Here is a 110,588-nt window from a genome sequence, read left to right as displayed (position 1 = left end):
CCTTAAATTATAAAACGATTGAAGAATTTAATCAACAAAAAATTAGTTATAAAAATGTAGCTTAACTAATACTCCTATTTTTGTTTGCATATCCACATCTATTTTAAGATTTTCTACACACGGTATATTTTTTTGAGATTTTACATTACCATTTATATCGTGTATTTGATAATTGCAAATACCATGATTAGAAGTAATGTTTAAAAAATGTGTAGTAGGTACAGGAAATATTGTTATATTATTTATACTTTTTTGACCACTACTTGTATTATCTTTTCTAGAGCCAAGAACTGTGGTGTCTCCATCTAAAAGATTATTGTTATTATGAGTGATAGGTTTTATAATGATTTTGAAATTATTTTTAGGAATTATTCTAACACCACCATCATTTGTTAAAAATTGTATTACTCCACTAAATTCAGTATCATAATTTTCGTTAGTTAGTATAACATTTTCATTATAATAAGAGAAAAACATATTTTGCTTTTGACCACTTATAGCATTATCAATAGGTATTTGTGCAATTGCTTTTATAGAGAATATAATGAAAAGAAGGAATAAAAATTTCTGCATTTTTTTTAAGCAAATATATAAGATGCTTTATCCTCTTGAAATACCATAAATATGGTATTTTTGAGCAAAAATTTTATGTCTATTAAATTTTATATACTTTTTATTTTCTCAACTTTTGTTTTTGGACAAAATCAACTAGCTGAGGTTAAAGAAGTAGAATATTATAAAATATATAAACGTTATTCTGATTCTGATTTAGATAAAGCTTATAAAGCAATAGAGATTTCTTACAACCTCAGTAAAAAAAATAAGAATACAAAGTTATTGGCTAAAGCAACTTATGGATTAGGTTATTGCTATTATTTATATGAAAAAGATTCGTTAAGCGAAGTTTATATGGATGAAGCAAGTAATTACGCAAAAAAGGTAAATGATATAGAGACATTGTCTAAAGCATTAAATATAAAAGGAAGTCTTTATAATTATAAAAATCAAAAAAAGAAAGCATTAAAATATTTCCACGAATCTGTAAAATATTCTTCAAAAGACGTTAAGTTATCTAACAATACAGCTGATGTATTAAGCAATATAGCAAATATATATGTAACCGAAAATGATACGATAAATGCCTTGAGGTATTATCATGATGCGATAAAAATTCAGAAAAAAAATAAATTAGAAAATTCATTAAGTAATACCTACAACAGTTTAGGTGTATTGTATATGAATGGTAATCAAGATAGTGCATTGTATTATATAAATAATGCATTGGTATTAGGAAAAAAAAATAAATTAGATTATCAATTGATTAGTCAGTATTTAAATATAGGGATTATTTACCTCAATTTTTTGGATACAAAACATTATGATAAAGCTAAACTAAATCTTATTGAAGGATTAAGATTAGCAAATAAATTTAATGTAAGTCGATACCAATTTCAAGGAAATTTGTATTTGGGAATATACTATATGAAGGCTGAGAAAAATAATGTAAAAGCTAAAAAATATTTAGATAATGCTTTAAAACTCTTAAAAGAGAATAAAGATCACGATTATAATATAGAATTGTACAAAGCACTTTCTACTGTATATTTTAATTTATCAGTTTATAAAAAAGCATTTTTTTATAAAAATTTAGAAAACAGCTTAAAAGACAGCATTTTTAGCTTAGAGAAAAACAAACAAATACATGAAATTCAGACTAAATTTGATGTAGAGCGAAAAGACTTTCAAATAAATTTATTAAAACTTGAAAAAAGAAATAAAGAAACCGAAAATTTATGGATTCGTTTTACAACTGTCGTAGGAATTTTAGGATTATTAACAATAGGACTTATCTATAAATCTAAACAAAAAAAGAAAAATCTATTATTATTACAAGAACATGAAGTAAAAAGAATGCAAGATGTGGTAAAAAGCCAAGATGATGAGAGAAATAGAATTGCAAAAGATTTACACGATGGCGTTGGAAATAAGCTATCTGTTTTAAAACATATACTTCATCAACAAACAATATCAAATGAAGATGTAGAGTTTCTAAAAAATGGGACCAAAAGCTTGATGAAAGAAGTTCGAGAAATTTCGCATGATCTTAGTATTTCTTTAATTAATCAAAAACCAATTTTAGAATTGTTTGTAGATTTATTAGATACTTTTCAAAATAAAACAAATATAAAAATAGAGTTTAATATTTATCCAAATAATGCTTTAGATTCGTTAAAAACAGTAAAAAAAATACATCTTTATCGTATTTTACAAGAAGTTTTAACCAATATAGAAAAACATGCAGTTGCTAAACAAGTAGTGATAACTGTAACAAAAAATCAAAATAAACTTACCTTAATAATAGAAGATGATGGCAAAGGTTTTAATTTAAAAGAAGCAGGAGCTGGAATAGGAATATCTAATATAAAAGAAAGAGTAGAACTTATAAAAGGTCAATTAACAATTGATACTAATATAGGAAACGGAACAACAATAATAATAGAATTAGATGAAGACGGAGATAAAAATAGCGTTGGTAGATGATCATCAGATTTTTTTAGAAGGATTAAAAAATTTACTTCAACAAGAGAACGATTTTAAAATTGTTTACACAGCAAATAAAGCAATAGATTTTATAAAATCTATTGACAATCTTATAATTGACATATTAATTGTAGATGTTTCTATGCCTGATATGAATGGTTTAGAACTTATAAATGAGATTAAGAAAAAACAATTTTCTGGTCGTATTATTGTTCTCAGTTCTTATGCCAATAATATTGATGATAAACTTGTAGATGCAGCAGTGTTAAAAGAAGTTTCTAATAAAGAGTTAATTGCTGTTGTACGAGCAGTGTTTAAAGGAACATATAAAAAAGAAAATGATCATAAAACAACAAAAATTATTAATCCCGCTCTCCTTAGTTCTAGAGAAAAAGAAATCGTTAATTTAATTGCGGATGGATTAACAGTTATCGAAATTGCAGAAAAAATAGCGTTGAGTAAATACACCGTAGAAACACATAAAAAAAATATATTCCTAAAGCTTAATGTTACAAATAATGCCGAACTTATAAAAAAAGCAATAATATTAGGACAAATTCAGTTTTAATATTCAAAAAACGTACGCAATTTTATCTTTTCATTCATGTTGTTTTTAGTGATTATTTTCATGATGAAATTTCTGAAAAAGACAAAAGGCTAATATTAGTTTTCATGCATGAAATACAAACAACAAAAAAATTAGGTAAAGCAACCAAATTTGCTTTACCCAATTTTATAATTTAAGCACAGATATTTTTTAATCTTTGATGTGTGATACCCATTCTTTAAATTTACCAAATTGTTCTACAAAAAATGATTCTTTTTCATGATCTTCTTGATGGTCTGCATTCGGAGGAAGAATATGTTCAAAGTAACTTCCTTTCAAAACTTTTCTTAGTAATGCTTCGCCCAAAAATGGTTGATCATCATTCAATGTTTTTGTCGCTTTTAACAAATGGCGAATATCATATTGTAATGGATTAATATCTGGTACTTGTTTATTTAAATTAAGTAATTCATAAACTGCAATACGTGCCGTTCTTACAGAGCTTTCCATTGTAAAAACAACATCATTATTTGTTTCAACAAACTGCCCTACTAAACCTAAATTCGTATAACCTTCGGGTACAACAGTTGGACGATCTCCTTTTGCTCTTGGCATAAACATAGAGGTAATATAAGGCATAAATGCTGTACGAACAATGGTATTTTCAATCACATTATCCAATTGTTCTTCTATACCTAGATGATAACATAATTCCGCAAGAATTTCATTTCCTGTACACATTGGCATCGTTTTTTTAGTGTAATTACCTTCTTTATCCATAAATAAGGAATAAACCCAAATAACCAAAATATCATCTGGTTGAGTAGGGAAGTGAGGTTGACGATTACATGTAAAACTCATTAACCAATTAGAATCGGTAATCGTAATGATTCCTCCTGTAACAGTTTTTCCCGAATAAGGATCGTTAACCGCATATTCTTTTAATTTTTCTACAAAAGCAGATGGTTTACAAGTAAGCGTAACAGATTCCCATGAAGATTGATTTATATTAGAACAAAATTTTTCTGGTTTTCCGAAAATTGGAGATTTTGCCGCCAAGTTTTTCCACAATTGCCATCCCGGACTTTTACCGCTATTACTATTGTCTATTGTTAAAACGGGTGCAGTTGTGTTTGTTCCGTAAGAAGTATCCTCTGTCATAGAACCAGTGGTTACAATAACATAATCATCATCTTTTATAGGAATAATAATATCTTGACCGTTTTGTGTGGCTTTAATTCCTGTTACACTTTTATTTTCGTTACTTGTATCCAATATCAAATCTTCAACCAACGTATTAAGTTGTATTGTAACGCCTTTTTCTTTTAACCATCTACCCAAAGGAGTAACAAATGTGTCGAATTGATTGTATTTAGGAAAAACGAGAGAAGATAAATCATTTAAACCATCAATTGCATGTAAAAAACGGTGCATATATAATTTAAATTCAAGTAAACTATGCCAATTTTCAAATGCAAACATTGTACGCCAGAAAGTCCAAAAGTTACTGGCTAAAAATGCTTCGCTAAAATAATCTTCAATCTTAATATCATCTAATTCTTCTTTTTTCTTTAAAAGTAATTTGATGATTGCTAATTGATCTTTTTTCTTTAAACCAAATTTACTAAAATCCTGTACGGTTCCTTTATTATGAATTAATCGAGCGATTGAATAGTTAGAATCGTTGTCGTTTACAAGACGATATTCGTCCAAAACACTATAAGGCGCAGGAAGTTCTAATGCAGGAATATCCTGAAACATATCCCAAAGATTTTCGTAAGTACAATCCATTTCTCGTCCACCACGAATTATATAACCGTCTTTTGCATTTCCGGCACCATCCAAAGAACCGCCTTCTACAGCCAATTGTTCAATAAAATGAATGTTTTCTGGTGTAAAATGCCCATCTCGAATAAAATAATAAGCCGCTGATAAACCTGCAATTCCACTTCCTATAATGTAGACTTTATTGTCTTTATAAGATTTTGTCGGAATACCTTTGTTACGTTGATAATTTCCTATTTGATCTGAAAAAGGATATGATTTTTCTGGTGTATTTCGAGGAGTTTCTTTGCTAGAATCTGGTTGATGATTGATGTTTTTAGAAACCGATGAGGCAGCTAAAAATTTGTCAAATTTTTTAGGAATTGTAGACATAGTTCTTTTTATTTTAGATTAATACTATAAAGTTAGATAAACCTAAAATGATTGGTGTGTCCTTAAATTCTTGAAATGTATACTAAGTTTCCTCTTTTACGAAATAAATTGTTTTCTATAGTCCAAAGGACAAAGCGTGGTGTGTTTTTTGAAAAATCGACCAAAAGCAGACAAAGAATTAAAACCAGTAATAAATGCGATTTCCGAAATATTATTTTCCGAATCAGAAAGCAGAATGTAAATTTCTTTCAAAAGAATTTCATCTATAATTTGATGAGGTGTTTTACCAGATGTTTTCTTAATTACACTAATCAAATATTTATGGCTAATGCATAATTTATCAGCATAAAAATTTACTTTTTTCTGATACAAAATATTCGTTTGCACTAATTCAATAAATCGATAATATAATTGATTGTCTTGTTTTTGAATGTGATTTTCTTTTTTATGATTATTGATGAGATTGGCAATTTCTAAAAGAATATTCATGATAATTGTTCTAGAAATATCTTCTGTAAACCGCTGCTTGTTTTTCGTTTTACTTTCTAAATATCCAATTAACATCAATAGATGTAAAGTAGTTTCTTTGGTTGATTTTTCGATAGTAAAAGACGAATTTTTAAAAAGATCAAGTCTTTCAATAGAAAAAGCATTTACAGTATTTTTTAGCAAATAATTCTTATGAAAAAAAATAATTTTCATTCTGAAATCTCTACTTGTTTTAACAAATTGAACAATTGTAGTTGGTGCAGAAATAAGAAAACTATTTTCAGTAATTTTATATTCATTCTGATCAATTTTTAACTCGATTTCTCCTGAAATACAAATACAAAATGCGTAAAAATCCATTCGAAAAGGTGATTCAGGAAATTTCAGAATTAGATTGCCCGAAGAAATATAATATGGTTGATGAGTATTAACACCATAAAATAATAAAGTCTCTTGGAGATTTTCGTATGCTCTTATTTTATCCACCTTTTCACTTTTTGGTTAATATTTGGAAAAAGAGTTTTACAAATCGAGAAATATAATAACAATGAAATGTTAATCATTGATTACCTAAAATAGTTCGTTTTTTTAGGTAAAATAATCATTCTGACATTATAAAACTTGTGTAGTAAGAGCGTTTTATATGTTTTTAATATAAACAAAAATAGTGATTATAATATAGTTTAAGGCAAGACAAATGTTATAAAAATAATATTTTAATCTATTTTTAATGTAAGACTTAATTCGTTGATAATAAGTGTTTATTTTATAGATTAATCACAAGATCCTTCGGCTAAAATTGTAATTTTAAATGTTCTACCGCGATCATCTGTAAACGAAGTTTTTTGATTAATAAATTCAGGTTCTTTAAAATGAGAATCATCTAACCATCCACCATTATTCCAATTAATTTTAGTCAAATAATTACTTTCTATAACAACGGGTAGGGTGTAAGTACTATTTTTTTGGGTTTTAGAATTACTGTATTTTATTTCGGCGCAGTAAGTACCATTTAGTTGATTCCCGATAGTTTCTGAAGTATTTGTTTGGCAAGCGATAAGTGTAATAAAGCTAATGAAAAGTGTAAACAGTTTATTCATGTTTTCTTAAAAATATAAAAGGCAATTATTAATAATTATTTTGGATAAAAATACATCAACAAGCAATTTATTTATTACGGTTTCCCGTAAAATGAAAGAATTATCATTCAGAGTAAAACAAGAATTTTTCATTCACAAAAAAATCCCGACCGATAAATCAGCCGAGATTCTAACAATATAATATGGATTGGTTTTTAGTTTAATCCCGCAACAATTTCTCGCCATTGTTCCAATTCAGGAATTCCTGGTTTTCTTTTGCCAAAGAATTGAACGATAATTTCACCTTTGTCATTAAAAACTTCAATTGCAGTAACAATACCATCTTCAGTAGGTTTTCTTACAATCCAAGCTTCGGTAATTTTGCTCATATCCAAATGCATATTAAAATCTGGATCTAAAATATTAAACCAGTTTTCATGCCACATTGTGCGTTTTATTTCGCCCGTATGTATTTGTATATTTCCTTTGTTTCCCGTAAAAACCATGATTGGTGTTTGTGTTTCAGACGCTTGTTCTAACATCGTTACAATTGCATCTTTCTCTATTTTTTTTGCATGATAATCCGTCGGAGCCAAACGTAAAGCTTGTGTACGAGTTACGCCAAATTTACGCAACATCATAAAGAAATCATGTGTATCTTTTAAGTCAATCCACGATTGACGGAAAGCTTCTACATCAATTTCAGTATCTGGTTTTTCGATTGTGTTATTTACAATTTTCTCAGTTTCTGCAACCGTTTTTTGATCAGCATCTTTGTATTTTTCGACTAAAGTATCAAATGCTTCGGTATTACTTTGCGGAACCAAATAGATTTTATGAATTGCTTCTCCATCTTTTCCGAAAAATTGTAAACTCTTGCGTTCGCCATGTTCAGAAGCTTCAACTACAGCGAAAGCAGATTTCCAATGTGTTAAAAAAATACGCATATCAATATCTTCTCCTACAAATAATTGCGCATGTGGAGAAGAAAAATCAGGGTTTAAATAAATACCTTTACGCTCGTGTACACACTCGTTGTTGCGCGTTAAAGCCATTACTTTTCCTAAAGATTCTATTTCTGGTAAAATTGCAGCAAATTCGGGTTTCAATTTTGTTACATTTTCACCTAATTGTGTTGCTAACAATTCCATTTCGCTAACACCAAGATCTTTGGCAGCATTACGAATTCTTATTTTTGGTTGATTTGCTTTCAAATCATTCCATTGTGTTTTTAAATCTGTTGTTGTATTCATTTTGATTGTTTTTTGTCCAAATAAAATAAGCGGTTTTTGGTCGATTGGATTTTGACAAATTGTACAAGGAAACTTGTATATTTTAGAAATTATTTCAGGTTTAAATACTTTTTCTGGTGATGCTTGTAGTACAATTTTCCCTTTATCCATCAAAATAACTTCATCTGCAAATTGCGAAGCCAAATTAAGATCGTGCATCACCAAAATAACCAAATCACCTTTTGCAGTAAATTCTTTTAATATTTCTAACAAATTAAATTGATGTGAAATATCTAAATTATTAAGTGGTTCATCCAATAAAATTAATTTTTGAGGATGATTATTATCCAATTGTGTAAAAACTCGCGCCAAATGAACGCGTTGTTTTTCTCCACCAGATAAATGTTGGTAATCTCTATTTTTTAAATGATTAATATCGGTTTTGTTTAACCAAAAATCAACCGAATTTTTATCTTTTTGTTGTGGTGTATTGCTAAAATAAGGATAACGTCCCATCAGCACAACTTCTTCTACAGTTAGTGGAATATCAGCTGGTTGATGTTGCGAAAATTTTGCTTTGTGTTGAGGTAAATCTTCTTTTTTCCAATTTTTTAGCGCAATATTTTTTAATTGAATTGTATTCTTTTTCGGATCAATTTCATTGGCAATATAACTTAATAGCGACGATTTTCCTGCGCCATTTGGTCCTACAATTGCAATCATTTTTCCGGCATCAGAATCAAACGAAATGTTTTCTAAAATCTTGAATGATTTGTGTTGATAATTTACGTTGTCTACAATTAGCATTACAATGATTTTTTATAATTCATTAATATTGAAATAAAAACTGGCGCGCCCATTAATGACGTTAAAATACCAATCGGAATTTCTGATGGAGCAACCAATGTTCGGCTAATTGTGTCGGCTACAATAACTAATATTGCGCCTAAAAAAGCGGATAATGGTAAAATAATTACATAATTTGATTTGAAAATTAAGCGTAAAATATAAGGAACAATTAGCCCTACAAATCCGATAGTTCCTGTAAAAGAAACAATTGTACCAACTAATAAAGCTGAAAATACAATGATTTGTCTTTTGGTATTTTCTACGTTAATTCCCAAATGTTCGGCATCTTTTTCGCCCAACATCATTGCGTTTAATATTTTTCCTTTTCCAAGTAAAAAATAGAAACTAACAATAATAACAATGCTTAAAATTAAAATTTTGTCCCAGTTAGCACTTGCAATGCTTCCTAATGTCCAAAAAGTTAGGTTACGCAATTCTTCTTCTGTCGATAGATAGGTTAATAATCCTGTGGCGGCGCCGCATAGCGCACTAATGGCTACGCCGGCTAGTAATAAAATTGTAATGTTTGTTTTACTTTGATGAGAAGAAATTTTGTACACAAAAACGGTTGAACACATGGCACCAACAAAGGCCATTAAACTAAGTAATGAATAATGAATAATTGCTGGGACAAAATCTTTAATATATCCTCCTAAAACAATTGTAACAGCAGCAAATAAGATACTTCCAGAGGTTATTCCAATTAAATCTGGTGATGCCAATGGGTTTTTAAAAATTCCTTGTAAACAAGTTCCTGCAACCGCCAAGCCAGCGCCAACTAAAATTGACATTAAAATTCGTGGAATTCTTAATTCAAATAAAACATAAAAATCACTATCATTTATGGCACTTCTATTTGTAAATACGTTATTGATAATTGATAAAATTGAATCATTAAATTGATAAACACCCAAAAATAATGCAACTAAAGCAAAAGCTACGATGGTTAAAGTTAATAAGGAAAGATGTATTCTGATTTGCGGATACATTGTTTTTTATTTTTGTAATAATTGATTTAATTGTGCTGCAGCTTGCCCAACTCTTGGTCCAAAACCAGAAAGTAATGCACCGTCCATTGCAATAATTTTTTTGTTTTTTCCGGCATTTGTAGTGGCTACACCTTCTAATTTTAAAACGCCGTCTACACCACCAATACTTTCTAAACCTTTGTCAAACATCAAGATATAATCAGGATTTCCTTTAACCACAGCTTCTGGTGTTAATGGTTTAAAATCTTCAAATTCTGAAATAGCATTTTCTCCACCAGCAATTGCAATTATTTTTTCCATTGGCGTATTTTTTCCCGCAACCATCAAGTTTCCTGCACCACGCGCATAAATAAACAAGACTTTTGGTTTTGTAGCCAATGGTTTTAGAGCTTTAAGATCAGTATCAATTTTAGTATTGATTGCTTCGTAATCTGTTTTGTGTAATGAAGTCGCAATTGTTTTTACCAATTCTTTCGTTCCTTCTACAGAAAAATCTTGCTTAACGATTTCCACAGAAATTCCTGCATTTTTTAATTGAGCAATTTGTTCTGGGGTTAAATCTTTATCTGTTGCAAAAACTTTTGTTGGTTTCAAAGCCAATAATGCTTCAATAGATAAGCTTCTTACATGTCCTAAATCTTTCGCTTTTTCTTTTACAGACGTAGGATAAGTACTTGTAACATCTACACCAACCAAGTTGTTTTCTTCGCCTAAATCAGCTAAAATCTCAGTAATAGCTCCATTTAGAGAAACAATTTTTTCGTTAGAAATAGCAACTTCAGTTTTATCTGTTGCAACAGTTTCAGCATCTTTATTGTTGCAACTTGCAAGCAAGGCTAAGATTGCTGTAGAGATAAATAATTTTTTCATTTTGTTATTTGTATTAAGTCTAAATTAAAACACAAAGATTAAGAAAAACATTTTCATACGCAACATTATTTAGAATAATTTTAAATAAAATTTTATTGCACATTTTTTACTGAATAATTTCTTGTTCGTTATTATTCTAAAGAAATTTGTAGCGCAACAATTCTTAAGGTTTTAAAAAGGCTTGAACGAATTAATAGTTTAGAAAAAAATGATTTATTTAATAAGTGTAATTATTATATTGATTTTAAGTTTTTTAGGATTTAGTTTTCTGTCTAAAAAGCAAAAGTCAAAACAAGTAATTGTTAAGCGTAATGATGAACAACATATTTCGTATTCTGAAATTGTAGATAATTTGGAAAGACAAGAAGTAGAGAAAGATTTGTCTTCGCTCTATGATTTTGAGATTTCATCTATTACTCAAAATAAAGCAGTTTTGGATATTTTGATTACGTTTATCAATCATTCGGACAAAACGACGCGAGTAGATTTAGTGAAAATGAATTACTTTTCTCAGGCAACAAATCAAAAAATGGAAGCGAATGTTACATTTTATGGTGAACTGAACATGGGGACAAATGATATTTTATTGAAGAACACAATTTTACCTCATTCAACATTAATTCGTAACATATTTTTCTTTAATTCAGCGATTAAAACATATTCAATGCAAGATTTTGTTGAGATAGAAGTAAAGTTTAATGAAGAACTTTTTGTCTTGAAAAAATATCTTTATCAAGCAGATTTAAAGCAAGTTAAAATTGTTTTGTAAGATAATATTTTAGATTTTATCATTCATAAAATAATTCTCTTCCACTAAAATTCGTCTTTTTTAATAGTTCTTCCTAATTTTGCAAACGAGAATTTAAAGAATATGAGAAATATAAAATTATTGATAGGAGGTATGATGCTTGTAGGTTTTTCTGCTTGTCAAACTCAACAAGTCGTAAAAGCGCCACAAGAGAACGTTACGCCGTATCAAAATTTACAAGTTAGAGGAAAGATTTATGCAGCTTTTTACCAGCAACATGCGGCAGAATACCAAGCATTGTCTTTGCAAGCTTACAATATTGCAAAATTACGTTTAGATGAAGCAATTGCAACAAAAGGAAATAAACCTTTGGCGATTGTAACAGATATTGACGAAACTTTTTTAGATAACTCGTATTATGCAGTAGAAATGGCGAAAAAAGGAAAGGTTTGGACACAAGATTCTTGGGCAAATTGGACTGAAAAAGGTGTAGCAACGCCATTATCTGGTGCGTTAGATTTCTTTAATTACGCAGCAAGTAAAGGAGTTACAATTTTTTACATCACAAATAGAAACGAAGTTGAAAGAAAAGGAACAGTTGCTAATTTAGAAAAGTATAATTTTCCGATTCAAAATTCGAATAATATTATTTTTAGAACAGCAGAAAGTAGCAAAGAAAATCGTCGATTGAATGTTTCAAAAGACTATGAAATTGCATTGCTTTTGGGTGATAGTTTAACTGATTTTTCTTCTGCTTTTGATAATCATAAATCAGAAAAAGAAAGAGCTGAAGCTGTAAAAAAATTGGGAACTGAGTTTGGTAAAAAGTTTATTATTTTACCTAATGTTGGTTACGGAGATTGGGAATCTGCAGTGTTTGATTATAAATATGATTTGACGCAAGAACAGCGCGATTCTATTTTATACGAAGTAACAAAAGAAATGCCTACAATAAAATAATATAACTGAAAGCCAAAATATTAGAAGATATTTTGGCTTTTTTTTAACCTCTTTTCTAGCTTAATTAATGAAATTATAGATTCTTAAGTTTTGCTTAAATTATCTCGTTTGCCAAACTAATTTTATAAGTAGAACTTACCTTTACATTGTATAGTTTAATAAAAATATAATGGTAATCAATATTTTTCTTTTATTTATTGGCGCAATTTTAGCTTTTTGGATTAGTGCAATTTGTGGTGGTGGAGCAAGTTTGATTTTAATTCCGATTTTAAACTTAATTATTCCAACTTCTCTTGTTCCATTTTCGTTAACAGTCGGAACACTTACAAGTTCGGCTTCAAGAATTGTTGCTTTTCGAAAATCAGTACATTGGAAAATCTTTTTTTGGTTCGTTCCATTTTCTATTCCAGCCGTATTATTAGGCGCTTATTTAATAAAATATATCAATCCAATTTATCTGCAATTAATTGTTGCTGTTTTATTGGTTTCAAATGTTCCGCAGTTATTTTTGAATAAAAAAGAGCAAGATAAAGAAGAGAAACCTTCGCCAAAATATGTTTTGGCAATTATTGGTTTTTTAGCTGGATTTGTTTCTGGAATTACAGGAGCAATTGGTTTATTGTTTAATCGATTTTACTTAAAATATGGGTTAACAAAAGAAGAAATTATTGCTACGCGCGCAGCCAACGAAATTATTTTACATTTAATCAAACTTATTATCTATATTATTTTAGGATTATATTCTAAAAATGCCTTGTTGTTAGGTATAACAATTGCAGTGGCTTCCGTGGTTTCGGCATATACAGTGAAGTATATTTTACCATTTATGAGCGATTTTTTATTCCGAAAAATAGGGTATGGTGCAATGGTAATTTCTGGCGTTGTTTTATTGATAAGTAGTTCCGAAAAAATTATTAATCAAGATAAAGTACAATTGTATACGGTTGCAAAAGGTGATAAAAATGAAACAACTTTAAAATGGCGAAATAGCGATTTGGTTTTAGAATATGCTTTGGATGATGGTTTAGAGATAGAACGACCAATTAATCCATCTGAATTACCTAAAAATTTAGCACAAAAATACAATCAACTTTTACCAAAATACGATGACATTCATTTAGAAAAAGTATTTAAAATTGGCGAAGAAGGTTATGAGTTTTATTGTATTAAAGATAAAAAACTAACCAAATTCGAGTTTTAATCAATGATTCTAAATTGTTTCATTAAGAAAATAGCATTCATCATTTTGGTTGTGCCTTTACGCAATTTATAATCAGATAAATAGTTGTCATCTATATTTTTAAGCTCAAAACAATAGTTAATAATATGAGCAGGAAACTCGTTTTCTAACTTTGTTAATTCTAAATCGTGTGTTGCTATAAAACCAACCAATTGAGTTGGCATATTCATTAATTTTACCAAAAATTTTTGCGAACCAATTAATTTATCTTCTGAATTTGTTCCTTTTAAAATTTCATCTAAAATAATATAATGTGGAATTTCTGTTTCTAAACGATCAATCAAAATCTTTAATTTATTGATTTCATTTTTGAAATATGAATCACCAGACGACAAATTATCGACCGTTCTAATACTCGTAAAAAGATTCATTGGATAGAAAAACATTTCGTCCGCACTTACATTTGCACCATTCATCGCCAAAACTAAATTCGTACCAACAGTGCGCAAAAATGTACTTTTTCCAGCCATATTTGCACCAGTAATAATGGCAATATTATTTGGTCTATTGGTCTCAAAATTATTTTTTACAGCAATAGATTCCTCTAATAATGGATGGTATGAGTTTTTGAGATTTAATTGATATGGTTCATCAGAAATTAATGGCGTAGTAAAACTTGAAAATTTATCATTAAAAATCGCAAATGATACAAACGCCTCTAACGTTGCAAATTGTTGCAACCAAGGTTCTATTTTATGAACAGTTTTTTGAACTTCATTTTCAAATTGAATCGAATAATACAAACGCCATAAAAATAAATTATTCAAGACAAAACCTATAATCGGAAAACTAAAAGCATCTAAAGTTTCTTTGCTCGATGAAATTGTTTTTATTAAGTGTGATGCTTTTTTATTGTCCGTTATAAATGCTTTTTTAATGGTTTGATTAAGTTCCGCTTGAAAATCTTCTTCTTCAATATGATGAAAAATTTCGTTCAAATTACCTAATTCATCTGCTTTCATATTTGTATAAGCCGAAACTTTAGCCAATTGATTTCTGAAAATAAAATTGACAATACTTGCTAAAGCAACAGCGCTAACCAGCCAATAAAAAACATCTTGTTTTGGGAAACCATTAAACGCTAAATAAATAAAAATCCCGATATTTATAACTGTAAAAATGATTGGAATAAACCGAATCGATTGATTCTCAAAAACTCTATTTTCGTATTTAAAAATAGCTGATTGATTCATGTTTAATCGTTTAGAAAACGTTAAAAACTTTACAATCCATTCATGTTTTAGACTTAATTCTTTAAAAGCTTCTTGTCTTTTTATGATTTCATTTTTGGATAAAAGTAAATTTGATAAATATGTTTTTAACTGATTATTTCCTAATCGGGTTTGTGTTTTATTGATGCGATTAAACAACGAATTTCCTTCGAGTATATCTAAATCTTTGTTGTAAACATTGTCAAATTCCGTGTTATCAGCTTCATAATCATCATTTCGATCATTTATGTATAATTGCGAAATTATGGTCAACGCTTGTTTTGTATAATCAAATTCTGAAGATGTTTTAGAAGAAATAACGACTAAAATAATTAAAGCAATAAAAAATATACCAGCGATTGCTAAAGATAAAAAATGATCTTTTGTTGCATAAATTACAAAGAAAATAACGGCAATTACAAAGCACACTAAACGTATGTTGCTTAATTTGTTTTTCTTGTTTTTTAAAATGGCTAATTCTTGTTGTAATCTGGCTTCAATTTGATTATAATTTTTCATCTAAAAAATCTTTATGAAGCGTAAATGTAAGTATTTATGTTTTGTTGTAAAAAAACAAAAGAGAGCTTTTAAAAACTCTCTTGTGTTAAAATAACCTAACCTAACTAACTATATGTGATGAGTTATAAAGTAATAACTCATTTTTTATCTTATTAATGGTACAAATTTACAACTAGATTTTTTGTTTTAAATTGATGTATATCAATTAATAAAACTTTAACATTTAGTCTTTTTTCACGAAATTAAAGGTTCTTTTATTTTGAATCATTTGCATTGTTTTTCCATCTTCAGAAAAAGTTATTTCGATTTTGGCAGGTGCAAATGTAAAATTTGTTTGATTATTAGCCGTCAACGGAAAGGGTTGTTGTCCGTCTCCTTGCGCCATCAACGTATTATTTTCTACAAAAAACTTAAGCCCAATCGGAATATCGTTAGACGAATATGTATTGGTATATTTTGCAAGTGTTTTTGCATCAATTTCCGCTGAAATTACTTTCTTCGGATAATTTATTTTTAGATTATGTGTTGCATTAAACAAATTATTTTTGATAACAGGAAGATGTGTTTCATTAGAATTTTGCGTCACAGCATAACAAAATTTTGTAGCTTCAAAACAAAAAGCATACGACATAAAAGCATCAATTGCACCATTATGACCAATTCCAATTTCGTTATTAATTTTATCATTAAACAAACCAAATCCATGTGTTTCTTTTATCGTTTTCATTTGCGAAACTGTTGTTGGTTTTAAAATTTTACCGTTTAATAATGCATTCATAAACGTATTTAAATCTGTTGGCGTCGAAACAAGAAATCCTGCTCCTAACGGAATCGTCATAGATGTTTCTGGTTGTAGAATGTATTTATTATTTAGATATTCGTATGATTTTGCTTCATTATTTGTGTCAGAAATTTTGCCTCCAATTTTTGTATTTGTAAGTTTTAATGGATTGATAATATATTTCTGAAGTAAATCTTCGTATTTCGTTTTGCTAGCATCTTCCAAAATAAATGTCAATAAAATATAATTGGTATTAGAATATGCTTCTTTTGTATTTGGTTCAAAATCTGATGATAAAGCCTTAATTTTTTCTAACATTTCTGGCTTTGAAATGTCTTTTAAATACCATTCTAAATATGAAGGTGTTGCTGTGATATTCTGAATTCCACTGCTATGTTGCAATAAATTTTGGATAGTTATTTTATCCGAATTTGCAATATTTGGGTAAAATTTAGCAAGTTTTGTATTTAATGTAAGTTTACCATCTTCAATCAATTTCATAATTAAAGTTGCGGTAAAAGTTTTGGAAATAGAACCGATACGAAACTTAGTTTGTGCATTGTTTGGTAAATTGTTTTCATAATCGCGATTGCCGTAACTATTAACATATATTTCTTTTCCATCTTTAAAAATAGAAACGCTTCCTGCACCAATTTTTTCTTTGTTCATGTAAGTAAATAAACTATCCAAAGCAGGTTTATTCAATTCTTGCGCAAATAGGAGTGAACCAACTGTACAAAATGTTGTCAATAATAATTTTCTCATATAGTTTGTGGTATTAATAGTGTTAAAATTGTGGTTGATATAATTATAAATAAAATGGTTGCGATAAATGCAAAAGTTTGTGGAATGGTCTTGAGATTTGTTACAGTTTTGAAGCCTATGTAGAGGTAATAAAACATCAAACAAATAAAAAATATGGCTATAAATGCAACAATTACGATGACAATCATAGTTGATGATTCTTGTAAAACAGCCAAATTATTTGACATAACGCCTGCAGTAACTTTGTCTAATTTATTGTTGATGATAGGAATAAAATTGGTTATAAAGACGATATAATAAGCGATTCTCGAAATTAAAACGACATTTACAATATCAATAAAACGTGTTCGTTTATTAATGATTTTTCCCAAAATAAATAAACACAGAATTGCAATTGCAATGTTTCGTGTATTTTGATACAATAAATCTAAAAAAGTAAAATTTATTCCGCCTTTTTTTATGCTCAAAAAATCAGGAAAGTTAGAATTTGTAAGTTTTGCAATATATGTAAAAAAGATGTGAGCTAAAATTCCGATAATTAACAAGATCTTGTCATTAAAATAAGCAAATGGATTGAGTAATTTTTTAATCATTTTTTAGCGTATTTATAGTGTTAATTAATTCGTTTGGCTCGTTGCAACTAATCAGATATTTTGCATTTTCTAGTTCTATTGCAACAAGTTTTGTACGATCTTTTATATTGCATCTATAATTATCCATCGATATTCCGATAAGTCCATAAATGCCTCTTGCGCCAATAATCATCAAGTTATTTTGTGATTTTCTCGAAATACTTTTAATCTTATTTATAGGAATAGTAGTTGTATTTATTTTTGAAACGATATAAATATTATTCAAGTCTACTTTAACTTTGTTCAAAGAGAAAAGATAACAACCAACAATTACAGAAATTACTGTTCCCCAATAAATAAGTAAAGTTCTATTTAAATTAGGTTCATTATACGTCATATATAATCCAACGCTAATCAATAAAAATATTAATAGGATTGTAGTTATTTTAAAAAATAGCGACATCGAAACTAGAAATTCTTTATTCATCAGAAATAGTTTTTATTTTAGTAATTAAATCATCTACTTTATTTCGCATCGTTGGATAGCTAACATCCATTTGTTTCGCCATATCTTTCAGACTTCCACTGCTTAAGAAAAATTGCATAATAAATTCTTGTTCTTCTGCAGATAGTTTTAAAAACAATGGCAATTGATAATTTCCGACAACTTGTGTTTCGCAATTGTTGCAAATTAATTTTTCTACAGCCAATTCATTTTCACAACTTGGACAAGAAACGGGTAATTTTTTAATCATTTTTAAATTAAGTTAAACTATTATTTAATATAAGTTAAAAATATTTTTAATTAAATCAAATATAAAATTCTAATTTTTTCAATTTTATTTTTATTGATACATTTGCAACCTAACATTTTAGACAAATGAATTTAAAGAAATTAGCCCTTGCTGCGCTTGCAATTGGGACAACTGCATATATTGTTAATCATAATAAGAAGAATGTAAAGTACAAGCCTGCTCAAAATTTTGATTTAGGAGGATTTTTAGGACGTTGGTACGAAATTGCGCGTTTAGAGAATAAAGTGCAAAAAAATCAAACGAATGTTACGCATCGTTTTAGTTTGAATGAAGAAAAAGGTACGTTAGAAATTATTGTACGTGGTTTTGATGCAAAGAAAAAAGGTTGGGATAAAACAGAAGGAATAGGGAAGCAGGAAATAGAAAATGTAGGAAAATTGTCGACAACATTTTTGCCAATTTTTGCGAAACAATTGTATATTATTGATTTTGATAAAGACTATAATAATGCATTGGTTGCGAGTGAAGATTATAAATTTTTGTGGATATTATCGCGCAAAAAAGAAATTTCAGAGAAAGTAAAAGCTCGTTTTTTAGACTCAGCAAAAAAAGTAGGCTTTGATACAAATAAGTTAATTTGGCCTTCTCAAGTTACAATCGGAAAATAGAAAAAGTAATATAAAGACATAAAAAAAGCTCGAGAATTTCTCGAGCTTTTTTGTTATAATAAGATTTTTATTTTACTTGTTTTTTCTCCCAATCAATAGGAAAATCACAGTTTTTGTATGCATCTCCAATTTTTATAAACGCATCACCAACTTGACGTTTTACCCAATCAAGTAATAATGTACGCTCTTTGTCTTGCACTGCAAATTTCTGAATACGGTAATAATCGTCTTCGTAATTAATTTTGTGTGCAGGATAAAATTTGTCAACTTTTAAAAGACGTAATGCTTTTCTGTTTTCAAAATCATCTTCAAAAACACTAGATAAATCACCTTCATTTAAACCAGAAACAGCTGTAAACATTCCTAATGGTAAAGCCATTTTTTCGAAACGATCTTCTCCTGAATTAGGATTTGTTAAGTTACCTGAATTAAATTTTGTGTATTTATCATCAGAAAATCTAAGCGCTGCATCTTTAAAAGTCATTTTATTATCACCAATTAAAACACGAATAGAATCTAATTTATTAGTTGCCGCTTTTATCTCTTCTTCTGTTGGTTTCAACGAAATTAAGATGTGACGTAAATCTAATTCTTGTCCTCTACGTTTTTCTAATTTAACGATATGATAACCAAAATCTGTTTTAAATGGCTCAGAAATTTCACCTTCTTGTAAGTTAAATGCAACTGCATCAAACTCTTTTACCATTTTTCCACGACTTACTTTTTTGTATTCACCACCGTTATTAGACGAACCTGGATCTTCTGAATATAAAATTGCTTTTGTTGCAAATGATGCACCTTCTTCAATTTCTTTTTTGATCTCTTTTAATTGATCAATAATTTTTTGTTGATTTTCTTGCGAAACTTCAGGATAAAGAACAATATGACTTAAAGATAATTCGTCTTTTACATCAGGTAATTCACCTTGGTGTTTTTCAAAAAACAAACGAACTTCTTCTGGTGTAGCATCAGCTCCTTTCACAACCATTGTACGTTTTTCACGCGCATAGATGTTATCTTCTACTAAATAACGTGTTTCGTTTTTCATTTCCGCCATTGTACGGAAACCAAAAAAGTCTAAAATTTGCTTTTCACTACCAGCTTGTGCAATCCATCCATCAACTTGAGAATTTAATTGACGTGTTACTTCATCTTGCGTTACTTTAATTAAAGTATCTTGTCTTGCACGATCCACTAACATTTTGTCAAGCATCATATCATTTAAAAAATCACATTTATCTTCTGTCTTAATACCTTGTTGTTTAGACATTAAAAAATCACGATCAACATCCGATTCTAAAACAATTTGATCACCAATTACAGCAGCAATACCATCTACCTTTGCAAGACGTGTTGGTTTTGTTTGTGCAGTTTGCGCAAAAGTATTTACAGTAAATAATGTTGCAATTAACAACACCAAACTCGTTTTAAATTTCATATACTTTAATTTCATTTTTGATATTCTAAGCATCGATTTTTTTATTACCGATGAGCAAATTTAACTTTTTTTGTTAAAGTCTGCGATATTTTAATTTCCTTTAACAAAAGAATTGATTTTTTAGTTTATTGTTAAGACTAAATTAAACCAAATGTTCTTAGCGAAACATTCCAAGCAGATTCAAAATCAAATAAATTTAAACCATGCTTTTCTTTGTGTTCGTTTGCAAAACTAATTAATTTTTCGGTAGGCATATTACCAACCATTTCACTTTTTGCCATAGGACAACCGCCTAAACCTTTTATCGCACCGTCAAAACGTCTACAACCATTGTCATAAGCCGCTTTTACTTTTGTATGCCAATCCGAATAAACGGTATGAAAATGCGCGCCAAACTCGATTTCTGGATAATGAGGAATTAGATTTTGAAACAAATCAACAATTGTTTTTTCGTCTGCAACACCTATTGTATCAGATAAATTGATTGATGTAATACCAATATCCGCAAATCGTTGTGACCATTCTTTCACAATTTCTTCATTCCATTCTTCACCATACGGATTTCCAAACGCCATTGATAGATAAATTAACATATGTTTACCACTATCATTGGTAATTTGATTAATTTCTTTAACCAATTCAAAAGCTTCTTCTCGGCTTTTGTTTGTGTTATATTGTTGAAAATTTTCTGAAATAGAGAAAGGAAAACCTACAATATCTACTTTTTCGTGCTCAGTTGCTTTTATAGCACCGCTACGATTTGCAACAACAACAGATAATTTTGATTTAGATGTACTTTTATCAATATTATCCAACACTTCTTGGGTATCCGCCATTTGCGGAATGGCTTTAGGTGATACAAAGCTTCCACAGTCAATTGCCTCAAATCCTACTGTTAACAAACGATTTAAATAATCTATTTTAGCATCAGTTGGTATAAAATCTTTACGACCTTGCATGGCATCACGCGGACATTCAATGATCTTAAAAGTTACTTCACTCATTTTTTTGGTTTAATTTGCGCTTTAAAGGTAGATAATTTACTAATTTTGACAAAAATTAAAACGCAATGCAAACAGAATGGAGAGAAAAGTTGGTTAACCGCTTTTTAAAATATGTTAGTGTTTACACAGAAAGTGAAGCTTTTTTAGATAAATTTCCAAGTACAGATCGTCAATGGGATTTAGCAAATTATTTGGTTGAAGAATTAAAACAAATTGGTTTAGAAGATGTTTCTATTGACGAAAACGGATATGTTTTTGGATATGTACCGTCTACTGTAGCGCACGAAGTACCTACAATTGGGTTCGTTTCGCACATGGATACATCGCCAGATTATACAGCAGAAAATGTAAAACCTCAAATTTGGGAAAATTATGATGGTGGAGATATCAAGTTAAACGAAAGCATGATTTTATCGCCTTCAGAATTTCCAGAATTAGCTCAATATAAAGGTCAAACGATCATCACAACTGATGGTACAACTTTATTAGGTGCTGATGATAAAGCGGGTGTTGCAGAAATTGTAACAGCAGCAGAATATTTAATCGCACATCCAGAAATTAAACATGGTCGTATTGCAATTGGATTTACTCCAGATGAAGAAGTAGGTCGTGGAGCAGATTTCTTTAATGTAGAGAAATTTGGAGCAGAATGGGCGTATACAATGGATGGTTCTGAGATTGGAGAATTAGAGTACGAAAACTTTAATGCTGCATCTGGAATTGTTACTTTTAAAGGTAAATCTGTGCATCCAGGTTATGCAAAAAATAAAATGATTAACGCTGCTAATTTAGCGATGGAATTTGCTGCACAATTTCCAAGTGATGAAGTACCTGAATTAACGGACAACCGCGAAGGTTTTTTTCATTTAGCAAAAATGTCAGGTTCTGTAAGCGAAGCAAAATTAGTTTACATTATTCGTGATCATGATATGGAGCAATATGAAGCGCGTAAAGCTTTATTTTTACAAATTGCAGAAGATATACAAGAGCGTTTTGATCACGAAGTAGTTACGGCTACGGTTACGGATCAGTATTTTAACATGATTGAAAAAGTTCAAGAAAAATTTCAATCAGTAGAAATCGCAGAACAAGCACTTAAAGATTGTGGTGTTACACCAAACATCAAACCAATTCGTGGTGGTACAGACGGTGCACGTTTATCTTTTATGGGATTACCTTGTCCAAATATCTTTGCTGGTGGACATAATTTCCACGGACCATATGAGTATGTTCCTGTAGAATCTATGTTAAAAGCAACAGAAGTTATTGTACGTATTGCTGAATTAACAGCTCAAAAATAAGAGAGAATAGTTTTATAAGAACTGTTTTTTAAAGGAGAGTTTTTTTTTTGGTTTGAATTTTGTGTAACTTAATCAAATCAATTAAGAAAACTTTTTTTATGAAAAATATTGTATTAACAGCTATTGCGTTATTTGGAACTCAATTCGCATTTGCCCAAACAGAAAGAAATGTAGGTGATTTTAATTCATTAAAAGTATATGATAAAATCCCAGTTGAATTAGTTGCTTCAAACAAAAACTTGGTTGAAGTAGATGGTGTAAATGCAGCAGATGTTCAGGTTGAGAATAACAATGGCGAGTTAAAAATAAAATTATCAGGAACAAAATTAATGCAAGGTGATGGCGCAACAGTAAAAGTATTTTACAAAAACTTATACGATATACAAGCCAGCCAAGGTTCTAAGATTTTTTCGGATGATGAAGTCGAATCTCAAGCCTTAAACTTAACGTCTAATGAAGGTTCATCAATTAAATTACCAGTTGACACAAAAAAATTAGATGTAAAGATAAATTCGGGTGGTGAAGTTATTTTAACAGGAAAAACAGAATCTCAAACTGTGGTTGCTAATTCGGGTGGAAAATATTATTCTAAAACTTTAAAAGCAGAATATTCTACACTAACTACAAATGCTGGCGGATTTATAGAAGCGACTTCTACATCGTCTGTAGATGCAAAAACAAGAGCAGGTGGAACAATAGATATTTATGGAAATCCAAAACAACGCAATCAGAAAAAAGTTGCTGGTGGACGAATAAATTTTAAATAAAATATAAATCTATAAAAAAAAAACTCAACCAATTGGTTGAGTTTTTTTTATGCTTTACGATAAGCCAATATTTTATCAATACGATTACCGTCTTTGTCAATAATTTCTAAGGTTAAATCGTCTACCGTAATTTTATCGCCAACATTTGGCATAGTGTCTAAATAATGATAAAATAAACCCGAAACGGTTACAAATAAATTCTCAATTTCTTCCTCAATATCAATTCCGAAATATTTTTCGAACTCATAAATAGAAAATTGACCATCTATTAACCACGAACCATCTTCGCGTTCTACAATTTCAAAATCTTCGTTTTGGTTTTCGGGCATTTCGCCAATCAACTCATCCATTATATCGTTTACGGTCACAATACCAGCCGTTGTACCATATTCGTCAATCATTACTGCAACGTGCGAATGCGAGTTTTGCAACTGCTCTAACAACGGATAACAGAACGAATTTTCGTTAACAAAAATTGCTTTTCGTAGAAATTTCTTTAACTGAAAATCTTCTCTACTTGTTCCAAATAAATCTTTTAGGTTGATAAAACCTACAATTTGGTCTAAATTATCTGCCTTACAAACGGGATAAGCCGAATGTTTGTCTTTCTTTATTTTTGAACGAACGGTGTCGTAATCATCCGTCAAGGTTAAATAAACAATCTCAGAACGATGCGTTGCCAACGTATTTACGCGACGATCGCCAAGCTCAAAAACACGTTCTAAAATTTCGTGTTCTTTTTCCTGAATTTCGCCACCTTCGGTACTTTCTTTTATAATATTTTTAATTTCTTCTTCGCTTACCACTTCGCCAGAATTGTCTTTAATTCCGAAAAGTTTCAAAAATGTATCGTTTGTAACCGTCAATAACCAAACAAATGGCGAGGTAATTACAGACAATAATTTCATAGGTTTTGCAACAATTGTAGAAACGGCTTCGGGAAAGCGCATACCCAATCTTTTTGGTAATAATTCGCCAAAAACAATCGAAAAATAAGTAATGATAACCACCATTACAATAGCTGCGGCAGTTTTGGCGTAAGGTGCTATAAATGGTATGTTAGAGAGAAAGTTGGTTAAATCTGTCGTTAATTTATCGCCCGAAAAAACTCCCAATAAAATTCCGATTAGAGTAATTCCGATTTGTACGGTTGATAAAAATCTGTTGGGGTTTTCTGCTAATTCTAATGCTGTTTTTGCACCAGAACTTCCTTTTTTCATTTCATTTTCTAGCTTAAATTTTCTTGACGAAACAAGTGCCATTTCTGACATCGAAAAAATTCCGTTCAACAAAATCAAGACAATTATTATGAGTATCTCCACTTTTATTTTATAATTTTGATAAAAATAAACCAAAATCTAATACCTAGCTTAATGTCTCAATTTAATATTATGAAATTTTCTTATTTAATTATCCTCGCATTTTTTGTCAACATAAGTTGCGCGTTTGGAAATAGCGAACAAATACAAACCGATTCGGATACTATTTATTCTAGTTTTACAACCGCAGAGCTTATTGGTAAAGGAAACCCTGCGGTTGTTGGGAAAGAGTATAAGCTTTTGCCAGAGGTTGCAAAGCAATTTGAGTTGATGAAAACGGAAGCACAAAAAGCAGGTTTTAAAATACATGTGGTGTCTAGTTATCGTAGTTATGCGTATCAAAATGGTATTTGGGAGCGTAAGTATAAATCAAATCAAGCCAAAAAAATTGCGCCAAAACAAAATATAGAAAAGATTATAGAATATTCTACAATTCCGGGAACGTCGCGCCATCATTGGGGAACAGATTTGGATATTATTGATGCAACAAAAGGAATTCCTGGAGATCCGTTAAACGAAAAACATTTTAATGAAGGCGGATCGATGCATAAATTTAAACTTTGGTTAGATGAAAATGCCTCGAAATATGGTTTTTATTTGGTGTATACAAACAATCCGAACCGAAAAGGTTTTAAATATGAACCTTGGCATTTTAGTTACAAACCAATTGCAGAACCAATGTTGCAAGCCTATAAAAAGCTAGATATAAAGAAGGTTTTACAAGAAAATAAATTGTTGGGAAGCGATAATTTTACCGATGATTTTATAGAAAAATACAAGAAAGAAAATATATTGGATATTAATCCAGAAATTAAATAGTTAAAGCTCCTTTTTGGAGCTTTTTTTGTGGTACCTTTAGAATATCAATTTCTAATTTAGACTTATTTAAATATTATTCATGAAGTTACATTTTTTCATAGCCTTATTTTTTAGCATTAATTCTATAATTTTTGCAAAAGATATGATTGTGAAAGATTTTGACGGCGATGGTAAATTTGATAAGATTATGATTGACCATGAAACAAAGAAAATTGTTTTTCTTTTATCTTCTTTAGATTATAAAAAACAGACAAGTTTAGCTTTTTCTGAATTGCCAAAAAGTGCTATTTTAGAGGAAACTAAGAATGGTTTTAAGTTTGAGAATAAAATAGATAATATTGTATTTACAACTTATTTTAGATACAATCGCCAAACAAAAACGATTGATTTAACTGCCCTGAAACGTAAAATTGTTTCGGACGATTATTCGATAGAAAATGGTGAATCTAGCTTTATCACTGCGACACAAGAGTTTATTGGGAAATGGCTTAGTTTAGACAAAAACTCAAATAAAGTTATTTCACTTCCAACGCTAAAAACAAAATTAGATTTGCAACCAATTCTTTTGAATGATTTTAACGATGATTATTTGAAAAAATTCGATCAACAAAGTATGGCTTTTTACAAAGCTGAAATCTCTAAACAGAAATAATTTATTGGTCTAAATCAATTGTTCTAAAGGTTAAATTAACCCGAGGATTTCCAACTTTTTTAGTCGGAGGTAGGCGATGTAGCCAATTATCTTGCGTTGTACCTTTCATCACCAATAAACTTCCGCTGGCTAAATTTAAAGCAACAACTTCTTTTGTTTGCTTGTGTTTAAAAGCAAATTTACGTTCGGCACCAAAACTTAATGACGCAATTGCACCATGACGTTTCAACTGTTTTTCGCCATCGCTGTGCCAAGCCATTCCTTCGGAACCATCGTGATAGAGATTTAACAAACACGAATTGTAAGTTTCTCCAGTTTTTAATTCGGCTAATTGTTTTAATTGCATCAATGTTTTTGTCCAAGGCAACGCCGTTTTTGTGACCTTAGAATAGGTATATGCAAAAGGAATATCGCCGTACCAAGCTATTTTTCGTTTGGTTTCGATTAATTTTCCAAAAATTACGGCTTGATCATTTTTCCAATCAATTTCATTTAAAAGCAACTTATAATACTGATTAGCTTCTTCATGTGTCATAATTTGTCCAAAATAATTGACGATTCCTTCTTTTGGCAAAAGGTTTTCTGTACAATCGTATAAATCATTAAATAAATCCATCTGCTATTTGTTTACTTTTTCTAAAATTTTCTTCCAATCGTTACTTTCGGCAACTTGCTTAATGGTTTGATTTCGTTTAATTAAAAAGTTTTTCATGTACTTTTCTAGAAACAAATTTTCTGCAATTTTACCGAGAAATCCCAAAGGAGCTTCAAATGTAAAAATATCAATCATTTTTGTACCATTTTCTATTTCTTCAAAATGATGTTCGTGTTTCATGCTTTTAAAAGCGCCATTTATCATTTCATCAATAAACAAATAAGGTTGTTGAAATTTGATAATTTTAACTGTTAATGTTTGATAAAACCCAAGATGTTTGGCGCGCCAAGTAACAAATTCATCCAATTCAATCAAACCAGAAACACGTCCTGCAATTGCTTGTTCATTTGTTTCTTTTGTTGATAATTTATGCAAGTCTATACTTCGCGATAAATCAAAAACACGATGAATTGGTGCATTAATATTTGTTTGGAGTTGAATTGATTTCATAACATTAATAATGATAGTTTAAAGATATCTTAAAAATTAGTTAAAATAATTGTGAGAATAATTTGTTACTTTAAAAAAACTTTATATTTTAGTAATGAGTAATTAACACACAAAAAATGGAAAAACTAAATTTTAAACACCCAATTTTCTTCTACCTAATCAGTTTTATTTTAGTTTCAGTTTCAGGATTTCTTAAAATTATGAAGGTAGAATTGGCTGATTCGTTATTAGATGTAACTTTTGCATTATCTGTATTTACATTGGTTATTGTATTAATAAATTATGTAAAGAAAAATGCAAAAAAGAAAGTAGAGTATAAAGTGAATGATTTAGATTTTTAAATAAAATGATGAAACATATTTATTCTATATAAAAAAAGCAACGAATTATTTCGTTGCTTTTTCTGTTAAATACGTTTCGAATTTTAAATTGCTTATTTCGTATGGATCAAATCCTTGGTATAAATTTATTAATAATTGCTTCACCTGAAAATAAGTAAAAAGCGTAGAATAGGACGCTTGTTCCTCATAAACAGGGATTTCTACCAAAAATAAAAAACGATCATATTTTGAAATCTGAACAGTATTTCCATCTTGATTTACCAAACCTATATAACTGCCGTCATAATCGGGTAGGTTATGAAAAATCTCAATAGCTTGCTGCAGGCTACCTTCTAAAGGTATTTCTGTTTCGACGATTAAGTCATCTGCATAATTTTCAAAGAATATTTTCACAGTGCAAAAATAAGAAATTTTAATCTATTTTACAGAATCGCTTTTATTTCATTCAATAATTATTAAATTTACATTCAAATTATGGAAAAAATGAGTTACGACATTATAGTTATTGGAAGTGGTCCTGGTGGATACGTAGCTGCAATTAGAGCAGCACAATTAGGTAAAAAAGTAGCAATCGTAGAAAAAGCTGAGTTAGGAGGAATCTGCCTAAATTGGGGATGTATACCAACAAAAGCTTTGTTAAAATCTGCACAAGTATTTAAATATTTAAATCATGCAGAAGATTTTGGAATAAACTTACCTTCAGATATTTCATTTGAATTCGGAAATGTAGTTTCTCGTAGTAGAGGAGTTGCAGATCGTATGAGCAAAGGTGTTCAGTTCTTAATGAAAAAAAATAAGATTGAAGTTATTCAAGGTGAAGCGAAAGTTTTACCTGGAAAAAAAGTAAAAGTTACTGCTGCAGATGGATCAGTAAACGAATTAGCTTCAGAAAATATTATTATTGCAACAGGAGCTCGCTCTCGCGATTTACCAGCTTTACCACAAGATGGTAAAAAAGTAATTGGTTACCGCGGAGCATTAGCAATGGAAAAACGACCAAAATCTATGATTGTAGTTGGTTCTGGAGCGATTGGAGTAGAGTTTGCACATTTTTATAATACATTAGGAACAGATGTAACTATTGTAGAATATTTACCAAGAGTTGTACCTGTAGAAGACGAAGATATTTCGAAACAATTACAATTATCACTTAAAAAATCGGGTATCAAGATTTTAACAAATGCAGAAGTTACAGGTGTTGATACAACTGGAGACTTAGTAAAAGCAACAATAAAAACAGCAAAAGGAGAAGAAGTTCTTGAAGCTGAAGTTGTTTTATCTGCTGCAGGAGTTGTTCCAAATACAGAAAATATCGGTTTAGAAGAAGTTGGTATTGCAACAGAAAGAGGAAAAATTGTAATTAATGATTTTTGTGAAACTTCTGTAAAAGGTTATTTTGCTATTGGTGATGTTGTAAAAGGTGCTGATTTAGCGCATTTAGCTTCTGCACAAGGAATTTTATGTGTAGAGCATATTGCTGGTGAAAAAGTAGAACCAATTGATTACGGAAATATCCCAGGTTGTACATACTGTTCTCCAGAAATTGCATCTGTAGGTTTAACAGAAGCAAAAGCAAAAGAAGCAGGTTACGAAGTAAAAGTTGGTAAATTTCCTTTCTCTGCAAACGGTAAAGCTGTTGCAAACGGAGCTGCTGATGGATTTGTAAAAGTTGTATTTGATGCTAAATATGGTGAATGGTTAGGTTGTCACATGATTGGTGATGGTGTTACAGAAATGATTGCAGAAGCAGTTGTAGCACGTAAATTAGAAACGACAGGACACGAAATTATGAAATCTGTACATGCACACCCAACAATGGCAGAAGCTATTATGGAGGCTGTAGAAGATGCTTATGGTCATGCAATTCATATTTAAGAAATAGAATTAATTATAAAGAATAACAAAAAAAGCGATTCAATTTTGAATCGCTTTTTTTGTGAATAATGTATATCTATTATTGTGTTTGTGTTTTTTAGCAGTTATGTCCAAGATTAATAAATGGTTAAATAATTTTGCGGAGTTTAAAATGTTTTATAAAATTAAATTTTAATCCTATATTTGTTATTAATAAATTTAAAAATATAAATATGAAAAAATTCTATTCTTTAGTAGCTGTTGCTGCTTTTTCAACTTTATCTTTTGCACAAGGTTCTGAATCTTTTGAAAAACAATCAGTTTTAACTACTAGTTATGCAGATGGTTCTTTTGCAGGAGAAACAGCTGGTGTTAATGTAAGTTTTGTACAATCGAGAAATGAAGGTTTAGGAACTCCTGATGATTCTTCTATTCAAAATTCAAAAGGAATTATGCTAAGAAGATCAGATGAACCAAGTTCAGTTGAATTTACTATTCCTAATGGAGTTGGTGAATTTACATTTTCTTATAGAAAAGCATTTACAGGAGGTAGCATAAGAACTATTGCTGTTTATGTAGATGGTGTACAAGTAAATGCAATTGCTCCATTTGGAGAAGGATCAGGAGCACAAACAACAGTATTTACTTCAACAACTTCAGTTAAAAAGGCTGGTGCAGTAAAAGTTAAAATTTCTTATGCAGGTGGAACTGTAGCTGGTAATAAACAATTTACAGTAGATAATGTAATTTGGACTGCAAATTCATTAGGTTTAGATGATTTAAATGCTTCTAAAGCTGTATTCAGTACAATTTGGAATAACGATGCATTATTTTCTGTTAAAGAAAAATCAACTGTAGAAGTTTATAACATGAACGGACAATTGGTAAAATCTTTTGAAGTTAATGGAGTTCAAAACGTAAATGTTTCTTCTTTAACTAAAGGAACTTATGTAGTTAAAACAACTACAAACGGTAAAACTGCAACTCAAAAAGTAGTTAAGAAATAATTTTAATATTCTTAATAATAACAAAAAAGCGATTCAATTTTGAATCGCTTTTTTTATTAATTATCTAATTTCTGAATTTTAAATCCAGCATCAGTAACCGCTTCTACAACATCATCTTCATCTTCAGTCGTTGTTACAGTTAAAATCTTTTTCTCGTCACTTGTATCAACCTTCCAGTTATCTTCACCAACAACTTCGTCCAAAAATGGTTTAACAGATTTGATACAACTATCACAATTTATATTTGTTTTGAATTTTAATTCTGACATAATTTTACAATTTAGACTCAAATTTATAAAGATTTCATAAGATTTAGACAATGTTTAAGTAATATTTGATACCGAAATTTAAATAAAAATCAATGAGACGTAATCTTGATGTTGTAATTATTTCGGATGTTCACTTAGGAACTTATGGTTGTAAAGCACAAGAATTGTTGGCTTATCTACAATCTATCAATCCCAAAAAAATTATTTTGAATGGTGATATTGTTGATATTTGGAATTTTAAGAAAAGTTATTTTCCAGAAGCACATCTTCAGGTAATTAGTTATTTATTAAATCTTTCGGAGCAAGGAATTCCAATTATTTATATTACAGGAAATCATGACGAATTACTACGAAAATTCAAAACAATGAGTTTTGGAAACATTTTGTTGACAGACAAATATATGTTGAAACAAGTTGATAAAGTAGCGTGGATTTTTCATGGAGATGTGTTTGATGCTTCTATACAACATTCCAAATGGGTTGCGAAACTTGGCGGTTGGGGATACGATCGTTTAATTCAATTCAATCATATTATTAATTTAGGATTAGAATTTTTTGGAAAAGAGAAGTATTCGCTTTCAAAAAAGATTAAAAATTCAGTTAAAAAAGCAGTTAAACATATTAATGATTTCGAACAAACTGCTGCCGAATTAGCCATAGAAAATCAGTACGATTATGTTGTTTGCGGACATATTCATCAACCACAATTGCGAAAAGTAAAGACAGAAAAAGGAAATTGTATTTATATGAATTCGGGCGATTGGATAGAAAATCTTTCGGCTTTAGAATTTGAGAATAATCAATGGACAATTTTTTATTTTGAAGATCATAAAAAAGAATTAATGCAGAATTTAGAGGAAGTTGAGTTTAATTATTCACTTGATGAATTGATTATTTCAATTTTAAATAATAAGTAAATGAAGATTTTATACGCTTTGCAAGGAACGGGTAATGGGCATTTGGCTCGTGCGCAAAAAATGTTGCCAATTCTTGAAAATTATGGTGAATTAGATGTGTTTATGAGTGGATCTAACTCACAATTAAAACTAGATAATTATGATGTAAAACAAAGGCAAGGTTTGTCTTTATTTTATAATCAACTCGGTAAAATTTCTTATAAAAAGATTATTAAACACAATAGTTTTAAATCTTTTCTGAATGAAGTTAACCATTTTCCGATTGATGATTATGATGTAATTATCAATGATTTTGAGCCAATAACTGCGCATTCAGCTAAAAAAAAGAAGAAAAAAATTATTGGTTTAAGTCATCAAGCATCACTTTTATTTGATGAAACTCCCAAAGTGAAAAATAAAATTGGAGAGAAAATAATTAAATATTATGCGCCAACAACAACTCATTATGGTTTTCATTTTGAAACATATAATGATTCAATTTTTTTACCAATTATTCGTGATAAAATTCGTGAATTAGATACAAAACAAGAAGAATTTTATTTGGTTTATTTACCAAGTTTTCATCCAAACGAAATTATAGAATGTTTATCATCTGTAAAAGAATCAAATTGGAAAGTTTTTTCTCCTTTTGTAAAAACAAAAACAACTCAGTTTAATGTAGAAATTTTTCCTATAGACGAAGATTTATTTACACAAACTTTAGCAAATTGCAAAGGCGTTTTATGTGGTGCAGGTTTTGAATTGCCTGCTGAATCTATTTATTTAGAGAAAAAGTTATTTGTGATTCCAATAAAAGGGCAATACGAGCAAATGTGTAATTGCGAGGCTTTAAAGAATATTGGTGTTGATTATTCGTACGATTTGAGTCGTGAAAAAATTCAAAAATGGGTTGATTCGAGCAAGATAATTCACAAATATTTTCCTGATCAAGCAGAAGAAATAATATCACATTTGATGACTCAACATAGTGTTTAAGTATTTTTCCAGAAAGCTGGTGTAAATAAAATTAAGATTGTAAATAATTCTAATCTACCCAAAATCATTAAAAAACAACACAATAATTTTGCGCCATCTGATAAGGAATTCATTGACGATCCTGGTCCGTATTCTCCGATTCCTGGTCCAACATTTCCTAGTGTAGATGCGGTTATAGTAAGCGATGTCAAGATGTTTTGAAAACTCATAGTTATCCCATAATTCAACATTGCGAATAAAATAGAACTGGCAATCCACGTAAACATAAACATGACAAAAAATGCCATGACATGGAATACAATAGATTGATTGAGTGAACGATTGTTATAACGAACTGGGATTATTGCATTTGGATGTAAAATACGTTTAAACTCAACCCAACTATTTTTTAATAAAATGACATGGCGAATTACGGTAATTCCTCCAGATGTAGAACCAGCCGAACCTCCGATGAAAAATAAGGAGAAAAAGATGAGTGTTGTAATACTTAACCAACTTGTATAATCTTCCATTGCTAAAGCTGTTGTAGAAGCGATTGAAACAACGTGAAATAGTGAACTTCGGAATGAATGTTCGAAGTTAAACCACGAATATGTTTCGGTAGAATATGTTGGATAAACAATGTAAAATAGTGCGAAAAAAACAATAATTGTGGTTACTGCAATTAAGCCAACCCACCATCTAAATTCTTCGTTTTTCCATATTTTTTTGAACTGACCTTTAATCATTAAATAAATTAAAGCAAAGTTTGTTCCGCCCAAAAACATCATCACAATTAGTACATATTGAATAAAAACATTGTTATTCCAATACATAATTCCCTCATTTTTAGTAGAAAAACCTGCCGTTGCAATAACACTCATAGAATGGTTTGCAGCATCAAAAAGATTCATTCCTCCAAAATATAAAAGAGCGGCAAAAAAAGCAGTCAAACCAAGGTAAACCAACCAAAGATTTTTTGCAGTTTCTGTGATTCTAGGATGTATTTTATCGGTATAAATTCCGGGCGCTTCGGCCATAAAAAGTTGTCGTCCACCAATTCCTAAAAACGGTAAAATAGCAATTGTCAAAACGATAATTCCCATACCACCAATCCAATTGGTTGTACTTCGCCAAAACAAAATACTTTTTGGCAGACTTTCTACATCATCATAAATAGACGTTCCCGTGGCTGTATAACCCGAAACGGTTTCATAAATAATGTTGACGACACTAAAATTTTCTGCAATTATATGATCATTTGGTAGAAAAAAAAGTGAAGTTACATAAGGCAAACATCCAGACAAAATCAAGAAGAGCCAACCTACACAAACAACGATATAACCTTCGCGTTTGTTGATATCTTTGCGTCTGTCACGTGTTAAAAACATCATTGCAAAACCTCCAAATCCCACCAAAAATCCTGAAAGCAGAAAAGGGTAGGTTAGGTGATCATCAAAATAAATGCTAACGCATGTTGCGATAAACATGAACAGCGCATTTAGTAATAATAAAACACCCGAAAGGTTAAGAATTACTTTGATGTTTAATGATTTCATTATTTAAAATATTTTGTCACTTTTGGAATTAAATTGGCTTGACTGAAAACCACAACATGGTCATTTGGTTCGATAACAAAATCTTTAGTTGGTATAAAACCATCATTTCTACGAACAATTCCTGCGATAATTGCTCCATTTTTGAACGGAAAATCATGAACATTTTTGTAGGCAATTTCTGAATCTTCGTGAATTTTGAACTCTAAAACTTCGGCGTCTAAATCAGAAATTCCAGTTACATCAATCACAGAGCCTTGACGAATATATCGGAAAATACTATCTGCAGTTAACAATTTTTTATTGATAAAAGCATTAATTCCAACTTCGTGGCTTAGATGAATATAGTCGATATTTTCGACTAAAGCAATCGTTTTTTTAACACCTTTTGATTTTGCCAAAAGACATGACATAATGTTGGTTTCCGAACTTCCTGTAACGGCAATAAATGCGTCAGAATCAGAAATACCTTCTTCTGTTAATAGCTCACCATCACGCCCGTCACCGTTAATAATCAATATGTTATTTAATTCGTCTGCTAAATCAAATGCTTTATTTCGATTGATTTCTAACAGTTTTACATTGTGTTTATTTTCTTTAAGAAGTTTAGACGTTTTTACACCAATACTTCCTCCGCCCAAAACAATTACATTTTTAAAATACTCTTGTTTTTTACCTAAAATTTTATAAATTTCTAAGATTCCAGATTTTTTTACGATAAAATAAACGTGATCATCTATTCTAAAATCAGTATCAGGTTCGGGAATAATTGTTTTGTATTCGCCACGCTCATTACTTCGAATAATCGCAATTGGAATCAAAAGATTTTCGTCGCCACCTTTTGCTGTAATGTACATGTCTTTGTACTTTTTGTCCAAAATTTTGCAATCTTTGTCCAAAACAGTTCCAACCATAAACAACTGACCATTTGCGAAAGGATGCATCGCATTAAAAGCAGATTGTTGTACCAACGAATAAATTTCGTCGGCGGCTAATTTTTCGGGACTGATTAAGGCATCAATCCCCATTCCTTGTACCCAAAGTTGATTTTCTTTGTGCAAAAATTCGGGATTAGAAATACGTGCTAAAGTACGTTTTGCACCCAAATCTTTGGCGATAGAAGCGCTGGTAATATTTGTATTTTGAAGATGAGTAACAGAAATAAACATATCTGCTTCGTCAACCCCAACTTCTCTCAATGCTTTGAAAGACGTGATATCACCGCGATAAGCCATTACATCTAATGAGTTTTCGATCATGGCTAATTTTTCTTTATCCATATCCATAATGACGATATCATTCATCTCATTAGATAGTAATTTTGCTAAGTGAAATCCTACTTCACCAGCACCTCCGATAATGATTTTCATTTAAGAAATTTTAAATGTGAAATTTATTTTGATGTTTCTTTTTGTCCCATCAACATCAAGAAAGCTTTTAAGAAATCATCGATTTCACCATTCATCACTGCATCTACATTTCCAGTTTCGTGACCTGTACGTACATCTTTCACTAATTTGTATGGATGCATGACGTAATTTCGAATTTGAGAACCCCATTCGATTTTCATCTTACCAGCTTCAATTTCGTTTCGAGCAGCCATTTTTTTGTCTAACTCTATTTTATATAATTCAGATTTCAACATTTCCATTGCACGCTCGCGGTTTCCTAATTGCGAACGCTCAATTTGACAAACCACCATAATTCCTGTAGGTTTATGTGTTAACTGAACTTTAGTTTCTACTTTATTTACATTTTGACCACCGGCACCTCCAGAACGAGAAGTTTGTAATTCTATATCAGCCGGATTAATGTCAATTTCTATTGTATCATCAACAATAGGCGAAACATAAACGGAAACAAAACTTGTGTGTCGTTTCGCATTGCTATCAAATGGCGAAATACGAACCAAACGATGTACACCATTTTCGCCTTTTAAATAACCGAAAGCAAATTCGCCTTCAATTTCTAAAGTTACCGTTTTTACACCTGCAACATCACCAGCTTGATAGTTTAACTCTTTTACTTTGTAGCCATTTTTTTCTGCCCACATCAAATACATACGCATCAACATACTTGCCCAGTCGCACGATTCTGTACCACCGGCACCAGCCGTAATTTGTAAAACAGCGCCAAGATTATCTCCTTCTTCTGAAAGCATGTTTTTGAACTCGATATCTTCCAATAGTTTTGCAACAATATCGTATTGTTCTTGTACTTCGGCATCAGAAACATCGCCTTCGCGGTTAAATTCTACTAAAACTTCAATATCATTTACGGCATTTGCAATAGTTTGATAAGCATCAATCCATTTCTTTTTTCCGCGTAAAACTTTCATGAAATTTTCTGCTTCTTTTGGATTGTTCCAAAATTCTGGCGAAGCAGCAATTTCTTCTTCATTTTGGACTTCGATTTCTTTTTGTTCGATTTCCAAATATTCATGCAAAGCTTGCGTACGTTTTTGGATATCTTTTAGTAATTCGTTGTTAAACATAATTGCAAATGTATAAAATTTGAAGTTTTTGGGATATATGAGATTTTACGGTTTTATTGTTTGATCATTTTTACCATTCCACGAAAGTATATGGTATGTAATTCCTTCCTCTATTTTAATTTCTTGGTCTTTCAAAATCAAAAATGTATCATCCCAATCATCGCCTTCGTAGCTAATTACCCAAAATAATTCGTTGTACATCAAACCTTCTAAAATATAAAAAAGTTCTTCTGTAGAATCTACCTCATACGTTGTAAAAGGAGAATTGGCACGCACCCAAATTTTATCATCTTCGGATGTTTCGATGTATAAATCGCCAAATGTAGATTTATATTCATTTTCGAGATGAAATTTTAATAAATTATTATTTGATTCGTTTTGACCTTCTAAATCAGGAAAAGTTTCAATTATTTGATTATATATTTCTGTTGAGTATTCGTTCATCTTTCTAAAATTGACTTGCAAAAATAAACGATATTATCTAATTCTGACACGATATTTATGTTCAATAAAGCGAAAGAAATTAAATAATTTATATTCAAAATCTAAACCATAGTCAATATTCGGATCCAAATCAATGCTTACAGCATATAAATCTGGATTATAAGCCATCGGCATCATGTGTCGCTGATTCCAAATTGTCACATATCGTCTGTTTTGCGATTCATAATATTCTTTCGAATAATATGATTTTGGTGGAGCAGTTGTTCTAAGATAGACTTCATAATCAGGATCAAAAACGACAATATCATAATCGCCCTCCTCATTTGGTTCAAATTTTAACGAGTTATCGTCTTTATTAGGAACAGAAGTTGTTTGGTTTGTTATACACGCCAAAAATAATATTGGGATGCATATTAAGAGGAATAACTTTTTCATGATTTCAAATTTTAATAAATTTACTAAAAATAACAGATATGTACACGATTTTACATAATTCGCGTTGCGGAAAAAGTAGAGAAGCAATAAAAGTTTTAGAAGATTCTGGAAAAGAATTTGAAGTGAGAGAATATTTGAAAGAACCTTTGACGAAAATAGAACTTCAAACCGTTTTATCAAAGCTTAAATTAAAACCAATAGAGCTTATCAGAACAAATGAAGAAGAATGGAAAACTAATTTTAAAGGTAAAGAATTGTCTGAAGAAGAAGTTTTGGATGCTATGGTAGAATTTCCGAAGTTGATACAACGTCCTGTTGTTTTAGATGAAAAGAGTGGAGTAGTTGGTCGACCAAAAGAATTGGTAGAAGCGTTTATAAAATAGTTGATTATTTTAGTTTGGATTAATAATTGCATAATATCTAGAAATCATAAACTTATAAACTATGAAAATTTTAGATGCATTATCAAAAAGCCAACGCGAAAAAGGTTCGAAAATAGGTCTTTTAACAACTGCGGCAACTACAGGAGTTACAGTTGCTAAGTTTTTAGGAAAAAGATCGATATATGGTATTATTGGTGGAATTGCAGTTTCGCTTGCAGCCGACTATATCATGAAAAAATATGAAAAGAAACTTGAAACAGAAAACGACGACAAAGCGGTTGCTGTAAAAGAAAAATAGAACAAAAAAACCACTCAATTGAGTGGTTTTTTTAATTTATTATGAAATAATATTTTAGTCTAAAACTTCCATATCAAAATATAAAGTTGCGTTTGGTGGAATTACACCGCTTGCACCTCTTGGTCCGTAACCTAAATCTGAAGGAATGATTAAGAAAACTTTAGAACCTCTGTTAAACATAGTCAAAGCTTCCATCCATCCTTGGATTAATCCAGTTACACCAACTGTTGCGTCTAATGGTTGGTTTCTGTCATAAGAAGAATCTAATTTTTCACCATCGTTTAAACGTAAAGTATAATGTACTTTGATGTCGTCTCCTTGAACAGGTTTTGCACCTTTACCTTCTTCTAAAACTACATATTTTAATCCAGAAGGAGTTGTTAATGCTTTTGCTTCTAATTCTTTTTGACGAGCAATTTCAGCATCTTTTTCAGCTTTTACTTTTGCTTCAGCTTCAGCTTGTTTTTTAGAATGATTTGCTTTTGCAGCTTCAAAAGCCTCAGCACCATCATATTTTTTGTAATGATCACCTTTACGAGCGATTTCTACTTTCTCTATAATTACAGGAACTACAGGTTTATCGCTTGGAGTTTTTTCTACATTTGAGATAGAATCTACAACATCTAAACCTTCAACAACTTGTCCAAAAATTGTGTGACGACCGTCTAACCAAGGCGTTGGTACTTCTGTAATAAAGAATTGAGAACCATTAGTTCCAGGTCCAGAATTTGCCATAGATAAAACACCTTTTTGATCGTGTTTTAAAGTTGCGTCAAATTCGTCTTCAAAATCATAACCAGGTCCACCAGTTCCAATTCCGTCTGGATCTCCACCTTGTATCATGAAATCTTTAATTACACGGTGAAAAACAATTCCATCATAAAAAGGCTCACCTTTCTTTTTTGCTTTATTTTCTTTTGTACCTTCTGCTAATCCAACAAAGTTAGCAACCGTCATAGGTGCTTGTTCTTCGTATAATTTGATTGTCATTGCACCATGATTTGTTGTCATTTTTGCGTACAATCCGTCTTCTAAATTTTTAAATTCTTCTTTGCTCATCGATTTTGGAATTTTAACGCCACAACTAACTAAAGTAGTAATGACAGTTAAGATTAATAATAGTTTTTTCATTTCTTTTACAGTCGTGTATATACAAATTAGTGTTTTTTAATTTTTATAACTTTTACGTCCATAATGATTGGTTCATCAGGACCAATTTTTCCTTCGTCACCATAGCCGCCATAACCTAAAAATGAAGGTAATAATAATTTAGCGGTTTCACCTTCTGGTATCAATTGTAAACCAGCGTGTAAACCTCGCGCTAAATCAACTTTACCTAAAATAGCTTTTTTCACACCGTTTTCTTGAAACGAGTAAATTATATTGTTTTTTAAATCAGTTACTTGGTATTCAAATTCAATATAATCTCCTTTGTTGGCTGTTTGTGGTGTTTTTTCTCCCGAATTAGAAATCCAAAAACCAGAACTTGTTTTCACAAATTTTTGGTCAGACGTTTTCATGTACTCATCAAACCATTGTAATTCTTCTTGATGCAGAAGCTTACCACGTTCTTGAGAGCGTTTCATAAAATCATCATTTGAATATGAAATGGGATATTGAACAACTTTTTTGTCGCAGCTTGATAAAGCAAATACTACGAAGGCAACTAAGGCAATTTTTTTCATTTAGATGACGATATTAGTCAATTTTTCTTGATACGCTGGCAATAATGATTGGAAATAAGCAATTGTTTCTTCCATATTTAAGTCCGAACGACCTCCTGCAGCATTGATATGACCACCGCCATTAAAATATTTGCGAGAGAATTCGTTGACATCAAAATCACCTTTAGAACGTAACGAGATTTTTATGAAATTATGATGTGTGTCCTCAATAAAAATAACTGAAAAGATAAAATTTTCTACACTTAAACCATAATTTACAAAACCTTCGGTATCACCTTTCTGAAAACCGTTTGTTAATAAATCTTCACGTTTTAGAAACATGAAAGCTGTACGATATTCGGGTAAAAATGTAAGATTATTTAACGTTAAAGATAATAATTTTAATCGACCTTGTGTTTGCGAATCGTTAACGTAAGAGGTTACTTTGTCAACTTCTACACCTTTATCAATTAATTCTGCTACAATACGATGCGTGTCTGATGATGTGTTTCTGAATCGGAAACCTCCTGTATCAGTCATTATACCCGTATAAATACACTCGGCAATGCCTTTGTCAATTAAATCTAAATTGTCCATGGCTTCAATAAAATTGTAAACCATTTGGCATGTTGCGGGCATCTCTATATCCGAATACATAAAATCAAATGTATCTGGTTCGCGGTGATGATCGATTAATATTTTTGGTGCTTTAGAACGTTCAACCCAGTTTCCTAAATCGTCAATTCGTTTCACCGTATTAAAATCTAAAATAAAAATTAATTCGGCTTGATGTATGATTGCTTCTGCAACTTTTGGCTTGTAGTCTGCAATAACGATCTCTTTTGCCGATGGCATCCATTTTAAGAATTTAGGAAAATCATTTGGCGAAACAATGTTACAAGAATGTCCTAATTTGTTTAGATAATGAAACATAGCCAATGTAGATCCAATTGCATCGCCGTCCGGATTTTTGTGCGGAAGGATAGCAATTTTCTTTGGTGCTGATTTTAAAAGCCCTTTTAGCTCTTCGAAATTTGTCATTTGCATAACTGCAAAGATAAAAAAACAAGTTTATTAAATGATCTATTTCTGACGAATAAAAACGTAGAATTCTGCTAAAATTTACATAATAAATGAATTATCGCAGATTATTTGACGAATAAATTGCGTTGAAATATAAAAGCCTCACAATTTGCGAGGCTTTTATAGGAATGATTTTAAAAGTATGTTTTATAAATCCCTTTTCTTGATGATAAATAATGATAATGCTAAAAATAAAATGATGTAAAAAACATTAATGGCTAAATATTCCCATTGCACATTTGATGTATCAAATAATTTTCCCGTTGTCATTAGCTTTGTAATGCTGATTGGTGGATAATCAACTATTTTTGAATTTGAATTTAATGGTAAAAAGTTAGTGTAAAAAGTAGTTTTTTCTAAATTTATTGGTTCATTTTTACCAAATCTAACAAAATATTCGACTGCTTTTAAGATTGATTCTCCAATATTTAAAACAATTAAAGATAAAATAGCAAATGTACTTTTCTTTAATAAAAAAGTTAAAAACATAGCGAATACTACGTATGCAAAGATTTCGATAAAATAACCTCCTAAAAATTGTATTCCGTTAAGAACATCAAATTTATCATTAAAAGTTGCGCCTAAACTTAATACGATTGCAGCGACCAAAAATGTAGAAAATAAAGTCAGAATAAGGTTCATTAATAATTTTGTTCCAAAAAATTCTGTTTTAGATAAGCCATCAATTGTATTTTGTTTAAACGTCCCAAACGAATATTCGTTAGAGATATTATTAATGACAATAATAGCTAAAAAGAATTTACCGAAACCGACTAACCAAGCTATATTATGCCAAATTACAGGAAATTCTAACGCACCAAATTTGATGAAATCGACAACTTGTCCGCTCATATTTGGTTTAATACTAGGCAATGTAATTCCCATCAAAATAATCATCACAAAGTACAAAATGATAAAAATTCGTGTTCCCGTGTTGTAGAACATTTTATTCCACTCGATGTTAAATAATCTTTTCATATTAGTTGTTTTGATTTTGAATTAATTGGAAAAATTGATGCTCTAAAGATTCTTTTCGTTTAACCAAATGATTAACGACAATACCGTGTTCAAAAAGAATTTTATTGATATCTGCTGGATCTTTTTCTTCCGTTAAAACAGCTAATAATTTTGAATTTTCGTGTGTAACTTTCGAAATAAAAGGCAATGTTTTAAGCGTATATTCTAAAGTTTCCATATTTGCAGCCGAAACAACAATACTACCAAAGCTAGAATTCATCTGATCTACAGAGCCTGCGTACAACATTTTTCCTTGATTAAGAACCACAACATGCGAACAAACTTTTTCTACTTCGTCTAATAAATGACTTGCTAAAATAATGGTTGTTCCTTGTTCTGCAATCTTAATAATCAATTCTCTGATTTGAATAATTCCTTGCGGATCTAAACCATTTGTAGGTTCGTCCAAAATCAATACCTCAGGATCATTTAATAACGCCGCAGCAATTGCCAAACGTTGTTTCATACCCAAAGAAAAATGCTGAAATTTATCTTTTTTACGAGAAATTAATCCAACCAATTCTAGCTTTTCATCAATCTTTGTATGACTAGCTTCTTTGATATCCGCTACAATTTCTAGGTTTTTTTGCGCAGATAAATAAGGATAAAATTTTGGACTTTCTATAATTGCGCCAATTCGTTTTAACGAATTATTATCTGGATTTTGGTCAAACCATTTCCAGCTTCCGGCTGTTGGGTTAATTGCGTTTAAAATCATTCCTAATGTAGTCGATTTTCCACTTCCATTAGGGCCTAATAATCCATAAACATTTCCTTTTTCTACCGAAAAACTGATGTTATTTACAGCAGTAAAACTGCCAAATCGTTTGGTTAGTTGATGAATTTCAAGAACTTTATTCATAGTAGTTGAATTTTATTTTTATTATTCGTAGAGATTTTTGTTAATTTGTTACAATTTAGAATTAATTTAAATAACAAAAATGAAAAAAATTATTTATGCTTTCTTGTTTATAAGCTCAATTTTCGCGAATGCGCAAGACCTTAAAACTTATCAAATTTATAATAAAAAAGAAAAGAAAGCGACGTTTCATAAAATGATTAACGAACTTTCTAATTACGATATTGTCTTATTTGGTGAATATCACAATAATGCGGTTAACCATTGGTTGCAATTACAGCTTACAAAAGCGTTGTATGAAAAGAAAAATGGTAATTTGACACTTGGTGCAGAAATGTTTGAACGTCATCAGCAAACTGATTTAAATAACTATTTGTCAGGGAAAACTACTGATAAAGAATTTCAGGCAGCAACAAAATTATGGCAGAATTATGCAACTGATTATAAGCCTTTGGTCGATTTTGCGAAAGATAAAAAAGTAGAATTTGTAGCAACTAATGTTACACGTAAATTTGCGTCGTATGTTTCTAAAAATGGATTGTCAAGTTTGGACACTATTTCTACAGAAAACAAAAAATTGATTGCAAAATTACCTTTAGAAATTGATTATGATGCGCCTGGTTATCCAGAAATGATAAAAATGATGGGCGATCATGCAGGTATAAAAGCGAAACAATTTGTTGCGGCTCAAGCTTTGAAAGATGCTACGATGTCCGAAACGATTTTGCAACATTATAAAGCTGATAATCTATTTATACATTACAATGGCGATTATCATTCAAAGAATTATGGAGGAATTTATTGGTTTTTGAAGAAATCTAACCCAAACTTGAAAATTGCTGTCATAGAAATTTTGGAAGGAGCTGACGAAAAACTTTCTATTGTGAAGCCAAAAGAAGAAAATTTTTCTACTACAGAGTTTATTATAGTATTTCCTAAAGATGCGCCTAAAACGTTTTAATTTTTAAGAATTAAAAATAGACTTTTATAAAGTTTTTTAATATTTTGCAGTCTTTAATACTTAGAAAAATCGAAAATTAAAACACACTATGGACAGAAGAAATTTTATTAAATCTACCGCAGCTGCCTCTACCGTTGCGTTGGTATCACCAGATTCATTATTTAGTTTTTCAACTAAAATTGATAAAGTAAAAGTAGGTTTAGTAGCATGTGGTATGCGCGGACAAGTTCATTTAGATGAATTGTTAAAGCGTAATGATGTTGAGGTTGTTGCTATTGCAGAACCAGATCAGCGTATGATTGATCGTTGCAATAAAATCTTTGAAAAACACGGTAAAAAACCAGTAAAATATTACCAAGGTTTAGATGGATATAAACAATTATACAAAGAAAGAAGCATACATGCAGTAGTCATTTCATCTCCATGGCAATTTCATGAAGAGCAAACAATTGCAGCTATGAAAGCTGGTAAAATTGTAGGTTTAGAAGTTTGTGGAGCAATGAATTTACAAGAATGTTGGAATTATGTAGATACGTACGAAAAAACAAAAGTACCTGTTTTTATGATGGAAAATGTTTGTTATCGTCGTGATGTTATGGCAGTAATGAATATGGTTCGTAAAGGTATGTTTGGCGAAATTGTACACGGACAAGGTGGTTATCAGCACGATTTACGTAATGTTTTGTTTAATGATGGAAAACAAGCGTATGGCGGAGGAGTAGAATTTGGAGACAAAGGATTTTCGGAAGCTGTTTGGCGTACAGATCATTATGTAAAGCGTAATGCAGAATTATATCCAACACACGGTTTAGGACCAATTGGTACGATGATGGATGTTAACCGCGGTAATAGAATTACTCATTTAACATCTATGGCGTCTAAACAAGCAGGTTTGACGGATTATATTGTGAAGAATGGAGGTAAAGATCATCCAAATGCAAAAGTTGTTTTTAAAGAAGGTGATGTTGTACAAACAATGTTGAAATGTGAAAACGGAGAAACAATTTTATTAACACACGATACTTCTTTACAACGCCCATATAACTTAGGTTTCAGAATCCAGGGAACAGATGGTATTTGGCAAGATATTGGTTCTGGAGGATTTAATCAAGGATTTATTTATTTCGAAAATGAAATGCAACATTCTCATAAATGGGCAAATTCAGAAGAATATTTAAAGAAACATGATCACCCAATCTGGACAAAATTTGAGAAACAAGCGGAAGGTGCTGGACATGGAGGAATGGATTTCTTCTTAATTAATGACTTTATTGAGTGTATAAAAAATAACAAAGAATTTCCTTTTGATGTTTACGATTTAGCAACTTGGTATGCCGTAACACCTTTAAGCGAAAAATCGATTGAAGGAAACGGTGCATCTCAGGAAATGCCAGACTTTACAAGAGGAAAATATAAAACAAGAAAACCAGTTTTTGGATTTGAAAACTATGGCTAATAACTTATCTTTAGTGATATTGGCAGGAGGAATGGGAAGCCGATACAATGGTCAAAAACAAATTGATCCTATTGGTCCTAGCCGAGAGTCATTGATGGAATATTCAATTTTTGATGCCTTTTCAATTGGCATTCAACATTTTGTTTTTATCATCAATCAACAATTTGATATCGAAACAAAAAAATATTTCCAACATATTATTGAACGTAATGCTGGGTCTGTAGAATTTATTCTACAGACCACTTATACGGCAGTTTCTCGTGCAATTTATGATAAAATAGAACATCGTAAAAAACCTTGGGGAACTGGACATGCGTTGTTAATTGCAAAAAATCATTTAACTAATCCTTTTATTGTCATCAATGCAGATGATTTTTATGGACAAAAAGCATTTCAGAAAGCAAATGAATTGGTTCAGCAAGAACTAATTTTAGCAAATCGTTATGGTATGGTTGCCTATAAACTTGAAAACACATTGAGTGAAAACGGAGCTGTTTCTCGTGGAATTTGTACGGTAAAAGACGAGTTGTTAGAGCTTGTAGTAGAGCGTACAAATATTTTTAGAGATAACGAAGGTGTTGTGATGTACGAGGAGGAAAATGCAAATTTTGTACTTGATGCAGAATCTTTAGTTTCGATGAATTTTTGGGTTTTACATCCTTCAATTTTTAGAAGTTTAGAAGATAAATTCAATCAATTTCTCAAAGAAAATTCAAGTCAATTAAAAGCAGAATTTTATTTACCAAAAGTGATTAATGATATGATAAAAGAAGATCAATTGGAGGTGATTGTAAAAAAATCAAACGAAAATTGGTTCGGAATGACGTATCCAGAAGATAGAGCAGTGGTTGTAGATTCTATTCAAAATTTAGTTGATGATCAAAAATACCCAAAAGCATTGTGGGCTTAAAATATGGAAAATATTCTAAAACATTATTTTACAAATAGTGATGATATTCGTATTAAACCAATTACTTCTGGTTGGATAAATTCGACTTTTGAGTTAGATAATCAAGGCAAAAAATATATTTTACAGAAAATTAATACAAAGGTTTTTCCAAAGCCCGAAGTTATTTCGTCTAATATTGATTTGGTTTCAACTCATTTAAAAACAAAAAAATACCCACGTTCAATTATAGAAATTGTTCCCGATTTACATCAAAATTTATTGGTGATAGAAAATGGCGAAACATGGCGTTTAACCTCTTTTATTCCAAATTCTATTTGTTTTGAAAAAGTAGAATCTGCCGAACAAGCATACGAAGCTGCAAAAACAATTAGTGAATTTCATGCAAATCTTATCGATATAAATATTGATGAAATAGAACCGTCAATTGATGGATTTTTAGATTATGCAAAACGCATCAAAGATTTTAATTCTGCGTTAGAAAACGCTTCAGAAGAACGTTTGCAAGAAACGAAAAACGAGGTAAATTATATTTTAGATAATCTTAATCAAGTAAAACGTTATTTAGAAATAGATTTTCCGAAACGTGTGGTTCATGCTGATGCAAAAATCAGTAATTTCTTATTTGATAATGATAAACATTCGCAAGCAATCGCAGTTATAGATTGGGATACAATAATGCCTGGTAATATTTTGTGCGATTTTGGAGACATGATTCGTACATACGCTAATTTAAAAGTAGAAGATGATCCAGATGGCGAAAATGCATTTGAGCCGACTTATTATCAAGCGGTTAAAAAAGGTTTTTTAGAGCATTTAAAAAATGATTTGTCTGACGTAGAAATCGAAAATATGGATTTTGTTGCGTATATTGTGATTTATATTCAGGCGGTTAGGTTTTTGGCAGATTATTTAAATAATGATGTATATTATTCAATTTCTTATCCAAAACAAAATCTAAATCGTACAATAAATCAGATCAATTTATTAAAAGCAATTACAAATTTTCATGATAAAAATTCGGTTAGAGAAATATAATCCCACAGATTTTAACGAGTATTTTAAACTTGTTCAGGATGATGAACAAATGAAATATATTTCGGGAAAAGGTTTGGGAGAGGAACAAGCCAATCATAAATTTACGTCGATTTTAGAAAAAAGTTCAGTTCACGAAAAATTGGGTTACTTTAAAGTTTATGATAAAAAAGATGCTTTTTTGGGCGATTGTAAAATTGTTTACAATAATCATTTAGAAAACTCTTTGGAAATTGGTTATCTGATTAAAAAAGAATTTTGGAGAAAAGGAATTGGAACAATAATTTGTGATCGATTGATTGCGAATGCAAAAGCAAATTTTCCGACTCATGAAATAATTGCCGTGATTGATCCTGATAATATTGCATCGCGAAAATTGTTAGAAAAGTTTAATTTTGAATCATATTGGAAGGGAGTTGAGAATGATTTACCAACCGAAAAATTGAAAATGAAACAATAAATGATCAAAGTAAAAGATGTTGCTTCGGCAATGGAAAATATAGCGCCTTTGGCGTATGCAGAGGATTTTGATAATGTAGGACTTTTAGTTGGAGATTATAATGATGAGGTTACAGGAATTTTAGTTGCATTGGATACAACGCCAGAAGTTGTGGAAGAAGCGATAGAAAAAAAGTGTAATTTGATTGTTAGTTTTCATCCAATTATTTTTTCTGGATTAAAAAAACTGAACGGAAAAACGTATGTTGAAAAAGCGGTAATGTTAGCCATCAAAAATGGAATTAATATTTATGCAACACATACAGCATTAGACAATTCGAAAATCGGTGTAAATTTCCAGATTTCGGAACAATTAAAATTAAATCAAACAAAAATTTTAATTCCCAAAGCAAATACAATCAAGCAATTGATTACCTATGCACCAACAGAAAACGCAGAAGCTGTTAAAAATGCACTGTACGAAGCTGGTGCAGGAAAAATAGGAAACTATGATTCATGTGGTTTTGAAGTTTCTGGTAAAGGTAATTTTAGACCAATAGATGGTGCAAATCCTTTTATTGGAGAAATTGGAAAATTAGAAACTGTAACCGAAACCCGAATAGAGGTGATTATGCCACAACATGCAGAAGCTGATATTATGGCGGCTTTGTTTGCGTCGCATCCGTACGAAGAAGTTGCTTATTCTGTGATTTCATTGACAAATAAAAATCAATATGTAGGAATTGGAATGATAGGCGAATTAGATGAAGCAATGAGTGAAATTGAATTTTTTACTTATCTAAAACAACAAATGAATACGCCCGTTATTCGTCATTCTAATCTATTAAATAAAAAAATTAAGAAAGTTGCTGTGCTTGGAGGTTCTGGTGCTTTTGCTATAAAAAATGCAATTGCAGCTGGAGCGGACATTTATATTACGGCTGATTTAAAATATCACGATTTCTTTTCCGCTGAAAATAAGATAGTTTTGGCCGATATTGGACATTTTGAATCAGAACAGTTTACAAAAAACTTAATAACTACGTATCTTAAAGAAAATTTTACTAATTTTGTGGTCTTTAATTCTGGAATTAATACCAATCCTGTTAATTATTGTTAACTATGTCTGAAACAAAAAATATCAAAGAAATGAGCGTTGAAGAAAAACTTCGCGCATTATACGACTTACAATTAATTGATTCACGTTTAGATGAAATCAGAAACACAAGAGGTGAATTACCTTTAGAAGTTGATGATTTAAGCGACGATGTTGCGCAAATGGAAACGAGAATCCAAAAAGTTGTTGACGAAACAAAAGGTTTGGATGAAGATATTAAATTAAAGAAAGAAGCAATTAAAAATGCTGAAGCTTTAATAAAAAAATATACAAAACAACAAGATAACGTACGTAACAACAGAGAGTTTGACGCTTTAGCTAAAGAAGTTGAATATCAAGGTTTGGAAATCGAGTTGGCTGAAAAACGTATTCGTGAGTTTACAATTAAAATTCAACAAAAAAATTCTCAAATAGAAGAGTTCAATACGAAATTAGCTTCTATGAAAGATCATTTAGGTCATAAACAAGCCGAGTTGGATACAATTGTAAAAGATACTGAGAAAGAAGAAAGTACTTTGTTAAAATTATCTGTAGATTATTCTGCAAAAATCGAACAAAGATTATTAGAAGCTTATACTCGTATCAGAAACTCTGTAAAAAACGGTTTAGCTGTTGTTGCTGTAGAGCGTGGAGCTTCTGCAGGATCATTCTTTACAATTCCACCACAAAGACAAATGGATATTGCACAACGTAAAAAAATTATTACGGATGAGCATTCTGGTCGTATCTTGGTTGATTTAGAGCTTGCTTTAGAGGAACAAGAAAAGATGGAATATGTGATTAAAGGATAAAAAATAAAAATTTATCATATTTATAATTAAAGTGTTGCAAATTTTGTAACACTTTTTTTATGAAAAAATATCATGCATTAATTTTTTAGCACGCTATTTGTAATTGGTAAAATAGAATAAATGAATAATAAATTTTAGAAAATGAAAAAGATTATATTTTTGATGATGCTAGCAATTGCATCTCTATCGCTTACGTCATGTGTTAATGATGATGATGGATATATAGAAGTTCCAGATATTATAAATACAGGTCAAGTTACTTATTTAGGTAAGACATTTCCTTTGCGTAATGCAGTTATTACTGATTCTGAACTTGCTGATGGAGGTATTTATTATACTGTAGAACTTTCTCAAAATGTTGTACCGCAATACGGGAAATTAAACGGTTCTTATTTATTTTTAGAGATATTTCAAAAAAACGGATTATTATTTAATGGAACTTATGATACAAGTAATTCAGGCAGAAGAATTAGTTATATAGAATATTTTGAAAATCCAACAATGGATAATTATGTTCCAATAACAGGTTCAGGTTCTTTAGAAGTTTATAATAATCAATTTCAATCGGGAAATATATACTTAGAAAACTATTTTGATTATTATAATAGAAGTTTATTAAATTCTCGTTTCTCTTTAAGAGATATAAGTGGAAATGCTTTATATGGAGATTTTAATGGCTTTTTTGATTATTATTCTTTCTCAAACAAATCATCTAAATCATCAATTTCAAGTAAAGCAACTAATACTACAAAACGTTTTTCAACATCAAGAAGTGAGATGAGAAAACAAAAATAACACAAATTATATAAACAAAAAACGCGCAACAATTGTTGCGCGTTTTTTGTTTTATGAAATATAAATTTATGCTTCAATTTCTTTATCGCGGTTTTTAGGAAAACGACGATACTGTTTTAAATTAAATCTAAAATCTTTTTTAGTTGGTCGAACAATAATACGCAATGACGAGTCATTTGTAAAATAAGTATGCGCCCAGTTAAAGAAAATAGCCACTTTGTTACGAACAGTTAAAATTAACATCAAGTGTAAAAACATCCAAGTAAACCAAGCTAAACGTCCAGAAAACGAAAACTTAGGTAAATCAACAACAGCTTTTCGTTTACCAACAGTTGCCATAGATCCAGGATCGCTGTACTCAAATAAACTCAATTTATCGTCCGAAAATCCTTGCGCAATTTTATCGAAGTTCTTTGCCAAATGTTCAGCTTGATCTCCTGCAACACGTGCCAACTGCGGATGTCCGTTCGGATATTTTGGTGTTTCCATAGATGCAATATCACCAATTGCATAAATGTTATTGGTACCAATTATTTTGCTCGTACGATCTACTTTCATACGATTTCCACGTTGCAATTCCTCTTTTGTAACAGCTCCGTCAGGTACATTTCCTGTAACACCAGCAGCCCAAATTAGGTTACGTGTTTTTACTGTGCGTCCATCAGCCAACGAAATTGTTTTTCCGTCATAATCAACAACGCGACCTTCTGTCCAAATATTAACGCCCATGTTTGATAAATACTCAAACGATTTTTTATGCGCTAAATCTGACATTGGTCCTAATAAATTTGGACTTCCTTCAATCAAATAAATATTCAATTTAGAGAAATCTAAATCTGGATAATCTTTCGGAAGAATAAATTTTTTCATTTGCGCAATTGCACCTGAAAGCTCAACTCCTGTTGGTCCTCCACCTACAACTACAATATTCATTATTTCTTCCATTTCTTCGGGAGATTCTGCAGAATATGCACTCTCGAAATTTGTAAGTAATCGATTTTTAAGCGTTAACGCTTCATTTGTCGATTTCATTGGGAATGATAATTCCTCAATTTGTTTGTTTCCGAAGAAATTTGTGGTACATCCCATCGAAACAACCAAATAATCATAAGAAAAATCACCGATTGTGGTTTCAACTTCGTTTTTTTCTTTATTAATTTTAGTTACTTCAGCCAAACGAACACTGATATTTTTACTTTCCTGAAATACTTTACGTATCGGGAAAGATATATCACTTGCGTTAATTGCAGCTGTTGCAACCTGATAAAATAAAGGTTGAAATTGGTGGTAATTATAGCGGTCAATAAGTGTAACAGAAAAGTGTGGGTTATTATTTAATTTACGGGCTAATTTTAGTCCGGCAAATCCAGCACCTAAAATGACAATCTTTTTCTTTTCCAAAATTCACTTTTTTGTAAAATTACGAACAATGGTAGAAACAATGAAAGATTTATTGAATTTTATTCTGATGCTTAACTATTTATCATGATATTAAGCTGATTATTAGATTTTTTTAAATGTATGTTTTTTGTCAGTATTCAATAAATCCCTTAATTTTATAACTTCAATAAAAATAAAACGATGAGTAAGTTATTCGAATCAATACAAATAAACGACACAATTACGCTTAAAAATAGACTAATTATGTCGCCAATGTGCCAATATTCTTCAGAAGATGGTTTTCCATTAGCATGGCATTTTACACATTATATTTCTCGTGCAGTTGGTAATGTTGCCGCAATTATACAAGAAGCAACGGCAGTTGTGCCAGAAGGTCGTATTTCTGCAGAAGATTTAGGAATTTGGAAAGATGAACATATTGCGTCTTATCAAAAATTAACAACCGAAATTAAAAAATACAATTGCGTACCAGGAATTCAATTGGCACACGCAGGTCGTAAAGCAAGTACACAAAAACCTTGGGTTGGTAAAGATCAAATAAAATCGACAGAACCAAACGGATGGAAAACTGTTTCTAGTACAAATCAACCATTTATAGATGGAGATGAAGCGCCACATCAGCTTACTACAACAGAGATAAAAGCAGTAATTGTTGAATTTGGTAAAGCTACAGAACGAGCTTTAAAAGCTGGTTATGAAATTATAGAAATTCATGGCGCGCATGGTTATTTGGTTCATCAATTTTTATCTCCATTAATTAATAATCGAACAGATGAATATGGTGGTAGTTTTGAAAATAGAATTCGTTTTGTTCTTGAAATTGTCGATGAAATGAAGAAATATATGACAACGCAATCGCTTTGGGTTCGTTTATCCGCTTCGGATTGGGCAGAAAACGGTTGGGATATTGCTCAAACTGTAGAACTTTCTAAAATTTTAAAATCAAAAGGAGTTGATGTGATTGATTGTTCTTCGGGTGGAGCAGTGGATTATCAACAAATCGAAGTGAAAAAAAATTATCAGGTTCCGTTTGCAAATGCAATTAAGAATGAAGTAAACATTATTACTGGAGCTGTAGGATTGATTTTTGAAGCAAAACAAGCTGAAGAAATTTTACAAAATAACGAAGCAGATTTAATTTTGTTAGGAAGAGAATTATTACGTAATCCATATTTTGTACTAGATGCGGCTAAAGTTTTAGGAGATGATCTAAAATGGTTACCACAATACGAACGTGCAAAAAATAATCATTACAAATAAAAAGATGTTAAACTTAAAAAAAATTCATCATATCGCGATTATTTGCTCGGATTATCAAAAATCGAAAGAATTTTATACAGAAATTTTAGGATTAGAAATTCTTCAAGAAGTTTATCGGAAAGAAAGGGATTCTTATAAATTAGATTTAGCTTTGCAAAAAAATTATTGCATCGAACTTTTTTCGTTTCCTAATCCACCAACAAGAGTTTCTCGTCCAGAAGCCCGTGGATTACGTCATTTAGCTTTTGCCGTAGAAGATATTGAGAAGGAAGTAGAAAAGTTAAATGCGAAAGGAATTTATATAGAACCAATTCGTGTGGATGAATATAGCCTAAAAAAGTTTACTTTTTTTGAAGATCCAGACGGTTTGCCGATAGAATTATACGAAGAAGAATAAATGATACAGAAAAGTTTGATTGCTTTAGCAATGGGAGGATTAGCCATCGGAATGACGGAATTTACGATGATGGGAGTTTTAGAGGATTTTGCAAAAGATTTACATATTTCAATACCAAAAGCAGGAAATTTTATTTCCATGTATGCGATGGGAGTTATGGTTGGCGCACCAACGCTAATAATGGCTACAAGCAAATATCCGCCTAAAAAAGTACTTATCTTTTTCATGCTTTTATTCACAATCTTCAATGGACTTTTCGTTGTTGCGCCAAGTTATTCTACGTTAATGATTGCTCGTTTTATGTCTGGTTTACCGCACGGTGCTTTTTTTGGTGTAGGTTCGGTAGTTGCAAGTCAATTGGCTAAAAAAGGGAAAGAAGCGCAAGCAATTTCTATTATGTTTGCGGGACTTACTTTCGCCAATCTTGTTGGCGTTCCGTTAGGTACAAAATTAGGGCAAATGTTCTCGTGGCGTTTAACTTTTGGTATTATTGCTTCGTTTGGATTAATAACGATGTTAGCCATTTCGTTATGGATTCCGAATATTAAAAATTTAAACAAAGGAAGTTTAACTGAACAATTAAGCTTTTTCAAGAAATGGGAAGCTTGGGTATTAATCGTCATGATTTCTATCGGAACATCAGGACTTTTTGCTTGGATAAGTTACATTTCTCCATTAATGACAAATGTGGCAGATTTACCAAAATCTAAAATTCCTATTATTATGACTTTAGTTGGTTTAGGAATGTTTGTTGGTAATTTTATTGGAGGAAAAATAGCAGATACAATGTCGCCAAATAAGGCTGCGGTTATCTCTTTTTCGTCGATGGCAATTTGTTTAATCGTTGTTTACTTTACATCTCACATTGCAGCAATGGCTTATATTATGTCGTTTATTACAGGTTTAATTTCGTTTACAATTGGTTCGCCAATTCAAATGATGTTAATTAATAACGGAAAAGGTTCAGAAACTTTAGCAGCAGCAGCAGGTCAAGCAAGTTTTAATGTTGGGAATGCATTAGGCGCTTTTCTTGGAGGAATTCCAATCACTTTAGGATTAGGCTACAATTCGCAATTATGGGTAGGATTTATAATGGCTTCTGTCGGAGCAATTATAGCAGCGGTATTTTTACAATTAAAATCAAAAAGAATTTAATTCAATAGAATATAAAAAGAAAAAGGATGTTCGTTTAGAGCATTCTTTTTCTTTTTATATTTGTTTCAAATACTTTAAAATGAAAACGTACAAAGCACTTATTATTGATGATGAACATTTTGCTCAACAAGGGTTAAAAAAAATTATTCAACATGCTTTGACCGATTTTTTTATATCGATTGATACTGCGAGTTCTGTTAAAGAAGGTGTAGAGATTATCAAACAAATTAAACCAGATATTGTTTTTTTGGACATTCAAATGCCAGATGAATTTGGGTTTAAGTTATTTGATTATTTTGAAGAAATAAAATTCGATGTTATTTTTACAACAGCGCATTCCGATTATATTTTACAAGCTGTAAATCAGTGGGGATGTTTGGGATATTTGATGAAACCGATTGCAATTTCTGATTTAAAAATTTTATTGAATCGTTTTGTAGAACGTCAAAATATAACTTTAGAGTCTATAAATGAAATTGATAAAATTGAAGAAATAGAGGATGAAGTTTCGAATAATGATTTAAAAAATCAACTAAAAAAAGAACATGGAATTATCTTTATTCCATCTATTACAGAGGTTTTAGTACTCAAAATTGATGAAATTATTTACTGCAAAGCCGACGATAGTTATTGTACAATTTATACAAAAACAGCATCTTTTATGGTGACAAAAACGTTGAAAGAAGTAGAAGGTTTAATTAATCAAATTAATTTTTTAAGAATCAATCGTTCATATTTAGTCAACATAAATTTTGCGAATAAATTTGATAAACGCAACAATGTTTTAATTTTGAATTGCAATCCTCACGAAGGCGAAAATACATTGCCAGTAACTACTTTAGGTTATAAAATTTTAGCGAATGTTGTTTCGTAAATATCTACTTGTTTTTATTCTTTTGTTTTGTAATCAATTGATTTTTAGTCAATTTGTTTACACAAAACAATATACCTATGAGAGTGGTTTACCTGCCAATGAAATTCTAAGTATTTACAAAGATTCGCGAAATTTTGTTTGGGCTGGAACGCGTTTCGGTGTTTTTGTAAAAGACATGGAAAATTTCAAAATGATGAAACGTTTTGAGAAAATTCAGTTCAATAATATCTGGACAATTACCGAAGATTCAGAGCATAATATTTGGCTTGGAAGTTACGGGCAAGGAATTGTGAAATTCACAGGACAAAATTTTGAACAAATAAATTTAGCTAAAGGTTTAGTTTCGGATAGAGTACGTAAATTATTTTTAGATAATGATTTAATGTATGTTGCAGCGCAAGGTGGAATTTCAATAATTGATTCAAAATCAAAAAAAATATACAATCCATCTTTCGAAAAAAATAATAATTTAGCCTTAGAAGCGGTTTGTTTTTTTAAGTATAAAAACAAGATTTATGTTGCGACAATGGATCATGGTGTTTTTGAAGTTTCGAAAACTAAGCTGAAATTAGTCAATTCTTATAACCGAATTTTATATAGTTTTTTAGATAAAAATATTCTTTATTTATCATCAAATGATGGTGTTTTTTCAATTTCTATTGATGATTTTTTAGCCAATAAAAAAACATATAAACTCCTCAATTCTCCTTTGATTAGAGATAGTGATGCATCAAATAAACAGCAATCAGTTTTATTTGCAGGTTATGATTATATTTCTGGAAATGGAATTATAGGCGAGATTAATGGTGATAAATTACTTAATCAAACAAAGAATTTTAAAATTGATTCAGAATATCCTAACAAAATTTTTTCTAATCCAGCAGATAATTTACTTTATGTGTCATCGTTGGATAAAGGTATTTTTGAAGTGCATTTAAATCATTTTTTAGATTATAAAACAATCGATAATCGGAAAGTTATCGAGATAATTTCTATCAATAATTTAGATTATTTTCTTTCACCGTTAGGTTTGTATATTAAAGATGAAGAAACCTATAAAAAACATGTCTCAAACGACGATTTTTATCATTTTATGCAACAAAATCGACCAAAATACAGTGATTTTATAAATAAAAAGAACAAAGATTTTCAGGAAATTAATTACGATTTAAAAGTAAATGAACTTCGATTTATACGAATTATCAAACACAATTCTTCTTTTTGGATTTCGACAAATATTGGTTTATTTGAGCTTGATTTTGACGGACATTTTAAAACATATTTACCAATTCGTCCTTATTATTTTGCATTTTTTAAGAATCAATTTATTGTCGCAAATTCTGTCAGTGGAATGTTAATTTTTGATGATTTGTATAACCTGAAATATAAAAATCATCCCGATTCTCAGATTAATATTCCAAAAGATGTGGTGTCGATTTGTCAAAATGATAAAGCAGTTTTTTTTGGTTCGTCTTTAGATGGATTATTTAAATATGAGAACGGAAAATTTACGTCTTATTTGCAAACAAATCAATTTAAGGAAACTAAACTTAAAATGATAAAATGTGTAGGAAATAACCAATTAATGGTTGCTACAGAGTTTTCTAAAGTTTATGTTTTTGATGTTGTTGGCGAAAAATTGATTAAGAAAAATGAGATTGATATTCGAAAAATTGGTGGAGAAAATATTAGTTCAATTGATGTTTTTGAGAATAAAATTGTAATCGGAACGAACCGAAATTTGCTGATTATTGATGGTAAAAGAATGTTTACAATAAATAATGAGCAAGGTTTTGTAGACAAAGACATTCATTCGTCAATTTATGATGGTAAAATATTGTCACTTGGAGTTGAAAATGGGTATTATGATATAAATCTGAATCAATTAATTCATCAACAAAATAAGCCTAAAAAGGTGATTGTTACAGGCCTTAAAGTGAATGATGAAAAGTATTCACGTGAGAAATTTTTATGGTTTAATTTGATTGATCGACATCTGAAATTAAAGAATAATGAGAACAATATTTTTATTGATTTTTCTATTGTCAATGTAGATTTTCCGTTAAATTATAAATACAGATATCGTATAAATCCGCAAGAAAATTGGAGCGAATCTTTTAACGATGAGTTTATATTTTTCAGAAATTTAAATCATGGTTCTTATAAAATTGAACTTGAAATTACCGATACAAATAACGGAAATAAGCAAATTGTAGAGCTTGTTTCGCTAAAAATAGCTGCACCTTTTTATCTAAATATTTATTTTATATTGCTTTCAATTTTAACTTTAGGATTAATTGTCTATAAATATTATTCGATAAAAATTAGTACGTTGAATAAGTTTAATAATCTAAAAATAAATCAGTTAAAAGAAAAGAATAAGCAAGAAAATCAACGTTTGTTATTAGAGCGAAAATTGACAGAAACACGTTTGGTCGCCTTGCAATCGCAGATGAATCCTCACTTTATTTTCAATGTTTTAAACTCAATACAATATTATATTTTAGATAATGATGTAGATAATGCAATAAATAGTTTGGGGAGATTTTCTCATTTAATTCGTCAAATGCTAAATTTATCAACGAAGAATGAAATTAGTCTAAATGAAGAAATAGAATTTCTTAAGTTATATAATGAAGTTGAAAATTTTAGATGGCAAAATAAAGTGAATTTTGTAGTAGACATAGCCAATGAAGTTGATATTTATAAAACTAAAATTCCACCAATGTTGCTTCAACCAATTGTTGAAAATGCCTTTGTGCATGCGTTTAATCAAAGTTATGTAAATCCTACAATTACTTTAAATGTTACACATAAAGAAAAATATTTTGTCATTAAAATTGAAGATAATGGTAAAGGCTTTTCAAAAAATATAGATTCAAATAAAACACACGAATCGAAGGCTTTGAAAATTATTATGGCGCGTTTACATTTGTTAAATAATGATAAAAATGATGATGTTTCGATTTTTTCGGACGAAAATGGAACAATTGTTACGATGTTATTAAACGTGGATTGGAATAATTCACTTGCTTAAATAGTAAATTCACTGCTCTAAAAAGATAATTGACGAACTCTAAAGTCTATTTTAATGATAGATTAATTGAAGTCATATATATTTGTATATCGATTTCAAACTAAGTATTAAACTTTGATACTTGTTTTCTAAACCTATGAAGACACTATAAGTATTCTAAAAGTTACATTTTTTCGACGTGTGAGTCAAAAAATTTTACAACAAAAAAGCTACTGCAAAGTAGCTTTTTTTTTATATTTACACATGAAAAAAGTACAATTAGAAAATACAGACATAGAAATTACGCCAATAATTTTTGGTGGCAATGTTTTTGGTTGGACTTTGAATGAGGAAGAGTCATTTAGAATTTTAGATGCTTTTGTAGCGCGAGGTTTTAATGCAATCGATACTGCAAACAATTATTCGTATTGGGTTCCAGGAAATGTTGGAACAGAATCGGAACGAATTATCGGAAATTGGATAAAATCAAGAAATTTACGTGACAAAATAATTTTGGCAACCAAAGTTGGTGGTCGAAATCTTATTCAAGACAAACCAAATACTACTAAATCTCACATTTTAAAAGAAGTTGAAGAATCTTTAATGCGTTTAAATACAGATTATATTGATTTGTATCAAACACATTATGATGATACGAAAACTCCTGTAGAAGAGACATTATCTGCTTATAATCAATTAATAAAAGAAGGAAAAGTACGCTATATTGGTGCTTCAAATTTTTCTTCAGAAAGATTAATTGAATCGTTAGATAAAGCCGATTTATTTAATTTACCAGGTTATAAAACTCTGCAGCCTGAATATAATTTATATGACCGCAAGCATTTTGAAGAATTTTTGCAACCTGTTGTAGATAAATTTAAGTTAGGTGTAATACCATATTACAGTTTGGCAAGTGGCTTTTTATCGGGAAAATATCGTACTGAAGCTGATTTGGAACAAAGTACACGCGGCGAAGGAATTAAAAAATACTTAAACGAGAGAGGAGTACGAATTTTAGATGCTTTAGAAACAATTTCTACACGACATTCAATTTCATATTCAGCCGTTTCATTGGCTTGGTTAATGGAGCAAAAATCTGTTGTAGCACCAATTGCAAGCGCAACAAAAGAAAAGCATTTAGATGCATTTTTAGAAGCTGTTAATGTGCAATTATCTCACGACGATTTAAAACTTTTATCAGAAGCAAGCGAATATTAAATCATGGAAAAAGAATTACAAAAACCTAAATTATCGCCAATTGTTTTATGGATAATGATTGTAGGTAGTGGATTGGTTGTGGCTAATAATTACTACAATCAACCATTATTATCGCTAATGGCAAAAGATTTTAATGTATCCGAAAGCAAAATTTCTACCATTGCAATGTTAACACAAATAGGTTACGCATTTGGTTTATTATTTATTATTCCGTTAGGAGATTTATTAAAACGAAAACGAATGATTTTATTCGATTTTGTATTTATTATAATCGGATTATTAGGAATGTATTTTGCACCTTCCGTAACATGGCTTTTTCCGCTTAGTTTCTTAATCGGTTTTTCATCTGTTATTCCACAAATTTTTGTACCAATGGCAGCAGAATTAGCCGCTCCAGAAAAGAAAGTGCAAGCTGTAGGTATGGTGATGAGCGGTTTACTTGTAGGAATATTACTTTCTCGCGTTTTTAGTGGATTTATAGGCGAATATTTTGGGTGGCGCGAAGTTTATTTGATTGCTACAATCTTAATGTTTATACTTTGGTTTGCTATCTATTTCTTTCTACCAGAAGTTCCACCTAATTATAAAGGAACGTACAAAGGTTTGATGAAATCGATTATTGATTTAGTTAAAAACGAACCAAAATTAAGATTAGCATCATTTCGAGGAGCAACAGCTTTTGCTGCGTTTAGTGCATTTTGGACAACATTGGTTTTTCATTTAGAAGAAGCACCATTTTTTGCATCAAGTGATATAGCGGGTGCATTTGGTTTAATAGGCGCTGTAGGTGCTTTGGCAGCAGCTTTGGTAGGAAAAGCAAATAGCTATTTATCTACGTCTAAAATTATCTTTTATTCGATTATTACAATGTTAATTTCTTGGGGATTTTTCTACCAATTTGGTTTTACTTATTGGGGCTTAATAATTGGTGTAATTTTAATAGATTTAGGCTTACAAGCGATGCATGTATCCAATCAAACCATTATTTTTAGCTTAAATGCAAAAGCAAGTAATCGTTTAAACACGGTTTATATGACAAGTTATTTTATTGGAGGATCTTTAGGTACTTTTTTAGCCGCAATTGCATGGGGAAAATATCAATGGAATGGAGTGATAGGTGTAGGTGTATTTTTTACAGCTTTGTGTTTATTAAGCCATGTTTTGTTTGATAAAAAAGACTAGTTTACATAGTCCATAAGACTCCAAACAACAATAAATTGGATAACAACAATAGCAAGAATTTTAGAAATAAATGATAATTTTTTCGTTTTGTGATGATAAATTTGCATTGATAAAATAGAACCAATTGTACCACCAATTAAAGTAATAAAACATAAAAAAAATTCAGAAATTCGTCTTTTACCATTTCTAGCATTCATTTTATCTTTCTTGAAGATGAAAAAAGAAAAGAGATTTAGTAGTATGAATATAAGGAATAAAAGTGTTGTCATAAAATAATGTTAATTTATCATCGAAGGTATTAAAAAATTATCGAGATAAAAATATATTTATTAATTATGTTAAAAAAATAGATTAAATACATTTTTTAACGCTATAAAATAGGAATTATTTAAAATTGAGATTTTTAGTTAATCATTAATTTAAGCAATTATGCAAAATATAAAAGGAAAAAAAGCCTTAGTTACTGGCGGAAGTCGTGGTTTAGGAAAAGCTATTGCATTGGCATTAGCAAAAGAAGGAGTTGATGTAGCAATTACAGGTAGAAACTCTAAAAGTTTAGAAGAAACTGTAGAAGAAATAAAAAATTTAGGGGTTAATGCAACTTATTCTGTATTTAATGTTGCCGAAAAAGTTGAAGTAAAAATGCAATTAGAACGATTAATTGAATCTTTTGGTGCATTTGATATTTTAATTAACAATGCGGGAATTGCAGCTTTTGGAGGTTTCCTTGAAATGGAAGAAAATGACTGGGAAGACATCGTAAAAACTAATTTATTTGGCGCATATTATGTATCCAAAGCAGTTGTACCGGCAATGGTAGAGTTGGGTAGCGGAGATATAATTAATGTATCATCAACTGCTGGTTTAAAAGGAAATGCAGTAACATCGGCCTATTCTGCATCAAAAGCAGGATTAATTGGTTTATCAGAATCAATGATGTTTGAGTTACGTAAAAAGAATATTCGTGTAACAACTTTAACGCCAAGTACAATTGCATCTGAAATGTCAAAAGATGTATTAAAAATTACAGATGGTGATCCAGAAAAAGTATTACAACCAGAAGATTTCGCGGAATTAATTGTTGATATTTTAAAATTTGATAAACGCGCAATGTTAGCTTCGGCATCTTTGTGGTCTACAAATCCTTAATAATCAATATTATAATAATTTTAAAAGACAACTTTATAAAGTTGTCTTTTTTTGTGAAAAATATTTTGTTGAATCAAAATTTACATTAACTTTGAATTTCAAAGCACTTTTATTATGAACGATAATCCTATTGAAAGTTTAAACGAAATAAAATCAATGATGCAACGCTCTTCAAAATTCACAAGTATAAGTGGATGGAGTGGTGTATGGGTAGGATTTATCGGAATGATTGCGGCTTGTGTAGCTTATTTTTTTATTTTGAATGAATCTGTAAATTATCGAGGAAAAGTAAGTGACTTAATCACAAATGAAACAGATTGTAAACTCTTTATTTTAGGTATTATTACGTTTATAATTGCTTGTTTGGGAGGTTTTTATTTTATGATTAGAAAATCAACAAATGATGGTGTAAAATTTATTAGTCCAGTTACAAAAAGAATTTTACAGAAGTTTTTATTTGTTTTAGTTGTTGGAGGTTTGGTAAGTCTAATTTTTATCAAAAATTTTAGTTTTGCCTATGTTGCGCCAACTACTTTATTGTTTTATGGTTTAGCCCTTTATACGGTTGAGCGCGATACAATTATTGAGATTAAATATTTAGCATTTTTAGAAATAATTTTAGGACTTTTAGCCTTTTATTTTATATTCAATGGGTTATTGTTTTGGTTCATAGGATTTGGTCTTCTACATGTTATTTTCGGAATAATTATGATTCGTAAATATGATAACAAAGCTTAATTTTGCAACATGGATTTTAATCTAAACAAATTAAACAAAGTCTTTGATAATCGTATTCGTGTAGGAATTATGAGTGCTTTGGTGATGAATGATGAGATTTCATTTAAAGATCTAAAAGAGTATTTAGATTTGACGGATGGTAACTTAGCATCGCACCTAAAAAATTTAGAAGAAAACGATTATATCGTTGTACATAAAGGTTTTATAGGTCGTAAAACAAATACAACTTATTCAATAACAGCTTTAGGGAAACAAGCTTTTCAGGAACATTTAAACTATTTAGAAAAATTGATTCAGAACATGAAGTAAATTTTTTTTACTTTTTCACTTTGAAAAACAAAGTGCTTTTAAAATAATAAATTAAAATTCAACCTTATGGAAAACAATTATCAAGAACATGAAACAAACGAAGCAAATAGCTCGGTTTATTCGCAAAACAAAACAATGATCAAAGGATTTTTAGTCTGTCTTTTGGTATTAGGCTTATTAATTCCGATACCATTTATCTTAAATTTAATTGAAGAAAGACAAGAAAGTAAAAATAAAGTAATGACCGAAATTTCGGATAAATGGAGTGGAAGTCAGACAATTTATGGTCCTTTTTTAGAAATTAATTACCTAAAAGATGCAAAAAATGAAAAAGGAGAAACAATCAAAAATCAAGAAAAAACATATATTTCTGCAAATGAATTGAATATAAAAGGAACGATAGATTCTCAATTAAAAAGTAGAAGTATTTATAATGCGGTTGTGTATTCATCAAAATTGAATGTACAATCTAAGTTTAAAAATTTTCAGGAAATTTTAAATGAAACAGAGATTGCAAGTGCTGATATTGTTTCGACTAAAATTATTTTCGGTATTTCTGATGCAAAAGGTTACGAAGATAAGTTGATTGTAACTTCTGGCGGAAAAAATTATCCGCTAACTATGGACAATCAGTCGACTATCCATAATGTTTCGCCCGAAGTTGTAAATTCTACAGATGACGAATATGCGGTAGAGCAACCAAAAGCAGAAGTTAAAACTTCATCAATCCAAGTGATGTCGCAAAAAATTGATCCGACAACCTTTGATTTTAATCAAGTTTCGCTTAATTTTTCGATGAAAGGTTCTCAATTGTTTAATATAATTCCGTCTGCAATTAATACAAAAGTTGATTTAACGACAAATTGGAAGGATTTAAAATACGATGGAAATTTTTTGCCAAACGAAGATCCAACGATTAAAGATGGAAAAACGAACGTAAAATGGTCTATTTATCAGCAAAATCCATTGCAAGGACAAATTTGGAATGATGCACGTAATTTTTCTGATTATAGTTTTGGCGTTAATTTTCTACAAATGAATGATCATTACGATAAAACATATCGTTCTACCAAATATGCAATTTTATTTATTGGTTTAACATTTGTTGCTTTCTTTTTTATAGAAAACAGAAATCATTTCAATATTCACTTGGTACAATATGCGTTAGTTGGTTTTGCGATTAGTGTAAACTTTGTTTTATTACTTTCATTATCAGAATATATTGGCTTTGATTATGCATATTTTATATCGTCTGGCGCAACAATTTTATTGATAACATTTTTCGTCAATTCATTCTTAAAATCAATTAGCTTAACCTCAAAAATCACCTTAATGTTAGTTCTTTTATACGCATTTATTTACAGTGTTTTACAATTAAAAGAACACGCATTGTTAGTTGGTAGTATCGGTTTATTCTTTATTGTTGCAATATTAATGTATTACTCAAAAAATATAGAATGGAACAAAGCAAACTAAAACTTGTTCATCTTTTTTTAGGAATTTTTGTCATCGGTATTTTACTGATGACATTTTCCTTAACAGATGTTCTAGGAAATTATAATAAACTTATTTTCTCTATTTCGATTTATTTAATAGGTTTAATAATTACTTTACATGGATTATGTATTTATTTGAAAATAAGTAAATTAAATATTTTATTTTGTAGTTTATCTATTGATTCTACCACAATATTTATTTACACAAATATTGCTTGGTTTTTAATTCCGATTGGGTTATCGCTTGATCTTTATATGATGGAAAGTATTTTTATTTTCGAATCTTTTGCAGAAATATATGGATTCTTTATAATAGTCAGTATTGTAGTAAATGTTGTAGTATCATTTTTTTCAATAAATATGAATGATGAATTTAGAGAACAAAACTGGAAAAATGAAATAAGTTTTTCCAGCTATTTTATGATTTTTATAGCAATACTATTCATATTAATTTTTAGTTTAATAATTGTGTTATTATTAGTGTGTAATCTTCCGATAACAGCTATTTGTTTTACAGGATTCATTTTGATTTTGGGAAATGTTATTCATAAACTTAAATCTTGATGATTTATAATCTACCTTTAAACTATTCATAATCCTAATTCATAAAATTCAAGATAATTTATAAATTATTATTCAAAACTGACAATTTTATAAATATAAGCAGTTTGTATCGAATAATTCGATTAAGTTTAGGGCTGTAAAATGCTATTTTAGTAATTTGCGACCCATTTTTAAATACACATTAGGAGAAAATTATTTATGAATAACAAGAAGACTACAAATGTTTTAACACTAGGATTTGCACTTTTTGCAATGTTTTTTGGAGCAGGAAATTTGCTTTTACCGCCATTAATTGGCTTAGGAGTAGGCTCAAATTACTTAGTCGCTATGATTGCATTTGGATTAACAGGAATTTTATTGCCATTTACAGGAATCTTGTCTATTGTTTATTCTGGAGATAGTTTTAACGATTTAGGAAACCGAATCAACAAATATTTATCAGGTATTTTAGGTACAATTATCATGATTTGTATCGGACCGTTAATTGCAATTCCGCGAACGGCTGCAACAACTTTTGAAGTAGGAGTTAAGCCATTTTTTCCAGAATTGAATCCAATGTGGGGATCAGTTATATTTTTTGCAATTACGTTGGTTTTAGCAATTCGACCATCAAAAGTAGTAGATGTAATTGGTAATTATCTAACACCAGTTTTATTAGTCCTTTTAGCATTATTGATTGTGATGGGAATTGTAAATCCTACAGCAGATTTTCTTCCATCAGATTTAACAATGGTGCAGTCTTTTTCGAAAGGATTTGTAGAAGGTTATCAAACATTAGATGTATTGGCTTCGGTTATTTTTGCAGGAATTATTATTACTGCGGCTCGTGATAAAGGCTATACAGATACAAAAAGTAAATCTCAAATCGTAATTATTTCAGGACTTTTATCTACAACTTGTTTGTTATTTGTTTATGGTGGATTGATTTATTTAGGAGCAACTTCTGGAGAAGCAAATCCAGATATTACACGTGCAGAATTATTAATCGAAATTTCTCGAAATATATTAGGACACTATGGTTTAGTCGCAATTGGATTGTGTATGGCTTTTGCTTGTCTTACAACGTCTATCGCGCTAACATCGGCAGTTGGTACATTTTTTAGTCAATTAACAAATGGTAAATTAAGCTACACTGTTTTAGTTGTTATTTGTACATTAATCTCTTTCGGATTGTCTATTTTAGGCGTAGACGATATCATTAATTTCGCCTATCCACCATTAGCATTTGTTTATCCAATTGTTATTACATTGGTTATTTACATTGTGCTTTTTGGTAAAATAATCAAATCAAAAGCGCCTTATGTTGGTGCATTATTGGCTTCGACAGTTATTGCAACATTAGGTTTACTGAAATTATTAGGATATTTTGACGAAGCAACTTTGACTAATTTAAATAAGATTCCATTTTTTGAATATGATTTAGGATGGATTGTTCCGTCTGTAATTGGATTTATCTTAGGATTGATTTACGAAAAATTTAGTTCAAAATAATAAATCCTCTGAAATACATTTATTTCAGAGGATTTAACCAATCAAAACTACTATAAAAAACACTAATTGAATATGAAATATTCTTAACTAATTATCTTTTACAAAGATCATAACTTTTTGATTTATAAATGATAAAAGCTAAATGTTTTGATTGATGACTTGATAAGATTAATTGATAGTTATTTATTAATCAACGTTGTGAGAATATTTTGAAGTTAGATTTAATATAATTTTAAGAAAATCATTAACTTCAAAATCATAAATATCAAAAATAAAATATGGAAGAAACTTGTTCGCGCTGTCAACAAGCATTAGAATGTAGGGTAGATGATATTCAGAATTGTGATTGTAACACAATTCAATTACAAGATGTTACGAAAACATTTCTTAAAAAGACGTCGTACAAATGTTTGTGTAATAATTGTTTGCAACAACTGGATTATTTTGCAGTTTTAGATCAACAATATAAACATCCGACAACTCCTTCAGAATTTGTGCCGCATATACATTATTATATTGAGAATGGTTTTTGGGTTTTTACAGAATTTTTTCATTATCAAAAAGGCAAATGTTGCCAAAATGGTTGCAGACATTGCGTCTATGGTTATAAGAAATAAAAAATGGTTCAATCTTCATTGAACCATTTAAACCAACCTAAAAATACTATAAAAAAACTCTATTATTTAAGGATAATCTTCTTCATTATTCAATCTTCATTATCCTCAACAACTATGAATAAATTATTTATAGTGCAAAGGTAGATTTTAATCTCGATTAAATAAATAAAATTCTATTTATTTGTTTATGCCATAATAGTTTAGATTTATAGTGTTGCAAATAAAAACCTAAAACCTTTTATTTATAGTATTTACAGACGAAAACAACTATGTGTTTTCGGATGTTGTATTATTTAGAAAAAATTGCCATTATTTTTTCAGAAACTTCTTTAGCCTTATCTTTTTCACCAATTTGCTCTAAAGTTTCAACATAATCATTTAAAAAAGATTTTACTTCTTCGCCATTTTCTGCATCAAAATTCTCTAAATATTCTTCTAAATTCATGTGATTCAAAATTTGATCAAAATAAGTAGAAGCTTCATCGTATTTTTTTAATTTAACCAACAGTGATGCAATTGTATGATTGATATAAAATTGATTAACAGCAGCTTGATCTAGATTTTCATCTTCACTAAAATAAGGAGTGCTTAAGTAACTTCTGTAAGCCGCAATTGCGTTTTCGTCTTCACCTAAAACTTCGTAACATCTTGCCTTAAAAAACTTAATTTCAAATAATTCATCTTCATCAAGTTTATTAAAAAATGTAATACTTTCTTTTGGATTCGAGTAAAATTTTCGATAACCAATAATAAAATCCTCTACAAAATCAACATCTGTTTGCTCTAAAGCAAATTTCAATAAACTTTGAGATTGTTCTTCGCTTAATTGCCCAATAAATGCTTCCCAATAATTAACCAAAGTATTAAAATCATAGGCTAAATCTTCTACAAAAATTTGAGCAGCAATGCGCAAGAATTTGTCATTTAATTGATCAATCTCATCGTGATCTTCATCCGATAAATCAATAGGATTGTATAATAAATTCTCAATGATTTCTGAAGCATTTTCTTCCGAATAATCTGCATTTAATTGCTTTAAAGCATTGGTTACATTGAATTCCATTTCGATTGAATTGTTTAAAGTTATAATCCAAACAAAGATAACCGATTTTTAAAAACTTAATGTGCATTAATCATCAATTGTTCGTGTTGTTTTAGTGTTTATGTATTAGAATTATCTTTCTAACTAACGCTGTAATTTTCTCATTTTACATACAATTTTTGACAAAATTTGGAAAGAAAAACCATAGATTACAAAAAATTGATACCTTTGCATAACTAATGAAGTTTTTACAACACATATTACGTTTACCATTTTTTAGCACTTATTATCGTACAATATTTGCTCGGGTAAACTATGTGTATACTTCGTATTAAAAACGTACGCAATATTATCATCATAATTTACAAGCCCGGGCAGAAATGCTCGGGCTTTTTTTATACAATAAAAATAAAATGGAGAATTTAGAAAGTTTAAAAGAAAACGTTTCAATTTTTTTACCAGAAAATGGTTTAGATGAAAAATTGAAATTAGCCGAAAAAGAAAATCGAAAACTAAGAATTAAGTTAGGTTTTGATCCAACTGCACCAGATTTACATTTGGGACATGCGGTGGTTCTTAAAAAATTGAAACAATTTCAGGATTTAGGACATCAAATTGTAATTTTGGTAGGTAGTTTTACCGCTCAAATTGGCGATCCGACTGGTAAAAATAAAAGTAGAAAACCTCTGAATGCAGCTGATGTAAAAGCTAATGCAGAAACATATATCAAACAATTATCTAAAATTATTGATGTAAATAAAGCCGAGATTGTTTATAATTCTGATTGGTTAGATAAACTACCTTTTACAGAAGTTATACAGTTGTTGTCTAAAGTTACGGTTGCACAATTAATGCATCGAAATGATTTTAATAAACGTTTTACTGAAAATACACCAATCGCGATGCACGAGTTGGTTTATCCAATTTTACAAGCGTTTGATTCTGTTCAGATAAAAGCGGATATAGAAATGGGGGGTACGGATCAATTGTTTAATTGTGCAATGGGACGTCAGTTGCAAGAAACGAATGGCGATGCCGCACAAATTGTAATGTGTATGCCTTTGTTGCGCGGAACGGATGGAAAAGAAAAAATGAGTAAATCTCTACATAATATTATCGGATTGACAGATGAGCCAACAGAAATGTTTGGAAAAACGATGTCTATTCCTGATGATTTATTGACCGAATATCTTGCTTTGGCAACAGATTTTTCTGTGGATGAAAAAGAAGCGTTGACAAAACAATTAGATGAAGGTGAAAATCCGATGAATATTAAAAAGTTAATCGCTAAAAATATTATCTCACAATATCATTCTGTAGAGTTAGGGAATGATGCGGAGCAGTTTTTTAATAATCAATTTCAGAAAAGAGATGATGAAAATAGAGTTTTTGAGGCTGTAAATATTGGAATATTTAATAATCAAAGTTTAACAGTTTTAGAAATTTGTCATCATTTGAAAAATAGTGTATCAAAAACAGCAGTTCGTCGATTAATAGAAAGCGGAGCGGTTCAAATTAATAGTGAAAAAATAATCGATCCTTTGCAAGATTTAAAATTAGTTTCGGGAACTAAAATAAAAATTGGTAAACGAGATTTTTTTGAGTTAATCAAATTTTAAAACATAAAAAAAGCCTCTAAATAAGAGGCTTTTAATTATAATATTTTTTTCATTTCGTATTGTTTGTCGTACAATTCTAATCCCAAAGATTGGATAAAATCATTTGTCGAAACTTCACGATCGTCAACATTTATCATTTTAATTTCTTTATTCTTCAAATCACTAAATAAAATAGAAGCTAAATATCTATTTCTGTAATCGTGATGAACACCAAATTGATAAATTCGAGTATTATTTTTATTGATAATTTTATAAGCAACTAAAATTCTATCTTCATAAATTCCATTTATTTGGCAATTATCAATGATATTTTTTATACTCTGAATTTCGTTTTTCCAAGTTGGCTTTATATCCCAAAAATTTTCTCCGGTAATTAAGCTCAAATCGTCAAAAGCAACAATTTCGTGCAATGGATTTACAACTAAAACAGGAACACCTTTGTAGCTGTTTAAAACTCTAGTTTTCTCAAAACCACAAGCTTCATAAGCATTTATTGCAAAGTCATTTTTGGTATTTACTTCTAAAAATATTTCATCAACGCCTTCATTTTTAAGTTTCGGAAAACTAAAATCTAGCATTTGTTGTGTAATTTTATTTCCACGTTTTTCTGGACAAACACCGGTTCCACCAACGTATGCCGTTTTTTTATCGCCATACATACGGATTCCGTACAATAAAAAGCCGATTAATTTTCCGTCAATAGTTGCTCCAACAGAAAATTCTAAATCTATATCTTCCATGATTAATTTTTTCTGAAACTGTTCTTCAGTTAAATTAATCGAGACATAATAATTTTGGTACGAAAGGTTGTACAATGCCGATAAATCTTTTATATCAACATTAGTTAGCGAGTGTATTTCAATGTTTGTTTGCATAGTTATTATTTGCAAGGCAAAAATATGACCAACATTTAATTTAATTCTAAAAAAAAACTTAAAATATTAAGAATTTTTGAATTTAATTTCAATGTCTAATTCCGAATATGATAAATATGAAATGTATTTTATGTTATTGATTGAATAAATATACATAAATCTTATTTTACTACTAAGAATAATCTAATAAAATTTGAAATAAACGAGTTTTAGGCGATTTAACATAACCTTATCATTGAATTTTCTGAATAAAATTCTGTTTTTAATAAATTTGCATACATTTTTAAAACTAAACTCAGAGAGAAGATAAATTTCTCCTCATTTGTTGAAATAATACGTCTTCTCTCTATTTTTTTACTTTAAAAATCATCATTCTTCCCAATTTATAAAATAATCAATCCAATTAAGTGTAAAAAGTACACCAATAAAATTATTACATCAATAATTTTATCTTAAAAATCATTTGTTCTGATGATAGATTGATAAAAATCATTATTTTTTTGTGCAGATTTAATAAAGAAACAAAACTTTATTAAAAAATGAATAACGAACATTTGTTAGTTTTTTTCTTTTGTCTATTTTAGTGATTCAAAATTATCACAAAAAAATGAGTAAAAATTTAACAAAACTGATCTGCTTAGGTCTGTTATGTAGCTATAGCTTTGTCTCTGCACAAAACAAAGCTGATACAATAACAGTAATAAAAGAGCCAATAGTTGTTTCTCCGCCTACAGAAAATAAAGATAAAGTAGATGTGCAATTCTACGGATTTATCAGAAATGATATTTTTATGGATACGCGCCAAATGATTGGAGCAGGAGAGACGTTGGTTACACTTTATCCCAAAGACCGCTATTTAGATGTAAATGGGGCAGATATTAATGATGCTTCTAAATTTCACATGTTGTCAATTGTTTCTCGTGCTGGTGTTAACTTAAAAGGACCAGAATTATTAGGAGCTAAAACTTCGGGAATTTTAGAAGGAGAATTTTTTGGAGCAACAGAAGGAGGAATTAATGAGTTTCGTTTACGACACGCTTATGTAATGTTGGATTGGAAAAAAACACAGTTAGGAATTGGTCAATATTGGCATCCTTTTGTGGTTTTAGAAGCTTTACCTAATGTGGTAAATTATGGTACAGGAGCGCCTGTTTATGCTTTAAATAGAAATCCACAAGTCCGTTTAACGCATAAATTTACGGATAAACTTAAAGTAATTGCGGCTTTACATTCGCAACGTGATTTTACGCCAAATACAGAACCTTTTAGAAATAGTGGAATGCCTGCGGCACATTTGCAACTGCAATATAAATCGCAAATTTTCACGGCTGGTATTGCTGCACAATATGAGAATCTTAAACCAAAATTAGTATCAGGAAATCCGCCAATAAAATCGAATGAACGCGTAGAAAATGTATCATTTATGGCTTATTCTAAATTAAATACAAAGCCATTACAAGTTACTGTTGCTGGTTATTTAATGCAAGATGCTTCGTCATTTGTACAATTAGGAGGAATTGTGGGGTATCAACCAACACCACAATCTGTAGAAGTGTATAAGCCGATGAATACGCATAGTATGTGGATTGATATTCAACAAAATTCGAAAGGAAAATTTTCGGCAGGAGTTTTTGCAGGATACATTAGAAATAATGGTGTTAAAAATCCGATAGAAGGAGCTGCAGCAACATCTTATGGTGTAACAACAACATGGGGTGCAGTTTCTGCAACACCAGGTACGCGTACCGTTAATTATTTATATAAAATTGTTCCGAGATTAGACTATACAGTTAGCAAAGCTTTAAAATTCCGTTTCGAAATAGATAGAAGTACAGCACAATGGGCTGATGCAACTATAAAAGGTACTGGAACAGAAAATAAGTATTTAGCAAACAACAACAGATTTCATTTAACAACACTATTTAACTTCTAATATCACACAAAAATGAGTACAGTTAACACTATTTCTGCTGAAAATACACCAGCGAAAAACAATATATTTCAAGTGATTATCGCCTCGTCGGTAGGAACTTTGATTGAATGGTACGATATGTTCTTGGCAATTATCTTGGCAAGTGTACTATCTACACAACTATTCCCGAACGACGGTTCGTCACATTTCTTAGAAACATTAGCCGTAGTGGTTTCGTCTTTCATGTTTAGACCAATTGGATCTTTAATTTTTGGAAGTATCGGAGATCGTATCGGTAGAAAATATTCATTCCTAGTATCTTTAATTATGATGGGAGCTGCAACTTTTATGATTGGTTGTATTCCAACTTACGAAAGCGTAGGTTGGTTCGCTCCCGTATTGTTATTGGTTTGTCGCATTATGCAAGGTTTGGCAATTAGTGGCGAATATGCAGGTGCAGTGATTTATGTTGCAGAACACGCGCCAGCTAAAAAACGTGGATTTTACACAGGATTTATTCAAGCAACAGTTCCAATTGGTTTATTGTTATGTTTATCAGTTGTTTTCTTAACAAAATCATTTTTATCAGAAGAAATGTTTAATAGTTTTGGATGGAGAATTCCATTTTTATTTAGTGGATTTTTAGTGATTTTAAGTTATTTTATTCGTCAACGATTACATGAAAGTCCAATTTTCGAGCAATTAAAAAAAGAAGGAAAAACATCAAAATCACCTGTTAAAGAAGCATTTTCAACACCAGGTAACGTAAAATTGATGTTAAAAGCTATTTTTGGAGGAAATGCAGCACAAAGTACAATTATGCAAACAACGTTATTTGTAACATTATTCTTTTTACAAAGAGCAGTTAATTTACCTTACGAAACAGTTTTAATTGTTATTTTATGTTCTACATTATTCAGTTCATTTTTTTATCAATGGTTTGGTGCATTAAGTGATAAAATTGGACGTAAACCAGTAATGTTAGGAGGTATGATAGCGAGTTTTATCTTAATTCCATTATCATTTTACTTGTACATGAAAATCGGAAACCCTGGTGGTTTAACAGAAGTACATTCAATTTCTAATTTAGCTGTTGTTGGTATTATTGCAATAAGTTTAATTACTTCTATTGCTGGTGCTGCAACGTACGGACCATTAGGTGCATTTATGTTAGAGATTTTTCCGACAAAAATTCGTTATACAAGTATGGGATTTGCTCAAAATATGGGGAACGGATTTATTGGTGGTGCAACTACATTTATTACCGAATTAATAAAAATGACTCTTATTGTTTCTGCGGCAATGTCACCGTATGTAGGTTTGGCTTATCCATTAATTTTGATATTTATTGCAATTCTGGTCAATTATTTTACAATTCCAGAAACATATAAAAACGATCTTACCGAAGAAGAAAAAAATGATTAATAAAACAATGCTCGAAATTTATTTCGAGCCTTGTTATTTTTAGATAATATTGTGTAAAATGAATCATTACTAATTACATTCTAAGAACGTAGAAATAACCATAAACAAAAAAATCCCTCCAATGGAGGGATTTTTATATCAATCAAATTGATTATTTTTTATCAACTGCACCTGATAATTCAGATCCTGCTTTAAATTTAGCAACTGTTTTAGCAGCGATTTGGATTTCTTTTTTAGTTTGAGGGTTGATTCCTGTTCTAGCAGCTCTCTCAGATGTAGAGAAAGTACCGAATCCTACTAAAGCAACTTTATCCCCAGAAGCTAATGCTTTTGTTACATTTTCTGTAAATGAGTTTAAGGCTTTTTTTGCTGCTTCTTTAGAAATTCCAGCGTCAGCTGCAATTGCATCAATAAGTTCTGATTTGTTCATAGTTGTAACTTTTTAAATTAATTTATACACAAATATACTCTTTACCTTTATTTGTGCAAGTTTCAAGGCATAAAATTTCAAAAAAAAATGAATATTTTAAGAATTTAATGTCTTAAATCAGTAAATAATTATTTATTTGACAAAAATATCACCTTCATTTAAGTGTCCATTAATAAAGTCCTTTGCACTCATTCTGCGTTTACCTTCTGGTTGTAATTCTAGAATTTCATAAAGACCTTGAGGTAATTTTGCGTATAAGTTATTTTTTTGTAAAATCAATTGAAAATTAGTTGCTTCAATCTCTAAATCAGATTTTAAACCACTGTATATTTTCAAGGTTTTATAATTATCGTCTTTTCCATACGTTGTCCAAGCGCAAGGATAGGGTGATAATCCACGAATTTTGTTGTGAATTTTATCTATAGAATCGTTCCAATCAATTTTACAATCTTCCTTGTAAATTTTAGGCGCATGTTTAAGCTCAATTGTTTCGTCTTGCGGATGAGGTTTTAGAGTTTCATTTTCTAAACCATCTAATGTTTTTACAACCAATTTTGCTCCAATTTGCATTAATTGATCATGAATAACGCCAACATTATCATTATCTCCTATTGTAACTTTGTCTGCAATCAAGATATTTCCGGTATCAATTTTTTCGTCAATTAAAAAAGTCGTTACACCAGTTTCTTTTTCACCATTCATCACAGCCCAATTAATTGGCGCGGCACCACGATATTGTGGCAATAATGAACCATGTAAATTAAAAGTTCCTTTAGATGGAATTGACCACACACTTTGTGGCAACATACGAAAAGCGACTACAACAAAAACATCCGCATTCCAGCTTTTTAATGTTTCTATAAAATCTTCATCACGTAATTTTTCTGGTTGTGCTAAAGGTAAATTGTGCTCAATAGCATATTTTTTAACATCCGAAAGATTCATTTTTTGCCCACGTCCAGACGGTTTATCTGGAACTGTAACAACACCAACGATTTCGTGATGACTATTTGTATTTATTTCGTTTAAAGACGCCACAGCAAACTCTGGCGTACCCATAAAGACTACTCGCATGATATTAATCTGTTATTTTATAAGAATTTAAGCCAATAGGCTGTATGTGCAATTCATCAATCAAATATTGCAATTCGTTAATGATTTGCGCTTTTGGCAAATTTATGAATTTTGAAAGGATTTCGTTTTGTGTTTTCGGCCCATCTTTCAAATACTCAATTAAATCATTGGGATTAAAGTTTTTCGAAGATTGTTTTGCCATACAAACATCGCATTTATGACAATCTTCGGACATTTTTTGGTTAAAATATCCAAATAATAAACGCTCTCTACAAACCGTATTTTGCTCGGCATAATACGCCATTGCTTGCAAACGTTTCCAATTATTGATTTGAATTGCTTCAAAATCTTTCCACAATTTATTTTTGAAAGTAGATGAATTTCTCGGAACTAAAAATCTAAATCGCGCTAAAAATCTATCCGAATAATCAATCATTCCATTTTTAGCATATTCGTGCAAAGAATTTCGAATATCGCCAATACTCAAATGTAAATCGAAAGTCATTTTGCTTTCCGAAACTTCTTTGTTGTGCGTATATATGCCCGAATAATGACGTTGTAAATAATCAAATATTCGGTTTTCATTTTGATTGATTGAATGTGGCGAAATTAAAATTCGAAGCGTACTATTTTGCGTATAATTTTTTTGTTGAATGATTTCTTTTGTATTCAGAAAATCCAAGAATTGAACAACCATTTTGAGATTTAAACCAAATTTATCTGCAAATTTTGGTAAATCTAATTGATAATTCATTTCTGTAATTTCGCCTTCCGCAAGCTGTAATTGACTAAATAAACAATTCGAAATTTTTATAAAATCTTGTTGCGAAGGCAAATTGGCTTTAAATATATTTTCGGATTGTATGCGATCATCGGGATTGTACAAATAAATTCCGAAAGCTTGTTTGTCATCACGTCCAGCGCGACCAACTTCTTGGTAATACGACTCAATACTCGACGGTAAATCGATGTGAAAAACTGTACGAACATTTGGTTTGTCAATTCCCATTCCGAACGCATTTGTCGAAACCATAATTCGCGAATTACTCAACGTCCATTCGCGTTGTTTTAATTCTTTTTCGTCCTTTGTTAATCTGGCATGAAAAAAATCTGCATCAAAGCCATTTTCAATTAAAAAATTGGAAATTTCGTAGGTTAGTTTTCTATTTCGAACAAAAATAATGCTCGAACCAGGATATTTTTTGAGATAATAAGTAAGTTCCTTTTTTTTGTCAGCCGCCAAATAAACATTATATGATAAATTATCGCGTTTTAAAGACGATTTATAAATATCGGGCGAATTTAACTGTAACTTTTCTACAATTTCATTTTTGATTAAATCGGTTGCAGTTGCAGTTAACGCTAAAATTGGAATTTCAGGAAAAATATCACGTAATTTTGAGATTTTGTGATAAGCTGGACGAAAATCATGACCCCATTCCGAAACACAATGCGCCTCATCAACAGCCAATAAACTTATATTGATTTGCTTTAAACGCTCTAAAAAAATACGGCTCAACAAACGTTCTGGCGAAACATACAAAAGTTTTATTTTGTTGTTTTGACAATCATCTAAAATTTTTCCGATAAGATTTTGATCTTGTTCATTTGTGATATAAGCGGTCGGAATTCCTTTTGATTGTAGGTTTTGAACTTGATCTTTCATCAAGGCAATCAACGGAGAAATGACCAATGTTAAACCGTCTAAAATAAGTGCCGGAATTTGATAACAAATTGATTTTCCACCACCAGTTGGCAAAATTGCTAACGTATCTTTTTTGTTTAAAACACTTTGGATAATTTCTTCTTGCGGCGTTTTAAATTCGGAAAAGTTCCAATAGTTGAAAAGAATGTCTTTTGGAGTCAATTTTTGTTGGTATTTCTGTAAATTTAGTTAAAATAAAAGAATATATGAAGTTTATTTGTCATTCAGAATAGAGCGAAGGGAAAGAAGAATCTCATAGTTAATAGAATTTTATCAGCGTATGTTTTAGATTTCTCCTTTGTCGAAATGACAGAATATTTATTATGATAGAAAATGGTTATGCATAAAATAATTATCGATTATATTCATTAAAAACTATAATATTTAGTAGAATGCTAATGATTCATCAAATAATAAAAAGCCACTTTTTAAGTGGCTTTTATAATATTGTATTTTAAGAATTATTCTGTAATTCCTTCAAGCATAAATAAGAAAGCATCTTCTTTTGCATCTTCTTTTAGAGATTCAAAACGTCCAGAAGCTCCACCATGACCAGTTTCCATATTGGTTTCTAAAATCAAGATGTTATTATCTGTTTTTATCTCACGAAGTTTAGCAACCCACTTTGCAGGTTCCCAATATTGCACTTGAGAATCGTGTAAACCAGTTGTAACCATCAAATTTGGATAAGCTTTAGCTTCTACATTATCGTAAGGTGAATACGATTTGATGTAATCGTAATATTCTTTTTCGTTCGGATTTCCCCATTCATCATATTCCCCTGTTGTCAACGGAATTGTATCGTCTAACATTGTCGTAACAACATCAACAAAAGGAACTTGCGCAATAACACCATTAAATAAATTTGGTTCATAATTGATTACTGCACCCATCAACAATCCGCCTGCAGAGCCGCCCATAGCATATAAATGTTGAGAAGAAGTATAATTTTCTTTGATTAAATGCTTTGCAGCGTCTATAAAATCGAAAAATGTATTTTTCTTTTCTAACATTTTACCCTCATCGTACCATTCGCGACCAAGATATTGTCCTCCACGAATATGCGCTATTGCGTACACAAATCCACGGTCTAAAAGACTTAAACGAATTGAGCTGAAATATGGCTCGATTGTATAACCGTAAGATCCGTAAGCGTATAATAAAAGTGGTGTTTTTTCTGATAAAACAGTATCTTTTCTACGAACGATTGAGATCGGAACTAATTCGCCATCACGTGCTTCTGCCCAAATACGTTCTGAAACATAATTTGATTTGTCAAAATCACCAATAACAACTTGTTCTTTTTTGATTTCGAATGATTTATCATTCATGTTAAAATCAATGACAGACGAAGGTGTTGTTAAAGAAGTATATGAATAACGTAAAATATCGGTGTCAAAATCAGGATTTGTACCAACATTTGCAGTATAAGTTTCTTCGGTAAATGGTAAGAAATAATCTGCAGATTTATCCCAAGCTTTGATATTTAGTTGAATTAAACCATTTGTGCGTTCTTCGATAACCAAGTAATTTTTGAAGATTTCAAAACCTTCAATAAATGTTTCTTCGCGATGAGGAATAACTTCTTCCCAATTTTCTTGAGCTGTTTTTTCGACAGAAGTTTTCATTAACTTGTAGTTAAATGCATCATCTTTATTGGTTTGAATATAAAAAGAATCACCAAAATGTTCAATTGAATATTCTAAATCACGTTCTCTTTCTTGAAAGATTTTAAACTCTGCATCTGGTTGATTTGAAGGGATATATCTAAACTCATCTGAAACGCTACTTGAAGATCCGATGATGATATATTTTTTTGATTTTGATTTGTAAACAAACGCATTAAATGTATCATCAGTTTCCTCAAAAACTAAGGTGTCATCTTCTTGAGAAGTTCCTAAAATATGTTTCCAAATTTGAAACGCACGAAGTGTTTCATCTTTTCGAGTATAAAATAATGTTTTGTTATCGGCAGCCCAAACAGAACCACCAGTTGTATTTTCTATTTTATCCGCTAAAATTTCTCCCGTTGATAAATCTTTGATTTGAATTGTATAAATTCGACGTGAAACATTGTCAACTCCAAAAGAAACCAATTGATTATTTTCTGAAACAGAAAGTCCACCAAGCTGATAATACGAATGACCTTCTGCCATTTTATTAACATCAAACATGATTTCGTCAGCAGAAGATAAATCTTCTTTTCGTCGTTTATAAATTGGATATTCTTTTCCTTTTTGAAATTCAGTTAAATACCAAAATCCATTCAATTTATACGGAACAGAAGAGTCGTCTTCTTTTATACGTGCTTTCATTTCATCAAAAAGTTTTGCTTGTAAACCTTCTGTAGACTTTAAAATTTCTGCAGTATACTCGTTTTCTTTTGTTAAATAATCAATCACTTCAGGATTTTCACGATCATTTAACCAATAATAATTATCAATACGAATATCTCCGTGTTTCTCTAATTTTTTCTCTATTTTTTTAGCAATTGGTGCTTGCATTTTTTCTTATTTTAAGTTGCAAATGTACTGCAAATTATAGCGTGATTATTGTTTTGTAAAGATTGTTGGTGTCCAATTTTTTTCTCCCGTTTCATAATCAATATTAATTGAATTTGTAGTTACAAAACCAATTGTTTTATAATTTCCTTTTTCAGAAATTACTTCAACATGGTATACATTTTTTTGAGATGATGGATAATGTATAGAAGTCAAATTGTAGCAATAAGATTTTTCATGAAACTTAAATATTTACTCAAAGATAAATTTTATTCATTTAAAATTAGAAATTTTACATTTTATTATGATTCAAGAGATAATTTGTGTAAACTATAATTCTTAACTTTATTAAAACAAAATATTATGGGAATTTTAAATGATAAAGTAGCAATTGTAACTGGTGCAGGATCTGGAATAGGAAAAGCTGTAGCCGAACTTTATGCAAAAGAAGGAGCAAAAGTAGTTGTTTCTGATATAAATGAAGTTAGTGGGAATGAAACTGTAAATATTATAAAATCGAGTGGAGGTGAAGCAATTTTTTTCAAAGCAGATACTTCTTCTCCTACTGATAATGAAGCTTTGGTAAATAAAGCGGTTGAGGTTTATGGAAAATTAGATATTGCATGTAACAATGCAGGTATTGGAGGACCAGCGGCTTTGACAGAAGATTATCCATTAGATGGTTGGAAAAACGTAATTGATATCAATTTTAATGGTGTTTTTTATGGTTGTAAATATCAATTGCAAGCAATGCAAAAAAATGGCGGTGGTTCTATCGTAAATATGGCATCTATTCATGGATCTGTAGCTGCGCCTTTTAGTTCGGCATATACGTCTGCAAAACATGCTGTTGTTGGTTTAACGAAGAATATTGGGGCAGAGTATGGGCCAAAAAATATTCGTTGCAACGCTGTTGGTCCAGGTTATATTTTGACGCCTTTGTTATCTGACCACATGAGTGCAGATCAGTTAGAGATGTTGGTTTCTAAACATCCAATTGGTCGTTTAGGTCAACCCGAAGAAGTAGCAGAATTGGTTTTATTTTTAAGTTCGGACAAAGCTTCATTTATAACTGGCGCTTATTATTTGGTAGATGGCGGATATACAGCGGTATAAAATTATTTAGAAGGTTATTTTAGAGTTTGAATGACTTTTTATGATTTAATGCTTATTTTTGTAAAACAATTCAACAAACAAAAACAATGAAATTTTTTATCGATACAGCTAATTTAGCTGACATTAAAGAAGCGCAAGACCTAGGAGTTTTAGATGGCGTAACTACAAATCCATCTTTAATGGCAAAAGAAGGAATTACAGGACAAGAAAATATTATCAATCATTATAAAGCAATTTGCGAATTAGTTGATGGTGATGTTTCTGCAGAAGTAATTGCGACAGATTTTGAAGGAATGGTAAAAGAAGGTGAAACTTTGGCTGCTTTAAACCCTCAAATCGTAGTTAAAATTCCGATGACGAAAGATGGTATAAAAGCATGTAAATATTTTTCTACAAAAGGAATTAAAACAAATGTAACATTGGTGTTTTCTGTAGGACAAGCTTTATTGGCTGCAAAAGCAGGTGCAACGTATGTTTCTCCGTTTATTGGTCGTTTAGATGATATTTCGACAGATGGTTTAAACTTAATCGACGAAATTCGTCTTGTTTATGATAACTATTTATACGATACAGAAATTTTAGCAGCATCAGTTCGTAACACAATGCATATTGTAAATTGCGCAAAAATTGGAGCAGATGTAATGACAGGACCATTGTCTTCTATTTTAGGATTATTAAAACATCCTTTAACTGATTCTGGTTTAGCTCAATTTTTAGCTGATTATGCAAAAGGAAATCAATAAAGATTATTTTTTATAAAATTTTAAAAGCCGTTAAACTATCAGTTTTACGGCTTTTTTTATCACATATTTTAAAAATATTAAAAATTCAATAAAAATTCAATTTTATAGTAGATAGTTTAAAAATATTATTTGTATATTAGAAATAGTATTAGAAAGTAGAAGATTTTTTATATTATGTTAAAATTATTTGTGTTGTTAATAGTGATAATTGGAATTCCATTATTTTTATATGGATTGACGTTTTATAAAAAGAATATCAATCATGATTAATGAATTGCTATTATTACTAAAATAAAAAAACCTTCATTTATAAAGAATGAAGGTTTTTTTTATGTTGATTATTTGATAACTACTTTACGGTTGATTTCCATTTCTGGTCCCACAACTTTTATGATATAAACTCCAGGAGTTTTAAAATCTACATTTACTTCTTTTTGATGTGTAGAATTTTGAACTTCGTTAACTAATTGTCCATTTAAATTGAAAACAGAAATCTTTTGAATTGATTTTTGATTGTTTTCTAATTTCACAACAACAGAACGATTTGTTTTATTGTAAACTTTTATATCATCACGTTTTTGGTAAACAAAATCATCAGTTCCTAAATTAGAACCCCAAACTTTTTCAGCATACTCCGGGTGATCTATAAAAGGATTTCTGTTTCCTTGGTAATTATAAACTAAATTATTAATGTCTATTTCTCGTTGAGAGATTGGATCATTTATATGCCAGTTCATTAATATTTTAAGAAAAGTATCTGTAAAAACTTTGTCTTTTGTATTGTTAAACATTGCATAAGTCCAACCTTGTATTCCATTTTCTTGGTAACGTGTTGCAAAATAAAAATATGCACGTGCAACATCTCCTTTAAACTCATCAATTGGCTCGAAAACTATACCTGAATATCCAGCTGAATATCCAGTATTGCTATTTGCGCCTAATTTTGATCCATTTTTAGATGTTGTTGTAGGATTAGCAACCATACCATGAGGGTAATTACTTCTTACTCCATTTACTTTACCATCTGTTGGCCAAATATGAAAAGGGTCAGAAACCATAGGAGAAGATTCTTTAAAAACACTTTGTGGTACAATATGCTCTCGGTTATAACAATCTCCTTCAACACCATAATTTCCACATTCTTTTTGACCAGGTGTATAATTATAGGGATCTTTTCCTGTCGGATTTTCTGAATAGATATCTAAAATCGTATTATCTTTTTCATAATACTTATCCTGAAAACCGTTGTTGCTATCAGTTTGTCTGTACAAGGATTTTAATGCGTCATAAGATTTTGTCGTATGACCTTTAATAATATTATACAACTGGGTTTTTAAGGTATACCCTTCGCTAGTAGCATTATTGTAATAACCAGCAGGTGCTTGAGCAAAAAGATTTGCACTTGCCAAAAATAAACTAATTTGTAAAACTATTTTTTTCATATAGTAATTGATTTAAAAAAGAGAATCAAGTTACAAAAAAATATAACTTAACTCTCTATTTATTATTTATTTAACGATTACTTTTTTGTTTGTAGAATAAGTAGTTCCATTAATTTTTATAATATAAATACCTTTCTCAAAGTTTTGCAACTCTATTGTTTTTAATTTTCTTGTATTTTCAAATGAGCGAACAAGTTGACCAAATGTATTAAAGATTTGAATACTTGTAACAGAATCATCAGTAGAAGCAATTAAAATACTGTTATTTTTTGTGTAAGCTTTTATAGTGTTCTTAACTTCGATATAATTATCATCAGTTCCTAAATTATCCCATTTATTTTCAGCAGTTGGACCTCCCCAAATAACTGTTGCTAAATACGGATTATCAATAAACGGGTTTCTATTTCCTTGAGCATATGGTTTTGTAGAATCTCCTAAATATTCATTTCGTTGAATTTCGATTTGAGAAACAGGATCTTCTGCATTCCATTTCAAAAATAAATCAATCATACCATCTGGCGTTTGACTTGTACTACCAACACCAACACCTGCAGGTAAACAACGTGTAGTGTATCTTACATACATATACATCATCATTCGTGCTACATCACCTTTCCATTCGTCACCAGGATACCATCCGCCCGAAACAGTTTTAGAAGTTCCTGACCCTGTTGCAAATTTTAAATTTCCTCTCGAAGAGTTTCTTTTAACATTAGAAGCTCTTAAATGATGAGCATCTGCACCTGGACCAGCCTCACCTAAATTTGGAGAACCTAAAGATTTTGCATACGTATGCTCTCTGTTCCATTGTGTTGTTCCGCCTCCATTATTGTTTACAGAATTGTAGTAAGCATCATCACTTGTTGTCGAATTTTTGTTGTATCCATATATTTGAATAACACGTGTCGAATTTGTAGGATCTAAATCTGTTACTTTTAATGCATTCCAAACTTCACCATAAGTAAGTTGCTTTTTATGCGTAGTTGTAATAAGAGTTGTTAACTCCTTTTTTAGATCTTGACCTTTTAAATTCAGATCAATACTATTGTAATAAGGTTGTTGCGCAAGCCCTGTAAAGCATGCAGCAAAAAATAAAATTGTAGAAATTTGCTTCATAATGTAATTTGAAAAGGCTACAAATTTATATATAAAAACAAAAGTAAATATTAATTAATTGTAAAGATTAAGATAATTAGAGATAATTTACTAAATGATAAGTTTTATTGATGAAAATGGATTTTATTACACGATAAAATCCATTTATGTTATTCTTTATAAGACTGATAGATAACTAAAGAATCTTGAATCTGTTTATTTAAAAGTTTGTATAACCCAGGTTGATTTAATGAAACTCCCGCAATTTTTCTTAATCTTTTTTGAAGGTATTTGATTCAAAAATAAATTTTGAACGATAAGATTCTTTATCCATTACTTTTTTAGCTTGTAAATCTTTAAAATCCTTTCTCAGCTTGCGCGCATACAATTCTGATAAATCAAATTGTAATTGCATTTCTTGTAAAATACCTTCATGTTTAAAAGAAACCCAAGAATTTGACTCATCAAACCGATTAAAAACTTTTAATTGTGGAATTTCTCCATCCATTTCTGCAATTTGCCAACCAAGTTTTGAATCTAAATAACCTTGCGGCGTTTTAGTTTGTGTTGGTTTTTTCTTAAAATTAATATAATCTAGCTTCGTTTCTTTTTTCCACTCAATCAATGATTGTGCGTTAGAAAAGCTAAAAAACATCAAAAAAACAATTAAACAAAGGTTTTTTACCATAATAATTTATACTAGCGTTTCCAATAAATCAAGACGCATGCCATGTGATCCTTTTATTAAAATATTCTGAGAATTTATAGAATTATTCTTTAAATATTCTTCAAAAGATTGACGATCATCAAATTTCACAACGTTTAGATGTGTTGTTTCTGATTCTTTAAAATTATGACCTAAAATATAAATTTGATTAAAATTTAAACTTTCGGCTAATTCCAAAATACGTTGATGTTCGGCTTTACTTTCGTCACCCAACTCAAACATATCTCCAATAATAATTGTTTTTGAACCTTCAAATTTCGCAAAATTATTCAGCGAAGCTTCCATGCTACTTGGATTTGCGTTGTACGCATCCATCACAATTTTATAATTTTCTTTTTCTATAATTTGCGAACGATTATTTGATGGATAATAATTCTCGATACCTTGTTTGATTAAATCTGTTTCAATTCCAAAATGTGCTCCAATAGCAATGGCACAAGAAATATTACTGAAATTATAATTTCCCGTTAAATGAGATTGAATGTCTAAATTTTTGTACTTAACGGCTAAATATTCTTGCTTATTTTCTATTAATTCAATCTGATAATCTGCATTATTTTGATCCGAAAAAGTAATTCGTTTTATATCTATTGTTTTTTCAACTTGAATAGAATCATTTGCATTAACAAAAGCTATTTTATTCGCCGATTTTAAATAATCATATAATTCAGATTTACCTTTTATAACGCCTTCAAATCCACCAAAACCTTCTAAATGAGCCTTTCCGAAGTTGGTAATATATCCAAAATCTGGTTGAGAAATAGAAGCCAATAATTCGATTTCTTTTTGATGATTTGCGCCCATTTCTATAACTGCAATTTCCGTATTTTCTGGAATTGAAAGAATAGTTAACGGAACACCAATGTGATTATTTAGATTTCCGAATGTATAATGTGTTTTGAATTTTTCTTTCAAAACTGCCGAAATTAATTCTTTCGTTGTCGTTTTACCATTCGATCCTGTTAATCCTATAAATGGTATTTTGAGATAATTACGGTACATTTTTGCTAAATCTTGCAAAGTTTCTAGCGTATCATCAACCAAAAATATATTATTTGCTTGATTTTCAAATTCTATTTCATCAACAATTGCTAAACGCGCACCTTGATTTATTGCTTCTTGGGCAAATGTATTTCCATTAAAATTAGCACCTTTTAAAGCAAAAAAGATACAATCTTTTGAGATATTACGAGTATCCGTCGTAACTGTTTTCGATTTTAAATATTGTTCGAATAGTTCTGCTGTTGTCATGAATCTGAAAAATAGATAAATTTATTTGTATGCAAATATAAAGTATTATGCATCGAAATTTTAAATTAACAATAGTATTTTGAGTATGAATCTTCTAAAAAAATTACCTTAAAATTAATTAAAAAATCAATATGATATTAATCTTTGTATACAAGTGTGTTATATTAAAATCACTACATTGTCGGCTTTATATCAGTGCTAGGAAAAAATGAAAATAAAAGAAATAGAGATTAATCAATTAGAGACAGAACGATTAATTCTTATCCCATTTACACAAGATATTTGTGAAAATATATTATACAATGATTATGAATTGCTTTATGAGCAAGGTTATAAACGTGGAAAAAGTTGGCCAGATCTTGATATGATGGATACAATTCCTAAAATTATAGGGAATTTGTCTATTAATGATTATGTAACAGGTTTTGAATCGTGGTTGATTATTAAGAAAGATACACAAGAAATAATAGGCGATGTTGGTTACAAAGGCTATAATTTTGAATTTCAAAACATAGATATTGGTTACGGAATTATTACAGAAGAAAGAGGTAAAGGCTTTGCAGAAGAAGCTACGAGAGAATTAATTCGTTGGGCTTTTTCTCAAGAAATTGTAAAAGAAATTACAGCAAAATGTTTTATAGATAATGCGCAATCTATTAATCTTTTGAAGAAGCTTGGTTTTATACAAATACACGAAAACGAACATGTAATTGATTGGTCTTTAAAAATTACTTAATAATTGTAAAACAATAAAGAATATTAATCCATAAAAAAATCGCGATGAAATTTTCACCGCGATTTTTTATTATATTTTGAAAAGGATAATTATCCTCTACGTTTACGTTTAGATTCGAAACTACCAGAGTATTCTTGTGCTACACGGAAACCAATCCAGTTTGTTGCTTGTGCTTGGTGTAAGTAACGTCTTTGTCCAGCATCAATCCAATAAATAGGATCTTTCCAAGAACCACCTTTTACAACACGTGTTTCATCAGAAATATCAGAAGTACGTTTTTGTGTATCTTTTTCTAAAATAACACGACCTTTCTCGTCAACTCTAAATTTACGTTGAGGTGCATTGTACATATCTTCTGTTGCAGCATCTGCAGATTTTCCTTCTTCAACTCTTGGATCAAGAGAAGAATTTGTATCACCATCACGGTAATTTGTTAAATCATACTCAACTTGTTTTTTGTATGCTCCAGGTAAACCTTTGTATACTAAACGTCCGTTGTCTAATGTATCATATTCAACATTTGTTTCGTCAAATTTCTCAAAACCACCTTGTCCGTTGTCAATATTCTTTTTGAAAACATTACCACGATAGTAGTTAAAATCGTTTGCTTCTTCATCAATAATAGGACGATAAACATCAGAAACCCATTCGGCAACGTTACCTAACATACCATATAAACCGAAATCGTTAGATGGATATTTTCTTACATCACTTGTAATTGCAGAACCATCGTTCCCAAAACCACCGATACCAGAATAATCTCCACGACCTTGTTTAAAGTTATCTAAATATTGACCTCTTTGTGCGCCTTTTACAGTTCTTAAGTTATTTTGAGCAACTTCTTTTCCTTTATATTCGTTGTACTCACGATTTCCAGGTAAAGCTAAAGCTGCATATTCCCATTCTGCTTCTGTTGGCAAACGGAAAGGTTGAACTTCTAAAGAACCAGTTGCACGATTAGCTTTTAAGATACGTTGATTTTGAGATTTGATTTGATTAGCTTTCATAATCTTTGTCGAATCAATCGCTTCATTTACATTCGTATCGCCTAATTTATATTGCTCAGCGCTAAAAGTTTTACTACCATAATTATACTCTTCGTTAGAATAGTAATCTTTTGATAAAATACCTTTATCTATTAATGCTTTTTCGTTTGCGCGGTCTGTTAACCAATCTGTATAATTAACTGCTTGCAACCAAGAAATACCAACTACTGGATAGTAGCTAAATTCTGGAGAAAACAAATAATTTTCTGTCGAAAAATCATCACGAGATAACTGATTATTAAATACAGTTTCGTCTGGTAAAGCTCCATTGTAGATATCTTTGTATTGCGTATCTTCTGGAGGAAATACAACTTTTAACCAAGTTAAATATTCCTTATATTCATAGTTCGTTACCTCAGTTTCTCCGATAAAAAAAGATTTTACTTGCATACGAACAGGAGAATTATTCCAATCGTGCAATACATCATCTTTCGTTATACCCATGGTAAATGAACCACCTTCGATAAAAACCATACCAGGCCAAGCCTTGATATTTTCTTTCTTTTTACCTGAAAAAAACCAACCTTTACTGTCGTTTGGTTTCCAACCTGTACGGCTTGTGAAATTTTTTGTTCCACCTCCTTTTTTCTTACCTGAACTGCTTCCGCACCCCATGAATACACTCATAGTAACAGCTGCAAGAGCAAGAGAAAAAATACGTCCTTTATTCATTTTCATAGAATATTTCTGGTTTTCAAATATTAAATTTAATGCAAATAAAAGCATTTGACATTAATCTTACAACGAAAAAATGCTTTATTTCATATCTCTAACGCGAGAAAGTTTTTTTTATTTTACGATTGAAAATATATTTGTCAAAATAGCGTTTAATTCACATGAAGAAATATTTTATTTTAGCCGCAGCTTTATTTCAATTTCCTCATTTATTTAGTCAAACTTACAAAATAAATTGGGAGAATAATCAAACAATTTCTTTAACGAATGGTACAACAGTTAATGTTCCTTACTTTTCGAACAAAGAAAATTATTCGATTGGAAGTTATTTTCTTCCAGAATTTATTGTAGAGTTAAGTTCTTCTAACCGAGAGGCTGAAGTTACGAACGTGCAATATCGCGAGATTGGAAATGAATTGGGCGAATTAGATACTTCTTCTATTAAAGAGCAAATTAGCTACACATTTTATTCGATTATCGATAAAAATGGACAACAAAAATTGATTGTTAAAGTTTCGCCTTTCGTGAAACAAAACAATAAAATTTTAAAGGTTGAATCTTTTTCAATTGTTCAAAAATCAAATAAATTGGGTGAAACAACTCGAAAATTAATTGATAATTCGACTAAAAGTGTGCTCGAAAAAGGAGAATGGTTTAAAATAAAAGTGTCAAAAGATGGTGTTTTTAAATTAGATCGTAATTTTTTTACTAAAAATGGAATTCCAACAAATCTTGATCCTCGTAAATTAAAAATTTATGGAAACGGAGAAGGTCGTTTGATGGAAAATACAACCAAAGATAGAGTTGGTGCGTTAAACGAAATTCCAATAAAATTTGTTGGTGCCGAAGATGGTAAATTTGATAACAGCGATTATGTTATTTTTTATGCAAAAGGTCCACATCAATGGTACAGAGATGCATCAACAACAGAAGAAGATATAAAATTAAGGTATAATCTTTACGATGATTCTGCCTATTATTTTATATCGTATGAAGGCGAAAATGGAAAAAGAGTTGGTGAATCGTCAATTTCTGGAAGTGCAGTAAAAACATATTCTCAGTTTGATAATTTACAATTTCACGAGAAAGATTCGATTAATTTAAATGGTTTAGGACAAACTTGGGTTGGCGATAACTTAGGAATAAATGGAGGTTTCAAGAAAACATTTAAAGCGAATTCTGTAGTAAATGGAGGCGAAGCTTTTTTGAGATATGCTGTTGTTGGTAAAAATGCAAATAGCAATGGTTTTACTGTAGGGATTAATGGACAAAATTTTACTGGAAGTTTAGGAAGTTCTGCATTTTTTAGAACAGAGGTAGATAATCCAATTTCACTTACTTCGAATACAATTGATATTTCAGTTACCTCAAATGGTTCAAATCCGTCGGGATTAGGATTTTTAGACTATTTACAACTTCGTTTCAAAGATAATTTAGTTTATAATAATGAGCAGTTTACATTTCGTTTTTTAGAAACGGCTGCAAATAGTGGAATTAATGCATTTACGCTTCAAAATTCATCTAATATAAATGTTTGGAATGTTGCTGATATTCATCAAATATCAAGTATAAAACCAGAAGGAACGACGTATAAATATCAAACAATTTTACCAAATGAATTTGTTGCTTTTAAAGAGGAAAATGCTTTTACAACGATTGATTATGTAGGCCGAGTTCCGAATCAAAATATACGGTCGTTAAGTAATTTAAACTACATTATTGTTACGCATCCAAAGTTTATAGAACAAGCAAATCGTTTGGCTCAGTTCAGAAAAACACATGATAATATAGAAGTTGGTGTTGTAACGACGGATCAAGTTTACAATGATTTTTCGTCTGGTTCACAAGATCCAATTGCAATTCGAGATTTTTTTAAATTTCTAAAAGATAATAATAACCCAAATTTAGAATATGGTTTATTATTTGGCGCGGCAACGTATGATCCAAAAAATAGAGTAAAAGAATTTACAACTTTTATTCCAACATTTATCGACGTGCCTTCAGAAAAAATAGAGGGAGCAATTGCAACAGATGATTATTTTGCAATGATAAAAAATGATGTTGTCATGTTATCTAATAATGTAGATGGTATTTATGGTTATGATGCGCATTGGTTTGATTTAGCCGTAGGTAGAATTGCGGCAGCTAATACAACAGAAGCAAAAGTTTTAGTAGATAAAATTATTTCATATTACGATAAAGTTGCAGGTAAAGGGTCTTCTTATGGCGATTGGCGTACAAAAATAGTTGGTGTTACGGATAATGACAATAATGTAAATACACCTAATTTTGATAAAGCATTAGATGCAGAATTTAATAAGCCAGAGAATCAAATTTATACAGTTAATAAAATATATACGGGTGCTCATCAACCAGAAGCAACCTCTGCAGGTGTGCGTTATCCAAGCGTAAATCAAGCAATATTAAATGGAATCGAATTAGGTTCTAATTTCTTGATGTATTATGGTCATGGTGGACCACGTAGTTGGGCACAAGAGCGTATTATTACAGCAGAAGAATTAGCAAATCTTTCTAATTTTAATGCAGCATATTCGCGATTACCAATTGTAACAACAGTTACTTGTGATTTTACAATTTGGGATTTACCACAATATAATTCGGCAGGAGAAACAATGTTAAAGAATCCAAATGGTGGTGCCTTAGCAATGATTACAACCAATCGACCAATTGGTACGGGCTATGGAGATGATATGAACACCTATTTAATTAAAGAATTCTTTAAAAAATCTGGTGAAGAAAATCAATCAATCGGTCATGCACTTAATGCTGCGAAATTAACTTATTCTCCTTCACATACTAATAATAAAAGTGTCAGTATTTTAGGCGATCCTATGTTGTCTACTCATCGTCCACAACAAGATATTATAATAGAAAGTATCAAGACCAAAAAAGATGTAGATGTTTTAGCTGGTGGTACTTTGCAAGCATTAGATTTTGTAACGATAAAAGGAAATATAAATCAATTAAATTCTGCTACAATTGACGCTAGTTTTAAAGGTAAAATAACAGTTAGTTTATTTGAGAAACCAGAAACGAATAAGATTTTATCAGAATCAAATTATGTAAATAAAACGTTTGTTACAGAAGATAAAACAATTTATAAAGGAACAGGAAAAGTAGAGAATGGCGAATTTACCATTCAGTTTTATGTTCCAAAAGATATTAATTACGAAGCTGGCGATCGTAAAATTAAATTTTATGCCTACGACGAAACCAATAAAAAAGATGCTTCGTCATTAAAAACTGTAAAAATTGAAGGAATTAATGCAGAAGGTTTAAATGATGACGAACGTCCGCAAGGAAAATTATACATGAATAATTTACATTTTGCTGATGGTGGAATTACAGATCGTTCGCCTTATTTGGTAGGTTGTTTAACAGATAATACGGGAATTAATGCAACAGGATCAAGTATTGGACACGATATTGTTGCAACAATAGATGGTAAAGTACAAGATGCTTATGTGTTGAATGAGTATTATGATGGAGGTGATGCCAATCCGTGTGTCAACAAAAATTTCGAAGATTATCAAAAAGGGCAAGTCATGTATCAATTAAAAAATCTTGAACTTGGTCAACATACCGTAAATCTTAAATTTTGGGACATCAACAATAATTCTAGTACTGCGGCGTTAGACTTTGTAGTAATGGAAAACGGAACGGGACAATTACACATCGATAAGTTGTTAAATTGGCCTAATCCATTTACAAAAAACACCTATTTCCATTTCGAACATAACTGTGATTCTGAGTTAGATGTAATGGTACAGATTTTTACAATTTCGGGTAAATTAGTAAAAACCGTTCGTAAAACCGTTTCTGCAGAACCTTTCCGAGAAGGATATCGTACAGGGAAATATGCGATAGAATGGGATGGTTTGGATGATTTTGGAGATAAAATAGGAAAAGGTGTCTATATATACAAAGTGAATGTAAAAGGTGTGGACGAATCTGTTTGTAAAGGTTCTGCCGCAGCTGTAGAAAAACTTGTAATTTTAAAATAATAATAAATTTATATAATCAATAATAAAACGAATGAAAAAAATTACCGCAAGCTTATTGATTTTAGCATCGGCTTTTTCGTATGCTCAAACATTTGATACTAAAGCTGAAGCAGAAAGTGCTTTGAAGAATGAACTTAAAGAGCCAAATCCTATAATGACTGGTGCTCCATTCTTAAGAATTTCACCAGATGCACGTGCAGGAGGTTTAGGAGATCAAGGTGTTGCTACATCTGCTGATAATTATTCTCAATTCTGGAATGCTGCAAAATATTCATTTGCAAAAGATTATTCGGGAGTAGCCTTTTCATATACACCATATATGACATCTTTAACAAGTGATGTTTTCTTATTAAATGCGACGTATTACACATTTTTAGGAGAAGATGAACGTAGTACATTAGGTGCAAGTATCTACTATTTTAATATGGGAGAGATTGAACTAAATAGTCTTGGTGTAAATAACGAAATTGTACCTAATGGTATGGCAAAACCAAACGAATTTTCGATTGATTTATCGTATGGTTTACGCTTAACAGACAATTATTCTATGGCTGTTACAGGACGTTTTATTCGTTCAGATTTATTCAACGGAATTAGCGATGGTACTGTACAAGCTGCAAATACATTTGCGGTAGATTTAGCAGGTTATTATGAATCTGAAACAATGGATACCAATAATTTTGAAGGTAAATTACGTGGAGGTTTTCAAGTCTCTAACATTGGTCCAAAATTAGATTATTCAAATTCAGAAGATAATGCATCATATTTGCCAACAACATTACGTTTAGGAGTTGGGTATGATTTTAAATTTGATGATTATAACAAAGTAGGAATTACAACAGAGTTTTCTAAGCTATTAGTACCTACGCCAGATATTAGAATTGAAGAAACTGTTGATGGAAATGGAAATTCTCAGTATACAGTTGTCAGAGATATACCAAATAAAGGAGTGATGGAAAGTATGTTCGGATCTTTTGGTGATGCACCAGGAGGAGGAAGCGAAGAGTTAAAAGAAATTATGTATTCTGTAGGTGCAGAGTATTCTTATAACGATGCTTTATTTGTACGTGCAGGTTATTTTCATGAAAGTAAAATGAAAGGAGATCGTCAACATTTAACTTTAGGTTTAGGGCTTAAATACAATGCGTTTGCATTTAATGCATCTTACTTAGTTCCGATGTCAGACACAAACAATGCCTTAGAAAATACATTACGTTTTGGTATTGCGTGGAATTTTGGAGGAGAAACACAAAATAATTACGATTATTAAAATATAGTTAAATATTATCACATAAAAGAGGTTAGCCATTGGTTAACCTCTTTTTTTTATTAACTTATATCAAGTTTTAAAACCAAACTTAAATTTAATTTTATAAAAAAAAATAAAATGTCAAACGTAGGATTAATATTAGAAGAAAAAGCAGCCGATATTGGTAACTTTATGGTGGGACGATTGTTACCATTTCGTCAAAAAAGACATGTCGGTCCATTTGTTTTTATCGACCACATGGGCCCAGCTAAACTAAAAGATTATCAAAATCTTGATGTTGGTCCGCATCCGCATATTGGTCTTTCTACATTAACTTATTTATTTGAAGGTTCAATCATGCACCGCGATAGTTTGGGTAGCGAAATCGAAATAAAACCTGGCGCTGTAAATTGGATGACAGCAGGTAAAGGAGTTGTGCATTCGGAACGCACGCCCGAATATTTACGTACAACAGATAAAACCTTGCATGGTTTACAAATTTGGGTTGCTTTGCCAAAAGAATTGGAAGATATGGAGCCAAGTTTTGTACATGTAGAAGAAGATAAATTACCAAATTGGTCTGATGATAATGCAGATTATAAGCTGATTGCGGGTCAATTTAGAGAATACACGTCGGGTGTTCCCGTTTATTCGCCTTTGTATTTTATTGAGATTAAAGCCAAAAATGATTTTAAAGTTTCGTTAGGACAAGATTTATACGGAGAATCTGCTTTATATGTTTTAGAAGGAGAAATAAAAGACGGCGATTTTACTTACGGTACAAAACAATTATTAGTTGCAAAAGATGCTAAATTGTGCGAATTTGAAATGACAGCAGGAACAACTGTTTATATTTTTGGAGGAGAAGCTTTACCTGAAGAACATTTTATTTTCTGGAATTTTGTGAGTTCTTCTCGCGAAACAATTGATAAAGCGAAAGAAGATTGGATAAACGATCGTTTTCCTCATGTACCAAATGAAACTGGGCGCGTGCCGTTACCAGAAGCGCAAGCAAAATCTAAATTGAAAGAATAAAACAAAAAATTATGAGTGATATTAATATAACTTCAAGATCAACAGATAAAAATTATATTTCTGAAATAGAAGCAGGAAAGCATCAATTTACAGTTGATGAACCAATTGATAAAGGCGGATTAGATACTGCTGCAAAACCAAGCGAATTGTTAGGTGCAGCGCTTGCTTCGTGTACATCAATCACCTTACAAATGTATATGAATCACAAAGAATTTCCCTACGATAAAGTAGAAGTTGATGTAAATTTTGATGTTTCGACAACAGAGCCAATTAAATTTCAGCGTCATGTAACAATTGAAGGTAAATTTGATGAAAAGCAACAAACAAGATTAGAAAAAGTTGCAAATTCTTGCCCAATTCATAAAATTTTAGAACGTGGTCATGTGATAGAAACAACCATAGATTTTGTTTAAAATTTAGACAAAATAAAAAGCCTCTAATTTATGTTAGAGGCTTTTTTTATACTATTTTTTTAAAATCGATTTAGCTTACTTTGGTGGGATAATTCGAAATTCCTTCGATTACGATTTTCTTGTTATTTTTAAGTAAAACAATTAATTGTCTTAATTTTTCGGCATTGTTATCACTGTTAAACATATCATCGTGCATTAAAATAACCAAATGATTTTTCTCAAATGTTTTATTTTGATCCAAACGATGTACAATTCCGTCATATATTTTTTGTGGAGCAGCTAAATCATGCGTTGACGATTTTTTTGCAGCTCTTTCCCATTCATAATCCCAACCATAAATGTAATATTGGTTTTTAGCCAATAAATCTGCTGCTGGAATAGAATTTTTAACGGGATCATTCTTTTTACGTTTGTTTATACGCCACGTATTACGCGCAGGCAAACGAACCCAACGCGAATGTATGTCCAAAACAACTTCGTTTTTACGAATATCTTCTAATACATTTTCGGGCATGCTATAAAATGCTTTGTATTTATTGCGTGCATGTGAATATGTATGATTTGCAATTTCTACATTCGGATTTACTTTGTAATCTTCTACATTTTGCTTCAATTCTTTAGTAAAAGCATTAAAACCAACTAAAAAAACAGTTCCTTTTACATTTTCTTCAGTCAAAATTTTGTTGATGTTTTTACTTCCTTTGTAAGGTCCATCATCAAAAGTTAAATACACATATTGCTTTGTCGAATCAATTGGATTTTGATTGTCATTTTTAGCAATTGTATCTGATAAATGATTTAAAGTATCTGTTTTTATCGTGTATAAAGAGTCAGAATCTTCTTGCAAAATTTCTTTTGGTTCAGAAATTTGGGCTGAAGAATTTGTTGAGGTTTGATCATTTTTACAAGAAAAAGTAATCAGTAGCGAGCTTAATAATAAAGCATTTCTTAAATGCTTGTTTAGGATAAACATGTGTGATTTAGGTTTTGAGCGAAATTAGTAAATATTAAATTATCAACGTGTTAAATAATGATGTTATTTATCAGATAATTAAGCTTTTACGGTTTCTAATTGTTGTAAATAATTTTTAATAGTTTGCAAAACACCATCTTCATCATTAGAAGGAGCTAAATAGTTAGCTGTATTTTTAACAATTGGATGCGCATTTTGCATAGCGAAACTATATTTAGCCAAATTTAGCATTTCCAAATCATTCATAAAATCCCCAAAAACCATGATTTCTTCCGAAGAAATATTCAATTTATTCATCAATGTTTCTAAAGCAACACCTTTGTTCGATTTTTCGTTCATAATATCCAACCAAACTTCGCCAGAAACAACAACTTTCAAACCATATTTTTCGAACGCTAAAACATTTTTGTACACATGTTCTTCCGTTCCTTTTGGATGATTGATGGCAATTTTGATAAATTGTTCGTCTTTGATTTTTGTTAAATCGTCAACCCATTCATTTTTTGCGTAATAGTTTTTGTAATATTCGATAAAAACATCATCTTTAGATTCTACATAAGCTGCATTTTTACCAGCTAAAACAATATTTGCACCGTCTATTTTACGAACTTCTTCGATGATTTCTTTTACAACTGAAAAATCTAATTCATCTACAAAAACTTCTTCTCCTTTGTAAGTAACAAAAGTTCCGTTTTCGGCAATAATTGCCAATTCGTCTTTTATAGATTCAAAATAACTGATGATACTGTAATATTGACGACCACTTGCGGGTACAAAAGTGATGTCATTTTCTTTTAATTGTTGATAGATTTTGTGAAATTCTGGATTTAATGTATGGTCCGAACGCAACAAAGTTCCGTCCATATCTGTCACGATTAATTTTATATTTTGCATGGAATTTATTCTAATAAAAAAGGCCTCAACTTGAGGCCTTAAAGTTACTTATAAATTTTTATTTTGTTCATCTTCGTTTCCGACAATATTTCGGACAATTCCGGGATTAGAGTTTTTCTTCTTCATTTTTAAGTTCAAGAACTCTACTAAAACAGAGAATCCCATTGCAAAATAAATGTATCCTTTTGAGATATGTTGATCAAAACCTTCGGCTAATAACGAAACTCCAATTAATAGTAAGAATGATAAAGCTAGCATTTTTACAGTTGGATGATCATTTACGAATTTAGAAACTGCGCTTGCAGAAAGCATCATTACTGCAACTGCAATAACAACTGCAACTATCATTACTTCGATATGTTCTGCCATACCAACGGCTGTAATTACAGAGTCTAAAGAAAAAACAATATCTAAAATTAAGATTTGTACAATTGTACCTGCAAAAGAATGTATTTTAACTTTTCCACCTTCTTCTACAACACCTTCTATTTTGTGGTGAATTTCTACTGTAGATTTATAAATTAAGAATAAACCTCCAATCAATAAGATTAAATCTCGACCAGAAATGGCTAATTTATCGTGCCAATCGCCAGAAGTTATACCAATCCAATCGCCAATATTAAACATCGGATTTGTTAAACTCATCACCCAGCTTAGTGAAAACAATAAAAGTACACGCGTAAACATGGCTAAAAATAAACCGAGTTGTTGGGCTTTCTTTTGTTGATGAACAGGCAGTTTACCTGATAAAATAGAGATAAAAACGATGTTGTCAATTCCTAAAACAATTTCTAACATGGTTAATGTAAATAATGCGATTAACGCATCGGGCTGTAAAAAAATACTAAAGTCCATACATAAATTTTGAAGCCCGAAAATACAATCGTTTCCTAGAATTAATATTCTCGAAATAATTATTTAATGTTAATTTAATATTGACAAAATAATCGCTTTGTTTTGAATATTAAAATTGCCAAAATAATTTTTATTACAGATTATTGCATACTTCAGTTTATAGCGAATAATAGGATAGATTTAAATTGACGAAGACCATTTAGAACCAAAAGTGACATTACCTTCTTGTAGCACAATATCCGAATGAAGAAACTCTGCTGCGTCTGCAGATTTTTTAACTTTTATACTACTACGATCAATCATTTCTTTTTCGAAAGGTTGTAAAACTTCTTCGCGTAAATGATGCTCATTATCTTGTTGATTATATACTGCGCTAATTTTCTGCGCCAATAACAAGGCATCTAACAATGCTTGATTTGCACCTTGACCTTTAAAAGGACTCATCGGATGCGCTGCATCGCCTAATAAAGTAACAGAACCAGCATTTTTTAATAAATCTTGGTTTAATAAATCTCTATCATAAACAGGATATCCGGTAATTTCTTTTGTTTCGGTTGCTGCTAAAATTTGCGGAATAGGGCTGTGCCATTGCGCTCTTTTACAAACTTCAATCTTTAATTCTTCAGCGCCTTTTTTGCTCAATACTTTAGCTTCATCTTCTGATATCGGATAACTAAATTGCCACATTATTGAGTCTTTATCATATGGCATCATGTACATTCGTTCAGTACCATTTGCTGTTTGAAATACGGTTGCACCATCTAATAAAGCATGGTTTTCTAAATTTTCTAAAGCATTTAATTTACAGATTCCTAAAATGACAATACATCCTAAATAACGCAATGGACTAATTTTTTCGTCTATCAATAATCGCCGAACCGAGCTGCGTATACCGTCTGCACCAACAATTAAATCAGCTTTAAAATGTTTTTTAATTCCATTAACTTCAAATGTTAATTCAGCTTTTTTATCTAATGTATAGTTTATGAATTGATGGCTCCATAACACTTGGTTATCACCACCTAATTGGTTTAAGAGAGCCAATCGTAAAGATTGTCGCGCAATATGAATATTGGTATGTTTGTTCTTATTTTTGTTTTGGATAGTTTCTTTGGCAAGTAATTTTCTAATTCCCCATTCTCCAATAATATTTCCATCAATTGTGTGTGCCAAATGTAAGGTAGAAACCAACCCATGATCTAAAGTAGTAAGACCAAATTTTTTTATCTCTTTACTGGCTTGTTGTAAAGTTAATCCGTAACCTTGAGAACGATCATTAAAAGAATGATCTCTTTCAAAAAGTGTAAAAGGAATTTGGCGATGTAAACATGCTAATGCTAGCGCAATACCACCAATACCAGCACCAATAATAGCGACATGCGGATATTTGTTTTCATCAGCCAAAGGACGTTCATTGGTTAACTCTAAACCTGTGCCAGAACACGAAGTACAAATTTGTATTGAGTTTTTAGGTTTAATCGGAACAATGGTTGCGGATTCATTTTTTTTAAATTGTGCAAGCGCAGATTCATAACGCAAGAGTTTTTTTTTCGAAAGTCCTTGACTTTTTTTTCCACGACCTTTGCAAGCTTTACAACTTATCCAATTTTCTATTTTACTCAATTTTTTAAAATTATTTTACAAAAATAATATAAAACTAAGTGTTACTCTAAATTTTTAAAGAAAATTGGAGAATAATTACTGTTCTTTTGGTTCTTATTTCGGCATGTTTAGAGATAAATATGGAATAGAATGGCTGTAAAAATACATAAATTTTGAAGCCCGAAAATAGAATCGATAGCTAGAATTAATATTGACAAAATAATTCTCTAAAAACCTTTTAAAAATAAGGAATTAAACACCTATTTTTGCCAAAAGTTTGAAATGATATCTAAAGTACAATTTCGCCTCCAGTTTTTAGTTTTACTGTGGGGTTTTACAGGCGTTTTTGGTAAGCTTGTTACCTTAAGTGCATTGCCAATGGTTTGGTATAGAGTGTTGATTGCTGCAATTGCGGTTTTTATTTACATGAAATATAAAAAAATTGACTTTAAAGTTTCAAAAAATACACTGCTAAAATTATTAGGAATTGGTGGAATTGTAGGAATGCATTGGTTTACATTTTATTTATCAATTAAGGTTTCTAACGTTTCTATCGCGCTAAGTACACTTTCTATGGGTGCTTTATTTACGGCAGTTTTAGAACCTATTTTTTATCGACGAAAAATAAATCTCTACGAAGTTTTATTAGCCGTTGTTGTTTCGGCTTGTGTTGTGGTTATTTTTAATGCATCGCCCGAATATAAGATGGGAATTATTTATGGTATAATTTGTAGTTTTTTATCTGCTTTATTTGCTGTTTTTAATTCGAGAATACAAAAAGATGCTGTGCCTACTCAAGTTACTTTTTATGAAATGATTGGAGGTATTATTACAATTTCGTTAGTGATGTTGTTTTTTCAGCCATCAGGTTTCGAAGAAGTTTTTACGGTAAGTTGGTCTAATTTAGGCTGGTTAACTTTACTTGGAGTTATTTTTACGGCATATGCACAAATAGAATCGGTTGATTTGTTTAAATATGTAAGTGCTTATACAATGTTATTAAACGTAAATTTAGAACCCGTTTATGGCATCATTTTGGCAAGTCTTATTTTTGGAGATTCGGAACAGATGACTCCTGTATTTTACATTGCTACAGCGGTAATGGTACTATCTATCGTAGTCAATGGTTTAGTGAAAGCAAAATTTTCTAAATAATTTATTGTCATAAAGACGCATTTATTATATTAACTCATTCCGAAGTATTATCTTTGCTTCAATTGAAAAGTAATACATTATCCTATGATAAAATCTATTATTACTGGAGTAGGGCATTATGTACCTGAAAGAGTTGTAACTAATTTCGACTTAGCTAAAGTAATGGACACCAACGACGAGTGGATCCAAGAAAGAACTGGTATTGTTGAAAGAAGACACATCGAGCCAAATTCTAAAATATCATCAACAGATTTAGGAGTTAAGGCGGCTAAAAATGCATTAGAAGACGCAGGTATAACTGCTCAAGATATCGACTTTATATTGTTTGCAACACTTTCGCCAGATTATTATTTTCCTGGAAATGGTGTATTGGTACAACGCGAATTAGGTTGTAAAACAATTGGGGCAATGGATATTCGTAACCAATGTTCGGGTTTTGTATATGCAATGTCTACTGCAGATGCGTTTATTAGAGCGGGTGTTTACAAAAATATATTGGTAATTGGCGCAGAAGTACATTCGTTCGGATTAGATATGTCGGATGAAGGACGCGGCGTTTCTGTTATTTTTGGAGATGGAGCAGGAGCGGTAATCGTATCGGCTTCGGAAGAAGAAGGACGTGGAATTTTATCAACTAATTTACATTCGGAAGGAGAATATGCCGAAGAATTAGCGGTTACTTTCCCAGGAACAAAAACGGGTTGGTCGGACGAAATATTGAAAGAAGATCACAAGATTACGAATAAAGAAATTTATCCGTATATGAACGGGAATTACGTTTTTAAACATGCAGTAACTCGTTTTCCAGAATCGATAATGGAGGCATTAGCGGCAGCAAATAAAACACCAGATGATGTTGATTTATTTATTCCGCATCAAGCAAATTTGAGAATTTCTCAGTTTGTACAAAAACAATTGGGTTTCCCAGACGAAAAAGTGTACAATAACATTATGCGTTACGGAAATACAACTGCAGCATCTATTCCGATTGCTTTAAGTGAAGCAAAAAAAGATGGAAAAATCAAAAAAGGAGATTTAGTTTTAATGACAGCTTTTGGAGCTGGATTTACTTGGGGATCTGTTTTATTAAATTGGTAAAACAAGTTTTTTTAAATTAATATACAAAACCCCTTTACTGAAAAGTGAAGGGGTTTTATTTTACAATATATTGATTTTGAAAAATAGTTATTTGAGTTTAAGTTATACAACTTAAAATACTATATAAAATAATGGTTTTATTAAGTGATTGAGCGTGAGTAGTTTTTAAAATTTAAGTTGATAAAATTCATTACTTTTTTATAACAAGAATCAATACGATTATAATTATATTTGTAGAGTAAAATAAATTAATAATATCAAAATAAAACTATATGAGTTCTTATGATGTAGCCGTAATAGGTGCAGGACCTGGTGGATATGTGGCAGCAATACGTTGTGCACAATTAGGATTTAAAACTGCAATTATCGAAAAACAAGCTTTAGGAGGTACATGTCTTAATGTTGGATGTATTCCCTCAAAAGCGTTATTAGATTCTTCTCACCACTATTACGATGCTGTTACTCACTTTAAAGAGCACGGAATCGATATCGATACGCCAAAAGTTAACTTTACTCAAATGATTGCTCGTAAACAAAATGTTATCGACACAAACGTTGCAGGTATCGAATATTTAATGGGTAAAAACAACATCGATGTTTTAAAAGGTACAGGAGCATTTAAAGATGCTACTCATATTATTGTAACTGCTGTAGACGGTTCTACACAAGAAATCGAAGCAAAAAATACAATTATTGCAACTGGATCAGTTTCTTCAGAATTACCTTTTGCACCAACAGATGGTACAAGAATTATTACTTCTACAGAAGCATTAGCTTTAACAGAAGTACCTGCACATTTAATTGTAATTGGTGGTGGAGTTATTGGTTTAGAGTTAGGTTCTGTTTACTTACGTTTAGGTTCTCAAGTAACTGTTGTAGAATATGCAGATCGTGTAATTCCAGGAATGGACGGTGCTTTGTCTAAAGAATTGACAAAAGTATTGAAAAAACAAGGAATGAAATTTTACACGTCTACAGGTGTAACTTCTGTAGTAAACAACGGAAACGATGTTACTTTAAAAGCAACAAACAAAAAAGGTGAAGAAATCGAAATTCAAGGTGATTATGCTTTAGTAGCAGTTGGTCGTCGTGCATTTACAGGTTCTTTAGGTTTAGATACTGTTGGAGTAGAAGTTGACGAAAGAGGTCGTATCAAAACAAACGGTCACTTACAAACTAATGTTTCTAACATTTATGCAATTGGTGACGTAGTTGCTGGTGCAATGTTAGCACACAAAGCAGAAGAAGAAGGTACTTTGGTTGCTGAGCAATTAGCAGGTCAAAAACCTCATATTGACTATAACTTAATTCCAGGTGTTGTTTATACTTGGCCAGAAGTTGCAGGAGTTGGTAAAACAGAAGAGCAATTAAAAGAAGAAGGAGTAGAATACAAAGTAGGTTCTTTCCCATTCAAAGCTTTAGGTCGCGCTCGTGCATCTATGGATACAGACGGTTTTGCTAAAATTTTAGCAGACAAAAATACTGACGAAGTTTTAGGAGTTCATATTATTGGTGCTCGTGCTGCAGATTTAATTGCAGAAGGTGTTACAGCAATGGAATTCCGTGCGTCTGCAGAAGATATTTCAAGAATGTCACATGCTCACCCAACTTTCTCAGAAGCGATTAAAGAAGCTGCTTTGGCTGCAACTGCAAATCGTGCAATTCACGCTTAATCAAATCGATTTAAGATAATTTCTAAAAAGCTGTTCGTAAGAGCAGCTTTTTTTATTAATTTTAACGATAATTTTCAAGAACATGGATAATATAATCAACAGTATAAAAGAACATTGGGATACTATTTTAATTACAGTTTTAGCAATTGCAATTTTCTATTCTGTTTTTCGATCTAAAATGAAAAAAGAAAAGTATCGAAATAAATAACTCAAAAAAGAGATTTCAATGGAAATCTCTTTTATTTTTGCTAAATGTTAGAAATTCTTTACCAAGACGAATACATTATTGCAATTAATAAACCAAGTGGATTATTGGTTCATAAATCATTTTATGCACGCGATGCAAAGGTTTTTGCAATTCAGGAATTGAGAAATCAAATAGGAGGACAGCATGTTTATCCTATTCATCGTTTAGACCGTAAAACGTCAGGTGTTTTGTTATTTGCATTGGATAAAGAGGCTTTAAAAATTATGAATGATCGTTTTGCGACGCGCGAAGTCGAAAAAAAATATTTAGCAATTTTACGCGGTTGGTCGCCCGACGAATTATCGATTGATTATGATTTAACCAATGATGATGGCGTTAAACAAAATGCAATAACATATTTTCATCGCTTGCAAAATGCCGAAATCGAATTAGAATTTAATAATCATCCAACTTCTCGTTATTGTTTGGTCGAAGCTATTCCCGAAACAGGGCGTATGCATCAATTACGAAAACATTTTAAACATATTTTACACCCAATTTTAGGCAGTCGCCCGCATGGTTGTAACAAACAAAATAAATTGTGGTTAGAGAATTTTGAACTGACTGGAATGATGTTGCATGCGCATCAATTAATTTTTAATCATCCGATTACGAATGAACAAGTTATTTTGAATGCAAAAATAAACGAAGAATTTAGTAGAGTAGGTGATATTCTGAATCTAGATTTAAGTAAGTATAAATAACTTATATCTGACAATTATTCATTTAAAATTTCTTAAATTAAAAGATTACGGAAACAATTATTTTTTTCCGTAACCGTTTTTTTTAGTTTAAATTATATTTTTATTTGAAACTGCATTTATCATAGCCATATTTCTTGCATGTGACTCTTCTTGATCTCTTTTTTCAATTTGATCAATTTGATTTGCAATAATAAGATTATGTGTACTTACTTTTGAAGGTATAGTAAATAAGTCAATTAAAGCCCAAATACCAAGACCACCTAAAGTAAACCAATATAAAATTTGTAATCCCCATTTTCCTAGATAAGCGTAGTGACATCCTAAAAAGAACCAACATAAGTAGGCAATTCCAGTTGATTTCATATTTGACATTAAGTAATGTTTATTCATTGTTTTATATTTTTCTCAAAAATAAATTTTTGTTTTCAAATAAAAATACGGGAAACCGTAAAAAATATTAATTGAAATTATTTACTTTTTAAGTAAAATATAATTAGACAACAATGCTTTTTATTCAATATATACAGTTTCTTTATGGATAAAAGATTTAAAAAAATGTATTGCTGATTTAAGTAAATAAATAATTATGTATATTCAAGAAATATCAATTGATATAAAAACGAACATAAATAAAGACTAAATTATTGATGAATCTGGTTTAGTTATTAAACTAAAAACCATTCTTAAATTAAGAATGGTTTTTTTATTAGTTTCTTTAAAGTCCAGAATTTGAAGTTGGAAAACAAGATTTTGGCAAAAAAACTTCTAAAAGCAATTATTGCTAATTTGATTAAGCTTTAAGTAAAATAATTATTTATTAATTGATTAAATTACCTGTTCCACAAACTTTAGGTCTCCACGTTTTTTCTATCACTTTACTACACGTTCCATTACTAATAGTTACTTTTGTATATGTAACTTTATTACTACAAGATACGCTAAATAAAGGTTCTCGTTCTATGAAGCTTGCATATCCACCATTTTCAAATTGAAATTCCCAAGAGTAGGTATAATTATTTGCATTCGGGTTTTGAATACTATTAGGAGCTGTATAAAAAAATACTTCATCAGATCCAAATTGATTAAGCTCAAAAATACCATTTTGCTCGATATTACATGTTTGCCCAAAAGCAAAACTTCCAATAGCAATTATTGCTAACGTGATTAAGTTTTTCATAAAAATAAAATTTTAATTTTGTTAATTCTTTTTAAAATGCGCAAGAAAAAGCCTGTGTTTCTTTAACTGTAGCTGTTCCAGTAATAATTCCTCCAAATTCGTTAATATATTGTTCAGCACAATCATATTGTTGAAAATATAATGTTGTATTATTAACTGTATTTACAACATAAGCTTGGATATAATTGATTGTTTTAGAACTTTTTTCTACAGAAGAAGTATTTTTAATAGGAGTAAATGAAAAGGATGAGAAACCTGTAACTAAAATTAGAGTTGTAAAAAATAATTGTTTCATAATAATCTTGTGTTAATTGTCTGAATACTAAAAGTATAAAACAAATTTTTAAAAAACAATAATGGTTAATTTAAAATATTTTTTATTTTATAGTATTTCAAAATCTTTATGACTATCTAATTTTTGACAGTTTATATAAAAATATATGTTCGAGAAATGTTAACCATTTACAATCTAGTAAATCATTTATAATGATAATTTTAATTAAGAGAAATAGTTTTAGGAAGTAAAAGTGTTAAAATACTGATAATGAATTAAATATTTCTTAATTTGCTGAGGTAAAAACCTAAAGCTTATGATGAAATCTATATTCTCTTTTTTAATTTTTGTTACAGTAATAAGTTGTTCGGATTTGAAAGAATCTAAAAAAGTATTATCTGCACAAGAATTAACACAAACTACCGCTTTTGTTGAAGCTTCGCCAGAAAAAAGGCAACAATTAGCAGAATTACAAGCATTTCAGAAAGATTTGCAAAGTAAAAAAATTGATAAAATTCCAGATTATTTGGGATGTCCAAAACGAGTTGAAGAAATTGATTTGGAAACCAGCAATTCAGTTATACGAAATGATGTTGAGTCAAATTCATTTCGATTATCATCAAGTTTAATTGCAACTAATTTTGATTTGGTCTACACCGAAATGGATTTAAATATAATAAACGAAGCGATAAAATCTTTTTCTTCAGAAGATATTTTAGCAAGTGATAGTCTTTCTACAAATTTAAAGATTGGTGAATGTATTTACCAAGCAGATATTTTAATGAAACCGAAAGAGGTTAATTTTAATATCAAATCTTTAACAGAAAAACCGGAGTGTAAAAAGAATCAGAAATGGAAATTTGTTTCGAATGGAGAAATTTTAGTACTCGATCATCGTAAAACATTATAAAAAAAGGAAGTTCAAATCGAACTTCCTTTTGTATTTTTAATGCGAATGTACATGCATAGAAACTGTCAAATAAGCCAGAACAAATCCGACCAATATCGAGGCAAATTTCTTTAAATTAAATTGATGACCTTCATTGGCTTCAAATAAAATAACGGTAGAAATATGTAAAAATATTCCCGAAACAATTGCGCTCATTTCTAATGAATAATTCGAAATAAGTGTATGTTTTCCTAAGAAATAACCAATTGGTGCTGCTAATGCAAAAAGTGTCATAAATAGAAATCGTCTAAAATACGATTCGGTATGTTGACATAAAGCGCTAAATAAAATCATAGAAACTGGAATATTATGCACAAAAATTGCCCACATAAAATTATGCGATTCGGCATTGGCAACTGGAATTCCTTCGATAATAGAATGGAGAAATAATCCTCCAAAAATACCAAACGGAAACTGCTCTTTTTTATGCAAATGGATATGTCCGTGTTCTACGCCTTTGCTTATTGTTTCTAAAATATATTGCACCACAACACCCAACAAAACATACAAACCAATCGCATGATGATCGTGATTAGCAGAAGGATGTCCGTAGACTTGTGGCAAAATCTCTAAAACGGTCATCGCCAAAAAAAACGCGCCGCTAAAGGTTAAAAGTAATTTTGAATTGTGTTTATTTCTCAGTAATAATTTCGAGAAAATAACACCGATAATTACACTTGAAATAAGAATTAAACTTTCTGTCATTTTTTAAGGACTAAAATTAGTCGGTCAGAATTATTTTCGTTAAAATCATCTAAATTATAATTTCCGAAAACTTCTTTTAATTCAAAACCTTCAGTTTCATAAATAGTTTTAAAATCGTTGAAATAAATTAAACGTACATATTCTTCAAAATGAAAAGTTTCGCCTTTATCAGTAAAATCAATTTCTTTTTTGATGAAACCATTTTCTACTGATTTTGTAATTTTGAATAAGATTTCATCAATCAATTTTTCTTCATACGGAATCATATTTGCCACCACTTTTTCGGCGTTCAAATAATCTAAAACAAAAATTCCGTGTTCTTTAATTTGTGTTTTTACGGCTTCAAAAACTTTAAAATTATCGTTGTAATCTTCAAAATATCCAAAACTTGTAAATAAGTTAAAAACAGCATCAAATTCGTTTTCATGATAAACTTCGCGCATATCATGAACTTCAAATTTTAAATGCTCATTTTCAAATTGTTTTGCATATTTTATGCTTTCAACAGACAAATCAATTCCTAAAACATTATAACCTAATTTGTTTAATGTAACCGCGTGGCGACCTTTTCCACAAGCCAAATCCAACACTTTTGCATGATTAGCTAAGTGCAAATTTTCAGTCAATTTTTTTATAAAATCTTCTGCTTCTGTTAAGCTTCTGTTTTTATATAATATATGATAATATGGTGAATTAAACCATTTTACAAACCATTCTAAATCCATAATTTTTTTATTTTTGGCAGTCAGGACAAGTTCCTGTAATGACGCAATTACAGTCTTTCATCGAAAAACCTTCGGGTAAATTGATTTTTATTTCTTCGTTTAAACAAATTAATTGATTGCATTTTGTACATCTAAAATGAAAATGATCGTGATGATGTTGAGTGTGTTCGCAGCAAGTTTTGCAGAGCGCGAAATAATTAATACCATCATCACCAACAACTTTATGCATTACACCATCTTCGCAAAAATTATTTAGAATGCGATAAATCGTCGCACGATCCATTTTTTCTTGCAATTGTGTTTCAATCTGTTCTTGGTTCAACGCCGAAGAACACGAATCGAACAAATCTAAAACAGCTTGTTTTGTTGGTGTATTTCGTCTTTTCATTACTTAATGCAAATCTGTTGCAATAATACGATTATTAATTTAAAACAAAAAATCCTATTCGGTAAGAATAGGATTTTGAGAAATATTTTTTGTGATGAATTCTTATTTAGAAATAGGAGCACATTTTTCTTTTAACCAAAGATTTTCTTTTTCGTTTAAGAAAGAATTTAATTGATCAAAAACAAATTGATGGTAATTATTTAACCAAGTTATTTCTTCATCAGTTAAGATTGTTACATCAATTAATGTTTTATCGATAGGTGAAATTGTAATCGTTTCAAATTTATAGAAATCTCCAAATTGAGTTGATAATGCAGGTTGTACAACAATTAAATTTTCAATTCTGATTCCATATTCACCATCGCGATACAAACCTGGTTCGTTAGAAAGTACCATTCCTGGTTTCAGGGTTGTTAAATTTTCTTCAGCTCTAATACTTTGTGGACCTTCGTGTACGCATAAAAAATGTCCAACTCCGTGACCAGTTCCATGACCATAATTAAAACCGTTATCCCAAAGCGCTTTTCGTGCAAAAGCATCTAATTGAGAACCGCGCGTGTTGGCAGGAAAAATAATTTCTGATAAATTAATCATTCCTTTTAAAACTAATGTATAATCAGTTTTTTGTTGTGATGTCGGCGTTCCTAAAATTAAAGTTCGGGTAATATCTGTTGTTCCTTCTAAAAATTGAGCACCAGAATCTATCAATAACATTTTATCTGTACCCAAAGTATAAGCTGATTCTGGCGTTGCAGAATAATGATTCATTGCGCCGTGATCTGCATATCCACAGATTGTTCCGAAACTTGCACCTTTAAAATTCTCTTGTTCAGCTCTAAAAAATTTCAATTTTTCGTCAACTGTAACTTCGTTGATATTGTTGTTAATATTTTCTTCTAACCAGATAAAAAACTTTGTCAAAGCAACACCATCTTTTACCATTGCTTTTCTAAAACCATCTAATTCTATTTCATTTTTAATTGCTTTAAGACCAGTAACCGGCGAAGCAACTAAATTGATTGTAGATGTAGAAGAAATAGCTTCGTATAAGGCTTGATTTGTTTTGTTACCATCAAACAAAACGTGATCACTTTCGGTTAGATTATTTAAATAAGTATAAATATCTAAATACGATTGAATCGAAATTCCTTCTTGTGCTAAAGCCGATTTTGTTTCGTCTGTAACTTTTGTTTCGTCAATAAAAAGAATTGCTTTTTCTGCATCAACAAGTGCGTAAGAAATGGTTAATGGATTATAATTAACATCATTTCCGCGAATATTAAATAACCACGCAATTTCGTCTAAAGCTGATAAAATGTAAACATTTGTGTTGTTTTTCTTCATTTCATGACGAACTTCTACTAATTTTTCTGAAGCTGATTTTCCAGCAAATTTAGTTTCGTAAAGAAAGAAAGGATTAGTTGGTAAAGTTGGACGATTTTGCCAAGCTTCTTCGATTAAATCAACTGATTTAACGCCGATTTTATTGAAAGTTAATTCGTTATAATTTTGAATGTGCGCGAAATGTGAAAACATTTGAGGATTTAAACCAACAACTTCACCTTCTTTTAATTCAGAAATCAACCATTCGTTAACAGAAGGCGTTCCTTCCATTTTCATTTTCATCAACTCAAAAGTTGTTCCTTCTAATTGATCTTCTGCTTGAATAAAATAGCGAGAATCTGTCCAAAGAGCAGCTTTTTCTAAAGTAACA

General features: G+C 30.4%; 109 protein-coding genes and 1 pseudogene (1 of these 110 running past the window's edge). 55 read left to right on the top strand and 55 right to left on the bottom strand.

The genetic code is table 11. From position 1 onward, the window contains the following. Window positions 1–42: 42 nt before the first annotated feature. Window positions 43–573: a hypothetical protein gene (locus tag BM072_RS01535; protein ID WP_092905854.1), complete on the bottom strand. Its 531-nt coding sequence runs from the start codon at window positions 571–573 to the stop codon at window positions 43–45. Window positions 574–648: 75 nt separating this feature from the next. Between BM072_RS01535 and BM072_RS01530 the strand changes: the two genes are divergently transcribed. Both BM072_RS01530 and BM072_RS01525 read left to right on the top strand, forming a co-directional pair. Further along, window positions 649–2,541 carry a tetratricopeptide repeat-containing sensor histidine kinase gene (locus BM072_RS01530; protein WP_177190236.1) on the top strand — a complete coding sequence of 631 codons (1,893 nt, stop codon included), beginning with the start codon at window positions 649–651 and terminating at the stop codon, window positions 2,539–2,541. Further along, on the top strand, window positions 2,507–3,109 hold the full coding sequence (locus BM072_RS01525; RefSeq protein WP_092905850.1) for a response regulator transcription factor: 603 nt from the start codon (window positions 2,507–2,509) through the stop codon (window positions 3,107–3,109). The genes BM072_RS01530 and BM072_RS01525 overlap by 35 nt, the downstream gene beginning before the upstream one ends. A gap of 189 nt (window positions 3,110–3,298) precedes the next feature. Here the strand turns inward: BM072_RS01525 and BM072_RS01520 are convergent, their stop codons facing one another. The 7 genes and pseudogenes from BM072_RS01520 to BM072_RS01490 all read right to left on the bottom strand — a co-directional run bounded on the left by BM072_RS01520 (window position 3,299) and on the right by BM072_RS01490 (window position 10,753). Further along, window positions 3,299–5,245 carry an oleate hydratase gene (locus BM072_RS01520; RefSeq protein ID WP_092905848.1) on the bottom strand — a complete coding sequence of 649 codons (1,947 nt, stop codon included), beginning with the start codon at window positions 5,243–5,245 and terminating at the stop codon, window positions 3,299–3,301. Window positions 5,246–5,341: 96 nt separating this feature from the next. Next, window positions 5,342–6,220 (bottom strand): helix-turn-helix domain-containing protein, encoded by an 879-nt coding sequence (locus BM072_RS01515; protein ID WP_245752020.1) that lies wholly within the window; start codon window positions 6,218–6,220, stop codon window positions 5,342–5,344. Window positions 6,221–6,507: 287 nt separating this feature from the next. Beyond that, a complete protein-coding gene (locus BM072_RS01510; protein WP_092905846.1) occupies window positions 6,508–6,834 on the bottom strand; it encodes a hypothetical protein in 327 nt (108 codons plus the stop codon). A 194-nt stretch (window positions 6,835–7,028) separates the two neighbouring features. Next, on the bottom strand, window positions 7,029–8,066 hold the full coding sequence (locus BM072_RS01505; protein WP_092905886.1) for a hemin-degrading factor: 1,038 nt from the start codon (window positions 8,064–8,066) through the stop codon (window positions 7,029–7,031). A gap of 81 nt (window positions 8,067–8,147) precedes the next feature. Then, a pseudogene (locus tag BM072_RS01500) lies at window positions 8,148–8,852 on the bottom strand (heme ABC transporter ATP-binding protein); the annotation flags it as partial. Beyond that, a complete protein-coding gene (locus BM072_RS01495) occupies window positions 8,852–9,883 on the bottom strand; it encodes a FecCD family ABC transporter permease (protein WP_092905844.1) in 1,032 nt (343 codons plus the stop codon). The gene BM072_RS01495 and the pseudogene BM072_RS01500, both read right to left, overlap by 1 nt. A 6-nt stretch (window positions 9,884–9,889) precedes the next feature. Beyond that, the gene (locus BM072_RS01490; protein WP_092905842.1) at window positions 9,890–10,753 is read right to left on the bottom strand and encodes a heme/hemin ABC transporter substrate-binding protein; all 864 of its coding nucleotides are present in this window, start codon (window positions 10,751–10,753) and stop codon (window positions 9,890–9,892) included. A 208-nt stretch (window positions 10,754–10,961) separates the two neighbouring features. Here BM072_RS01490 and BM072_RS01485 point away from each other — a divergent pair, with 208 nt between their 5' ends. The 3 genes from BM072_RS01485 to BM072_RS01475 all read left to right on the top strand — a co-directional run bounded on the left by BM072_RS01485 (window position 10,962) and on the right by BM072_RS01475 (window position 13,662). Then, complete coding sequence (locus BM072_RS01485) at window positions 10,962–11,522, top strand: hypothetical protein (protein ID WP_092905840.1); 561 nt, start codon at window positions 10,962–10,964, stop codon at window positions 11,520–11,522. 102 nt (window positions 11,523–11,624) lie between these two features. Beyond that, window positions 11,625–12,461 carry a 5'-nucleotidase, lipoprotein e(P4) family gene (locus BM072_RS01480; RefSeq protein ID WP_092905838.1) on the top strand — a complete coding sequence of 279 codons (837 nt, stop codon included), beginning with the start codon at window positions 11,625–11,627 and terminating at the stop codon, window positions 12,459–12,461. Window positions 12,462–12,630: 169 nt separating this feature from the next. After that, window positions 12,631–13,662 (top strand): sulfite exporter TauE/SafE family protein, encoded by a 1,032-nt coding sequence (locus tag BM072_RS01475; RefSeq protein WP_092905836.1) that lies wholly within the window; start codon window positions 12,631–12,633, stop codon window positions 13,660–13,662. On the opposite strand, the gene BM072_RS01470 is transcribed toward BM072_RS01475, so the two are convergent. The 5 genes from BM072_RS01470 to BM072_RS01450 form a co-directional block, all read right to left on the bottom strand. Then, window positions 13,659–15,431: a MutS-related protein gene (locus BM072_RS01470; RefSeq protein ID WP_092905834.1), complete on the bottom strand. Its 1,773-nt coding sequence runs from the start codon at window positions 15,429–15,431 to the stop codon at window positions 13,659–13,661. The two genes, BM072_RS01475 and BM072_RS01470, sit on opposite strands and share 4 nt — an antisense overlap. Before the next feature lie 223 nt (window positions 15,432–15,654). Then, window positions 15,655–16,977 (bottom strand): serine hydrolase domain-containing protein, encoded by a 1,323-nt coding sequence (locus BM072_RS01465; RefSeq protein ID WP_092905832.1) that lies wholly within the window; start codon window positions 16,975–16,977, stop codon window positions 15,655–15,657. Next, the gene (locus BM072_RS01460; protein ID WP_092905830.1) at window positions 16,974–17,570 is read right to left on the bottom strand and encodes a hypothetical protein; all 597 of its coding nucleotides are present in this window, start codon (window positions 17,568–17,570) and stop codon (window positions 16,974–16,976) included. Before BM072_RS01460 ends, BM072_RS01465 begins: the two co-directional genes overlap by 4 nt. Continuing rightward, window positions 17,563–18,036, bottom strand: a complete 474-nt coding sequence (locus BM072_RS01455; RefSeq protein ID WP_092905828.1) for a PH domain-containing protein — start codon at window positions 18,034–18,036, stop codon at window positions 17,563–17,565. Before BM072_RS01455 ends, BM072_RS01460 begins: the two co-directional genes overlap by 8 nt. Continuing rightward, window positions 18,029–18,304 (bottom strand): DUF2089 family protein, encoded by a 276-nt coding sequence (locus BM072_RS01450; protein WP_092905826.1) that lies wholly within the window; start codon window positions 18,302–18,304, stop codon window positions 18,029–18,031. The genes BM072_RS01455 and BM072_RS01450 overlap by 8 nt, the downstream gene beginning before the upstream one ends. A 125-nt stretch (window positions 18,305–18,429) precedes the next feature. Here BM072_RS01450 and BM072_RS01445 point away from each other — a divergent pair, with 125 nt between their 5' ends. After that, complete coding sequence (locus tag BM072_RS01445) at window positions 18,430–18,972, top strand: lipocalin family protein (RefSeq protein WP_092905824.1); 543 nt, start codon at window positions 18,430–18,432, stop codon at window positions 18,970–18,972. 67 nt (window positions 18,973–19,039) lie between these two features. On the opposite strand, the gene BM072_RS01440 is transcribed toward BM072_RS01445, so the two are convergent. Together BM072_RS01440 and BM072_RS01435 are read right to left on the bottom strand one after the other, a co-directional pair. Continuing rightward, window positions 19,040–20,410 carry a peptidylprolyl isomerase gene (locus BM072_RS01440; RefSeq protein WP_245752019.1) on the bottom strand — a complete coding sequence of 457 codons (1,371 nt, stop codon included), beginning with the start codon at window positions 20,408–20,410 and terminating at the stop codon, window positions 19,040–19,042. Window positions 20,411–20,547: 137 nt separating this feature from the next. Further along, window positions 20,548–21,414 (bottom strand): beta/alpha barrel domain-containing protein, encoded by an 867-nt coding sequence (locus tag BM072_RS01435; RefSeq protein ID WP_092905822.1) that lies wholly within the window; start codon window positions 21,412–21,414, stop codon window positions 20,548–20,550. A 65-nt stretch (window positions 21,415–21,479) separates the two neighbouring features. Between BM072_RS01435 and pepT the strand changes: the two genes are divergently transcribed. Together pepT and BM072_RS01425 are read left to right on the top strand one after the other, a co-directional pair. Further along, the gene (gene pepT / locus BM072_RS01430; RefSeq protein WP_092905820.1) at window positions 21,480–22,715 is read left to right on the top strand and encodes a peptidase T; all 1,236 of its coding nucleotides are present in this window, start codon (window positions 21,480–21,482) and stop codon (window positions 22,713–22,715) included. Between the two features lie 98 nt (window positions 22,716–22,813). Continuing rightward, window positions 22,814–23,482 carry a head GIN domain-containing protein gene (locus BM072_RS01425; protein ID WP_092905818.1) on the top strand — a complete coding sequence of 223 codons (669 nt, stop codon included), beginning with the start codon at window positions 22,814–22,816 and terminating at the stop codon, window positions 23,480–23,482. 47 nt (window positions 23,483–23,529) lie between these two features. On the opposite strand, the gene BM072_RS01420 is transcribed toward BM072_RS01425, so the two are convergent. After that, entirely contained in the window at window positions 23,530–24,804 is a 1,275-nt protein-coding gene (locus tag BM072_RS01420) for a hemolysin family protein (protein WP_177190235.1), read from the bottom strand. Window positions 24,805–24,873: 69 nt separating this feature from the next. On the opposite strand from BM072_RS01420, the gene BM072_RS01415 reads away from it, so the two are divergent. Next, window positions 24,874–25,620, top strand: coding sequence for a M15 family metallopeptidase (locus BM072_RS01415; RefSeq protein ID WP_245752018.1), 747 nt, complete (start codon window positions 24,874–24,876; stop codon window positions 25,618–25,620). Between the two features lie 148 nt (window positions 25,621–25,768). Then, window positions 25,769–26,272: a hypothetical protein gene (locus BM072_RS01410; protein ID WP_177190234.1), complete on the top strand. Its 504-nt coding sequence runs from the start codon at window positions 25,769–25,771 to the stop codon at window positions 26,270–26,272. Window position 26,273: 1 nt separating this feature from the next. On the opposite strand, the gene BM072_RS01405 is transcribed toward BM072_RS01410, so the two are convergent. Both BM072_RS01405 and BM072_RS01400 read right to left on the bottom strand, forming a co-directional pair. Next, a complete protein-coding gene (locus BM072_RS01405; RefSeq protein WP_092905809.1) occupies window positions 26,274–26,888 on the bottom strand; it encodes an alpha-ketoglutarate-dependent dioxygenase AlkB family protein in 615 nt (204 codons plus the stop codon). Between the two features lie 3 nt (window positions 26,889–26,891). Then, entirely contained in the window at window positions 26,892–27,377 is a 486-nt protein-coding gene (locus BM072_RS01400; protein WP_092905807.1) for an SRPBCC family protein, read from the bottom strand. 116 nt (window positions 27,378–27,493) lie between these two features. Here BM072_RS01400 and BM072_RS01395 point away from each other — a divergent pair, with 116 nt between their 5' ends. Next, complete coding sequence (locus BM072_RS01395; protein WP_092905805.1) at window positions 27,494–27,718, top strand: hypothetical protein; 225 nt, start codon at window positions 27,494–27,496, stop codon at window positions 27,716–27,718. Window positions 27,719–27,763: 45 nt separating this feature from the next. On the opposite strand, the gene BM072_RS01390 is transcribed toward BM072_RS01395, so the two are convergent. Continuing rightward, window positions 27,764–28,111: a hypothetical protein gene (locus BM072_RS01390; protein ID WP_092905803.1), complete on the bottom strand. Its 348-nt coding sequence runs from the start codon at window positions 28,109–28,111 to the stop codon at window positions 27,764–27,766. Between the two features lie 90 nt (window positions 28,112–28,201). Here BM072_RS01390 and lpdA (BM072_RS01385) point away from each other — a divergent pair, with 90 nt between their 5' ends. Beyond that, window positions 28,202–29,593 (top strand): dihydrolipoyl dehydrogenase, encoded by a 1,392-nt coding sequence (gene lpdA / locus BM072_RS01385; protein WP_092905882.1) that lies wholly within the window; start codon window positions 28,202–28,204, stop codon window positions 29,591–29,593. A gap of 212 nt (window positions 29,594–29,805) precedes the next feature. Then, the gene (locus BM072_RS01380; RefSeq protein ID WP_092905800.1) at window positions 29,806–30,579 is read left to right on the top strand and encodes a T9SS type A sorting domain-containing protein; all 774 of its coding nucleotides are present in this window, start codon (window positions 29,806–29,808) and stop codon (window positions 30,577–30,579) included. Between the two features lie 56 nt (window positions 30,580–30,635). Here the strand turns inward: BM072_RS01380 and BM072_RS01375 are convergent, their stop codons facing one another. Beyond that, window positions 30,636–30,848, bottom strand: coding sequence for a heavy-metal-associated domain-containing protein (locus BM072_RS01375; protein ID WP_092905798.1), 213 nt, complete (start codon window positions 30,846–30,848; stop codon window positions 30,636–30,638). Window positions 30,849–30,940: 92 nt separating this feature from the next. Between BM072_RS01375 and BM072_RS01370 the strand changes: the two genes are divergently transcribed. Together BM072_RS01370 and BM072_RS01365 are read left to right on the top strand one after the other, a co-directional pair. After that, on the top strand, window positions 30,941–31,765 hold the full coding sequence (locus tag BM072_RS01370) for a UDP-2,3-diacylglucosamine diphosphatase (RefSeq protein WP_092905796.1): 825 nt from the start codon (window positions 30,941–30,943) through the stop codon (window positions 31,763–31,765). Next, window positions 31,766–32,740 carry a glycosyltransferase family protein gene (locus BM072_RS01365; RefSeq protein WP_092905794.1) on the top strand — a complete coding sequence of 325 codons (975 nt, stop codon included), beginning with the start codon at window positions 31,766–31,768 and terminating at the stop codon, window positions 32,738–32,740. It abuts the gene before it with no gap. Here BM072_RS01365 and BM072_RS01360 read toward each other — a convergent pair. Genes BM072_RS01360 through BM072_RS01340 form a run of 5 tightly spaced genes read right to left on the bottom strand, consistent with a single transcriptional unit; the run spans window position 32,737 to window position 37,648 of the window. After that, window positions 32,737–34,278, bottom strand: coding sequence for a TrkH family potassium uptake protein (locus BM072_RS01360; RefSeq protein WP_092905792.1), 1,542 nt, complete (start codon window positions 34,276–34,278; stop codon window positions 32,737–32,739). The genes BM072_RS01365 and BM072_RS01360 overlap by 4 nt on opposite strands. Beyond that, complete coding sequence (gene trkA, locus BM072_RS01355) at window positions 34,278–35,645, bottom strand: Trk system potassium transporter TrkA (protein WP_092905790.1); 1,368 nt, start codon at window positions 35,643–35,645, stop codon at window positions 34,278–34,280. The genes BM072_RS01360 and trkA overlap by 1 nt, the downstream gene beginning before the upstream one ends. A gap of 23 nt (window positions 35,646–35,668) precedes the next feature. Further along, entirely contained in the window at window positions 35,669–36,769 is a 1,101-nt protein-coding gene (prfB, locus tag BM072_RS01350) for a peptide chain release factor 2 (RefSeq protein WP_092905788.1), read from the bottom strand. A gap of 45 nt (window positions 36,770–36,814) precedes the next feature. After that, complete coding sequence (locus tag BM072_RS01345; RefSeq protein ID WP_092905786.1) at window positions 36,815–37,213, bottom strand: hypothetical protein; 399 nt, start codon at window positions 37,211–37,213, stop codon at window positions 36,815–36,817. A 33-nt stretch (window positions 37,214–37,246) separates the two neighbouring features. After that, window positions 37,247–37,648 (bottom strand): DUF6146 family protein, encoded by a 402-nt coding sequence (locus BM072_RS01340; protein ID WP_245752016.1) that lies wholly within the window; start codon window positions 37,646–37,648, stop codon window positions 37,247–37,249. A 38-nt stretch (window positions 37,649–37,686) separates the two neighbouring features. Here BM072_RS01340 and arsC point away from each other — a divergent pair, with 38 nt between their 5' ends. Both arsC and BM072_RS01330 read left to right on the top strand, forming a co-directional pair. After that, window positions 37,687–38,031, top strand: a complete 345-nt coding sequence (gene arsC, locus BM072_RS01335; protein ID WP_092905784.1) for an arsenate reductase (glutaredoxin) — start codon at window positions 37,687–37,689, stop codon at window positions 38,029–38,031. A 61-nt stretch (window positions 38,032–38,092) separates the two neighbouring features. Further along, complete coding sequence (locus tag BM072_RS01330) at window positions 38,093–38,329, top strand: hypothetical protein (RefSeq protein WP_092905782.1); 237 nt, start codon at window positions 38,093–38,095, stop codon at window positions 38,327–38,329. Between the two features lie 54 nt (window positions 38,330–38,383). On the opposite strand, the gene BM072_RS01325 is transcribed toward BM072_RS01330, so the two are convergent. The 5 genes from BM072_RS01325 to BM072_RS01305 form a co-directional block, all read right to left on the bottom strand. Further along, window positions 38,384–39,460 (bottom strand): peptidylprolyl isomerase, encoded by a 1,077-nt coding sequence (locus tag BM072_RS01325; RefSeq protein ID WP_092905780.1) that lies wholly within the window; start codon window positions 39,458–39,460, stop codon window positions 38,384–38,386. A 26-nt stretch (window positions 39,461–39,486) separates the two neighbouring features. Then, window positions 39,487–40,014 (bottom strand): FKBP-type peptidyl-prolyl cis-trans isomerase, encoded by a 528-nt coding sequence (locus tag BM072_RS01320; RefSeq protein ID WP_092905778.1) that lies wholly within the window; start codon window positions 40,012–40,014, stop codon window positions 39,487–39,489. Then, entirely contained in the window at window positions 40,015–41,040 is a 1,026-nt protein-coding gene (locus BM072_RS01315; protein WP_177190233.1) for a DHH family phosphoesterase, read from the bottom strand. Window positions 41,041–41,223: 183 nt separating this feature from the next. Further along, window positions 41,224–42,054, bottom strand: coding sequence for an ABC transporter permease (locus BM072_RS01310; RefSeq protein WP_092905776.1), 831 nt, complete (start codon window positions 42,052–42,054; stop codon window positions 41,224–41,226). Window position 42,055: 1 nt separating this feature from the next. After that, the gene (locus tag BM072_RS01305; protein WP_092905774.1) at window positions 42,056–42,955 is read right to left on the bottom strand and encodes an ABC transporter ATP-binding protein; all 900 of its coding nucleotides are present in this window, start codon (window positions 42,953–42,955) and stop codon (window positions 42,056–42,058) included. Between the two features lie 79 nt (window positions 42,956–43,034). Between BM072_RS01305 and BM072_RS01300 the strand changes: the two genes are divergently transcribed. The 8 genes from BM072_RS01300 to BM072_RS01265 all read left to right on the top strand — a co-directional run bounded on the left by BM072_RS01300 (window position 43,035) and on the right by BM072_RS01265 (window position 50,452). Beyond that, window positions 43,035–43,913 (top strand): ChaN family lipoprotein, encoded by an 879-nt coding sequence (locus BM072_RS01300; RefSeq protein WP_092905772.1) that lies wholly within the window; start codon window positions 43,035–43,037, stop codon window positions 43,911–43,913. 88 nt (window positions 43,914–44,001) lie between these two features. Next, complete coding sequence (locus tag BM072_RS01295; RefSeq protein ID WP_092905770.1) at window positions 44,002–45,369, top strand: Gfo/Idh/MocA family protein; 1,368 nt, start codon at window positions 44,002–44,004, stop codon at window positions 45,367–45,369. Beyond that, the gene (locus tag BM072_RS01290; RefSeq protein WP_092905768.1) at window positions 45,362–46,279 is read left to right on the top strand and encodes a nucleotidyltransferase family protein; all 918 of its coding nucleotides are present in this window, start codon (window positions 45,362–45,364) and stop codon (window positions 46,277–46,279) included. The genes BM072_RS01295 and BM072_RS01290 overlap by 8 nt, the downstream gene beginning before the upstream one ends. A gap of 3 nt (window positions 46,280–46,282) precedes the next feature. Continuing rightward, complete coding sequence (locus tag BM072_RS01285) at window positions 46,283–47,314, top strand: phosphotransferase enzyme family protein (RefSeq protein WP_092905766.1); 1,032 nt, start codon at window positions 46,283–46,285, stop codon at window positions 47,312–47,314. After that, window positions 47,286–47,771, top strand: a complete 486-nt coding sequence (locus BM072_RS01280; protein ID WP_092905764.1) for a GNAT family N-acetyltransferase — start codon at window positions 47,286–47,288, stop codon at window positions 47,769–47,771. Before BM072_RS01285 ends, BM072_RS01280 begins: the two co-directional genes overlap by 29 nt. Then, a complete protein-coding gene (locus tag BM072_RS01275) occupies window positions 47,772–48,869 on the top strand; it encodes a Nif3-like dinuclear metal center hexameric protein (RefSeq protein ID WP_092905762.1) in 1,098 nt (365 codons plus the stop codon). A gap of 2 nt (window positions 48,870–48,871) precedes the next feature. Further along, complete coding sequence (locus BM072_RS01270; RefSeq protein WP_092905760.1) at window positions 48,872–49,657, top strand: zinc ribbon domain-containing protein; 786 nt, start codon at window positions 48,872–48,874, stop codon at window positions 49,655–49,657. 141 nt (window positions 49,658–49,798) lie between these two features. Next, window positions 49,799–50,452 carry a hypothetical protein gene (locus BM072_RS01265; protein WP_125113122.1) on the top strand — a complete coding sequence of 218 codons (654 nt, stop codon included), beginning with the start codon at window positions 49,799–49,801 and terminating at the stop codon, window positions 50,450–50,452. A 66-nt stretch (window positions 50,453–50,518) separates the two neighbouring features. Here BM072_RS01265 and BM072_RS01260 read toward each other — a convergent pair whose 3' ends face one another. After that, complete coding sequence (locus BM072_RS01260; RefSeq protein ID WP_177190232.1) at window positions 50,519–51,853, bottom strand: NAD(P)/FAD-dependent oxidoreductase; 1,335 nt, start codon at window positions 51,851–51,853, stop codon at window positions 50,519–50,521. A gap of 180 nt (window positions 51,854–52,033) precedes the next feature. On the opposite strand from BM072_RS01260, the gene BM072_RS01255 reads away from it, so the two are divergent. The 7 genes from BM072_RS01255 to BM072_RS01225 all read left to right on the top strand — a co-directional run bounded on the left by BM072_RS01255 (window position 52,034) and on the right by BM072_RS01225 (window position 60,955). Next, window positions 52,034–53,113 carry an NADH:flavin oxidoreductase/NADH oxidase gene (locus BM072_RS01255; RefSeq protein WP_092905754.1) on the top strand — a complete coding sequence of 360 codons (1,080 nt, stop codon included), beginning with the start codon at window positions 52,034–52,036 and terminating at the stop codon, window positions 53,111–53,113. Window positions 53,114–53,117: 4 nt separating this feature from the next. Further along, a complete protein-coding gene (gloA2, locus tag BM072_RS01250) occupies window positions 53,118–53,510 on the top strand; it encodes an SMU1112c/YaeR family gloxylase I-like metalloprotein (RefSeq protein ID WP_092905876.1) in 393 nt (130 codons plus the stop codon). A 3-nt stretch (window positions 53,511–53,513) separates the two neighbouring features. After that, on the top strand, window positions 53,514–54,665 hold the full coding sequence (locus BM072_RS01245; protein WP_092905874.1) for an MFS transporter: 1,152 nt from the start codon (window positions 53,514–53,516) through the stop codon (window positions 54,663–54,665). 79 nt (window positions 54,666–54,744) lie between these two features. Beyond that, window positions 54,745–55,539 carry a LytR/AlgR family response regulator transcription factor gene (locus tag BM072_RS01240; protein WP_092905752.1) on the top strand — a complete coding sequence of 265 codons (795 nt, stop codon included), beginning with the start codon at window positions 54,745–54,747 and terminating at the stop codon, window positions 55,537–55,539. Continuing rightward, on the top strand, window positions 55,526–58,576 hold the full coding sequence (locus tag BM072_RS01235; RefSeq protein ID WP_092905750.1) for a sensor histidine kinase: 3,051 nt from the start codon (window positions 55,526–55,528) through the stop codon (window positions 58,574–58,576). The genes BM072_RS01240 and BM072_RS01235 overlap by 14 nt, the downstream gene beginning before the upstream one ends. A gap of 243 nt (window positions 58,577–58,819) precedes the next feature. Next, window positions 58,820–59,773 carry an aldo/keto reductase gene (locus BM072_RS01230; RefSeq protein WP_092905748.1) on the top strand — a complete coding sequence of 318 codons (954 nt, stop codon included), beginning with the start codon at window positions 58,820–58,822 and terminating at the stop codon, window positions 59,771–59,773. A 3-nt stretch (window positions 59,774–59,776) separates the two neighbouring features. Then, window positions 59,777–60,955: an MFS transporter gene (locus tag BM072_RS01225; protein ID WP_092905746.1), complete on the top strand. Its 1,179-nt coding sequence runs from the start codon at window positions 59,777–59,779 to the stop codon at window positions 60,953–60,955. Here the strand turns inward: BM072_RS01225 and BM072_RS01220 are convergent. Next, window positions 60,952–61,224 carry a DUF1294 domain-containing protein gene (locus BM072_RS01220; protein WP_092905744.1) on the bottom strand — a complete coding sequence of 91 codons (273 nt, stop codon included), beginning with the start codon at window positions 61,222–61,224 and terminating at the stop codon, window positions 60,952–60,954. The genes BM072_RS01225 and BM072_RS01220 overlap by 4 nt on opposite strands. Before the next feature lie 160 nt (window positions 61,225–61,384). Here BM072_RS01220 and BM072_RS01215 point away from each other — a divergent pair, with 160 nt between their 5' ends. The 7 genes from BM072_RS01215 to BM072_RS01185 all read left to right on the top strand — a co-directional run bounded on the left by BM072_RS01215 (window position 61,385) and on the right by BM072_RS01185 (window position 67,319). Further along, window positions 61,385–62,104 (top strand): 3-ketoacyl-ACP reductase, encoded by a 720-nt coding sequence (locus BM072_RS01215; RefSeq protein ID WP_092905742.1) that lies wholly within the window; start codon window positions 61,385–61,387, stop codon window positions 62,102–62,104. A gap of 114 nt (window positions 62,105–62,218) precedes the next feature. Beyond that, window positions 62,219–62,842, top strand: coding sequence for a hypothetical protein (locus BM072_RS01210; RefSeq protein WP_092905740.1), 624 nt, complete (start codon window positions 62,219–62,221; stop codon window positions 62,840–62,842). Window positions 62,843–62,851: 9 nt separating this feature from the next. Further along, window positions 62,852–63,151, top strand: a complete 300-nt coding sequence (locus BM072_RS01205) for a winged helix-turn-helix domain-containing protein (protein WP_092905738.1) — start codon at window positions 62,852–62,854, stop codon at window positions 63,149–63,151. A 66-nt stretch (window positions 63,152–63,217) separates the two neighbouring features. Then, window positions 63,218–64,627 carry a cell envelope integrity protein CreD gene (gene creD / locus BM072_RS01200; protein WP_092905736.1) on the top strand — a complete coding sequence of 470 codons (1,410 nt, stop codon included), beginning with the start codon at window positions 63,218–63,220 and terminating at the stop codon, window positions 64,625–64,627. Further along, the gene (locus BM072_RS01195) at window positions 64,609–65,211 is read left to right on the top strand and encodes a hypothetical protein (protein WP_092905734.1); all 603 of its coding nucleotides are present in this window, start codon (window positions 64,609–64,611) and stop codon (window positions 65,209–65,211) included. Before creD ends, BM072_RS01195 begins: the two co-directional genes overlap by 19 nt. A 198-nt stretch (window positions 65,212–65,409) precedes the next feature. Then, window positions 65,410–66,702, top strand: coding sequence for a branched-chain amino acid transport system II carrier protein (gene brnQ, locus BM072_RS01190; RefSeq protein ID WP_092905732.1), 1,293 nt, complete (start codon window positions 65,410–65,412; stop codon window positions 66,700–66,702). 278 nt (window positions 66,703–66,980) lie between these two features. Continuing rightward, a complete protein-coding gene (locus BM072_RS01185) occupies window positions 66,981–67,319 on the top strand; it encodes a cysteine-rich CWC family protein (RefSeq protein ID WP_092905730.1) in 339 nt (112 codons plus the stop codon). Between the two features lie 289 nt (window positions 67,320–67,608). Here the strand turns inward: BM072_RS01185 and BM072_RS01180 are convergent, their stop codons facing one another. After that, window positions 67,609–68,382: a hypothetical protein gene (locus BM072_RS01180; RefSeq protein WP_092905728.1), complete on the bottom strand. Its 774-nt coding sequence runs from the start codon at window positions 68,380–68,382 to the stop codon at window positions 67,609–67,611. A 392-nt stretch (window positions 68,383–68,774) separates the two neighbouring features. On the opposite strand from BM072_RS01180, the gene tyrS reads away from it, so the two are divergent. Next, window positions 68,775–69,980, top strand: a complete 1,206-nt coding sequence (gene tyrS / locus BM072_RS01175) for a tyrosine--tRNA ligase (protein WP_092905726.1) — start codon at window positions 68,775–68,777, stop codon at window positions 69,978–69,980. 35 nt (window positions 69,981–70,015) lie between these two features. Here the strand turns inward: tyrS and BM072_RS01170 are convergent, their stop codons facing one another. Next, window positions 70,016–70,855, bottom strand: coding sequence for a GNAT family N-acetyltransferase (locus BM072_RS01170; RefSeq protein ID WP_092905723.1), 840 nt, complete (start codon window positions 70,853–70,855; stop codon window positions 70,016–70,018). Between the two features lie 607 nt (window positions 70,856–71,462). Here BM072_RS01170 and BM072_RS01165 point away from each other — a divergent pair. Both BM072_RS01165 and BM072_RS01160 read left to right on the top strand, forming a co-directional pair. Then, a complete protein-coding gene (locus BM072_RS01165) occupies window positions 71,463–72,788 on the top strand; it encodes a DcaP family trimeric outer membrane transporter (RefSeq protein ID WP_092905721.1) in 1,326 nt (441 codons plus the stop codon). A 12-nt stretch (window positions 72,789–72,800) separates the two neighbouring features. Further along, on the top strand, window positions 72,801–74,192 hold the full coding sequence (locus tag BM072_RS01160) for an MFS transporter (RefSeq protein ID WP_092905719.1): 1,392 nt from the start codon (window positions 72,801–72,803) through the stop codon (window positions 74,190–74,192). A gap of 151 nt (window positions 74,193–74,343) precedes the next feature. Here the strand turns inward: BM072_RS01160 and BM072_RS01155 are convergent, their stop codons facing one another. The 5 genes from BM072_RS01155 to BM072_RS15445 all read right to left on the bottom strand — a co-directional run bounded on the left by BM072_RS01155 (window position 74,344) and on the right by BM072_RS15445 (window position 80,118). Next, window positions 74,344–74,622, bottom strand: a complete 279-nt coding sequence (locus BM072_RS01155) for an HU family DNA-binding protein (RefSeq protein ID WP_092905717.1) — start codon at window positions 74,620–74,622, stop codon at window positions 74,344–74,346. Between the two features lie 132 nt (window positions 74,623–74,754). Further along, on the bottom strand, window positions 74,755–75,696 hold the full coding sequence (gene fmt, locus BM072_RS01150) for a methionyl-tRNA formyltransferase (RefSeq protein ID WP_245752014.1): 942 nt from the start codon (window positions 75,694–75,696) through the stop codon (window positions 74,755–74,757). 4 nt (window positions 75,697–75,700) lie between these two features. Then, complete coding sequence (locus tag BM072_RS01145; RefSeq protein WP_092905713.1) at window positions 75,701–77,563, bottom strand: RecQ family ATP-dependent DNA helicase; 1,863 nt, start codon at window positions 77,561–77,563, stop codon at window positions 75,701–75,703. Between the two features lie 299 nt (window positions 77,564–77,862). After that, on the bottom strand, window positions 77,863–79,905 hold the full coding sequence (locus BM072_RS01140; RefSeq protein WP_092905711.1) for a S9 family peptidase: 2,043 nt from the start codon (window positions 79,903–79,905) through the stop codon (window positions 77,863–77,865). A gap of 45 nt (window positions 79,906–79,950) precedes the next feature. Further along, window positions 79,951–80,118 (bottom strand): hypothetical protein, encoded by a 168-nt coding sequence (locus BM072_RS15445; RefSeq protein WP_177190231.1) that lies wholly within the window; start codon window positions 80,116–80,118, stop codon window positions 79,951–79,953. 147 nt (window positions 80,119–80,265) lie between these two features. On the opposite strand from BM072_RS15445, the gene BM072_RS01135 reads away from it, so the two are divergent. Both BM072_RS01135 and fsa read left to right on the top strand, forming a co-directional pair. Continuing rightward, window positions 80,266–81,018, top strand: coding sequence for an SDR family NAD(P)-dependent oxidoreductase (locus BM072_RS01135; protein WP_092905709.1), 753 nt, complete (start codon window positions 80,266–80,268; stop codon window positions 81,016–81,018). 86 nt (window positions 81,019–81,104) lie between these two features. Then, complete coding sequence (gene fsa, locus BM072_RS01130) at window positions 81,105–81,761, top strand: fructose-6-phosphate aldolase (RefSeq protein ID WP_092905707.1); 657 nt, start codon at window positions 81,105–81,107, stop codon at window positions 81,759–81,761. A 338-nt stretch (window positions 81,762–82,099) separates the two neighbouring features. Here the strand turns inward: fsa and BM072_RS01125 are convergent, their stop codons facing one another. From BM072_RS01125 to BM072_RS01110, 4 genes are all read right to left on the bottom strand, one after another. After that, complete coding sequence (locus tag BM072_RS01125; protein WP_092905705.1) at window positions 82,100–83,203, bottom strand: endonuclease; 1,104 nt, start codon at window positions 83,201–83,203, stop codon at window positions 82,100–82,102. Between the two features lie 66 nt (window positions 83,204–83,269). Further along, window positions 83,270–84,319 carry an endonuclease gene (locus BM072_RS01120; protein WP_177190230.1) on the bottom strand — a complete coding sequence of 350 codons (1,050 nt, stop codon included), beginning with the start codon at window positions 84,317–84,319 and terminating at the stop codon, window positions 83,270–83,272. 250 nt (window positions 84,320–84,569) lie between these two features. After that, a complete protein-coding gene (locus tag BM072_RS01115; protein ID WP_125113057.1) occupies window positions 84,570–84,953 on the bottom strand; it encodes a hypothetical protein in 384 nt (127 codons plus the stop codon). A gap of 39 nt (window positions 84,954–84,992) precedes the next feature. Then, window positions 84,993–86,276, bottom strand: a complete 1,284-nt coding sequence (locus tag BM072_RS01110) for a UDP-N-acetylmuramoyl-tripeptide--D-alanyl-D-alanine ligase (RefSeq protein WP_092905701.1) — start codon at window positions 86,274–86,276, stop codon at window positions 84,993–84,995. A gap of 208 nt (window positions 86,277–86,484) precedes the next feature. Between BM072_RS01110 and BM072_RS01105 the strand changes: the two genes are divergently transcribed. Beyond that, window positions 86,485–87,012 carry a GNAT family N-acetyltransferase gene (locus BM072_RS01105; protein ID WP_092905699.1) on the top strand — a complete coding sequence of 176 codons (528 nt, stop codon included), beginning with the start codon at window positions 86,485–86,487 and terminating at the stop codon, window positions 87,010–87,012. An 89-nt stretch (window positions 87,013–87,101) separates the two neighbouring features. On the opposite strand, the gene gldJ is transcribed toward BM072_RS01105, so the two are convergent. Then, a complete protein-coding gene (gldJ, locus tag BM072_RS01100) occupies window positions 87,102–88,736 on the bottom strand; it encodes a gliding motility lipoprotein GldJ (protein ID WP_476723708.1) in 1,635 nt (544 codons plus the stop codon). A 158-nt stretch (window positions 88,737–88,894) separates the two neighbouring features. Between gldJ and porU the strand changes: the two genes are divergently transcribed. The 4 genes from porU (at window position 88,895) to BM072_RS01080 (ending at window position 95,455) form a co-directional block, all read left to right on the top strand. Further along, window positions 88,895–92,758 carry a type IX secretion system sortase PorU gene (gene porU, locus BM072_RS01095; RefSeq protein WP_092905697.1) on the top strand — a complete coding sequence of 1,288 codons (3,864 nt, stop codon included), beginning with the start codon at window positions 88,895–88,897 and terminating at the stop codon, window positions 92,756–92,758. Window positions 92,759–92,789: 31 nt separating this feature from the next. After that, on the top strand, window positions 92,790–94,028 hold the full coding sequence (gene porV / locus BM072_RS01090) for a type IX secretion system outer membrane channel protein PorV (RefSeq protein WP_092905695.1): 1,239 nt from the start codon (window positions 92,790–92,792) through the stop codon (window positions 94,026–94,028). 117 nt (window positions 94,029–94,145) lie between these two features. After that, window positions 94,146–95,042: a pirin family protein gene (locus BM072_RS01085; RefSeq protein ID WP_092905693.1), complete on the top strand. Its 897-nt coding sequence runs from the start codon at window positions 94,146–94,148 to the stop codon at window positions 95,040–95,042. A gap of 11 nt (window positions 95,043–95,053) precedes the next feature. Then, the gene (locus BM072_RS01080) at window positions 95,054–95,455 is read left to right on the top strand and encodes an OsmC family protein (RefSeq protein ID WP_092905692.1); all 402 of its coding nucleotides are present in this window, start codon (window positions 95,054–95,056) and stop codon (window positions 95,453–95,455) included. 70 nt (window positions 95,456–95,525) lie between these two features. Here the strand turns inward: BM072_RS01080 and BM072_RS01075 are convergent, their stop codons facing one another. The 4 genes from BM072_RS01075 to BM072_RS01060 all read right to left on the bottom strand — a co-directional run bounded on the left by BM072_RS01075 (window position 95,526) and on the right by BM072_RS01060 (window position 99,800). Continuing rightward, a complete protein-coding gene (locus tag BM072_RS01075) occupies window positions 95,526–96,428 on the bottom strand; it encodes a polysaccharide deacetylase family protein (RefSeq protein WP_092905690.1) in 903 nt (300 codons plus the stop codon). Window positions 96,429–96,506: 78 nt separating this feature from the next. Further along, entirely contained in the window at window positions 96,507–97,322 is an 816-nt protein-coding gene (locus BM072_RS01070; RefSeq protein ID WP_092905688.1) for an HAD family hydrolase, read from the bottom strand. Window positions 97,323–97,370: 48 nt separating this feature from the next. Beyond that, window positions 97,371–98,177, bottom strand: a complete 807-nt coding sequence (locus BM072_RS01065) for a TerC family protein (RefSeq protein ID WP_092905686.1) — start codon at window positions 98,175–98,177, stop codon at window positions 97,371–97,373. Between the two features lie 180 nt (window positions 98,178–98,357). Then, window positions 98,358–99,800, bottom strand: coding sequence for an FAD-dependent oxidoreductase (locus BM072_RS01060; RefSeq protein WP_092905684.1), 1,443 nt, complete (start codon window positions 99,798–99,800; stop codon window positions 98,358–98,360). Window positions 99,801–100,061: 261 nt separating this feature from the next. Between BM072_RS01060 and BM072_RS01055 the strand changes: the two genes are divergently transcribed. The 5 genes from BM072_RS01055 (at window position 100,062) to BM072_RS01040 (ending at window position 104,656) form a co-directional block, all read left to right on the top strand. Continuing rightward, entirely contained in the window at window positions 100,062–100,934 is an 873-nt protein-coding gene (locus BM072_RS01055; protein WP_092905681.1) for a DMT family transporter, read from the top strand. An 84-nt stretch (window positions 100,935–101,018) separates the two neighbouring features. Beyond that, a complete protein-coding gene (locus BM072_RS01050) occupies window positions 101,019–102,032 on the top strand; it encodes a beta-ketoacyl-ACP synthase III (RefSeq protein ID WP_092905679.1) in 1,014 nt (337 codons plus the stop codon). A gap of 272 nt (window positions 102,033–102,304) precedes the next feature. Next, a complete protein-coding gene (lpdA, locus tag BM072_RS01045) occupies window positions 102,305–103,705 on the top strand; it encodes a dihydrolipoyl dehydrogenase (RefSeq protein ID WP_092905677.1) in 1,401 nt (466 codons plus the stop codon). An 82-nt stretch (window positions 103,706–103,787) separates the two neighbouring features. Then, window positions 103,788–103,913, top strand: a complete 126-nt coding sequence (locus tag BM072_RS15560; protein ID WP_260562326.1) for a hypothetical protein — start codon at window positions 103,788–103,790, stop codon at window positions 103,911–103,913. Window positions 103,914–103,957: 44 nt separating this feature from the next. Further along, the gene (locus tag BM072_RS01040) at window positions 103,958–104,656 is read left to right on the top strand and encodes a pseudouridine synthase (RefSeq protein ID WP_092905675.1); all 699 of its coding nucleotides are present in this window, start codon (window positions 103,958–103,960) and stop codon (window positions 104,654–104,656) included. A gap of 87 nt (window positions 104,657–104,743) precedes the next feature. On the opposite strand, the gene BM072_RS01035 is transcribed toward BM072_RS01040, so the two are convergent. The 3 genes from BM072_RS01035 to BM072_RS01025 form a co-directional block, all read right to left on the bottom strand. Beyond that, entirely contained in the window at window positions 104,744–105,019 is a 276-nt protein-coding gene (locus BM072_RS01035) for a TM2 domain-containing protein (RefSeq protein ID WP_245752012.1), read from the bottom strand. Between the two features lie 454 nt (window positions 105,020–105,473). Then, window positions 105,474–105,833, bottom strand: coding sequence for a hypothetical protein (locus BM072_RS01030; RefSeq protein WP_092905672.1), 360 nt, complete (start codon window positions 105,831–105,833; stop codon window positions 105,474–105,476). A gap of 31 nt (window positions 105,834–105,864) precedes the next feature. Then, window positions 105,865–106,128, bottom strand: coding sequence for a hypothetical protein (locus tag BM072_RS01025; protein WP_092905670.1), 264 nt, complete (start codon window positions 106,126–106,128; stop codon window positions 105,865–105,867). Between the two features lie 295 nt (window positions 106,129–106,423). Here BM072_RS01025 and BM072_RS01020 point away from each other — a divergent pair, with 295 nt between their 5' ends. After that, window positions 106,424–107,017, top strand: coding sequence for a hypothetical protein (locus BM072_RS01020; protein WP_092905668.1), 594 nt, complete (start codon window positions 106,424–106,426; stop codon window positions 107,015–107,017). A gap of 36 nt (window positions 107,018–107,053) precedes the next feature. Here BM072_RS01020 and BM072_RS01015 read toward each other — a convergent pair whose 3' ends face one another. From BM072_RS01015 to BM072_RS01000, 4 genes are all read right to left on the bottom strand, one after another. Then, window positions 107,054–107,761: a ZIP family metal transporter gene (locus tag BM072_RS01015; RefSeq protein ID WP_092905666.1), complete on the bottom strand. Its 708-nt coding sequence runs from the start codon at window positions 107,759–107,761 to the stop codon at window positions 107,054–107,056. Next, the gene (locus tag BM072_RS01010; RefSeq protein ID WP_092905664.1) at window positions 107,758–108,486 is read right to left on the bottom strand and encodes a class I SAM-dependent methyltransferase; all 729 of its coding nucleotides are present in this window, start codon (window positions 108,484–108,486) and stop codon (window positions 107,758–107,760) included. The genes BM072_RS01015 and BM072_RS01010 overlap by 4 nt, the downstream gene beginning before the upstream one ends. 7 nt (window positions 108,487–108,493) lie before the next feature. Then, window positions 108,494–108,874, bottom strand: coding sequence for a Fur family transcriptional regulator (locus BM072_RS01005; RefSeq protein ID WP_092905662.1), 381 nt, complete (start codon window positions 108,872–108,874; stop codon window positions 108,494–108,496). A 102-nt stretch (window positions 108,875–108,976) separates the two neighbouring features. Then, window positions 108,977–110,588, bottom strand: the 3' portion of a protein-coding gene (locus BM072_RS01000) for an aminopeptidase P family protein (RefSeq protein WP_092905660.1). 170 nt of this gene lie beyond the right edge of the window; the window shows 1,612 of its 1,782 coding nt (coding positions 171–1,782); its start codon lies off the right edge, out of view; the stop codon is at window positions 108,977–108,979.

This window comes from Algoriella xinjiangensis (assembly GCF_900115015.1).
GTDB classification, from domain to species: Bacteria; Bacteroidota; Bacteroidia; order Flavobacteriales; family Weeksellaceae; genus Empedobacter; species Empedobacter xinjiangensis.
The sequence above is the reverse complement of the archived record's forward strand: the minus strand, read 5'-3'. Positions and strand labels throughout refer to the sequence as shown.

Excerpts from the sequence above, each read along its gene's own strand:
- porU (WP_092905697.1), top strand. The coding sequence starts at position 88,895 with ATGAAGAAATATTTTATTTTAGCCGCAGCTTTATTTCAATTTCCTCAT.
- arsC (WP_092905784.1), top strand. The coding sequence starts at position 37,687 with ATGTACACGATTTTACATAATTCGCGTTGCGGAAAAAGTAGAGAAGCA.
- BM072_RS01480 (WP_092905838.1), top strand. The coding sequence starts at position 11,625 with ATGAGAAATATAAAATTATTGATAGGAGGTATGATGCTTGTAGGTTTT.
- BM072_RS01495 (WP_092905844.1), bottom strand. The coding sequence starts at position 9,883 with ATGTATCCGCAAATCAGAATACATCTTTCCTTATTAACTTTAACCATC.
- BM072_RS01440 (WP_245752019.1), bottom strand. The coding sequence starts at position 20,410 with ATGAAATTTAAAACGAGTTTGGTGTTGTTAATTGCAACATTATTTACT.
- BM072_RS01325 (WP_092905780.1), bottom strand. The coding sequence starts at position 39,460 with ATGAAAAAACTATTATTAATCTTAACTGTCATTACTACTTTAGTTAGT.
- BM072_RS01375 (WP_092905798.1), bottom strand. The coding sequence starts at position 30,848 with ATGTCAGAATTAAAATTCAAAACAAATATAAATTGTGATAGTTGTATC.
- BM072_RS01035 (WP_245752012.1), bottom strand. The coding sequence starts at position 105,019 with ATGAAATCAACTGGAATTGCCTACTTATGTTGGTTCTTTTTAGGATGT.
- BM072_RS01395 (WP_092905805.1), top strand. The coding sequence starts at position 27,494 with ATGGAAAAACTAAATTTTAAACACCCAATTTTCTTCTACCTAATCAGT.
- BM072_RS01360 (WP_092905792.1), bottom strand. The coding sequence starts at position 34,278 with ATGAAATCATTAAACATCAAAGTAATTCTTAACCTTTCGGGTGTTTTA.
- BM072_RS01305 (WP_092905774.1), bottom strand. The coding sequence starts at position 42,955 with ATGAATAAAGTTCTTGAAATTCATCAACTAACCAAACGATTTGGCAGT.
- BM072_RS01120 (WP_177190230.1), bottom strand. The coding sequence starts at position 84,319 with ATGAAGCAAATTTCTACAATTTTATTTTTTGCTGCATGCTTTACAGGG.
- BM072_RS01255 (WP_092905754.1), top strand. The coding sequence starts at position 52,034 with ATGAGTAAGTTATTCGAATCAATACAAATAAACGACACAATTACGCTT.
- BM072_RS01400 (WP_092905807.1), bottom strand. The coding sequence starts at position 27,377 with ATGAAATCAATTCAACTCCAAACAAATATTAATGCACCAATTCATCGT.
- gloA2 (WP_092905876.1), top strand. The coding sequence starts at position 53,118 with ATGTTAAACTTAAAAAAAATTCATCATATCGCGATTATTTGCTCGGAT.
- BM072_RS01530 (WP_177190236.1), top strand. The coding sequence starts at position 649 with ATGTCTATTAAATTTTATATACTTTTTATTTTCTCAACTTTTGTTTTT.
- BM072_RS01065 (WP_092905686.1), bottom strand. The coding sequence starts at position 98,177 with ATGGACTTTAGTATTTTTTTACAGCCCGATGCGTTAATCGCATTATTT.
- BM072_RS01165 (WP_092905721.1), top strand. The coding sequence starts at position 71,463 with ATGAGTAAAAATTTAACAAAACTGATCTGCTTAGGTCTGTTATGTAGC.
- BM072_RS01320 (WP_092905778.1), bottom strand. The coding sequence starts at position 40,014 with ATGAAAAAAATTGCCTTAGTTGCCTTCGTAGTATTTGCTTTATCAAGC.
- BM072_RS01080 (WP_092905692.1), top strand. The coding sequence starts at position 95,054 with ATGAGTGATATTAATATAACTTCAAGATCAACAGATAAAAATTATATT.
- BM072_RS01010 (WP_092905664.1), bottom strand. The coding sequence starts at position 108,486 with ATGGATTTAGAATGGTTTGTAAAATGGTTTAATTCACCATATTATCAT.
- BM072_RS01160 (WP_092905719.1), top strand. The coding sequence starts at position 72,801 with ATGAGTACAGTTAACACTATTTCTGCTGAAAATACACCAGCGAAAAAC.
- BM072_RS01210 (WP_092905740.1), top strand. The coding sequence starts at position 62,219 with ATGAACGATAATCCTATTGAAAGTTTAAACGAAATAAAATCAATGATG.
- brnQ (WP_092905732.1), top strand. The coding sequence starts at position 65,410 with ATGAATAACAAGAAGACTACAAATGTTTTAACACTAGGATTTGCACTT.
- lpdA (WP_092905882.1), top strand. The coding sequence starts at position 28,202 with ATGAGTTACGACATTATAGTTATTGGAAGTGGTCCTGGTGGATACGTA.
- BM072_RS01025 (WP_092905670.1), bottom strand. The coding sequence starts at position 106,128 with ATGAAACAATTATTTTTTACAACTCTAATTTTAGTTACAGGTTTCTCA.
- BM072_RS01300 (WP_092905772.1), top strand. The coding sequence starts at position 43,035 with ATGAAAAAAATTATTTATGCTTTCTTGTTTATAAGCTCAATTTTCGCG.
- BM072_RS01365 (WP_092905794.1), top strand. The coding sequence starts at position 31,766 with ATGAAGATTTTATACGCTTTGCAAGGAACGGGTAATGGGCATTTGGCT.
- BM072_RS01085 (WP_092905693.1), top strand. The coding sequence starts at position 94,146 with ATGTCAAACGTAGGATTAATATTAGAAGAAAAAGCAGCCGATATTGGT.
- BM072_RS01295 (WP_092905770.1), top strand. The coding sequence starts at position 44,002 with ATGGACAGAAGAAATTTTATTAAATCTACCGCAGCTGCCTCTACCGTT.
- BM072_RS01240 (WP_092905752.1), top strand. The coding sequence starts at position 54,745 with ATGAAAACGTACAAAGCACTTATTATTGATGATGAACATTTTGCTCAA.
- BM072_RS01290 (WP_092905768.1), top strand. The coding sequence starts at position 45,362 with ATGGCTAATAACTTATCTTTAGTGATATTGGCAGGAGGAATGGGAAGC.
- BM072_RS01230 (WP_092905748.1), top strand. The coding sequence starts at position 58,820 with ATGAAAAAAGTACAATTAGAAAATACAGACATAGAAATTACGCCAATA.
- BM072_RS01345 (WP_092905786.1), bottom strand. The coding sequence starts at position 37,213 with ATGAACGAATACTCAACAGAAATATATAATCAAATAATTGAAACTTTT.
- BM072_RS01505 (WP_092905886.1), bottom strand. The coding sequence starts at position 8,066 with ATGAATACAACAACAGATTTAAAAACACAATGGAATGATTTGAAAGCA.
- pepT (WP_092905820.1), top strand. The coding sequence starts at position 21,480 with ATGCAAACAGAATGGAGAGAAAAGTTGGTTAACCGCTTTTTAAAATAT.
- BM072_RS01135 (WP_092905709.1), top strand. The coding sequence starts at position 80,266 with ATGGGAATTTTAAATGATAAAGTAGCAATTGTAACTGGTGCAGGATCT.
- BM072_RS01180 (WP_092905728.1), bottom strand. The coding sequence starts at position 68,382 with ATGGAATTCAATGTAACCAATGCTTTAAAGCAATTAAATGCAGATTAT.
- BM072_RS01265 (WP_125113122.1), top strand. The coding sequence starts at position 49,799 with ATGAAAAAGATTATATTTTTGATGATGCTAGCAATTGCATCTCTATCG.
- BM072_RS01235 (WP_092905750.1), top strand. The coding sequence starts at position 55,526 with ATGTTGTTTCGTAAATATCTACTTGTTTTTATTCTTTTGTTTTGTAAT.
- BM072_RS01455 (WP_092905828.1), bottom strand. The coding sequence starts at position 18,036 with ATGAATAAAGAATTTCTAGTTTCGATGTCGCTATTTTTTAAAATAACT.
- BM072_RS01140 (WP_092905711.1), bottom strand. The coding sequence starts at position 79,905 with ATGCAAGCACCAATTGCTAAAAAAATAGAGAAAAAATTAGAGAAACAC.
- BM072_RS01315 (WP_177190233.1), bottom strand. The coding sequence starts at position 41,040 with ATGCAAATGACAAATTTCGAAGAGCTAAAAGGGCTTTTAAAATCAGCA.
- BM072_RS01370 (WP_092905796.1), top strand. The coding sequence starts at position 30,941 with ATGAGACGTAATCTTGATGTTGTAATTATTTCGGATGTTCACTTAGGA.
- BM072_RS01535 (WP_092905854.1), bottom strand. The coding sequence starts at position 573 with ATGCAGAAATTTTTATTCCTTCTTTTCATTATATTCTCTATAAAAGCA.
- BM072_RS01020 (WP_092905668.1), top strand. The coding sequence starts at position 106,424 with ATGATGAAATCTATATTCTCTTTTTTAATTTTTGTTACAGTAATAAGT.
- BM072_RS01005 (WP_092905662.1), bottom strand. The coding sequence starts at position 108,874 with ATGAAAAGACGAAATACACCAACAAAACAAGCTGTTTTAGATTTGTTC.
- BM072_RS01415 (WP_245752018.1), top strand. The coding sequence starts at position 24,874 with ATGAAATTTTCTTATTTAATTATCCTCGCATTTTTTGTCAACATAAGT.
- BM072_RS01225 (WP_092905746.1), top strand. The coding sequence starts at position 59,777 with ATGGAAAAAGAATTACAAAAACCTAAATTATCGCCAATTGTTTTATGG.
- BM072_RS01220 (WP_092905744.1), bottom strand. The coding sequence starts at position 61,224 with ATGACAACACTTTTATTCCTTATATTCATACTACTAAATCTCTTTTCT.
- porV (WP_092905695.1), top strand. The coding sequence starts at position 92,790 with ATGAAAAAAATTACCGCAAGCTTATTGATTTTAGCATCGGCTTTTTCG.
- BM072_RS01445 (WP_092905824.1), top strand. The coding sequence starts at position 18,430 with ATGAATTTAAAGAAATTAGCCCTTGCTGCGCTTGCAATTGGGACAACT.
- BM072_RS01380 (WP_092905800.1), top strand. The coding sequence starts at position 29,806 with ATGAAAAAATTCTATTCTTTAGTAGCTGTTGCTGCTTTTTCAACTTTA.
- BM072_RS01520 (WP_092905848.1), bottom strand. The coding sequence starts at position 5,245 with ATGTCTACAATTCCTAAAAAATTTGACAAATTTTTAGCTGCCTCATCG.
- BM072_RS01110 (WP_092905701.1), bottom strand. The coding sequence starts at position 86,276 with ATGACAACAGCAGAACTATTCGAACAATATTTAAAATCGAAAACAGTT.
- BM072_RS01460 (WP_092905830.1), bottom strand. The coding sequence starts at position 17,570 with ATGATTAAAAAATTACTCAATCCATTTGCTTATTTTAATGACAAGATC.
- BM072_RS01280 (WP_092905764.1), top strand. The coding sequence starts at position 47,286 with ATGATAAAAATTCGGTTAGAGAAATATAATCCCACAGATTTTAACGAG.
- BM072_RS15560 (WP_260562326.1), top strand. The coding sequence starts at position 103,788 with ATGGATAATATAATCAACAGTATAAAAGAACATTGGGATACTATTTTA.
- BM072_RS01435 (WP_092905822.1), bottom strand. The coding sequence starts at position 21,414 with ATGAGTGAAGTAACTTTTAAGATCATTGAATGTCCGCGTGATGCCATG.
- BM072_RS01475 (WP_092905836.1), top strand. The coding sequence starts at position 12,631 with ATGGTAATCAATATTTTTCTTTTATTTATTGGCGCAATTTTAGCTTTT.
- BM072_RS01310 (WP_092905776.1), bottom strand. The coding sequence starts at position 42,054 with ATGAAAAGATTATTTAACATCGAGTGGAATAAAATGTTCTACAACACG.
- BM072_RS01040 (WP_092905675.1), top strand. The coding sequence starts at position 103,958 with ATGTTAGAAATTCTTTACCAAGACGAATACATTATTGCAATTAATAAA.
- fsa (WP_092905707.1), top strand. The coding sequence starts at position 81,105 with ATGAAATTTTTTATCGATACAGCTAATTTAGCTGACATTAAAGAAGCG.
- creD (WP_092905736.1), top strand. The coding sequence starts at position 63,218 with ATGGAAAACAATTATCAAGAACATGAAACAAACGAAGCAAATAGCTCG.
- prfB (WP_092905788.1), bottom strand. The coding sequence starts at position 36,769 with ATGTTTAACAACGAATTACTAAAAGATATCCAAAAACGTACGCAAGCT.
- BM072_RS01330 (WP_092905782.1), top strand. The coding sequence starts at position 38,093 with ATGAAAATTTTAGATGCATTATCAAAAAGCCAACGCGAAAAAGGTTCG.
- BM072_RS01270 (WP_092905760.1), top strand. The coding sequence starts at position 48,872 with ATGTCTGAAACAAAAAATATCAAAGAAATGAGCGTTGAAGAAAAACTT.
- BM072_RS01070 (WP_092905688.1), bottom strand. The coding sequence starts at position 97,322 with ATGCAAAATATAAAATTAATCGTGACAGATATGGACGGAACTTTGTTG.
- BM072_RS01490 (WP_092905842.1), bottom strand. The coding sequence starts at position 10,753 with ATGAAAAAATTATTTATCTCTACAGCAATCTTAGCCTTGCTTGCAAGT.
- BM072_RS01115 (WP_125113057.1), bottom strand. The coding sequence starts at position 84,953 with ATGTTTTTTAGCTTTTCTAACGCACAATCATTGATTGAGTGGAAAAAA.
- BM072_RS01525 (WP_092905850.1), top strand. The coding sequence starts at position 2,507 with ATGAAGACGGAGATAAAAATAGCGTTGGTAGATGATCATCAGATTTTT.
- BM072_RS01450 (WP_092905826.1), bottom strand. The coding sequence starts at position 18,304 with ATGATTAAAAAATTACCCGTTTCTTGTCCAAGTTGTGAAAATGAATTG.
- BM072_RS01030 (WP_092905672.1), bottom strand. The coding sequence starts at position 105,833 with ATGAAAAACTTAATCACGTTAGCAATAATTGCTATTGGAAGTTTTGCT.
- BM072_RS01470 (WP_092905834.1), bottom strand. The coding sequence starts at position 15,431 with ATGAAAAATTATAATCAAATTGAAGCCAGATTACAACAAGAATTAGCC.
- trkA (WP_092905790.1), bottom strand. The coding sequence starts at position 35,645 with ATGAAAATCATTATCGGAGGTGCTGGTGAAGTAGGATTTCACTTAGCA.
- fmt (WP_245752014.1), bottom strand. The coding sequence starts at position 75,696 with ATGCGAGTAGTCTTTATGGGTACGCCAGAGTTTGCTGTGGCGTCTTTA.
- BM072_RS01465 (WP_092905832.1), bottom strand. The coding sequence starts at position 16,977 with ATGAGAAAATTATTATTGACAACATTTTGTACAGTTGGTTCACTCCTA.
- BM072_RS01195 (WP_092905734.1), top strand. The coding sequence starts at position 64,609 with ATGGAACAAAGCAAACTAAAACTTGTTCATCTTTTTTTAGGAATTTTT.
- BM072_RS01170 (WP_092905723.1), bottom strand. The coding sequence starts at position 70,855 with ATGCAAACAAACATTGAAATACACTCGCTAACTAATGTTGATATAAAA.
- gldJ (WP_476723708.1), bottom strand. The coding sequence starts at position 88,736 with ATGAAAATGAATAAAGGACGTATTTTTTCTCTTGCTCTTGCAGCTGTT.
- BM072_RS01050 (WP_092905679.1), top strand. The coding sequence starts at position 101,019 with ATGATAAAATCTATTATTACTGGAGTAGGGCATTATGTACCTGAAAGA.
- BM072_RS01155 (WP_092905717.1), bottom strand. The coding sequence starts at position 74,622 with ATGAACAAATCAGAACTTATTGATGCAATTGCAGCTGACGCTGGAATT.
- BM072_RS01485 (WP_092905840.1), top strand. The coding sequence starts at position 10,962 with ATGATTTATTTAATAAGTGTAATTATTATATTGATTTTAAGTTTTTTA.
- lpdA (WP_092905677.1), top strand. The coding sequence starts at position 102,305 with ATGAGTTCTTATGATGTAGCCGTAATAGGTGCAGGACCTGGTGGATAT.
- BM072_RS01510 (WP_092905846.1), bottom strand. The coding sequence starts at position 6,834 with ATGAATAAACTGTTTACACTTTTCATTAGCTTTATTACACTTATCGCT.
- tyrS (WP_092905726.1), top strand. The coding sequence starts at position 68,775 with ATGGAGAATTTAGAAAGTTTAAAAGAAAACGTTTCAATTTTTTTACCA.
- BM072_RS01185 (WP_092905730.1), top strand. The coding sequence starts at position 66,981 with ATGGAAGAAACTTGTTCGCGCTGTCAACAAGCATTAGAATGTAGGGTA.
- BM072_RS01125 (WP_092905705.1), bottom strand. The coding sequence starts at position 83,203 with ATGAAAAAAATAGTTTTACAAATTAGTTTATTTTTGGCAAGTGCAAAT.
- BM072_RS01205 (WP_092905738.1), top strand. The coding sequence starts at position 62,852 with ATGGATTTTAATCTAAACAAATTAAACAAAGTCTTTGATAATCGTATT.
- BM072_RS01215 (WP_092905742.1), top strand. The coding sequence starts at position 61,385 with ATGCAAAATATAAAAGGAAAAAAAGCCTTAGTTACTGGCGGAAGTCGT.
- BM072_RS01285 (WP_092905766.1), top strand. The coding sequence starts at position 46,283 with ATGGAAAATATTCTAAAACATTATTTTACAAATAGTGATGATATTCGT.
- BM072_RS01015 (WP_092905666.1), bottom strand. The coding sequence starts at position 107,761 with ATGACAGAAAGTTTAATTCTTATTTCAAGTGTAATTATCGGTGTTATT.
- BM072_RS01075 (WP_092905690.1), bottom strand. The coding sequence starts at position 96,428 with ATGTTTATCCTAAACAAGCATTTAAGAAATGCTTTATTATTAAGCTCG.
- BM072_RS01275 (WP_092905762.1), top strand. The coding sequence starts at position 47,772 with ATGATCAAAGTAAAAGATGTTGCTTCGGCAATGGAAAATATAGCGCCT.
- BM072_RS01425 (WP_092905818.1), top strand. The coding sequence starts at position 22,814 with ATGAAAAATATTGTATTAACAGCTATTGCGTTATTTGGAACTCAATTC.
- BM072_RS01405 (WP_092905809.1), bottom strand. The coding sequence starts at position 26,888 with ATGGATTTATTTAATGATTTATACGATTGTACAGAAAACCTTTTGCCA.
- BM072_RS01105 (WP_092905699.1), top strand. The coding sequence starts at position 86,485 with ATGAAAATAAAAGAAATAGAGATTAATCAATTAGAGACAGAACGATTA.
- BM072_RS01340 (WP_245752016.1), bottom strand. The coding sequence starts at position 37,648 with ATGAAAAAGTTATTCCTCTTAATATGCATCCCAATATTATTTTTGGCG.
- BM072_RS01055 (WP_092905681.1), top strand. The coding sequence starts at position 100,062 with ATGATATCTAAAGTACAATTTCGCCTCCAGTTTTTAGTTTTACTGTGG.